The organism is Sporosarcina sp. Y352, from assembly GCF_056786535.1.
Window position 1 is genome coordinate 1 of sequence record NZ_JBXCJE010000014.1, and the last position, 81,767, is coordinate 81,767.

Genomic DNA, 81,767 nt, shown 5'->3' on the forward strand with positions numbered 1-81,767 from the left:
ACCGAAATCGACTTACTTCGAAACGTTTTGCTCAAGTGCGTTCACACTCTCGCGATATCTCATTGATGTTTTGCTGTTCAGTTTTCAAGGTTCATATTAACGAAGTTAACGAGTTTCATTCTTCGTTACTCATATCCGTCCTCCAAAAGCGACTTCTCTAATATAACATTTCGTATTTGTAGAGTCAAGTGTTTTTCGAACTTCTTTTAAAACTTCTTTTCAAAATTTCTTTTCACTTTATCTCCCAAGCGACGTTAACTAGAATAACATGTTCAGCATTCATCTGTCAACTAGAAAAAAGGGACGAATGTAATTCGCCCCTTTTTCCTGTATCCAGTCAGATTACTTTGTAATCCCTATGATAGATTAATTCATTTTTAGAATCGCTCTGAACCACATGAATGAAGCCTTTATCAATCAAAAATTCGATGAATACCTCTAAATCAACTGAATACATTTTGGTTTCTTCGTGCTCGTGAAGCTGCTGTATTGTCCATATCTCTTGAGCCGCCATTACATCATTAATATGACGGGCTCCATCTGCTGTACGATTATGGATAAAGAACTCACTTGCAAGAAACAATAGTTCCAATCGTTTTTCTAAGGGTTCCTCACTCATGATAAGTTCTTCATATAGTTTATATATTGCCGGATCGATTCTTTTTACTTGGGACCACACTGTTACTTCCGGAAACAATCCATTCTCAATAACAGCTAGCCTTGCGAGGTGATGAAGTGATTTGACTACATGATGGTACGCATCCATGAAGTTTCCTTCTTCAAAAAACGTCTTACCTTCCATATAACCTCTAACTAACTTTGAAAACTCCAACCCCATTTTCATATTACGCCCCGAATAAGGATATTCCTGTAATTCAATTCTCATTTTTTCTACGAATTCATTTCGATCAAAAAAGACTTTTCCATAAAACAACCAGTCTACAACTTTCCTCTTTGTTCCTTGGACTACCCATTTCCGCAATTGCTTTTCACTAATTATATGCATAGCGGCTTTCTCATTTCCATTAGTGTAGTGTTTCGTAAAAATAGGGATTTCATCGTCAGCGGTTATGATGAGGAGAATCACATCGAATGTATCTGTAATCGGATCCCCTTTCCCTCTTTTCTCTACTAGAATGACGCCAAGCGTCTCTTGAAAACTTGCCCGCTCTTGATAAATTGGCCTTAATACCTGTTCCACTGCTACACCTCCCTGCCATTTCATTTCGACGAGAAGGTGCTTATATCCTTTAATCAAGTAGGATTGATACCGCGAAAAACGAAATATATGCTATAGTAATTGAGGATATATTGAGGAGGTATGATTGATGAAACCTTATAAAAATAAGATAAATCGAATTAGATCCTTTGCTCTTGCTCTAATATTTGCGGGAGTCGTTATTATGTACATCGGGATTTTCTTCAGAAAATACGAGATTGTCATGCTCATCTTCATGTTTCTTGGTGTTCTTGCTATTCTTGCCAGCACAGTTGTTTACGCGTGGATCGGAACACTTTCTACAAGGGCCGTCCAAATTACTTGTCCAAGTTGCGGAAAACAAACAAAAATGCTCGGACGCGTCGATATGTGTGGACACTGTCGTGAGCCCTTGACGCTTGACCCTTCATTAGAAGGTAAAGAGTTCGACGAAACATATAACCGACCAAAGAGTAAAGCAGCAGCCAAAGAAGAGCCTAAAAATTAAAAACGTCCGATGCCCCTTCATATAGAAGGAGTATCGGACGTTTTTAATTGACCTTTACAACGCTTGAAGCACAAGTCGGGCATGTACCATATACTTCTAGTCGATGGGAATTCACTTTGAATCCCGTTACATGAGAAGCTAAATGTTCCACTTCTTCTAGCCCGGGGTGATGAAAATCAACGATCGTTCCACATTCGTCACAGATTATATGATAGTGATCGTGAGTCACAAAATCAAAACGGCTCGAAGCATCTCCATACGAAAGTTCCTTAATGAGTCCGGCATTCCGGAATACACGAAGATTATTATATACTGTTGCGACACTCATATTAGGAAAATTGTTTTCAAGTGCTTTATATATATCGTCAGCCGTTGGATGTGACTCAGAAGAGATAAGATACTCTAAAATCGCATGCCGTTGAGGAGTAATTCTAACTCCACTACTTTTCAATGTGTCCAGCGCGTCTTTCAATCTCACTTCAGACATCGCTCTGCACCTCTATTCATAAAGATTCTTACTTTATAATTATTATCATTAGTGTACTTAAAATAGAGTACATATGTCAACTAAAGTGCTGTAAAGACCATTTCCTTTTGTCTATACCAATTACGCCTCGGCGTAATTGATTATCAGTAACCAAGCTTTAAATCAATTAAATTCGCTAAATCTCTTTCATTACGCAACCATTTTTCTAGATTTTCTTCAAATATGATGAGTGCTCTTTCAACATACTTGCCAGATAAACTTGATACATGCGGTGATACTGTGCAATTCGGGAGTTCCCATAGTTCATTTTCAACAGGGAGCGGTTCCGTTTCAAATACATCGAGCACAGCATGTCTGATTTCATCACTTTTCAATGCAGCTATCAGGTCTGCTTCATCGAAAAGGTCTCCACGACCGAAATTCATGAAGACGGCATTGTTCTTCATTGCCTTGAAATGTTCTGCATTGAGCATCCCTCTTGTGTCGGGCGTGCTAGGTAAAACAGATATGACAAAGTCTGCTTCTCCTAATTTATCCATCAATGCTTCATAAGTAATCGTTTCATCCATAGATTCGCTTTTCTTGCCTGATCGGTTACAACCAATTGTCCGAACCCCAAACGCCTGAAGTAAACGCCCAATTTCAGAACCAATTGCGCCAGGGCCTAAAATTAGTGCGGTTGAACCTTTTAACTCAATTGACCGGACTTTCCGACCCCACTCTTTTGACTGTTGTTGTTCCTGGATAAGCGGTAGTGACCGTTGCAGTGCTAAAATATGAGCAAGAACTGATTCGGCCATTGGAGTTTTATGAATGCCCTTTGCGTTAGACATTATGATATTTCGTTCTGCCACTTCAGCAACCGGTATTTTTTCTATGCCTGCGGATGCAACCATAATCCATTCCAACGACTTTGCCCTTTCCAACAAATCACTATCTACGTCAACGCCATATGTCACAATCGCAGTTGCCGTCTGGACTTCTTGATCTGCCGGCTTCTTATTAAAATGCATTGTCACTTGTGGAAATTTTGCAAGAAGCGCTTCTTCCTGGTGTTTCTTAATATCAAATGTGAAGAGTACATCCATTATTAATCACCCCTTCAAGAGTTTATTAGTTGTTCTAGAGTCGCAAGTGCTTCGTCTATATGTCCTTCAACTTTCACTTTACGCCACTCCTTAACGACTGTACCTGTTGGGTCAATCAAAAATGTTGAGCGTTCAATACCCATATATTCTTTACCGAACATTTTTTTCAATTTCCAGACGCCATATTTTTCAGCAACAGAATGCTCTCCATCTACAAGTAATGAAAATGGTAAGCCATGTTTTCCGATGAATTTCCCATGTGAAGCTTCATTATCCGGGCTAACCCCTAGTACAACAGCATTTAGCTTACTAAAATCTTCATATGCATCTCGGAAATTACATGCTTGCGTAGTGCAACCAGGTGTTGAATCTTTTGGATAAAAGTAGAGTACTACATACTTTTCACCAGCATAGTCTTTTAATGAAATCATTTCCCCGTTCTCATTCGGCAATGTAAATTCAGGTGCATGCATTCCTTCAAGTGTTGTCATTTTCCATTCCTCCAATGTATTCTTTCCTTAATCCTACAAGACACGCCCTTCAGTTTCAATTTCTTTGGCTATCTGAGACAATTTGTTTAGAATAGAGAGAGTAAAGAAATGAACGGAGGAATTTATAGTGATAAGAACGAATTCAGAGATTATTTATAATGAAGCGTGTGAACATATTGTTGGAGGCGTAAATAGTCCGTCGCGCGGATACCATGCAGTCGGTGGTGGTGCACCTACAGTTATGGAGCGTGCAGAAGGTGCTTATTTTTGGGATGTTGACGGTAACAAGTACATCGATTACCTAGCGGCTTACGGACCAATCATTACAGGGCATGCCCATCCGCATATCACTGAGGCAATTGTCAAAGCAGCGCAGACAGGTCTACTTTACGGAACACCTACTCGTCATGAAGTGAAATTCGCAAAAATGTTGAAAGAAGCAATGCCTGGCATGGATAAGGTTCGGTTTGTAAACTCTGGTACCGAAGCAGTTATGACGACAATTCGTGTGTCCCGCGCATATACTGGCCGGACCAAAATCATGAAATTCGCAGGCTGTTATCATGGTCATTCGGATTTAGTCCTAGTTGCAGCAGGCTCTGGACCAGCAACCCTTGGAACGCCCGATTCTGCAGGTGTCCCGGAGTCCATCGCTAAAGAAGTAATCACCATTCCATTCAATGATCCCGAAGCTTATAAAGAAGCAATGGAAACATGGGGCGACCAAATTGCATGTATTCTCGTCGAACCGATTGTCGGCAACTTTGGAATTGTTGAACCAAAAGAAGGATTTCTACAAATTGTCCATGATATCGCAGCTGAACATGGAGCACTTATCGTTTATGATGAAGTAATCACTGCTTTCCGTTTCCATTACGGTGGCGCTCAAGATATGCTTGGATTAACACCTGACCTTACTGCATTCGGCAAAATCATTGGTGGCGGTCTACCCATTGGTGCTTACGGCGGCAAAAAGGATATTATGGAACAAGTAGCGCCTCTTGGGCCTGCATATCAAGCGGGGACAATGGCTGGTAATCCGGCTTCCATGTTAGCAGGAATAGCTCTTCTCGAAGTTTTACAAACCCCTGGAATTTATGATGAAATGGACCGATTGGGGGCTATTCTCGAAGAGGGTATTTTGGAGTCCGCAAAGGAACACGGAATTACATTGACAACAAACCGCCTAAAAGGAGCACTCACGTTGTTTTTCACCGATGTAAAAGTAGAAAACTACGAACAGGCTGAAGCAACAGACGGTAAAGTGTTCGCGAAATTCTTTAAACTTATGTTAAAAAACGGCATCAATTTAGCCCCCTCGAAATACGAAGCGTGGTTTTTGACAACAGCTCATACTGAACAAGATATTATGGATACACTTGTTGCGGTTGATAAATCATTCAAAGAACTTGCAACACTCACAAACGGTTGACCTAGCGGAAAAAAGCTTTAACTTCATTTTGATGAAGTCTTCCACTTCTATTAGTGTTAGGAATTTGTAAAATAGGCCTCCAACTTGGAATGGGGAAAATTCCAGCTAAATGAAGTTACTGTCTCCAACGGATGCCACAGACTTTTTAGAGGAATGTATCGAGCAGGTTCGATAAAAGTCTGGGCGCAAATATGCCAAGGCGTATTTGATTAGAAAGGATAATCCTTATGATACTTGGTGCCCGCATATTTAAAACGGGCATTGCGATTGTGTTCGCATTGTTCCTAGCGGAAGCTTTGCAATTGCCACATCCATTATTTGCAGGAATCGCAGCCATATTCGCCATTCAGCCATCGATTTACAGATCTTACTTAACGATTATCGAGCAAATCCAAGGTAATATAATTGGTGCGGTCATTGCGATTTCATTGGTTCTATTATTGGGTAATCAGCTTGTTACGATAGGTCTTGCAGCAGTTATTATTATAATAATCATGAATAAATTCGGTCTTGAGAAATCCATTTCATTGGCACTCGTAGTGATGATTTCTATAATGGAAATTAAAGATGACGAATTCCTATCATTCGCCTTTCTCAGGTTCGTGACAATGATTCTAGGTATTCTAGCTGCTTTCGTTGTGAACTTGTTGTTCATGCCGCCTAAATATGAAACCAAATTATTTGAATCTATCCATATGGCACAAGATGAAATTATTCGTTGGACTCGCCTAGCTGGAAGGCAGGCTTCTGAACATATAGCAACAAAAAAGTCACTGAATAAGTTGAAGGAACGTCTCACACAAGTCGACCAACTTTATACTTTATTCAAAGAAGAACGTAGCTACTTTAAAAAGAACACAAGGAACAAATCTCGAAAGCTCGTCGTGTACAGACAAATGATCGCCACTTCAAGAAGCAGTTATGAGGTCTTAAAAAAACTACATCAATATGAAAATGAGCTAATTGAATTACCGGAACATTTCCGAATGATGGTGCAGGAACGACTTGATGCACTGCTGACATATCACGAACAGCTCCATCTGAAATTTGTTGGAAAACTGAAGTCTGATGCGGTAGGCACTAGTCCAAATGATGAATACATTCAGCGTTACGAAGTAATGGAGATATTTGCAAAAGAGATTGCGCTCACAAAAGAAGAAGAAGAGTTTTCGGCTTATCATCTACTTCATATCTTATCGTCTATCTTTAATTACGAAGAACAACTTGAACACTTTGACAAAATGATTGTTTTATTCCAAAAGTATCATCACAATAAAGTAAATACGAAAATAACTGAAGAAATCTACTAAAAAAAGTCCCACAAGCCGATAATTTAATCGGTTTGTGGGACTTTTTTCAATGCCTCAACTCTTCATTTTCGGATCCAGTGCATCACGTAAACCGTCACCCATTAAGTTGAAGCCAAGTACTGTCAGCATAATTGCAATTCCAGGGAAAATCATCGTCCAAGGTGCTGAATGAAGGAAACTTTTAGAATCAGCTAACATCTTTCCCCATTCAGGATCCGGAGCTTGTGCACCCAGACCCAAAAATCCAAGTGCGGCTGCCTCAAGAATTGCTGTAGCAACGGCAAGCGTTCCCTGAACAATTACGGGTGCCATCGAATTCGGCAAGATATGGGACACTAAAATCCGTGCATCTTTCATACCGATTCCTTTTGCTGCTGTAATATATTCATCTTCCTTAATGCTTAACACTTTTGAACGAATTAGCCTCCCAAAGTTCGGTACATTAATAATCGCAATTGCAATAAGGGCATTTCGTAAATTTGGTCCAAGTACAGAAACAATTGCAATTGCCAATAAGATAGAAGGAAACGCGAGCATAATATCGAATATACGTGAAATAATCGTATCAACCCAGCGTCCATAATACCCGGCTATAATCCCTAGTGCACTCCCTACAACGACCGATCCAATAACTGAGAAGAATCCAACCCATAGCGAAATTCGAGCACCGTGAATAATTCGGGAAAAAATATCCCTTCCAAGGTCATCTGTTCCAAACCAATATTCGCTAGAAGGAGGAAGAAGCCGGTCCGTTAGTTTTTGGTCGTTAATGCCTTCTAGTCCAATGTTCGAACCAAGATAACCTTGTTCAGCCGCAAAACCGAATCCCGCTAACAGGATAAAGAATAGAACAATAACCATGCCGACGACTGCAACTTTACTCTTTTTAAAGCCGTTCCAAGCTTCGCGCCATGGTCCTGCCATTTTTTCAGCTTTGACTTCTGTAACTCCATTTACTTTAGGTGCAAATTCAGACATTTACGCTCCCCCCTTCCTCAATCATATTTAATCCTCGGATCAATGAGACTATAGAGCAAATCGACAACTAGGTTAATTATTACAAAGAAGAGCGCAACTATAAGAATTGCTGACTGGATGACCGGATAATCTCGGAACCCAATTGCATCATATATATAACGACCCACGCCAGGCCAAGCGAAAATTGTCTCTGTTAAGATTGCGCCGCCTAATAACATGCCCATTTGTAAACCGATGATAGTTAAAACTGGGATAATTGCATTTTTAAGCGCATGTTTGTAAACTACCCAAAACATCTTTTGTCCTTTAGCGCGAGCTGTACGAATATAATCAGAACGCATTACTTCTAACATACTCGAGCGGGTCATCCGTGCAATAATCGCCATCGGAATTGTCGCTAGAGCTAAGCCCGGTAAAATTAGATGTCGGAAAACTTGCCACAACTGATCAAAGCGACCTTGAATAATCGTATCAAGTATATAGAGATTTGTTATAGCGTTGACAGGATCTCGCACTTGCTCACGCCCTCCTGTCGGCAACCATGAGTTTTCTACCGCAAAAACCCATTGTCCCATTAGACCAAGCCAGAAGATAGGCATAGATACACCAATTAACGCTAAAATCATCGCTGAATAATCAAACCATGAGTTTTGGAACCATGCTGAAATAATTCCTGCATTGATACCGATAATAACTGCTATAACAATAGCGAAAAGCGCTAATTCAAATGTGGCTGCCAAATAGGGCCAAATTTCATCTGCGACAGGTGCCCGCGTTCTCATTGATTCACCAAGATCGCCTTTGAAAAGATCACCAAGGTATTTAAAATACTGGATATACCAAGGATTATCCAGACCTAACTTTATCGTAAGCGCTTCCACAGATTCTTTAGTTGCCTGCTGTCCCAAAATAATCTGAGCTGGATTACCTGGAATTGCACGGATAATCATGAATACGATAAATGTCATTCCCAGCAAGACAGGAATGAGCTGCAGCAATCTTTTACCAATGTAGCTGAGCATAACTTTTCACCTCTCCAACTCTGCTATCAATTTGTATGTACAGATAATAAGAAAAGAGAAAGGGAGAAATCCGCTAGACCTCTCCCTTTCCTCTATACGCCCAATCTCTTACTTAAATTCTACTTTTGAAAGTAAATCAGATCCCGTTGGATGTGGAAGGAATCCTGTTAAATCTGTAGCTCCACCTAGTAATGGCGTAGAGTGAGCAAGTGGTACCCATGGAGCATCTCCATGAATGATGACCTGTGCTTCTTTATACAATTCATTACGCTTATCTTCATCGACTTCAGTTTGTGCAGCGATTAAGATATTATGGAGTTCTTCATTTTTATAGTACGTATAGTTGTTACTGCCAATATTGTCTTCATCTAGCAACACATATAAGAAGTTATCTGCATCTCCGTTATCCCCAGTCCAGCCAAGCATAAAAGCATCTGCATCTCCTTTACTTGCAAGTTCCAAGTAAGTTGCCCATTCATGTGAAACGATTTTCGCAGTAATTCCAATATCTGCGAGGTTTTTCTGAATAACTTCGGCTACCTTTTTACCATCTGGCATGTATGGACGTGGTACAGGCATTGCCCAAAGCTCCATTTCAAAACCATCTTCAAGTCCAACTGATTTTAGTAGTTCTTTTGCTTTTTCGGGATTATAGTCATATCCTTCAACATCTTCGTTATAACCTGAAATGGATGGCGGCATCGGATTTTTTGCGATATTCGCACGTCCTTCAAAGAATGAATCAATAATTGATTGTTTGTCAATTGCATGATTAATCGCTTGACGCACTTCCACTTTGTCAAATGGTGGGCGCGTAACTGTTAGACCTAAATAGCCAACGTTCATAGAAGGACGTTCAAACAATTGTAGACTTTCGTGGTCTTCAATTGACTTACCGTCAGATGGATTGATGCCATCTGCAAGTTCGATATCCCCTGCCATCAATGCGTTTAAACGCGCCGAGTTGTCAGGGATTGAACGGAAAATAACTTTCTTCAGTTTTGGTAAATCTTCGTCCCAATAATCTTCGAATTTCTCAATTGTAATTGTTTCATTCGGTTTCCATTCAACAAACTTAAATGGACCTGTCCCAACTGGGTTTCTTTCGAAGTCATCGTCACCTTTTTCAAATGCAGTAGGACTTGCAATAGCAAACATACTCATTGCAATATTTTTAAGGAATGGTGCTTGTGAACGAGTCAGTTTGATAATGACTGTATTATCACCATCTGCCGTTACCGAATCAATAACGTGTCCTTCGTCTCCTTTGAAACCACCAAACATTGAATTATAATACGGGAACTTTTCTGCATCCCCATTTGCCCAACGCTCGAAGTTTTTAACGACAGCTTCCGCATTGAAATCTGTTCCATCGTGGAATTTGACACCTTCACGAAGCTTAAATGTATACGTTAAACCATCTTCGCTTGGCTCCCACTCTGTTGCAAGTCCCGGATTTATCGTTGTATCTTCCTCGCCGAAATTCAAGAGTGTTTCATACAGGTTAACTGTTACTTTGAAGGATTCACCTTCTGTTACTCTTGATGGATCGAGTGAAGTTGAATCTCCACCACGTCCAAATACTAGAGTATCTTTTACATTTTGTACGTCTCCAGTGTTTTCTTCTTCCTTCTCGCCATCGCCCGTATCAGACGAACAAGCTGCAAGAGCAGTCGTAAGAATGAGGAGCAACATCAACGCAAGTGAACCTAGCTTTCCTTTTCTCATAAAGACCCCTCCATCTGTTTTATATCATTGTCTACCTGTTCACTGTAAAGGTGGCAGGCGACAGAATGACCCGACTCATATTCAACAAGCTGTGGTATAAACTTTGTGCAAATATCCATTTTAAAGGGGCAACGCGTATGAAACGTGCAGCCACTTGGAGGATTTGCAGGATTTGGAATATCCCCTTCAAGAAGAACTTGCTCTTTCTGGTAATCAGGATCTGGTACCGGCACTGCAGATAGCAGTGCCTGCGTATATGGATGAAGAGGTTTAGCATAAAGCTGCTCGCTTTTCGCCATTTCAACCATCTTCCCGAGATACATTACTCCAACGCGATCGCTTATATGGCGAACGACACCTAGATCATGCGCGATAAAGATATAAGTGAGATTAAATTCTTTCTGTAAGTCTTGCATTAAATTTAGCACTTGGGCTTGAATCGAAACGTCAAGCGCTGAAACAGGTTCATCTGCAATAATCAGTTTAGGGTTCGTCATCAATGCACGTGCAATACCGATACGCTGCCGCTGCCCTCCGCTAAATTGATGCGGATATCGCTTAGCATGATATCCGCTTAGACCGACTACCTCTAGAAATTCATTCACTTTCTTTTTCCGTTCTTTTGAATTATCAATACCGTGTACAATAAGCGGTTCTTCCAAAATTTTGCCGATTGTATGACGTGGATTCAACGACGCATAGGGATCCTGAAACACCATTTGGATATCCCGCCTAGTTCTCCGCATCTCTTCAGATGATAAAGAGGTCAAATCTTTCCCATCAAATTCAACTTTCCCCTCAGTTGGCTCCAGAAGACGCATTAACATTCGCCCTGTTGTAGACTTTCCACATCCAGATTCACCAACGATGCCGAGCGTCTCACCTTCATTCACGTAAAATGATACATCATCTACGGCCTTTACATAGCCGACTGTTCTGCCAAGAATTCCTTTTTTTACAGGGAAGTACTTTTTTAAACCTTCAACCTTTAATAAGGGCTTTGTCGTCATGCGTTTTCACCCCTTCTCTGTCATATAGGAAGCATCTCGTCTGGTGAAAATCTGAGGTTTCATAGAGTTCTGGGTCTTCAATTTGACAACGGTCAAATGCAAATTCACACCGGGATGCAAATCTGCATCCTTGCCGTATTGAACCCGGTTTCGGTACATTCCCCGGAATGGAGTAAAGCCTGTCCTTTTTATAGCGCATATCAGGAACGGATTGGATTAACCCTTTTGTATAAGGATGCTGTGGATTATCGAAAATTGTCTTAACAGATGCTTCTTCGATAATTTGACCGGCATACATGACAATGACACGTTCACATGTTTCTGCAACGACACCCAAGTCATGGGTGATTAGGAGCACTGCAGTATTCAATCGAGTGTTCAAATCCCTCATCAATTTAAGAATCTGTGCTTGAATCGTTACATCAAGAGCTGTTGTCGGTTCGTCAGCAATGAGTACTTTGGGATCACAGACAAGTGCCATCGCAATCATTACTCGCTGCCGCATTCCTCCTGATAACTGGTGAGGATAGTCTCTCATCATTTCCTTTGCACGAGGCAAGCCCACAAGTTGTAACATTTCTACTGCCCGTTCTGCTGCTCTTTTTTTTGACCAACCTTTTTCATGAATTAATACAGCTTCAATCATCTGATTACCAATTGAGAATAATGGATTTAATGAGGTCATCGGTTCTTGGAAAATCATTGCAATTTCATTCCCTCGAATATGACGCATCTGCTTTTCTGTCATTCCAAGTAAATCCTTATCTTCAAAAAGTATTTCTCCACCAACAATTTTGCCAGGAGGTTGTGGCACAAGTCCCATTATTGAGAGTGAAGTTACACTTTTTCCGCAGCCAGACTCCCCGACAATTCCAAGGATTTCACCTTCGTTCAAATGAAAGTCAATATGGTCTACGGCAGGTATTTCTCCTGAATCTGTAAAAAAGGTCGTCTGCAAATCTTTCACTTGAAGGACAGTTCGTCTTTCATCCATCAGATCACCTTTTTCTGAATTATCTAGATAGTTATATTATACAATTTTTCTCAACAAAGGCAATACTATCTTCATATATTAAGATACTAAAAAAAACCATCTCATTGAAATTTTTCATTTCAATGAGATGGTTTTTATTTGTTAATCTCCAAGCGTTTGTACTTGAAATAGACCATAATATATTCCTTGCAAAGCCATTAATTCTTTATGCGTTCCCATCTCTTTTAGCTGACCTGCATCAATAACGAGAATTTTATCAGCATGGGTAATTGTTGACAATCTATGTGCAACAATTAGCGTTGTTCGTTCATTAGCCAATTTTTCTAGCGATTCTTGAATGAGCGCTTCGCTTTCAAGGTCAAGTGCTGATGTCGCTTCATCCAATATTAAGAGCGGTGGATTTTTCAAAAAGACACGCGCAATCGCAATTCTTTGCTTCTGACCACCTGAAAGTTTCACGCCACGTTCCCCAACTTTTGTATCGTACCCAAGGGGCAGTGTCTCGATGAATTCATGGGCATTTGCAGCCTTCGCAGCTGCAATAACTTCTTCGTCGGTTGCATCCGATTTCCCCATCAATATATTACTTTTCACAGAATCACTAAACAAAATCGTATCTTGCAAAACAATTCCAATCTGTTCGCGTAAAGACTTTATGTTAACGTCACGAAGATCATGTCCATCGACAAAAACAGCACCGCCCGTCACATCGTGAAAACGAGGTATCAAACCGACAATCGTCGATTTCCCTCCACCACTCATGCCTACAAATGCGATTGTTTCGCCTGGTTCAACAACGAAATTAATCCCATTCAGGACAGGTACTCCACCCTCTTCATAAATAAAGCTGACATTATCAAATTCGATTTTCCCGTCGATAGGCGGAAGTTCAATTGCACTAGGCTTGTTTGTAATATCATATTCCTGTTCCATTAAATCAAAAACTCGGTCCATCGACGCAAATGATTGGGTGAGCGATGTCGATGCATTAACCAGTCTCCGAAGTGGGTTATATACCCTGTCGATGTAAGCGATGAAAGCCACCATCGTTCCGATTGACAAATCATTGTTGATGACTTGATAGCCCGCATAGGCAATGACTAGTAGAGGTGCAACATCTGTAATCGTATTTACGACAGCAAACGCTTTCGCATTCCACCTTGTATGATCAAGGGCTTTATCGAGAAAATTGCCATTTGTTTTATTGAAACGCCCTTGTTCTTCTTCCTCAAGTGAAAAACTTTTAATAACGCTTACTCCCGCCACTCGTTCATGTAAGTAACTTTGAACATCCGCAAGCGCTTGAGAACGTTTCCCTGTCAACTCCCGCAGTTTTCCAAAGAAATGCTTGACGCTATATGCGTAGAAAGGGAATGCAAGTAGTGTGACAAGCGTCAGAGGAACGTCCATTGTCAACATGATGGTAACTGCTATGATAATTGTAGCAAGGTCTAGCCAGACATTCATAAGTCCAATCATTACAAAGTTTTTCGTTTGCTCAACGTCATTAATCACCCGTGAAATGATTTCTCCGGCTCGTGTATTTGAGTAGTAGGTTAGACTCAATTTTTGTAGATGCGAATACAATTCTTTACGGATATCATATAAAATTTTATTGCTCACATACTGAGCGTAATATTGCCGGTAATACTCAACTGGCGGCCTGATTATAAAGAACACGAGTACTGTCCCACCAAGCCAATAGAATAACTGTTTTGTCATCTCAGCTGCAGTAAGCGTTTCCGATAAGATGATATTATCGATAACAATCTTCATCAGTAACGGAATGAATAACGGGATTGCAAATTTCACAATTCCGATAAGAATCGTCAAGGCGATTAGCCAGTTGTATGGTTTAACAAACTTCATGTATCGTTTTATACTGTCACCCATCTTTTTACCTCCTACTAAGAAAAGCGTAAGGCGTAAGGCGCCTGGAGTCTAGAGTCTAGACACCGACCCGTGTAGAAAAAGCCTGCCGCAAACAATCGCGATCAGGCTTTCACTTATCGTTCTTGACCTGTTTATGAAATTCATACCTCGACGTCCATACTTCAATGAAGTCGGGTGCGAACGGTCCTCTGCGCTGTTTGATCCAACCTAGCAGAGTCTCCAAGTTCTTTTGTAATATCTGATCAATAACATCTGGATAGCCCATCTGTTTCCTATGATCCGCATACTCGTCCTCATCAAGGATCATATAACTCATATCAGGAAAGACTTTTACATCTAAATCATAATCGATATATTTCAGCGATTTATTATCGTAGATGAATGGCGAGCTCATGTTGATATAATAGTAAACGCCATCTTCCCTAAGCATACAAATAATATTAAACCAGTGTTCGGCGTGAAAATAGCAAATCGAAGGTTCACGTGTCAACCATGTACGCCCATCCGATTCCGTAACCAGCGTTCTTTCATTAGCACCAATGACAATGTTACGCGTGCCTTTCAACACTAATGTCTCCTGCCAAACGCGATGGATTTTACCATTATGTTTATAGCTATGTACTTGTATCGTTTCTCCTTCTGTAGCAATCGTCATGAATAACCCACCTTTTGGTTGCCGGAAAATTTCGAAGCCGCTATTATTTCATCATTATACCAACAGAACGGTACTATTTGAAACCATTCAACTCTTTTTTCCTTTCACGACGTTACTTTTAGATACAAAAAACCGACAGAAGCATATAGCTTCTGTCGGCCGGCGGTATCCATCTACTTATTTCGAACCGTTTTCGAACTGATTCGCGCGTTGTCCAGAAGCATTTGTTTTGTTGGCTTCTGATTGTTGGTTTTGTCTCCTAACCTGATTAACATCAGTTTCGGAACCAAACTCCTCAGTCATCGCATTTGTTTGGTTTTGGTATTGCCCTTGTTGCTGTGATTGCTGGTTTTGTCTTCTAACTTGATTTACATCAGTTTCAGAAGCAAACTCCCCAGCCATCGCGTTTGTGTTCTGGTTTTGTTTTCGTTGTTGTGATTGCTGATTTTGTTTCCTTACCTCGTTTACATCAGTTTGGTTCGGGTTGTTTTTAGTCAATGGATTTTCACCTCCGTGCAACTATCATGTGCAAAGAAGCATTTATTATTCATTTGGAATATTTTACAGCAATACTGAACGTCCTCCGTCGACGATTATTGTCTGTCCTCGGATCATATCCGAATCGTCCGAAATGAGGAACATAGCCGTTTTCACCATGTCTCTGATTTCAACCATTCGACCCGCAGGCGTATTAATACGTGCATCTTCAAGCAACTCTTCCCGATTTGGGAAGTGTTTCAACGCTTCCGTGTCAAGCGCACCACCTGAAACTGTATTCACTGCAATTCCCATTGGAGCAAGTTCAACTGCCAAATAGCGGGTAATCGACTCAATTGCCGCTTTTGAAACACCGACTGTGGTGTAATTTTCAAGGTAACGGATAGACCCAAGCGAACTAACACCGATGATTTTCCCGCCTTTATCCATTAGTTTTGCTGCTTCCTGAGCTCCGAACAACATCGCTTTTGCGTTTATATTCATTGTCCAGTCCCAGTGTGTCTCTTCTAGTTCCATGATTGGGCGCAAAACACCTGATGCCGCATTTGATACAAATACATCCAACCGTCCAAATTCCTCTTTCACTTGCTCAAACATCACGCGAAGCTTTTTAACGTCACCAACGTTTGCGCGAATCATAATCGCACGCCTACCAAGTGCTTCAATTTCTTTCACTGTTTCTTCTGCCGCGGAACGGCTCCTTGCATAATTTACAACAATATCATAGCCTTCTTTTGCAAGTTCAATCGCTAGGGCTTTTCCTAGTCCCCTTGAGCTTCCAGTCACCATTGCCACTTTATTTTCAGTCATTATTTTATTCCCCCTCGTTTAATTTCTTCCCAAATTTTCAACACTGGAACAGGTTTCGGCAACGCTTCTACCTCTTCTTGTGTGAAAAAGTGGTAACCTTCCAAGATTGTATCCATTTTCTCAATACGGGCGCTATAACTTTTCATTTCCCAAGTCAAATGGGTAAATATATGTTTGAAAGATAATATTTCAACTACATCCATCAGTTCGATAGCAAAATGCTCATGTGCCATTTCTTCTAGTGGTTGATTTTTTGCAGACTCTACCATTGGAAATTCCCATAAACTAGCCAATAGTCCTTTTGAGGGTCGCTTTCTCAGCAGCCACTCACCTTGCCTATTTTGAACCGCAAATGCAGTAACAGGTATGATTTTCTTTTTTATTTTTTTCGTCTTGACAGGCAATTCTTCCTGCCTACCTTCGTGAAACGCTAAACAAAAGTCCCTAACTGGACACAGTAAACATCTGGGTTTAGGTGTACAAATCGTCGCCCCAAGTTCCATAAGTCCTTGGTTGAAGGAAGAAGGATCATCTTTGTCTATTAAATCCATGACCACCGCTTCAAAAATCTTTTTTGTCCGTGGAATTGAAATATCTTCTTCTATTAGAAGTAATCTGGAAATGACACGCATGACATTGCCGTCAATCGCATGCTCCGGAACACCATAGGCAATACTGAGCACAGCTCCTGCAGTGTACGGTCCAACACCTTTTAGCGTAGATATTTCCGCGCGATTTGAAGGCACTTTTCCACCGTAATCTGAAATAACTTCTCTAACACCAGTTTGGAGATTTCTTACCCGGGAATAATAACCGAGACCTTCCCACATTTTCAATAAATCATTTTCTTCGGCATCAGCTAGTGCTTTCATCGTCGGAAAGCTTTCAAGAAACCGTTTATAATAAGGTATTACTGTATCGACTCTAGTTTGTTGCAACATCACTTCTGAAACCCAAATATGATATGGATCAGACGTCTTCCGCCAAGGTAAGTCTCTTTTTTCGCGTCTATACCACGAAAGAAGAGATTTACGGAATTCATCTTTATTTATTATTATTTGCATCATTTCCTCCTTATCGCATATGCTTATCTTTGAGCATAAAAGGGTAGTGTTATGTATATGGCTTTTTATAAAGTCTATCCAATGCCGGTCGGAAACGTTTTGGCCAAAGGAGTGATTATTTGGATACTGGAACGCATATCGTCATGGGTTTAGCACTTGGTGGACTCGCTCTCGCAGATCCCGTCGTTGCGACTGAGAGTGCTACAATGAGCGCAGTTGTTGCTGGCGTCATTATTGGCTCACTTATCCCAGACGTAGATACCGTTTTAAAACTAAGAAATAATGCTGTCTATATACGGCATCACAGAGGAATAACACATTCAATTCCAGCGGTATTATTATGGCCGCTTGTTATTACTCTACTCATGTCGTTTTTTGTACCTGATGCTAACTTCATACATGTGTGGGCTTGGACTTTTCTAGCCGTATTTCTCCACGTATTCGTTGATATTTTTAATTCCTATGGAACGCAGGCTTTAAGGCCATTCTCCAACAAATGGGTCGCTATCGGCGTCATCAACACGTTCGATCCGATTATTTTCGTATTACATGCTATTGCTCTGATTATATGGGCAATGGGTGCAAATCCGGTTTATACGATTTTGATACTGTACACCATCATTTTCTTTTATTATTTACTGCGTTTTGCCGTTAAGTCTGCAGTCAAAAAAGCTGTCAAAAATACAGTTCCCGATGCAGTAGAAATTATTATTGCACCAACGATTCGCTTTTTCCATTGGAAAGTGGCTGTTTCTTCAAAGACGTGTCATTACGTCGGACGTGCTTACGGAAGATCTGTTAATATTTACGACCAGTTCGACAGAGAGCCGATGCCGTTATCCCCTGAAATAGATGTAGCGATGAATGATAAGAACATCAAAGCTTTCACATCTTTTTCTCCCATCTACAGATGGTCAATCACGACGATTGGCGATATATGCGAAGTCCGTCTTATTGACCTTCGCTACCGCAGTAAAGGTTATTATCCTTTTGTCGCAGTAGTGCATATCGATAAGGATTTGAATGTCCTAAATTCATACACGGGATGGATTTTTTCTGAGGATAAGCTTAATAAAAAGCTTAACTTCAGTCCAAACTCTTAAAAACTGATTGAAACTAATGAATCATAATAGATAGAGAAAATTATAGATACATTTCTCTATCTATTATTTATTACTTACCCTCTTTTACCGATTTCAACATTGCAATTGGTAATGCCTCATCCGCACGTTCTCCACCTAGCCTGTAACCCCATGCAAAACGACCTTTTAAGTAATCAACCTGGAAAAACATACCTTCATCCCCTTCAATACGGTACATTTCTCCAGGCACGATTGTTTTCGGATCAATTAAATAAGACTGTGCCATAACCACTTTTCGCTGATACACCGCAAATTCATTCATAATTCCAAGTTGCTCGGCCTTACGTGCTTTTTCACGAAGCCTTCCGATTTCTGTACGCAGCTCATGTTCCGTCATTTCACTATACTTTTTTTCAATCTCCATCTTCCTCAATCTCCTTCTTTTCGATAAACTGATCGATTCGTTCAATAGGAATCCCTTTTTGATACATTGCCTGTTTCACTTTATCATTTAAGGTTCGTCCGTTAAACTTTGAACTGTATCGATTCCATGCTTTCTCTCCGACTGTTTCAGCAATCGCTTTCCATTCATCTTCTTCACGGTCGAAGTCTATATTCGCAAGCGCCTTCTTAATCAGGTCAAATGAATATCCTTTACGTAGCAGTGCATTTTGAATCTTTTGTTTTAATTGGGCGGGTACTGCGGAACGATTAGCATTCGCTGTCTTTTCAGCAAGCCTCGTTGCAATTTCAAGTTGTTCATCTTCTGAATAAGATTCAAGTACTTTATTTTGTACTTCCTTTTCTATCCCTTTTTTATGCATTTCCTGTTGAATTGCTCTAGGCCCTTTACTGGACGAGTTTTTTCGGGTTCGAAGTAATGCTTCCGAGAATGATTCATCATTAAGGAATCCAAGGCTTTTCAATTTCACAAGCGCTTCCAGTACTATCGCTTCTCCATACCCTAAGTCCAAAAGCTTCTTCTTCACTTCAAACTCACTGCGCATTCTAAACCCCAAATAATGGAGCGCACGGTTAAAAGCTTTTCGAATTTCATCTTCATAGACCATCTCGTCAATTGACCATTCTTCAAGCGTCATCCCTTTTGTTAGACCAAATTTAACGAGAACTGATTCATGGACGCTGTAAGCATACTTTTCATCCAAGAAAATATTATATCTTTCAAGATCCTTTTTCTGTTGTGATATTTTTGTAATTACAGGCACTTTTAACACGCCTCCCCTGCTTTCTATTAGTATACATGTTCCGTCCTTGTGCTTCAGCCTAATTTGTCTCAATATGGGGTATATAATACTAACGGGGGTGTAGGTTAATGAAAATCGTCATTGCAGGCGGCTCGGGTTTCGTCGGACAGAAATTGACGGCCACACTATTGAATGAAGGACATGAAATTATAATTTTATCCAGGAGAGAAAGTAAGAGAGATGGCAATGTTAGGTATGTATCGTGGCTCCAAGAAGGTAATCAGCCTGAACTTGAAATTATTTCCGCTGACGTCTTTGTTAACCTTGCTGGCGTGTCCATCAATGAAGGACGTTGGACGGAAAAGCATCGTAAACAAATTTATGAGAGTCGGATGGAAGCGACTGATGAATTGCTGCGAATTATTTCGGCATTGAGCGAAAAGCCGTCAGTACTGGTCAATGCGAGTGCGATTGGTATTTATACAGCATCAGAAAGCACTATATATACAGAGGAGTCTACTGATTACGCAGAAGACTTTCTTGGTAAGACTGTTACCGACTGGGAAATGAAAGCTAGCTCTGTGAAATCCAATAATACTCGGTCCGTTTTCATGCGATTTGGTGTCATTCTTGGAAAAGATTCTGGTGCCTTACCACTTATGGTAATGCCGTACAGATTATTTGCTGGGGGAACCGTTGGGTCGGGCAATCAGTGGGTATCATGGGTCCACATTGATGATGTCGTGCGTGCAATCGTATTTGCCATCAATAACGAAAACCTTCACGGCCCTGTAAATGTTACATCGCCTTTCCCTAAGAGAATGAAGTATTTCGGAAAAACGATTGGAGCTGTGCTTCATAGACCTCACTGGATTCCTGTTCCCTCATTCGTAATGAAAGTCGTACTAGGTAAAAAAAGTGCACTTGTTTTGGAAGGACAGCATGTAATACCTGAAAAGTTATTGAACAACAAGTTTGAATTCCGATTTGCGACACTCGAGTCAGCTTTAAGTGAGTTATATAAGAAAGACGTATAAATTAGTTTCCTTCGCACATCCTATCGCAAAAGGAAAGGTGCGTTTACAATGGTAAAACAACATGTTTTTGGTTTTTTCTTAGCTACTTTAGTCGTTTTGGTAGGTTTTGTTTTCAATCCCTTTTCAGCAATTGCAGAGGAATTTCATTGGGGCTTTAAGAAATCCATCAATGGAGTGCCACCAAGTGCCGGCGCAGCACTTGACTCTATGCTCGACAATCATGGAGCCATTTACAAAGGAAAGCCCGATGAAAAATTCATCTATTTAACGTTTGATAACGGTTACGAAAATGGCTATACAGAAACTATTTTGGATACTTTAAAAAAGGAAGAAGTTCCTGCTACGTTCTTTCTAACAGGCCATTATTTAAAAAGCGCATTGCCACTTGTAAAAAGGATGATTGCGGATGGCCATGGGATTGGCAATCACTCCTATGATCACCCCAACATGGCAAACCTTTCCGAACAACGAATGGAAGAGGAATGGACTAAGTTTGATAAGCTCCTCCAAAAGGAAACAGGCGTTGACCGAACCTACTACACACGCCCCCCTGAAGGCGTATTCAATGACCAAGTTCTTGCTAAAGGTAATGAACTCGGATACAGGCATATCTTCTGGTCGATCGCATTCATTGATTGGCACGCTGATAAACCAAAAGGCCGTGATTACGCATATGGCGAATTGATGAAACAACTCCATCCAGGAGCCGTCATTCTAATGCACACGGTTTCTTCTGATAATGCACAAGCTCTGCCTTCATTCATCCAAGATGCTAAGAAAGCGGGCTATTCATTCCTAACGCTCGACGACCTTGTCTTTGAATATGAAAACATAAACTCTATTCTTAGGTGAAAGTAATCAGAAAAAACGTCCTCTTTATTCGGTGGACGTTTTTCCCTGATTATATAATGAAATAAAGACGAGCATGCCGCCTCCTATGAATGGAAAACTAATTATGTACTAATGTATACCCCCGTGGCATTCAAACTATTCTATGTGCTTGAAAAACAACCTTTTCATATGAATACCTTAGAAATCATAAAGGCCCAGTCCATATCTGATTATCAGAATACGACTGAGCCTTTATGTATGAATTAAACCTTCACTTTCCATTTCCATTTGCATAAGTCGTATTCGTCTCCCGGCATACTGCCAGCGGACCTTTACGAATCCCCTCCTTCTAATTATCTATCACTTCTTCCTTTACTATCACTTCTTCTATACTATCCCTTTCTACGTAGTCTTTAATTTTCGAATTAGTCGTTTTTCAACGTGCTTAGCAATGATTTGGAGCATCGCCTCCGCTAACTATTATTTGAAACAACGAATCTTGCATAGTTAAGCTAATTCTATCTCTAGTAAAGTTATCAGCCTCCTTGTTCTTCGTTCTAATCAACCTAGCTGATACCCTCCCTTTCATTTGATTATTTGAATCATAACACATAGATTTAGTATTGTAAAGATTCTGTTAATTTTAATATTCTATAATTTGCAAAGGACTATTCTGCTTCATTGATAAATCCGGTTTTTTCGTTTACGATTATACTAAAGAAAAGAGGTGTACGGATTGGATAAACCACAAAATAGCGGCCATGTTGAAGGCTTAAAAACAAGACTTCATCAATTCCTTGAAACACTTGATACGATTGAACCAGAAACAGCAGACCTTAAGGAAATTGATCAGCTCATAGGCTTGTTGGACGACCTGGAAGAACAGATGGAAAAGATTAAATCAGACAAATAACAGTTGCGCTATAAGGGGGAAACGAGAATGTACATAGAACAGATTGAGAAAAGCATGTATAATCTCATTTGCGAAACATCAACAAATCTACCTAAAGACGTAAGAAGGAAAATCCTCGCGGCGAAAGAAGCCGAAGACGCAGGTACTCGTGCCGCAATGAGCCTTGATACAATTACAAAAAATATCAATATGGCTGACGAGAAAATGTCTCCAATCTGCCAAGACACCGGCATGCCTACATTCAAAATTAAAACACCAGTCGGGGTAAATCAAATCGAGATTAAAGCTGCTATCAAGCGTGCAATCGTCCAAGCTACAAAAGACACTAAACTCCGCCCGAACTCAGTGGACTCATTAACTGGCGACAATAGCGGAGATAACTTAGGTACCGGCGTCCCTGTCATGAAATTTGACCAATGGGAACAAAACCATATCGAAGTGAAACTGATTCTAAAAGGCGGCGGCTGTGAAAATAAGAATATTCAATATAGTCTTCCCGCAGAAATCGAAGGACTCGGACGCGCTGGACGCGACCTCGATGGAATCCGCAAATGTATTTTACACTCCGTGTATCAAGCCCAAGGGCAGGGTTGCTCTGCAGGTTTCATCGGTGTTGGAATCGGTGGCGACCGCACATCAGGCTATGAACTTGCGAAAGACCAGCTTTTCCGCGCTGTCGATGACTTGAATCCCAATCCGGAACTTTCAGAACTTGAAGATTATGTTTTGGAAAAAGCAAACAAACTTGGTATCGGAACAATGGGATTCGGAGGCGAAGTGACTCTTCTAGGTTGCAAAATCGGCGTTATGCACCGTATCCCTGCAAGCTTCTATGTTTCCGTAGCGTATAACTGCTGGGCATACCGTCGCATGGCCGTAGATATCGATGTTGAATCTGGTGAAATTACAAACTGGCATTATGATGAAGGTGAAAAAATAGCTTTCTTGCAAGATGAAGACAGTCAAAAAGACGTTAAACAATCTTCGCGTACCGTCGAACTTACTGCTCCCATCTCTGAAGAACAAATCCGCGATTTGAATGTCGGTGATGTCGTCAAAATTAGTGGAATGATGTATACAGGCCGCGATGCTATTCATAAATATTTATCAGAAAATGATTCCCCCATTGATCTTAATGGACAAATCATCTACCATTGCGGCCCAGTCGTCATGAAAAACGATGACGGCAGTTATGAAATTAAAGCTGCTGGGCCAACGACTTCCATTCGTGAGGAACCCTATCAAGGTGACATTATGAAGAAGTTTGGTATTCGAGCTGTAATTGGAAAAGGCGGGATGGGACCAAAAACGCTAGCTGCTCTAGCTGAACACGGCGGTGTCTATTTGAACGCGATAGGCGGCGCAGCACAATATTATGCCGACTGCATCAAAGCCGTTGAAGGTGTCGACCTTCTTCAGTTTGGTATTCCTGAAGCTATGTGGCATCTACGCGTCAAAGACTTTACGGCAGTTGTCACGATGGACTCACACGGTAATAGTTTACATGCCGATGTCGACAAGTCTTCTCTTGAAAAACTGAGTCAGTTCAAAGAGAGCGTGTACAACTAACCTATTAAGGCACCTTTTTTCGGAGAAATTTTCCGGGACAAGGTGCTTTTTTAATGACTACACTAGCGGAACTGATCGATTCTAAACAACCCCTCGCTACCACTTACAATTTTATCCACCCCTCGCCATTCCAAAACTTTCACTGTTGAATCAAAATAGTTTCCCTTACCTCAACATGGTGCTATAATCTTATTAATAATAATTACAATATGATAATGAATATAATATGATACATAAAGTCGTTCCTAATTCGTAGGGAACGACTTTCATAATTTAATCAGTTATTTGAAATTGAATATCATTCTCAATTAGGAGGTAATTTACATGGTTGTTCTCGATAATAGACAACTTAACAAATCTAAAGATTGGCTTGTTCATCTTGAATTGGTCGCCGCTATTCTATCAGGCGTAGTCATAATTGCCGCTTGGTCTAGTGGCAAGTATGGTGTTGAAACGATTACCGTTCCTCTATATATCATTGCTTTTTTGATAGGAGGGTTTGCAAAAGCCAAAGAGGGAATCGAAGAAACAATTAAAAACAGAGAATTGAATGTGGAAATGCTAATGGTTTTCGCAGCAATTGGTTCCGCAATAATTGGCTACTGGGCAGAAGGTGCAATCCTAATTTTCATCTTTGCACTCAGTGGAGCACTTGAAACCTACACTATGAATAAAAGCCACAAGGAAATTTCATCACTAATGGAACTCCAACCTGAAGAGGCATGGCTTATTCAAAAAGATGGATCTAACATCAAAGTACCTATCGCCTCACTTAAGGTCGGCTCAATTCTTCTTGTAAAACCTGGGGAACGGATTCCCGTCGACGGAATCATCACGCATGGTAGCTCTTCCATCGATATGTCCGCCATTAACGGGGAATCCATTCCTGTTAATAAAAAAGAGGACGACGAACTATTTGCCGGTACTGTCAATTTGAACGGTACCATACAGATGAAAATGATAAAGTCGAGTTCTGAAACTCTTTTCCAAAAAATCATTACACTTGTTCAAAATGCACAAAGTCAGAAATCACCTTCCCAACAATTTATCGAACAGTTTGAAGGTACTTACGTAAAGATTGTATTAATTATGGTTCTAATTATGATGTTCCTACCGCACTATATACTTGGCTGGGATTGGACGACCACGATATACCGAGCGATTGTCTTACTAGTCGTCGCCTCTCCATGTGCGCTTGTTGCCTCAATTATGCCAGCCACGCTTGCAGCTATCTCTAACGGAGCTAGGCTTGGCTTATTATTCAAGGGTGGTGTCCATCTCGAACATCTAGGGTCGCTAAAAATGATTGCTTTCGACAAAACAGGTACATTAACGAACGGTAAACCGATTGTTACAGATTTTTTTGTACGAGACGATGCAACTAGAATAGAAACACTCAAGCTCCTTGCAAGCATAGAGTCCCAATCTAATCATCCACTAGCAGTCGCGATTACAAATTTCGCTATTGCTGAAGGAATCACCATAGATAGCAATCTACAAATAGAAGACATACCAGGTCATGGTATTCGTGCATTCATTGGAACACGGGAAATACTAATAGGAAACCCCCGTTTTGTCGGGAAAGATTTGGCGGAAGCATTTCATCAAGGGATTGCGGAAACGCTCGCAGATGAAGGCAAAACAGTTATTTTCATGAAAGACGATAAAGGCGTTGTCGCGGCTGCTGCAATGAGAGACACTTTACGATCTGAGGCCATTGAAGCTATCCAACAGTTAAAGCAAGCAGGTATTGTGACAATCATGCTGACTGGGGATAACGAAAAAACAGCTGCGTTTATCGCGAAAGAAGCTGGTCTCGATTCATATGTCGCAGAATGTTTACCTGAAATGAAAGTTAAACATTTAAAACGACTACTCGCCGAACATAAAAATGTCGGAATGGTCGGCGATGGTATTAATGATGCACCAGCACTTGCTACTGCGACTTCAGGCATTGCAATGGGCGGAGGAACCGATGTCGCGCTAGAAACAGCTGATATTGTCCTAATGCAAAATGACTTGAGGCGTATTTCCTTTGCTATTAAACTTTCTCGAAAAATGCAACGGATTGTAAAACAGAATATTTTCTTCTCTATTTCCGTCATAGTGGTACTCATCATTTCAAACTTCCTGCAAGCTGTTGACCTGCCACTCGGCGTCATCGGCCATGAAGGCAGTACAATTCTTGTCATATTAAATGGGTTAAGGATGTTAAATCGAATTGAATGAGCTGACTAGCCACTAAAACCCTTTAGATGAATACCAAAAAGCAATGCGTCATTGTTACATGACTGCATTGCTTTTTTCTTTTGCACGTTTTGCTTGGCCTCTCTCTGACATAACCGCATTAAGCTGTCCGCCAAGCATTAGAATAATTGCTGAGATGTAAAGCCACATCATTAAAACAATAATCGCTCCAATACTTCCATATGTACTCGAGTAATTTGCGAAGTTACTAACGTAGTACGAGAATGCAAGTGATGTTAGAATCCAACCGACCGTTGCAAAGAGTGACCCTGGAAGCACGCTTTTAAAGCGAACCTTCAAGTCAGGAACTAGCCAATAGACTAGGGAAAATACAAAGAATATAAGAATTGGCGGGATTATCCAACGTAAACTTCCCCACAAGATTAGGAAACCTTTCTCCAGACCTAAGTAAGAGAATACGAGCATACCAATCTGCTGACCAAACACTGGCAAAATCAGTGCCACAATGAGTACAGCGATGAGCATAACTGTAAATACGACCGACATTCCGCGTGCCACTATGAATGATCGTGATTCTTCAGTAAAATAAGACCGATTTAATGCTTTTGTAAGGGCGTTCATTCCCTTAGAAGCCGACCATATTGTCGCGAGTACACCAATTGACAATAAACCACCGTTTCTATTTTCTAATATATCGCTGAGTGTATCTTCAATCAGCATGGCAACACTCGCTGGCGCGTAATCTCTAATCATTAAGAATATTTCAGCCTGATCGAGATTTAAAAAAGGAAGCAATGTCATAATAAAAATCAGTAGTGGAAATAAAGACAAAAGGAAAAAGAAGGCGAGTTGCGAGCCTAAACCCGTAACATCGACTTTCTTTATCCGGACAAGCAGTTCCTTTAAAAAACCGTTCGTTGTCGTAACGTCAAATTCCTCAAGGCCTCCTCCTTTTACATCCTCAAAGAATTTCATAACCGCGGAGTCCGCCAAAAAGCCATCCGATTTCTTTTTTCTATTCCCGGACTCTGCTAGTGGAATAGGTGCAGGAGTTGAACGCTCATTCCGCTTCACGCTTTCGTCACTCCTTTCTATACCAGTTACTTTTTTATTTCATTATTATTTTGCGGTGGAACTTGACTGACAAGCGATTTAATTTCCTCTTTCGACTCAACAAACGCATCTTTTGTATCCATAACGAGATCTTTCACTTGCGGAGTTAGTGTTTTTAACTCTTCGACCTGTTCTTTTATATATGTAGCATCACCTGAAAGTTGTTCGAAGACAGATTGATACTTTTCTTGCTGTTCTTTTAATTTCCATTTTAGCACATCGGTATTTTTTGAATAAAACTTCATTTGCGTCATTAGGTTATTTGAATTTCTGACAACTTGATTTCGCGTACCCCTGTCGAACATACTGATAATCGCACCCGTAAGTGCACCCAATACAATAAATTTTCTAAACTTACTAGTTCCCATTACAAACCCTCCAATTCAGACTCTTTCACATAATCAATTATACCCTCAGAGGAGTAATAACAAACTTTAAATACGATTTATAAAAATAAAGCTTGACGAAAGAGGAGAATTTTCGGAATATTGACTATAGAGACAATAAATTAAAACTTCGAGAGGGCGTGAGGCTACTTCTGAATAAAATGCTTGGGGTAAAAAAAGTTAAATTAGGAATACTGGGGGTAATGGGATGGATGGACTAACAGCTTTTTTGGATAAGGCAAGCGGATTTATTTGGGGACCGCCTTTACTTATCCTTCTCGTCGGAACAGGTATCTTTTTAACGGTAAGACTAGGACTTATACAAGTACGTATGTTACCTTATGCTTTAAAACTTGTTTTTACTAGAAATCAGGATAAAAAATCAGAAGGTGATATCACTCACTTCCAGGCACTAATGACCGCAATGGCCGCGACAGTTGGTGTCGGTAATATTGTCGGAGTTGCAACAGCAGTTTACTTTGGGGGTCCAGGTGCAGTTTTCTGGATGTGGATGGCTGGATTCTTCGGGATGGCTACAAAGTATGGTGAAGCAATCCTAGCGGTTAAATACCGCGTCAAGGATGCGAATGGTCAAATGGCGGGCGGACCGATGTACTATTTAGAACATGGTCTGAAAATGAAATGGCTAGGTGTTTTGTTCGCTATTTTTGGCGCGATTGCAGCGTTCGGTATAGGGAATGGAGTTCAGTCTAAGGCGGTTGCCGATGTCGTGAACTCGACCTTTAATATCCCCCACTGGATTACAGGACTTGTACTTTTAGTCCTCGGTGGAATGGTCATCATTGGTGGAATTCAAACAATCGGGAAAGTTACATCTTTCTTCGTTCCCATCATGGCTGGATTCTATTTAATTGCAGGTTTGATTGTTATGATTTTGAACTTCAACCTCATTCCAGGCGCTTTTGCAACCATATTCTCATATGCGTTCACAGGAGAGGCTGCTGTTGGGGGTGCAATCGGAGCAGCTATTCGTTTCGGGGTCGCACGTGGCCTTTTCTCCAACGAAGCTGGTCTCGGATCAGCTCCGATTGCTGCTGCAGCAGCTAGAACAGACTTGCCGGGACGCCAAGCACTCGTTTCTATGACGCAAGTATTATTTGATACACTTGTCATCTGTTCAGTTACGGGCGTTACCATCGTCATGTCAGGTATGTGGAAGGACAAGAGTATTGAAGCAGGTGCTCTTACAGCAGCGGCATTCGGCGAATTCCTTGGTGGAGCAGGTCCGATTGTCGTTGCAATTGGATTGATATTCTTTGCAACATCAACAATTTTCGGCTGGGCATACTACGGAGAGAAATGTTTCCAATACTTATTCCCGAATCCGAAGGTTCTAATTTACTACCGTCTCGTATTTATCGCAATCATCTTCGTAGGTGCAACAGCGACTCTTGATGCTGTTTGGTTATTCGCCGACGTAATGAATGGACTAATGGCAATACCGAACTTAATTGGGCTTCTCGGGTTGTCCGGAGTCATTGTCTTTGAAACAAAACGTTTCAATGCAAAACTCAAAGAAGAAAGAGCAGAAGAAGCGGCAGCAAAGCGAGGTAAATCTTCTGCCATTTGACAGTCTGGGAGAATAATGAAATGATGAGTCCAAAGTATATTGAAAGGTGGACGAAACTATGGATTTATCAAACCCAACTCCAGAAAACGTTTCTTATATGATTGACAAGATTACAGAAAAACTTCGTATGGTCAATGTTGACGCTATGAAAGCTGAAAACTTCAGCACTTCTAAATATGAAGACTTGCACTATATGTACGAAATGGTTATGAAACGTGCTACTATCACACCAAATGAAATGCAAGCAATTGCAGCAGAACTTGGCACATTAAGAGGTTAATAAAAAAAAGATTCGCCTGATCTATAGATCAGGCGAATCTTTTTTTAATTTTCATTCAAACGCAGTTCCATCTTTTAAGACCAGCGGCTGTATTAATACTTCAACCCGTCGATTTTTACTTCTTCCCAGCGCTGTTTCATTTGATTCGATTGGTTGGAACTCCCCGTAGCCTTTAGCACTGAATAACAATGGGTTAATTTCACCGTTATTCACAATACTCTTCAAGAAATTCACCGCACGCATGACGCTTAGTTCCCAATTTGATTCATACTGTGTATTTTGAATCGGTATATTATCAGTATGACCTGTCACAATGATTTGACGCGGTGGATCAAAAACGAGCAAGTTCGCAATATCATCTGCAATTCCAATATACTCTTTTTCTATATCAGCATTTCCCGGTGTGAAAAGGATGCTATCCCTAATCGTTACAAGCAACCCTTCATCAGCCAGTTTTGTTTCAAATTGGTTCTCCAATTCATTCACTGCAATATATTCATCCACTCTATCCTGAATTTCTCCTAGGGATTTCTGGTCTTCTATAAATGATGAGTTCTCTTCATTCTTGCTATTGGAGTCCTTGGGTATTGGAACTGGTGAGGGAGCCGAATTATCCATCAAACCCTGTCCACCGTCAAATACTTGACTGAACACCGCGGACATTTGATTGAGCTTTTCTTCATCAACCGTACTCGATGCAAATAACACAATAAAAAGTGCGAGAAGAAGAGTCATAAGGTCTGAGTATGGCAATAGCCAGGACTCATCTATGTGGGGTTCATCCTTTTTCCTCTTACGTCTCTTCGACAAAGCCACCCGCCTCCTTGTTGTCGTCGTTGTTTTTAACAGCTAATTTCCTGCGCTCTTCTGCAGACAAATAAGAAGATAGTTTCTGCTCGATAACACGTGGAGCTTCCCCTTCAAGAACTGAAAGTACTCCTTCAATCATCATTTTCTTCTGCCTAACCTCTTCATGCGATTTACGTCTCAATTTATTTGCAAATGGATGCCAAAGCACGTAACCCGTAAATATACCCAGCAACGTCGCTATGAACGCTGCCGAAATCGCGTGTCCAAGCGCGTCAATATCGTTCAAATTACTAAGGGCAGCAATAAGACCCACCACCGCTCCCAGCACGCCAAGCGTAGGTGCGTACGTTCCTGCCTGGGAGAATATTTGCGCTCCCGCAGAATGTCTATCTTCCATCGCTTCTACCTCTTCGCTCAAGACATCACGGATATAATCTGCGTTTTGTCCATCAATTGCAAGACTTAATCCATTTTTTAAAAACGGATCATTAATGTCGTCGGTTTTTGCTTCAAGTGATAATAACCCTTCACGCCGTGCAATATCTGCCCAGCCTGAAAACATACGGATTATGTCAGAATCAGAGGCCAGTTTCTGTTCCTTAAAAAGGATACCGAACAATTTTGGAACACGCTTTAACTCGTTCATAGGAAATGCAATTACAACTGCTGCCAATGTCCCTACAATGATTATCAATATAGCTGCCATATTAAATAAGTTTTCTATCGGGACACCTTTCATCGACATTCCTACAAGTAGTGCTACAAACCCTAGTACAAGCCCTAGTACTGTTGACAAATCCATAGTTGACCCTCCAAATATTCCATTCTTCTTCTTATTTCGGCATCTTTAGTCTTTTCTTTAGAAGTGTGCAAGTAATAAATATATGAGATTTATCTTCCTGTAACCTTTTCGTTGCAGGTTTTGTCTGTAAATTGATACTATGTAGAAGATAAGGAAAGGAGTCATTACACATGACCACATTTAACAAACAACTATCACGATACGCGGACCTCGCAGTTCAAGTCGGAGTCAATATTCAGCCTAATCAGTACCTTTATATCAGTGCTTCTACAGAAACAGCGGAATTTGTTCGACTTGTAACTGAAGCCGCTTACGATGCAGGTGCACGTCAAGTATTTGTAGATTGGTCAGATGATATAATCACTCGACTGCGTTATGAAAAAGCACCCACTGATTCTTTTGCGGAATTCCCTGAGTGGAAAGTTTTGGAACGTGAACAACTCGCAGAAAAAGGCGCTGCGTTCATGAGCATCATTTCGCAAAGCCCTGACTTATTAAAAGGTATAGAGTCATCGCGCATAGGCGATTTCCAAAAAGCTACTGGACAAGCACTCGACAAATATCGTCAATATGTTCAATCCGACAAAATCAGCTGGACTGTAATTGCCGCTCCTTCAAAAGCATGGGCCTCAAAAGTATTCCCCGAACTTTCTGAAGAAGAGCAGGTCCCAGCGCTATGGACAGCCATTTTTAAAGCAGTACGTACAGACAAGGAAGATCCGATACAAGAGTGGATTACCCACGATACTAACTTACATGCCAAAGTTGACTATCTGAATGGTAAGCGTTTCCGAAAACTCCATTACAAATCTTCCGGCACGGACTTGTTAGTTGAATTACCTGAAGGCCACTTGTGGTGCGGAGCGGGTAGTGTCAATGAAAAAGGTCATACTTTCATGGCGAATATGCCAACAGAAGAAGTATTCACTGTTCCTTTAAAAACAAGTGTTAATGGTTATGTATCTAGCACAAAGCCATTAAGCTACGGCGGAAACATTATCGATAACTTTAAAATCACATTTAAAGATGGACGTGTAACAGCTGTTACAGCTAAGCAAGGTGAAGAAGTATTACAACGCTTGATCGATACCGATGAAGGCGCGAAACATCTAGGTGAAGTGGCACTCGTCCCTCATGCATCACCGATTTCGCAATCAGGTTTACTCTTCTATAATACACTGTTCGACGAAAATGCATCAAACCACTTTGCTCTTGGCAGTGCATATGCATTTTGTATCGAGGGAGGCAAAACGATGTCACGTGAAGATCTCGAAAAAAATGGCTTAAACCAAAGCATTACACATGTCGACTTCATGATTGGTTCCAACGAGATGGATATTGATGGGATTTTTGATGACGGAACAAGTGAAGCTGTGTTCCGTAAAGGCAACTGGGCTTTCTAAAAAACGTCACAATTACTAAAAACATTTAATGAACCCCTTAAATTAAATGGGTTTTTACTGTATACTAAGGACAGTATCAAATTATCAGTCTAGAGAGGGGTCATATATATGGGCTTAATGTTCACTACAGTTATCGGTTTTGCAGTCGTCATGGCAATAGCAGCATTGTTTACAATGCACTATCTTTCTACGTCTATGATATCCGCTGATTCTACAACAATTGATCCAAAACCAGAAACGAAGTTCTAAGAGTTGCCAGTCGGCAACTCTTTTCTTTTTACATATTTTCATCTATACTAAATAAAACCTAATAGAAATGGGAGAATACAATGACAATACTATCGGAAATAATTAGTTATAATGAAACGTTTGTAAATGAAAAGCAATACGAACAATACGCAACAACCAAATTCCCCGACAAACGAATTGTAATACTAACATGCATGGATACGAGATTAACTGAATTGTTGCCTAAAGCAATGAACTTGAAAAATGGCGATGCCAAAATTATTAAAAGCGCCGGAGCAGTTGTCACCCACCCTTTCGGCGGTATTATGAGGAGCCTCCTTGTAGCAGTTTATAATTTGCACGCGGATGAGGTTTACATTGTTGGCCATCATGATTGCGGAATGAGTGCAGTCGATACAACTAATATCATGGATAAAATGGTCGACCGTGGTATTGATAAAAACATATTTAACACCCTTAGATATTCTGGCGTTGATATGGAAGAGTGGCTACACGGTTTTGGAGATGTGACCGAAAGTGTTAAGATGAGTGTCGATGCTGTTCGGAACCACCCCCTTATGGATAAAAAGGTTGCCATACATGGACTTGTTGTCCATCCTGACACCGGGAAACTTGACATCATTGTAGATGGTTATAATTTCCACGCGGAATAATAAAAATCTCGACCTATTTCCCGGGAAATAGACAAAAGCCGATTCCTATTTCACAGGAATCGGCTTCTTATTTTAGAAGTAAGTTTCCGCAAAGCGGTCTTACCCTTTCAAAAGTCATTTTCAATTATTGCGTAGATATAATGATCTTCCCAGACACCATTGATGTAAAGAAGTTTACGCAGTAAACCTTCCTGATAGTACCCGGACCTCTCTAGCACTTTTATCGATCCGCTATTGCGCGGCGATACATATGCTTCGACCCGATGCAATGCAACTTTTTCGATAGCAAAAGCAGTGACTAGTCGAACAGCCTCTGTGCCTATCCCTCTGCCTGTTGAATATTCATCAATCGAATATCCTACAAAACCACTGGAGAAAGGAAGTCTTTTAATACCATAAAGCGAGATATGTCCAATCAGTTGACTCGTTGTCGAATTAAAGATGCCGAAGTTGTATTCTCTACGGTCCCTCATCTGATAAATCGCCTCTCTGATTTTATCCCTTTGAGCAGCAACAGTAAAATAACTGCTTTCGTGCCGCGGTTCAAAAATGGACCAGTATTCTCTATTAGCTGTAAGTAACTCTGTAAATATAAAAGCATCATCTTCAGTCAATATCCGTAAGTAACAGGTTTGCCCTTCAAGCAAAATCAATTCATATTCACCCTTTTACCGAAGTAAGTTCCAAGAACTCCTCAACATCTTTAATACACAATGTTACACCTTTTTCCCAAAATGCTTGTTTTGAAATATCTTCTCCTAGATGTTTCATCGCAAGATCTTCAACACTCATAATTGCAGTATCCTGTAAAAGCGCTATATATTTCTGTTCAAATCCTTCTCCAACTTCCAGAGCTTTTGCATAAATGCTCAAGGAGAACAAATAACCAAACGTATACGGAAAATTGTAGAACTGTACTCCTGTAATATAGAAATGGAGTTTCGATGCCCAGAAATGTGGGTGTACCGTATCAAGGGCATCTCCATAAGCTTCTTTCTGCGCTTCTACCATTAAGTCATTCAACCTTGCGGCAGGAACATTTCCATTTTTCCGTTCTTCATAGAACCTTGTTTCAAAGAGGAATCTAGAATGGATATTCATAAAGAATGCAACGCTTCGCTGAATTTTATCTTCTAACAAAGCGATCTTTTCATCTTTAGTTTCAGCCGCTTTAACTGCAGCATCCGCAACAATCATTTCCGCAAATGTTGAAGCCGTTTCGGCCACTCCCATTGCATACTGTCGATTCATCCAATGGACAGGACGCAACGCATAAGAATGGAATGCATGACCAAGTTCATGTGCAAGCGTCGCAACATTCGACATTGTTCCACTATAAGTCATAAAGATACGTGATTGCTCTGACATCGGCATACCTGTACAGAATCCACCCGGTCGTTTATTTGGTCGGTCTTCCGCCTCTATCCAACTCTCTTCAAACGCAATTCGTGAGAATGATTCAAGTTCCGGACCGAATTCGCCAAAGTGTTTTAATATGAATTCTGCTCCTTCCTGATAGGTCATCTTCTTTGTAGATGTTGTAACCGGTGCATCCATGTCATACCAGTTCATCTTATCAGTACCTAGCATTCTCGCTTTGGCGTTCAAGTATTCCACGAAAGGTGCTTTATTTTCGCCAATTGCTCCCCACATTGCATCCAGCGTCTCTTCACTCATTCGATTGCGGAGCAGGGGTTCTTTCAATACGGAATCCCAGCCGCGTTTCTTGTATACTTCCAGTCTAAATCCTGCAATATGATTTAAGGCAGATGCAAAGAAGTCTTCTTTTCCTTGCCATGCTGCTTCCAATGCTTCAAATGATTGTTTTCGTATGGATGCATCTGCATGTGAACTTAGATTATTCGCCTGCCCAACAGAAAGTTCTTTTTCTTCTCCGTCAAGTTCAATTTTTATCTTAATATCACCGACCAACATATCGTACAATTGTCCCCACCCATGATAACCATCTACACTCAAAGAAGTGATAATACTTTCTTCTTCTTCGGACAATTTCAATTCCACTTCTTTGCGCCATTCATTCAGTACGAATGCAAATTCTTTTAATTCATCTGATACCATAAGCCCATTCCATGTATCTTCATCAGCTTTAGCAAGTGTTTGTTGAATGATAAGCCAGACTGTTGAGAAGCGTGCCCCTAGTGAAGCCGTTTCCCCTTGCAGTTGCAATGCTTTTTTATCAGTCGTGTCAGCCGCGAGGAAACAGCCAATGACAGCGCCTGCCTGCGACATATTAAGTGCTGCGTCAACCAGTGATTCAATAAGATTTGCAACGGCTTGTGAATCGGTTGCAGACTGGGGAACTGGAAATTTTGAAGCTGTTTCTTCTAACGAACTGATTTTCTCCTTTACACCATCTAAGTGTGTCCGCAATTCGTTTGATTCACTTCCACCTTTGAAGAAAACGTCAAGATCCCAGACTTCCGAATATTTTTTAAGCGCCATATTAATTCCCCCTTCACTTCATTCTAAATCTTCTAAAAACACCATTTAATTATAACATGAATCTTCGGTATGCGAAATTATGCAATTGTGACGGAAGGTTCATACTTTCCTTCGCAGGGTACAGCTTTCCTCTGTATACTATTCAGTAGGGGGATTTAAATATGTTTAGAATACTACTCATGGTACTTTCACTCATTGCAGTTATTGTTGTCAACGCAACTGCAAATATATTACCTATCAATGGAAAAACAACTGGTGAAATCTCAAATAGTTTACCGGTATTATTTACACCAGCTGATTATGTCTTTTCAATATGGGCAGTTATATATATGCTAATGGCTTTCTGGTTATATGGCTTCATACGGAATAAGGCAAACGTTGAACATGCATTGTTCAACCGTAGAGCAGTTTTTTTTGTAATCAGCTGTCTTTTTAATATCGCTTGGATTCTACTTTGGCATTTCGGTTATTTTGAATGGACGATTGTTATCATATTAGGACTTCTGTTAGCGCTATTGTCCATTTATTTTACCTACTCCAAAAAAGATAATTCCTTTTTCGGTAGGGTTCCAATTGCAGTCTATCTTGGATGGACTTTTGTCGCAGCAATTACAAATATCAGTTATGTCCTTACTTTGCATGAGTGGAGTGGATTGGGATTAAGTACCCCATTATGGACCGTCATTTACTTGACCATTGCTACTGCAATTGCTCTTCATTACCTATACTATTATGCAGATATTTCTCTAGCTCTCGTCTTTGTTTGGGCATTTATCGGTATCGCTGTAAAAAATGGTGTAAATGAGTTATTTGTTACTACCGCAGCTCTGTTTCTTGCAGCCGCCATTATCGGCCTCCTGGTCATCAAAAGAAAATCGTTTGCAACCAAATAAGAAACCGCCATTCTTCCATAAGGAAGGACGGCGGTTTCTTATTTAGGCTCAAGTAGCCGGGGTGCTGTAGTAAATAATATGGACGCAACGATTGCCGTCAATATAATTGCAGGGATCATATAGGAAGCGTTATAAACAAGAGAATATAACCAGACAGGCTGTCCTTCAGGCGCATAGGAAGCAAAGAAAACAATTCCACCGATGAAGTGAATCAGGTATCGTAGAAGCCCCCCTATGATTGTCCCAACGACGATTGCGGCAACCACTGAACCATTCTTACCTTTTGTTTTACTACTTAACAGCCAGGCTAGTGTTACGCCTGCCAAACCCACAACGGCATAAGCCACGAAATAATCGAGCGCCGCCTGAACAGGGTTTAATACATAGCCCCCTGTTACCAACTGCAGCAGTCCACTTACAAAACCTGTGAGCATACCGCCTGCAATTCCCCAGCGGAATGCCATAACAACTACCGGTAGCATTGACAACGTAACCGATCCGCCTTGAGGCATTGAAAATCCGATTTTATCTAGAACAAAAGAAATTGCTCCTAAAATAGCAACCTCAAGTAATAATTGAAGCCTTTTCCTATCCATCTCAAACTCTCCTCCTACCTAGTTGTAGCGCAGGATGTGGGCATAAAAAAAGACATCCCGGATAGAATGGGACATCAAATATGTCAGTTTCCATCCACATTCCTACGCAAGAATAATCTTACAGGTTCTAAGGGTCAGAACTTCATGTCCAATCTCAGCCAAAACAGGCACCCCTTGTGGTTAAAGTTATTCAAATGTCTATTTCATTGTATAGGAGGGTAATCCTATAAGCAAGATGATTAACAGACATAGTGATTTTCCTATATAGTAAAAGTTGAACGGAGGAATCTACATGACAAACAGTAAACTATTAGCTGCTCTATGCTATTTTAGTGTCTTCTTCTCCCCTTTGCTTCTTCCCGTCATTGTTTATTTGGTTACAGATGATCGAGAAGTGAAATCCCATGCAAAACGTTCCTTAGTTTCACACCTTGTTCCTGTCATCCTCCTTATTGCTACAATTGTCATATTTTCTTTTTCAATGTTTTCCTTTACGGAAAGTATCAATGGAATGCCGAGCACAAACTTCGGATTTTGGCAACTTACGCCATTCTTATTCATGCTTATCTATGGACTACTGCTTATGGCCATTCTAGTATGGAATGTTTTTCAAGGTGTTAAGGTATTGAGATGAATGTTTACTAAACCTCTATTTCGGGAAAATGATAAATATATGCTTTTACTAGGAGTGATTATTTATGAAGATTGGAAAACTTTTGAAAACCGCTATGAAATTTGCGCCCATTATCTACCCGATTGTGAAAAAAGCCATGTCAAGCAAAAAAACAACAGGTACAATAAAACCGAGAAGATAATAAGATGGTCTACAAACATTTTTATGGTTTGTAGACTTTTTTGTTCCGTTCATTATGATATAGTATGATATAGAAAAGAATGCACGGTAGAAAGGACTTGGAAATAATGATTGCAAAAACGGTAGAGGAAATTGAAGCTTTAAAAAAAATCGGCAAAATTGTAGCCGAAATCAGAGACGTGATGAAAGAAGCGACAATCCCCGGTAAAACAACAAAAGAAATTGATGACATAGGCGGACGTCTCTTCAAAGAGAAAGGCGCAATTTCAGGACCGATTGCAGAATATGACTTCCCTGGAAATACATGCATTAGCGTCAACAGTGAAGTTGCGCATGGCATGCCAGGTTCCCGCGTTATAGAAGATGGAGATCTCGTTAACATCGATGTCTCCGGTTCATATAATGGATACTTCGCTGATACTGGTATTTCTTTTGTCGTCGGTACGCCTGATGAAAAGAAACAGCAGCTATGTGATGTAGCTAAAAGTGCATTTGAGCGTGCAATGACGAAGGTCAAAGCCGGTTCCAGTTTAAATCAAATTGGAAAAGCGGTTGAACGCGAAGCAAAAGAACACGGCTTGAAGGTCATCAAGAACTTGACTGGCCACGGCATCGGGAAAGCATTGCACGAAGAACCATCCCACGTGCTCAACTATTATGATGCTTGGGATAAGACACTTCTGAAAGAAGGAATGGTTCTAGCGGTTGAGCCCTTTATCTCTGAAAAAGCAGAGCATATCATCGAGTCTGGGGATGGATGGACCTTCATCACACCTGACAAGTCGCTCGTTGCACAAATCGAGCATACGATTATCGTTACAAAAGGTGAACCAATTATACTGACACAACTCTAATAACAAAAAAGGGCTGTTCCCCGTCAATCCAATGTAGTTGGGTTGACGGGGACAGCCTTTTTTTCATTTCTTTTTGGGAAGTCCAATAGTTTTCGAATTACCTTCTGCAAGGTGGCCTTTATACCATACTTTTTGAACCGTTTTAATACCTTTTGTCAGCTTGCGGTAATCACGTTCTTCCGCATATGATAATAGCGTCAATACTTCTCCATCTCCGCCTGCACGTCCTGTTCTACCAGAGCGGTGCAAGTACTGTTCAACTGTGTGAGGCACATCTACATGGATAACATGCGTCAACCCATCGATGTCCAGTCCTCGTGCAGCCAAATCTGTTGCTATTAAAATCTGTAATTCACCTTTACGGAAACTTTCCAATGTTTGCTGTCTCTCAAATTTTGTCATTTCTGAATGAAGGACTGCTATTGGTGCTTCGTTATACTTGAGCTTCATTTCTTTCATGCGAAGCTGATCCACATTGTTAATAAATGCAAGAGCACGAATTCCCTTCAAATAAGAAATTCCACGCAATACATCCGTTTTGTCCCGTGCATCTGTCTTAACAAATGAATGGACGACGGTACCTGACTTCGGCATTTCTTCCGGGCCAACTTGGATGCGAATTGGATTATTCATAAACTTGCTAGCAACAATTTCAATTTCATCTGTTATTGTTGCAGATACGGCAACAACTTGTCTTTCCGGATTTGCCGCCTCAATCATACTTTTAACGATAACGCGATGATCACGCGCTAGCAGCTGGTCGCCTTCATCGAGTACGATGTGACGGATATCGTGCATCTTTAATTTTTTCACTTTAATGAGTTCAGCCAAACGACCGGGTGTTCCAACAACGATTGTCGGTTTTTTCTTCAACTGTTCAATCTGACGCTGCATATTAGCCCCGCCAATTAATTGTGTCACAGTAATACCTGTCCCTGTCACCCATTCTCTGATAACGTTGACGATTTGCATCGACAGCTCCTGAGAAGGTGTAATAATCAATGCCTGTGTCTGTTTTTTATCGCCATCGACCAATTGTAGAAGCGGTAGTACAAATGCAAGTGTCTTACCCGAACCAGTCGGTGATTCTGCCACGATATCTTTGCCTGCAATCATTTCTGGAATCATTTTTTCCTGGATAGGCATTTCATATTCAAATTTCCATTTTTCTTTGATCATATCGTCAAAATTCTCTAAGAAGGACATCATTATCCCTACTTTCACTCTAATCTCTTCAGTTTATCATAATACGCCCTTGGAGACTCTATTTCTGACAAAACTGTTTAAGGTTTTCGTCTTGCATTGACACGCTGTTCGAATGCATAAGCAAAACCTATAAGCTCCGGTTCAGTAAATGCTTTACCCGAAAATGTTAAACCGAATGGCTCGCCTACTTCTGTATAATCCGCAGGGACCGTAATGGACGGAAAGCCTGCTGCCGCTCCGAAACTGCATCCATGATCTTGCGGAAAAACCAGCGCTTGAATATCGTGCTCTTCAAGCACTTTTCCAAGTGCAATGTCACCCGCTAGATGACGATTACGAAGAAGCGCCTCGATATAAGCACGTTCCGTTAGTGTCCCGCTTGTCCGCTCAACCTTCTCCAACATTACTTGACCGTACTTCAATGTCTCATCTGCGTGTTCATTGTTGAAACGGATGATGTCTGCCAATGTGCGAATCGAGTTTGTCACTGGTGTTCCTCCCAGATAAGCGTTCAGTGATGCCTTAAACTCGTATAGAAGTACGTTGTAGCCAAGGTCATTTTCCATTGTACCCAAGTCGATAGCATCGATTATCACAGCGCCTGCTTCTTCAAGTTTACTGAGTGCCATGTCAAATAAAGACAAACGTTCTGTCGATGCTTCCCGTTCAAAGATTGAGCGGGCAACGCCAAGTCGGACACCTTCTAGCGCACTGGTATCGAGGATAGACATCCAATCGACTTCGTCTAAACTGGATGCGCCAGCAGTTGCAGAGTCTTCCTGGTCTGAACCGATTAGCAGACTAAATGTAATAGCCACGTCTCTTACAGTCCTCGCCATTGGTCCTGGTGTATCTTGCGTATTGGATAGTGGTATCACCCCAGTTCGGCTAATCGCACCAACAGTTGGTTTGAGACCGACAAGCGAGTTCTGGGCTGATGGGTTGAGGATTGACCCTGTTGTCTCCGTGCCGATTGCCACAGCCCCCATATTCGCCGCAATAGCTGCACCTGCACCCGAACTCGATCCCCCGACATCGAATAAACCATAGGGATTATTCACTTGTCCCCCACGCGAGCTCCAACCATTCGTCATCCGGTCAGACATAAAATTCGCCCATTCTGTCATATTCGTCTTTCCTAAAATAACCGCTCCCGCCGCACGTAATTTCTTCACTAAAAATGCATCATCAGCGGCATAGAAATCTTTGAATGCAAGAGATCCACAACTTGTATGCATTCTATCCTTTGTTCCCATATTGTCTTTCAAAAGAACCGGAATGCCGTGGAGAAGTGATCGCGGTCCTATTTCAAGCCTTTCTACATCAAGTGCCCTTGCAATCTGAACAGCTTCCAAGTTCAATTCCAGTACTGCATTTATATTTCTATTCTTATTTGAAATTGTATCAATATACATGTATGTAAGTTCTTCGGATGACAGATCTCCACTGCTCATCTTTTCCTGCATAGCAGTAATTGTTGCTTCATCTAACCAATCTTTTTGAAGTTTCTTCAATTTATCATCTAACATAATATGTCTACCCACCTATCTTTAGCCTTTATTCTAAGTTTACCTCAATTCGCTAATCATAAAACAATGTCAAAAGAAAATGCCGGCTATTGGAGTTGTTATAGCGAGCAATTTATTAATCGATACGGATGATTTATGCTTTATAGGTGCGATGACATAACAAAAACCCCCTATACGTTGGCATAGGGGGTTTTTTCACCATGTACTATTTTTATACTTCTGATAGTAATTAACCTGTCTAAGAAATAGGTAAATTTTACGCTTGAAGTGACGATCCTTTTTATAAAACAAGGGATTGCCATATTTACCCGCTCGAAGTAATTTTTTTACGTGTTTAAGTACTTTTGGGTTTTTTACAAACTTCTTAAGTACAATTTTAGGTACTACGGTGAACAGAAAGTTTTCATTGAGTAGTGTTAGTTCTTTCTGTTGCCCATGAATGACATCATCGACTAGATACTTTGCCATATTATGTCCACAAGCAGTGATATAGTAACTTGATCGTCCTTGTCTTATATTCACTTCAAACACTTTGAACTTGCCATCCCGCTCATCATACTTCAAATCGAAGTTCGCATACCCTACGTAGTTCAGTGCTTCGAGGAATCCTTTTAACTTCATCATCATTTCTTCGTTGTATCGTGTGATGAGTGCTGTATAATTCCCGATTGCCGTTACAGTATGCTCTTGCAGTACGACTTGTGCAAAAGTAATCAGTTCGGCTTTACCACGACTGTTCATGTAAAAAACAGAATCCCACATATACGTGTCGTCGCCTGGAATATAGTCCTGGATAATTAAATCTTCCTTGTAGCCACTTGCTTTGATTTTCTCTATTACGACTTGAATTTCATCGTAGGAATCGACTTTGTACACTTTTTCCATACCTGTAAACGGATGCTTATAATACTCAACACCGTTGCTAGGCTTAATAATAATCGGAAACATGACCTTTTCCGTGAATGCCTTGTCGTCTTGGCAAGAATAATAATAAGTTGCCGGTGCATCAATGCCATGTTCAGCACACAACTTATAGAAATTTGATTTGACAAGTACATCGTTCATAAGCGGTTCCGGTATGTAATTAAACACGAAATCACTTTTCAGCTCTTCCGCATTTTCAATAATCATTCGTACGTAAAGATCATTCGTTCCAATAAGGAGCATTCTCTTTCCAGGTTCGGCGTATTTGACTGCAACTTCTTTCAAAAAACTAACAAACACTTTTTTTTCTGGAAGTTTCGGATTGAGTTCTATCTTTTTAATAATTGAACTTAAACTGGTGAATGATAAAGGTTCTTTTCCCACTAAAATCGGTTTAATGCCGTACTCCTCATGGAATGAAATAGCCATGTTGTAAGCATTCATGTCTGTTCCTATAATGATTGGTATGAAAGTATGATTTGTCATTTTGTCCTCCAACTATCTTTTCTACTCATAAGTGTAGGGCTCCTGTTTTTCATTGTCAAGAAAGCCAGATAGGTGTGACAAATAAATAATCCAGTACTCCCTCTTATATAGGTATGTACTGGATTTAAATTCCCATCTTATATTAGTCTTGCACTAAGCGAATTGGCCCTTCAATCGGCCAGATTGAAAAGTCTGTTATTATACCGTCCACATTGTATTGATAGGCTTTGTCCACCCATCTCTGGTTTTTCGTAGACCAAACTAATACTTTTCCACCCTGATTATGTATTTCATTAATCACACGCTTATTGATATATGAGACATTGAAATTAATATATGTTGCAAAAGAAGTCATATCATTTATCTCTTGGAAAGACACATTTTGAATAGATGGCTTCATAAGAATTGCCACTTCTAATTCAGGAAGCAATGTCGTCATTTTCCTCATCGATTCCATATCGAACGATTGTACAATAATGCTGTTCAAATCCTTATATTCATTTAGCAAGGTTACTACTTTCTCTTCCATTCCTGGATACATTAACGGTTTTTTTAACTCTATTAACAAGCCGGCTTGCCCATAAAACTCGTCTAACAATTCATCAAGAGTCATAATTTGTTCACCTGCAAAAGATGCGTGAAATTTCCCTCCTGCATCCAATTCTTTTAATTCGGCAAGTGTAAAATCTTTCACATAGCCCTTCCCATTTGTAGTCCTGTCCACTTTGTCATCATGTATTATTATTAGCTCACCATCCTTCGATAGGTGAACGTCACATTCTAAGAAGTCTGCTCCAAGCTCTATTGCTTTTTGAAAAGCAGCTTGCGAATTCTCCGGCGCAAAATTAGCCGCACCCCTGTGTGCAATACTAATCATTCCTTTCAACTCTGCATGATAGAAAGGCCTAGCCTCGTAACCTACTAGAAGCAACATACATATACATCCAAAAATAAATAGTAATTTCCTTTTCTTTACCTCTCCCATAGTCATAACCCCACAGCAAATGGTGAATACTGATTATTCAGACCATTCTTTTCATTTATTATATCATATGCGAAAGGTCCTGCAAACGTTATTTCTAGCACAGGATAAAAGATATATATTGAATTATTTAAATATATTACTTAAGTTCAAAATATTAGTGAAAAGAAGCACATCTTACTTACTTATCGCATAGGTTATAATACAAATACATAACGCAATATATCTAGTACTACCAGACTATAGATACGGAAGATACCGTTCCTATTTAACTTTCCATAGATTTATGTATATACATAGTTTAATCTTTTTAAGTAGCTATGTGGTTTTAAAAAGCATGCCAACTCTTTCAGTAGTTGGCATGTGTAAATGTTTTTCTATCATGCAGTCCACCTATATAATGTGCGTTATATTGATGGATGCACTATTCAACTACGTTTTTTTAGTAAGGTGCTACGTCGTGCATGATATATCTACCTTGTTTAATCTTTTCAACGATTTGTTTTTCGATACAACATACTTGTTCCAATACTTTAGCTACAGATTGATCCAGATTTGTTAGATCTCCAACATTTGCGTTGTCTTCAACTGCTGCATCGATTTTGCCTGCTTCAGCAAATATTAGATCTGCAAGAGCGAATTCAGTGACTACAGCCGAAAGAATAATTAGACCTCCGAGAATGTCTTCACCCGTGTTAGCCAAATTCATTGCAGCTTGAACATTTGTAAATGCTTTGTTTTGATTCATTTTGTGCACCTCCTTTTTCATTTTCTATACTTGTACAGGTACATTACTTGCTTATGTCCAACAATTCATCTCGCCTGGACAAATAGACAAGATTTTTCGCATTCCATCACACTTTCATTTTAATCAATTACGTCTCATCGCAATTGCGTCCAGATTTTCTTGAAGGGAGCCGAAAAATATCGCTATACGACCACCTCAATTACAAAAAGGAGATACTGTAGGCATTGTTACGTTAGGAAGTCCATTGGCAGCTAGTAGAATAGACGCCGGAATTGCTACCTTAAAGAGAATGGGGTATAAAGTGCTTGTTGGGGAACATGTCTATTCAGCGTCTGGATTCCTAGCAGCAACGCCTCAAGAAATGGCATCAGATTTGATGCAAATGTTTTTGAATCAGGATGTGAAGTGGATTTTACCTTCGAGAGGCGGTGTAGGGGTAGCAAGTATTCTCCCTTTCCTCAACTTTTCTGTAATCTCACAAAACCCAAAAATTGTTTCAGGCTACAGTGACATTACGATATTACTAAATGCATTATATGAATATGCGGACTTAATAACGTTTCAAAGCCTCCTTCTACTTGACTTTAACTCGAATACCCCTTCCTATAATTTCAACCAATTCTTCAAAGCAACTTCAACATTAACCGCCCCTTGGGAAATAAAAAACCCACCAGGTATGACGTTGATTGGTAACGTTCAAGGAAATGTAACGGGTCCAGTTGTTGGAGGTAATTTAACTTCTTTCATCGGAACTTTAGGGACCTCTTTTGAAATCAATACAGCAGGTAAAATTCTCGTACTGGAAGAGACACACGAGCCCATTAACACTGTTTACAGATATCTAAACCACCTGTTCTTAGCGAAGAAGTTTGACGAATGCATTGGAATTATTATGGGGGAATGCACAAATTGTGAGATTGCGTATGGAAAATCATATACAGATCTTATCAATGATTTTCTAGTTCCCTTAGGCAAGCCCCTCATGAGCAACCTGGCAACTGCACATGGCACATATAAAGCAACAATTCCTATCGGTGCTACGTTGAATATGGACACAGTCAACCGGACATTAACTGTCATGGAACCCCCTGTTAGCCCTTAAGGTCTGATTGTTTATTGGATTCCACAAAAAAGACACTTAACACAAAATAAAAAATAGAGAGCAAAGTTCGTGTGAAAATATGTTAAAAGGGATCCTATTCTACTGAATAAGATCCCCTTTTCATATTTTAAATGGTTTAAATCTTATACCGAGCGAATGTAAATAATAACAGTTCTTATACAGGGAACGATTCAGAAATCCTGCTAATACCGCTGCAGCACTTTGTGGATGCCTCCCGCGATAAGCCAGAAAGAAGATCTCTTTCAGTCTTATCGCTTCGGCTACCACGAAGTTGCGCCTTCGCTGGATGGTCTATGTAAGAAAGCGTTTTTCGTTATTGAGGATAAGACCTGCAATCTATAATGCGTCTTTCTTGAATTAATTTAGTATCAAATAGTAATCACATTACAATCTCATGCTATACATCTCCGAATTACAACTCTCTCAATAATGTACACTCCAGCGCAGGCGCGGCAAAGGGGTAGCCGAAGCCGTGAGACTGGATGCGAAGCGTAAATCCAGGCTCATGGCCAGAGGCATCCCCAGAGCGCCAAGCGGTATAAATTCCACATTCTGAATCACAACTCCCTTAATAGTGAACACCCCAGCGCAGGAGCGGCTACCTCGAGGTTCTTTATTTCAACATCAAAGGTCCAGATAAAATTCTTTGCTTTAGCCCTATGATTCTCTAATCTCACTCATACTCTATTAATAGAAATAGAAGGAGGGATAAAATGTCTTCAAGTATAGATAAGAACGTTGGATACAGCGGGAATGGATCGGCCTTTGCGTTAATTGTTGTTTTATTTATCCTACTAATCATTGTTGGAGCTGCTTTCGTAGGAAACGGCTTTGATGATGACCATCATGGCTATTGCTAAACCGAAAACAAAGGTAGACTAGGGGAGTATCGATTGTTAAATAACTATCTAGACTTAGTAGCTTACTTTGGAATTGGTGGTGCGCATCCTGGTGGGTTTTCTTTATCGCAGTCCATACTGATAAACGAAAACATTCAACCTTTTGAATCTGTGTTGGATATCGGTTGCGGTACCGGTCAAACAGCCGAATTCTTAGCCCAAACATTCAATTGTGAAGTTACAGCAGTAGATAATCATCCCGTTATGTTAAAAAAGGCTAGAGAACGCTTCGAGAATAATAGTTCATCTGTTTTAGTAATTGAAGGAGACGCTCAAAAACTGGAGCTTCACGACAATTCCTTTGATTTCCTAATTGCAGAATCTGTGATCACATTCACAAATATTCCCAGGACATTAAGCGAACTCTCCAGATTATTAAAAAGTGGCGGTCGTATGATTTTGATTGAAATGACTGCTGAACAATCCCTATCGGAAGAATTACAGAAAAAAGCCTGCAGCCTGTACGGTGTTAATGAAATTTTAAATGAATCAGAATGGATAGCGAAAATACAACAAGCTGGGTTTACACAAATAGAAATAATTGACACCCCAGCTGACCTAATCCAAACTGATATTAAAGATATAAATCCGTCTGGAAACATACCTATCGACTTCTATGATTTATGGGATGAGCATAACCGTTTCATTTCTCAATACCATGAATTCATCGGCTTTCGTGTGTTTCGGTGTTATTTACCATAAACTCAAAACAATCTTATTCCTAGATAACTATCTAGGAATAAGATTGTTTTATTACAGGATTCTTTTGAGATTAGTACAACTTACTCTCCGGAAAGATAGAACCTGCAATCAGTTCATCGGAGGATTTTCGGTATAACTCATAATCGTTAAATGGTCCATTCTTTTCTTTGTAGGTATCAATAATTTGAAAACCTATATGATATCCAATCCATTTGGGAAGTCTACTTTTGCCATTGCCGTATAAAAAAGTTTGATGGTTCCCTACCCCCATCAAGTTCAGTTGTGGAATAAAGTGTTCATTCCACACTTTGATAGATCTTTCAAATGAATACAGATCTGTCCATGGAGCCATCCATTTTTCACCGTATAATTCTTTGACAGCAAACTCCCCTAAACCTTCTATAACTAGCGAATCCTTTAAAGGTATTTTGGTAGATTCTAACCCTAAATAGTTTAATCGACAAACATGGTTGTATTCATGTGCAAATAAAGCCTTTACTTCTTCTCTTACGAGTCCTTCAGATAAAAATAAAAACAACCCTCCTTTATATGCTACGCCATTTTTAGATGGTGCTTGCTCTTCCTCTTTAAGTTTCATTTTACTTATCGGAAAAATATAGATGGATATCTCTGGACCTTGCCATAAACCTTTTAAGAACTGATATTCCTCATCAACAATTTGCCAGACGCTTTGTTTCTCCATTCTCCTCACTTGTTTTTCTATGTCAGTCCATTCAATTGGATCAAATAAGCCATGGTTTAGAAGTTCATATTGCAATTCTTCGGGGCTAATTTCAGGAAATAACTTTACAAGTGGCACACAAAGTATTTCACATTGCCAAAAACATGAACTCCTGCTCGATTGTTCTACACATGCTTTAAAAAACTCATAGAGCCATGTATGCGTTTGGATAACCGACGATTTCCTCATCCTTTTATAATTTATTTATCCAGTGTAAATAAGGAATCCCATTGAACGTTGTGGCGCTAGGAGTGCCTTCGCTCCCTTTATACACTAGTTTCAATACTTCAACTTAACTAATCACAACAATACATATTAGTACGGGACTAGACGTTTATCTATTACAGAATAGTATTTTCACCATATCCTATCAGTACATGCATGTAAGTATGTAAATATGTTTGAAAGGGGGGATTAAAAATGTCTCAAACTGACTTTTATAATGTTTGCTCCAGATATCATGGTAAAACCGTGCGAATTACTTGTCGTGATGGCCGCGTTCATACGGGCGAGATTACTAGATTAAACAGAAATATGGTATGGATTCGACCGATTGGTGGTCTTGGTGGATATGGGTATGGTTTTGGTGGATTTGGTAGAAGGAGAGATTTCGGATTCGGTATTGCAATTGGTGCGATTACGGGAATCGTCCTAGCATCAGCATTCTTTTGGTAAACCAGTTCTTTTCATGAAAAAAACCTAGTTCTGAAACAATTTCCATTTGCTTCAGAACTAGGTATCTTTTTATTCTATAAAAGTGTTTTTAAAGTGACATTGAATGTCCATGCCTATCCAAATACGCTTCCTTCTCTTTATAATCTGGCATAATGCTTCCAACACGTCTCCAAAACGAACGATCATGGTTCATATGGAGTATATGACATAGTTCATGGATTATCACATAATCAATAACTTCAATTGGGGCCATAGCTAGACGATAATTAAAGGTTAGTTTTTTATCCGAACTACAACTACCCCACTTCGCTTTAGACTCTATTATTTCAATGGTTTTAGGTTTAACTTTCAATTGTTCTTGATAAATTTTTATCCGTTCTTCTACAATTGCCTTACAGCTAGTAATATAAAACTTCTTTAGCTTTCTTTTAAGCACCTCTTCATTTACCTCACCACACTCTATTAATTCTTGGAGAAAACGCTCCTTTCCAAGATATAAGAACTTCCCTTGAGCGTGATACTCTCTTTCTTTAGGAATTTCTCGAGCTACTTCAATTTCGTGTATTTTCTCAAGTATCTTTTTCGCTCGACTTTTTATTGCACCGACAATAACTTCTTCACTTGTATCTTTGGGTACTTTTACAGTTATGAAACCAAACGAATCTATATGAATGGTTAACTTCTCTCTTTTTCCATACTGAACATTAAATTCTATAATTTCATTTTCAATTTCAACTTTCATGTCTGGCATCTTCCTTATACATTTAATTACATCATCTATTTTTTAAACTTCCCGATTGCATTATATTAAGACAAAAGCCCGTGAATTCACTATCAATTCTCGGGCACGTCTACTTTTTATTTACGCAAGTTCTAACAACGCTACGCACTCAACGTGTGAACTATGTGGAAACATATCAACAGGCTGCACTTCCTGCGTACGATAACCGCCATCTTCAAGGATCCGTAAATCCCGCGCAAGCGTTCCTGGGTTACACGAAACGTAAACCACGCGCTTCGGTTTAAACTCCAGAATTGTTTTCAACAACTCTTCGTCGCAGCCTTTGCGCGGCGGATCGACAACGAGTACATCGAATCGTTTGCCGTCTGCATACCATTTTGGAATCACGACTTCAGCAGGACCTGCTTCGAAATAAGCATTATCAATGCCGTTCAGTTCTGCGTTACGCTTAGCGTCTTCGATTGCTTCGGGAACGATTTCGACACCGTATACTTCTTTTGCTTTTTGTGCGAGGAACAACGAGATTGTACCAATACCACAATATGCATCGATGACGGATTCGTTTCCTGTCAACTGTGCATATTCAAGTGCTTGCCCGTAAAGGACTTCTGTCTGTTCAGGGTTCACTTGGTAGAATGAACGCGCTGAAATTTCAAAGTCGATATTTCCAATTGAATCCATAATAACTGGTTTTCCGTACAGTAAAACGGTTTCTTCACCGAAAATAACGTTTGTTTTCTCCGTGTTAAAGTTTTGCATTATCGAGGTTACACCTGGAATAACTCTTTTAATAAGTTCAATCGCTGCAGTTTTCTGCGTAAATTTCTTTTTGCGCGTCACTAAAACAACCATTATTTCACCTGAAGTACGCCCTTTACGAACAATTAAGTGACGCAACAAACCAAGATGCGTCTTTTCATCATAGGCATCGATGCCGATCGCATGCAGTTCATATTTCAACATAGCCATCAGGTCATCTGCTTCGTGACTTTGGATAAGACAGATATCCGTGTCTACAATATGATGTGTACGGGATCTGTAAAATCCAGAAACGACTTTACCATCTCGCTCACTGAAAGGTATTTGTGATTTATTACGGTAGCGCCACGGATCGTCCATCCCTTTTACGGGGTGCACCGGCACGTGCGGCAGTTTTCCGATACGGTCCAGTACATCGCGTACCGTTTTACGTTTTTGTACCAGTTGGCCTTCGTAAGACAAATGCTGCATCTGGCATCCACCGCATTCTGAGAACACATGACATGGCGGTTTAACGCGGTCGGGAGATGGTTTAGTGATGTTTAACAGCCTGGCGAAACCGTAATTTTTCAGTGTTTTTCCTACTTGTATGTCAACCTCTTCGCCTGGCAGTGCGCCCGGTATGAAAAGAGGATAGCCTTCCACTTTTGCAACACCCGAGCCATCATGTGTTAAATCTTCTACATGGACGCTAAGGCGATCATTTCTATTCACATTATAAGACATTGTTTTTTCCTCCAAATTTCAGATACATTTAGTTTACCATAGGGTCGGTCCATGGTGTTACCTAGTCAGTCTATAGAGTTACATGGCCGAGTCAGAAAAAAATAAGCTGTGAGGATGTCAGAATCAGCATCCTTACAGCTTATTTTTCCAAATCATTATCTAGGTAATTACTCCTCAGAAGAGTCTGTTAAACCTATAAGATCCTCTTTACGTAATTCAGCCAAAGGTGCAAACATTTCAATATGCCTGTAAAGGTTTTCGAACGTCGCCGGCAATACACCGCCGAATTCTCCATCAAGGTTCAAGAGAACTTTGTCAGTTGATGTCACTTTAATTGTTTCCGCTTTGGTTGAAATGACTAGTGGATCACCAAGATGCTCTCCTCTAAGTGCGAGTGTAACGACCCGGATGAATTCTGCAATATTACATTTCTTCAGAATAAGCAACGTAAATTTACCGTCATTGATGCTTGAACCCGGAGCAAGCTTTTCAAAGCCACCGACAGAATTCGTCAAGCCTACAAGAAACATCATCGCTTCTTCGTCAAACACTTCTCCATCATATTCTATCTTGAGATGAGTGGAGTGAAAAGACGGTAACATTTCAATACCCTTTAAATAATAAGCCAGTTGCCCTAGTACCGTTTTCAATTTACTCGGCACATCATATGTTAATTCCGTTAATCTGCCACCGCCTGCGATATTAATGAAATGGCGATTGTTCATCATACCGACATCGACAGGTATCGTTTCCCCTCGAACAATAATATCCACTGCTTCATTAATATCGCGTGGTATACGCAGTGCACGTGCAAAGTCATTCGTTGTCCCTGTTGGAATAAGTCCAATTTTAGGGCGCTGCTCGAAAGGACTGACACCCGCGATAACTTCGTTCAGCGTGCCATCTCCACCTGAAGCAATGATAAGGTCAAAACCGGATTCCACAGCGAGTTTAGCCGCTTCTGTCGCGTCCCCTTCGCGTGTTGTCGAATGACAAGATGTTTCATATCCGGCTTTCTCAAGTTTCTCTAAAACTTCACTGAGATGTTTGCGGAATGCTTCACGTCCCGATGTCGGATTGTAAATGATTCGTGCTCGTTTCATCCGAATTTCCCTCTATTCGTACATATGTTATTTTTTCAATATTATTCCGATAGACGACACAATTTCAGCCGGGCTGGTTGCATTTACTATTCGGAACTTAGATATTTGGTACTTATGATTGTTTCTGCAATACAGGAAGGAATGTTTTGCGGATGTCATCGTAGACCGTCAGCCAAAGTTCCGGCTTGGAAGTGTACTCTGCACTAATCCGTTCAATGAATTCCTGTTGTTTTTCTTTGAACTCCGGTGAATCCGCTGCTGGAATATCTTTTCGCAGTTCCAAAACGTATTCTTGGATCGAAGCTGCCCGCGGTCCCCATTTCGCTTCAACTTCCCCGTTTTCGTCAAGCAACAAGTAAACCGGGATCGACCTTCCACCGTTCGTCAAATGTTTATCGATCAAATCCGTATCCGTATCCCGATATGCAGTACGTACGTCTAAATCCGCCGCCTCCGCGATTCTTCGTAGGACCGGATTGTTCATCATTGCGTCCCCGCACCAATCTTCTGCAATGACTAGAATGTTCGGTTTCTTTTCCTTCAACAATCCGATGAATTCGTCATCCGCCGGTACTTCAAATTGTTCATAAATGCGGAAGCTTTCTTCCTTATGTTTGTCCATCTTATTCATATACTGTTCGAGTGAAATGGCTTCATTAAAATAGTCTTTTTCAGTTTTCAAAATCATCCACACTCCTTTTCTTTAATTGTACGTCGTCCCTTCCCGCGAATCAAACTACGAGACTAAAAAAAGACGCTCTGCCGTGAGACTTGTTATTGTCCTTGACAGAGCGTTCCTTTTAAATGGTGTCTAATCGCCAAACGCTCAGATCATAAGAAAGTAGCGTCTAAACGGCGCCTTGCGCTTTTCTTTTTACCTTTTCGCGATTTCTTCGAGAAGGATTTTATTGACCAGTGGCGGATTTGCTTGCCCTTTTGTCGCTTTCATAATTTGACCAACGAGGAAGCCGACTGCACGCTCTTTCCCGTTTTTATAGTCTTCGATTGATTGTTCATTTGCATCCAGTGTTTCTGTGACGATTGTACGGAGTGTGCCTTCGTCAGAAATTTGGACAAGTCCTTTTTCTTTGACGATGACTGCAGCATCTCCACCGTTTTCAATCAATTCCTTGAATACCTTTTTCGCGATTTTGGATGAAATCGTTCCATCTGCAATCAGTTTGATCATACTTGCAAGTCCTTCAGGCGTTAATGCAGTAGCATCAAGTTCTTTCGCCTCTGCGTTCAGATAACCTGAAACCTCACCCATGAGCCAGTTGGAAGCAAGTTTCGCATCTGCTCCAGCCGCAACCGTTGCTTCGAAGAAATCAGACATATCCTTCGTCAATGTTAAAACCATTGCATCGTATGCAGGCAAATCTAGCTCAGTGATATAGCGTTCCTTCCGTGCGTCCGGAAGTTCAGGGATTTCCGCGCGGACCCGTTCAATCCAAGCTTCATCGATGTGAATATCCGTCAAGTCTGGTTCAGGAATAAAACGATAATCGTTCGCCGGACCTTTCACACGCATTAGAAGTGTTTTACCTGTTGCTTCATCATAACGGCGTGTTTCCTGATCAATTTTCCCACCGGATAGTAAAACTTTTTCTTGGCGTTCCACTTCATATGCAATTCCTCTGCGAACGAAGTTGAACGAGTTCAAGTTCTTCAATTCCGTTTTCGTACCGAATTCCTCTTGTCCAAACGGACGGATGGAAATATTCGCATCACAACGAAGGGATCCTTCTTCCATGCGGACGTCGGAAACACCAGTATATTGAATGATTGCTTTTAGCTTTTCAAGGAATGCATACGCTTCTTCTGGAGACCGGACATCCGCTTCTGTCACAATTTCAATAAGTGGAGTCCCTTGTCTGTTCAAGTCGACAAGTGAATGACCTTCATCGGTATGTGTCAATTTCCCCGCATCTTCCTCAAGGTGGACACGTTCAATTCGGATTTTTTTCTTCTTGCCCTCGACTTCAATTTCGACCCAGCCGTTTGCACCGATTGGATGTTCATCCTGAGAGATTTGGTACGCTTTCGGATTATCGGGATAGAAGTAATGCTTGCGATCGAAATTAGTGACTGGCGCAACTTCACAGTTAAGTGCCAATGCCGCTTTCATACCGAAGTCAACCGCACGTTCATTCATCACCGGCAACACACCAGGATAAGCTAAGTCAATCACGTGGATGTTCATATTCGGTTCCGCACCGAAATGGGCGTGGGCAGGTGACATGATTTTTGAATCGGTTTTAAGTTCTACGTGGACTTCAAGTCCGACTACTGTTTCGAAATTCATAATTATTTCCCCTCCCATGTGACTGGAGTCTGTTTATGGAAATCAGTCGCTTGTTCATAAGCATGCGCCACTTTATACAATGTCGCTTCATCATAATGTTTCCCGATGATTTGAAGACCAAGCGGCAGTCCATTTGAAAATCCGCATGGAACCGAAATCGCCGGCACACCCGCAAGGTTAATTGGAACCGTTAATACATCGTTTGCATACAACGCCAATGGATCGTGAATTTTTTCACCGATTTTATAAGCTGTTGTTGCAGATGAAGGTCCGATAATCACATCGTATTTTTCGAAAAGAGTTGCAAAATCTTGTGCAATTAATGTCCGTACTTTTTGTGATTTTACGTATACATCTTCGTGATGAGCTGCTCCCAGCGCATACATACCAAACAAAATACGTTTTTTCACTTCATCTCCGAAAGCTTCAGAACGGGAACGTGAATACAATTCCTCGAGATCTTTGACACCTTCAGCACGATAACCGTAGCGGATGCCGTCGAAACGCGCGAGGTTTGATGATGCTTCGGATGAAGAAATCGCATAGTACACAGGCGAAGCGTACTTCGAGTGCGGCAGTGAAACTTCTTCCCATTCAGCACCAAGCGATTCAAGAACTTTCAGTGCTTCCATTACCGCATTTTTCGCTTCCGGAGATATACCTTCACCTAGATATTCAGCCGGTACACCAATTTTCAGGCCTTTGATGTCGCCAGAGAGAGCGGCTCTGAAATCAGGCACGTCTAGTGGCGATGTCGATGAGTCTCTTGGGTCTAAGCCTGAAATTACGCTAAGCAACAACGCATTGTCTTCAACATTGCGTGTAATCGGACCGATTGTATCCAACGATGACGCGAATGCAACCAGACCTGAACGTGACACGCGACCGTATGTGGGCTTCATGCCGACGACGCCACAAAAAGCTGCTGGTTGACGAACAGATCCACCTGTATCCGAACCAAGGGCGAATGCCACTTCGCCAGCTGCTACTGCTGCCGCTGAACCGCCTGACGAGCCGCCTGGAACATAGTCGAGATTCCATGGATTATGCGTTGTTTGGAATGCAGATCTCTCTGTTGTCGATCCCATTCCAAATTCATCCATATTCAGTTTCCCGATTGTCACAAGTCCTGCTTCGTTGATTTTTTCAACAACTGTAGCATCATAGACAGGTACGAAATCTTCGAGCATCTTACTTGCGGCAGTCGTAACGATTCCTTTTGTGACGATGTTATCCTTCAATCCGATTGGTAATCCGAATAGAGGTCCGCGCCCTTCCAATGGTTGCTTGTCCAACTCTTCCGCTTGTGCAAGAGCCTGTTCTCCGTTTGTAAGGAGGAAAGCTTTTACTTTTCCATCCATTTTCGCAATACGGGAAACTGATTCCTCCGTCAGTTCCTTGACAGACACTTCCCGATTATGTAATAGCGACTGAAGCTCTGTTGCCGTCTTTTTAAATAACGTCATTTTTCTTCCTCCTTAAATCCGTTCATCAAATGATAGTCGGCACTTTAATTTGTCCTGCTTCGTGTTCTTTCACACTCTTCAACATCTCTTCCCGGTCCAGTGCATCTGTAGGGATATCCTGACGGAGAACGTTGTATAGAGGCAACGGATGAGTCATAGGAGCTATATCGTCCGTATCCACTTCTTTCAGTTTATCGGCAAACCCGATAATTTCATCAAGTCGTCCGGCAAACACTTCCGCCTCAGCATCCGTCATAGCAAGCCTAGCGAGTCCTGCATGGCGTTTTACTTCACTTATCGTTAATTTCGTCATTTTTTCTCCTCCTCATCTTTGAATTGTACGATTAATCATATCATCTTCCCAGAATGTTGAATAGTTATGATGTTTAATAGCCGTAAATATGCACAAAAGGTTTTTCATCACCCGGCTCTTTTACGATTAATGCTTCCGGACCATTTGTGGACGTTATTGTCACTTCAGTATACAAATTTGGATAGTACTGATTCACAAGCTCTGTCATAAATTGTGTGAAACCAATTATTTCACTTGAACCGAAAAATTGGATAGGCATTTCTATTCTTAAAGACTTTAAATCATCGTCTTTATAAAACCCTGTTCCGATTACGTTAACAAAACTAGGGAAATACGCATCAATGTCTTGTTTAAAGTTCTCAAATGTCGTATTCATATCCCTGTATGCGCCTGTCTTTGAAGACGCTGGGAACACCACATATTTCTCATTAACAACTTTCCAGCCAGTCGGAACTGCTTGACCTTTTCCAGCTACAGCTTTCGCAAAGTATGTACCTGGAACAATGGAGTTACGACTTTCTTGTTTAAACAACCCAACAACAATTGGGATATCTGAGAGCCCTTCCTGTGTTCGAAGACGTTTCACAATTTCTTCAGCCATTTTCATACCTTGCTGTTCGATTACCTTATCCGGTATAGTGGTTTCCTTTCCACTTCTCGAATAGCTAACCGAATTAAGTGCAAGGCCTACTGAAATACCGGCAAGGCGGACTTTTTTTTCATCCGTCATAACGAGGTAATTCTGCTCAATGATATGAGCCAAATAAATCGGCGCTTCTTCGGAGGCCTTATCTTCATTCATATCTTTTGGGATGGGGGGATTCAAACCAGCTTTATCAGTGGAACTTCTAGACAACCAAGATCGTGCTGTTTCCTTATCAATATGCTGACCTTCCTGAAAAAAGTGGTTATCGGGTGAAAATTGCTCGTTCGAAATACGTAAAAGCCCTTCTTCCGCTTCCTGCATGTCGTATTTTGTATAGATATTGCTAACAATTAGACCGCGGCTTGCACTTTTTTTGAAAGGTAGCAGTGTTTTGTAGAACTCATCTTTCAACTGAACATCGGGAATCACAACTATTTCCTCGACGCTCTCTTCGTTTTCCTGAATAACTTCCTCTTTTTCTGTACCAAATTGAGGTAAACATCCCGAAAGGAAAAGAATAGCTGCCATTGTGGGTAATATCAATAATCTTTTCATTTCAACTTACTCCTTCTCGCCAAGCGCTTCAATCAGCTCCGCTTCATTCCACACTGTAATTTCAAGCTCCTCGGCTTTTGCCAATTTAGAGCCGGCATCGTCCCCCGCGATAACGAGATCTGTCTTTTTACTAACACTGCCGCTCACTTTTCCACCAAGCGCTTCAATTTTCTCTTTCGCTTCGCCACGTGTCAAAATAGTCAATTTCCCAGTTAGCACGACAGTCTTTCCTGAGAAAACCCCGTCTGTCGGAACGTCTTGCCTGTTTCGCCCAATGTATGCCATATTCAATCCGTATGATTCCAGCTTTCGAAGTACTTCAAGCACTTCTTCTTTGCTGAAATAAGTAGTAATTGAATCAGCAACCTTGTCACCGATTTCATGGATTGTTATGAGTCGCTCCACATCAGCTGTCATTAATGCAGAAAGTGTACCAAATTCCGCCGCAAGGATAGTCGCCGCTTTTACACCTACATGACGTATGCCAAGCCCAAAGAGCATTTTTTCCAAAGAGTTTACTTTCGATGCTTCGATTGCTGTTAACAAATTGGAAACGGATTTTTCACCCATTCGCTCAAGCTCCAGCAACTGTTCTTTTGTCAGCGTATATAGATCTGAGACATCGTGAACCAGATCCGCGTTATACAATTGGTCGACTACCCGTTCGCCGATGCCTTCAATATTCATTGCGTTGCGGGACACAAAATGAATGATTGCTTCTTTCATTTGTGCGGGACATTGTGGATTAACACATCGGAGTGCTACTTCTCCTTCAATCCGAATTAATTCGGATTCGCAGACTGGACAGTTTTCCGGCATATCAAAAGGCACTTCTTCACCAGTCCGTTTTTCTATAATTGGCGCAACGACCTCAGGAATGATGTCCCCTGCCTTACGGATAATAACCGTGTCTCCGATTCGAATATCTTTCTCTTTTATGAGGTCTTCATTGTGCAGAGAAGCACGACCCACTGTCGATCCTGCGACCTGAACCGGTTCCAGTATCGCTGTAGGAGTAACAACACCTGTCCTCCCGACACTAAGCTCAATATCTAGCAATAATGTGACTACTTCTTCCGCAGGGAATTTATATGCAGTCGCCCATTTAGGACTTCTTGCCGTGAAACCAAGCTGTTCCTGATCTTCAAAATTATCAACCTTTACAACAATCCCATCGATTTCATAGGCTAAATTTAAGCGGTTTCCCACCCATTTCTCGATATAATCAATTACCTCTTCTATAGTGTTGCAATGCTGCCGTTCCTTATTCGTTTCAAACCCTAGACTATCAAGGTAATTGAGTGAATCTGAATGGCTGTCCTGTCCATATGCACTGCCATCGCCGCCGATTCCATAGATGAATATCGCCAAGTTACGACTGGCCGCTATTTTCGGGTCGAGCTGACGAAGTGAACCTGCAGCTGCATTGCGCGGATTAGCGAACGGTTCCTCACCAGATTCGTCACGCTTTGCATTTAAGTTCACAAATGACTTCTTGGGCATATAGGCCTCGCCACGGACTTCAATAGAAACAGTTTCTTTCAATCGCAGTGGAATTGTCCGGATTGTCTTTAGACTTGCCGTTATATCTTCTCCGATAGTCCCGTCTCCACGTGTCGATCCCTGGACAAACTTGCCGTCGACATATCTAAGCGAGATGGCAAGCCCATCTATCTTTAATTCACAAATATATGAAACATCCCGCCCGGCCGCACTTTTCACCCGCTTGTCAAATTCTCTTAACTCTTCATCATTGAACGCATTGGATAGACTGAGCATCGGAAACTCGTGGACGACTTTCCCGAATCCTTTTAATATCTCGCCTCCAACGCGTTGCGACGGCGAATCCGGATAAATAAGGTCGGGGTTTTCTGCTTCAATGGCTAGTAGTTCTTGCATATAACGGTCATAATCCGCGTCAGAAGTGAGTGGTTTATCGAGCACATAATAAGCATGGCCATACTTATGAAGAAGATCATTCAATTCTTCCACCCTTTTTTCAAGTCCCACTCGATCCATCGATTTACTCTCTCCTTCTCTATTAAGCTTTTTCAATTGGTGCAAACTTTGCCAGTAATCGCTTGAGACCGACCGGTTGTGGGAATGCGATATCCAGTTCGACTTCTTCGCCCATCCCTTTCACGCTAACAACCATACCTGTCCCCCACTTTTTGTGAACTGCTTTGTCGCCCGGGTTCCATCCCATTTTGTCTCCACCACTCGTTTTATATACAGGTTTTTTAACAGCTGATCGAGTAGGTATAGCCTTGCTTCCACCACCGATGGAGAATCCGGAGTTTGCAGAGAGCATTTCCGTGATGTCTTCTGAAATCTCTGCTATGAACCTTGACGGGCTATTATAGCTTGCACGTCCATAAAGTGTTCGATAAGAAGCAGAGGATAAATATAGTTTTTGTTCCGCACGTGTAATACCTACATAAGCGAGACGTCTCTCTTCTTCCATCTCCTCGTCATCACCCATCGAACGAGAGTGAGGGAAGACGTTTTCTTCCATCCCAATTATGAAGACAACAGGGAACTCCAATCCTTTTGCTGCATGCATTGTCATTAAGACGATTTTTTCCGAGGATTTGTTCTCTTCTTTATCTAGTGAATCAATATCAGCGATGAGTGCAAGATCTGTCAGGAAAGCGAGTAATGATTTATCGCCAGTATCTTCTTCTGCACGTTTTTCAAAAGACTCTGTGACGGATAGGAACTCTTCGATGTTTTCCAGACGACTTTCTGATTCAATTGTTTTTTCGCGGTGAAGCATTTCACGGTAGCCAGATTTATCGAGCACTTGCTCAACAAGTTCAGTTACTGATAAATATTCCTTCATTTGAGTGAAGCCTGCAATAAGTTCACGGAACTTGGCAACTTCATTTGCAGCTCTTGACGTGATTCCCATAAAGTCGACTTCCTGTAATGCGTCAAAAACGGAGCGGTCGTGTTCAATTGCGAAGCGCGCCATTTTATCGAATGAAGTAGCACCGATACTACGCTTCGGCTCATTAATGATTCGGGCTAACGCAAGGTCATCATCATTGTTGGAAATAAGTTTTAAGTAAGCAAGTAAGTCCTTAATCTCTTTTCGTTCATAGAACTTCGTGCCGCCGACGATTGTGTAATCGAGATTCGATTTTACAAGGTATTCCTCAATAACACGCGATTGTGCATTCGTACGATATAGGACTGCAAATTGATCGAGCTTTAGTTTCTCTTGCTCTTGCAATTCAATAACTTTACCTACGACAAACTGCGATTCATCTTTTTCATCGCTCGCTTTGTACACATAGATTGATTCACCTTCGTCATTATCCGTGCGTAGCTTTTTATCGTAACGGGTCTTGTTATTTGTTATGACGTCGTTGGCCGCTTGCAAGATTCGTTTCGTCGAGCGATAGTTTTGCTCAAGCATGATCATTTCAGCATTATTATAGTCTTTTTCAAAGGACAGGATATTGCCGATATCCGCACCGCGCCATCTGTAGATGGACTGATCAGAGTCTCCGACAACACATAAGTTTTTGAATTTTTCCGCTAGCATATTAACAAGTCTGTACTGTGCGTTATTGGTGTCCTGATACTCATCGACATGAATATACTGGAATTTGTTTTGATAAAATTCTAGGACATCCGGTACACGTTCGAATAATACGAGTGTCATCATTATTAAATCATCAAAATCGAGCGATTGGTTTTGACGCAGCCTTTTTGCATAGCCATCGTATACATCCGCAATTGTCTTTTCATAAGGGTTGTGGGAATTGATTTGCGAACGGTACATTTCTGCATCAATGCATTCGTTTTTTGCGGAACTAATCGCATTTAGCATTGTTCTTGGCTCGTATTGTTTCGCATCAAGGTTCAACGATTTCAAAACACTTTTAATAACCGATAATTGATCGGCTGAATCTAGAATCGAGAAGGATTTAGAAATACCAATCCTGTCGCTATTCCTACGCAGTATCCGTACACACATCGAGTGGAAAGTAGAAACCCACATTCGTTCACCCGTACCTGCACCTAGCAAGCCGTCGATACGGTCGCGCATTTCACGAGCCGCTTTGTTCGTAAATGTAATCGCGAGTATATTGGATGGATATATATTTTTTTCTACGACTAAATAGGCTATTCGATGTGTCAGGACACGTGTTTTACCAGAACCTGCACCCGCCATAATGAGAAGAGCACCTTCCGTCTTCTTCACTGCTCTTGCTTGTTCGGGATTCATTCCTATTAGTAAATCTTCAGCTATTTTGTTCATTTACATCGCCCTCTCGGAACATTTGTTCTTTATTATACACCGTATTGTCTTAGCGGGAAACCGATTTCACTGCATCGACTGTTGACAATGCTGCATTTAAATCTTCATAAATGATGTTGCCAACGATAATTGTATCCGCAATTTCTGCCATCTCTATGGCTTTTGCGGCGTTGTTAATCCCACCGCCATATACAAGACGTGTGTTTTCTAGTACACGTGATGCTGCTTCCACAATTTTAGGATCACCGTACTTGCCACTGTATTCCAGATAAAATACCGGTAGTTTGAAAAGATGTTCTGCCATGCGAGCATAAGCGATTACATCTTCTTCGTCAGGCACATCCGTCACGCCGGTCAATTTCGCCGCTTTGCAGTCGGGATTCATAATACAATACCCTTCCGTTTGAATTTCATTCCAGTTCATCATATGACCGTATTCACGGAGAGCGGAATGATGAATTCCATTAATCCACTCCACTTTTGTTGAGTTAAGCACTGTCGGTATCAAAAAATAATCGAATCCAGGCGTAACGGAGTCAACTGTCGATATCTCAAGTGCAACTGGAACGGAATACCTTCTAATTCGAACGAGTAAGTCAAGTATATTATCGAGTGTAACCCCATCTGTTCCGCCAACGATAATACCATCTGTTCCTGACTCGGCAAGCAGTTCTAACTGTTCGTCGGTCACTGTTTTTTCGGGATCTAATTTGAAGGCATGACGCCATATAGTGAAATCCATGTCTTACCACCCAATCTTTTAATGTTCGTTGTTTTAGTATACCAAAAAAACCGGTCAGATTCTTTCTCTGTCCGGTTAAACTTGAAAGTATAAAGTGTTCAAAGTCTAGATTAAAGCTTATTTCGTTTCTTTTGCTGTTTCAGCTTCTTCATTCACCTGGGGATATAATCGTCCAAGCACTTTTCCGTATCCTCCTGAACCATAGTCAACACAGCGTCGAATCCTAGAAATCGTCGCTGTACTGGCACCTGTCTCACTTTGAATCGTATCGTACGTCTTTTTCATCATAAGCATTTGTGCCACTTCGAGCCGCTGCGCGAGTGACTGTAATTCACTTATGGTGCTGATGTCGTCGAAAAACGCATAACATTCATCGAGGTCTTTTAATTCGAGCATCGCTTTAAAAAGCTGATCCGTTTGATGCCCACGGATTTTATCAATTTGCATATGTCTCCCTCTCTCTGAATGAATTCTTTAAGGGGTATAAGTAACACTCGTTGCCATTCCAGGTTGGGTAGAAACAATATGAATCCATGTCTTTCCTGGAACAAGTTGAGCCGGAACACCATTTTCCATTGGCGTTAGGATCCCATCAATATTTTCCCACTCAATTTCTTTTGCAATACCTGCATGGAACAACATTCCTATGCCGCCCGACTCGATGTCAACCGACTGTCTTCCGACGTTATCGATTGTACGAAATGCGGTTTCCAACACAATAACATTGGCAAGCGCAACCGGTTTTTCCTCGAATTTATCAACAGTCAATATTCCATTTACCATCCTATTGTATGTCCCTAGTTCTCCATCGTAGGCGTAGGTGCTCGTAAAGTCCGGATCGGTACCCGTTCGAACAACGAGCATAGATGCAATATCTCCTATTTTAGCACTTTCAATTGACTCATGGAAAGAAAATACTGGGATTAATGACATTTCTATTGGTGAATTTGTTTTTTCCATAGCAGCGAGCACATTATCTCCTGATATATAGGAGTTATGTGGCGATATCCTTTCTCTCGATCGATGGAAAAGCGTTCCGTCATATTGCATACCATTTACATTATCAACAAAGCGGCTTTGCAACAGCTGTTTAGCATCTGGACTATAACCGTGGGCAACATAAAAAGCATCAAGCCCTTTCGCGATATGAATGAAGTAATCTCTCGCACTGCGGATGGGACCTATTTCTTCAGGCAACTCACTTTGGAATAACGCCAATAGCCTTGTAATATTTCCCTCCGCTGCAAGTTCATAAATGATATCCGCATCACTTATGCCAGACTGAGGCCTTGCTAAAGGATGATTATTAATTGTCGCAAGAACCGGGCGACGGGTATTCTCCTCTTCTGTGAATACTCCGGTGAACGGTGACTTATACAATAGATCCGGCTCTTCTTCAACGATAACTGGATTTTCATCCTCTTTTACGACGGGTATCGTATCTTCCGCCTTCTCTTTTGTTGAACAAGCCGACAGCAGCAACATTGCGATTACTATGGAAACTAGCAATTCCCTCATTTTCTTCTCCATTCTTGTCCCCTATCTTCCGGTTGCCGGAATGATTATTTCTTTTTTCATAACATCATACAGTCCCATCTGTGTGATGCGGATATAGGGCAGATGTGTAGATTGGAGGAACAGGAATGTATAGACAGCATCACCTTTCGTGTATCCTCGATCTGCAAGTGCCTTTTTCAATTCTAGTTCCTGTCCAATCAATATAGGGAGCGGTTCTGCCGATAATCCCCCGCCTATCGGTAGTGGGATTGTCGCGATTGCCACTCCGTTTTCGGACAGCACCATGCCGCCCCCAATCCGCTTAATTTCTTTAAAGGCGTTGTGCATTTCTCTTTTATCTTTTCCAATTAAAATAATATCTCCTGTATTCGAATAAGAGGTTGCAAAACCTTGAATATTTGTAGCAAACCCTTTAATAATTGTATTCATATGCCATTTCCCATTTCGATCAATTAGCATGAGGAAACTTTCATCATGATCACTCGCCAATGTTTCAACCGTTGTGTCGATTGTCACATTATATGGCTTCGTTATTACATCATTAACCATTTCAATTCCAATCGAGTCTTCAAATATGAAATCATTTTCGTTAAGATCAAAGTCAGGATCGAACGGTTCTACAAATGACCAATCGATAGCCGGGAATGATTCTGCAGATTTGTTTTCACGTTTCAACCACTTCCCTTTCGATAAAACATCCGTTGGCACAGGACTAAATTCATCTTCAAGGATATTTAGCGTCGCATACCGGCCAGTCGCAATGACTCCGTGTAAATCAGTCATATCATAGTAGCGCGCTACATTATAAGAAGCCATCTGATAAGCATCGATTGGTGGAACACCTGCTTCAAGCGCGACACGAATACATTTGTCCATAACCCCATCAATGTGAAACGAAGGTGTCGACCCATCCGTTGTCATCATCAGATGATCAAACACATTGAGTTCTTTGTCAACAATATCTTTTAATAAATGCGGAAGATCAGGTCGAATGGACGAATGCCGAAGCGTCACTCCGTAACCGTGTAACAACCGGGCTTCCACTTCTTCAATAGTCATCGATTCATGATCCCCATCCGTTCCAAGCAAACGCATACGTGCAAGTGTGCGCTCAGAGGCACCGGGTAAATGACCTTCTATTTTCTTACCACCAACTTTTGCAGCATGCACGGATGCGACCATATTTGGCTCCCCAGCTATCAGCCGCGGCCAACCTGTCAGTTCTCCCCCTAGCAATACTTCAGGGCGTTCAATCCATTCTTTAATTGCTTCCAAATTAAATAATTCCATTTCATTTTGTAGAAAGGTCTGCGAGTCAAATCGAGCCCACCAGTAAAATGAAAATGGCAATTCATTCATCTTATCAAGAAGCGCAAATGATGTTTCGTTTTTTAGTGACATAAATAATATTAGATTATCAGAAATGAATGTTGTCGTTCCAAGCTGCGCCGCATATTCTGCGAATGTCCCTGGGTTGTACAATTGAAACGGGTGAACATGTGGTTCAATATAGCCGGGAACAATTTTCTTTCCCGATGCATCGACGATTTCTGCCCCCTCCAGCATTACTGGCATTTCCTTCCCAGCATACACAATGCGATCGCCAGCAATCCAAATGTTTCCCTTCATCCATTTCTTATAGATTGAATGTAAATACTCTGCATTGGTGATAATGATGTCCGGTGCTTTCTTGCCGTCAATCATATGTAGTTGTTCTTTTATTTCACTGGATTCCCACATAATACTCTCTCCCTTTTACTGAACTATTCATACTATTTATCGTAGCATAGCATTGCTGAAATAAATAGGAGCTAGAAGACTCTGACGGGCTTACCTAAATAAAGGATTTAACCCTTTTTTGACGAAATAGATATTACTACAGATGATTGGATTTGATTTGATGACGGACAAAATGGAATTCAATGAAGAAATGGCAACAGAGTATGACAAAGGGGTGCGGAGAACATTACCGACGTATGACTCCATGTTTAGACTCGTCCAAACGTATTTACGAGCAAATACAACTGCGCGGCCAAACATCCTTGTGGTTGGAGCTGGCGGTGGCACCGAACTCGCTACGTTTGGACCTGCTAATCCAACATGGACATTCACCGCTGTCGATCCCGCCGCACCTATGCTCGAACTTGCTAGAATGAAAGCAAATCAGTTAAATATGGCAGAACGCGTGGAATTCATTGAAGGCACAATCGATAAAGTTGGAAGAAGCCATCTTCATGATGCAGCGACATGCATGCTTGTCCTACATTTCATAGCAGATGTTGATGATAAACTGCGGCAATTGAAGAGTATCCGACAACGTCTAAAACCGGGAGCACCTTTCGTCATCGCGACGATGTTCGGCAATTCCAATGATCCAGCATTCGATGCGTTATTCTCACTATGGAAAGCATACTGGCTAGACACAACAAATATGACTACAACCGAAGTGGATGAAATGGAAAAAACCGTTCGGAAGCTTTCCTTCATTCCCGAAGAGGAGATTGTCCGTTTACTTCAGGAAGCTGGTTTTGGGGAGATTGCTAAGTTTTTCACGACGAATATGTTTGGCGGGTGGATTTGTAAAGCTGAATAAACAGGACAATCCCTTTGCTTTTATCAATAAACAAAGAGGTTTTTCACCCTTCAGTTCTAATGTTCTTGCTAGTATAGATTACTAAATGACTCCTATAACCGTGTTCTTTCAATCAGATAAATTCAAGTGTTCTCTAACTTGAAATAGACACAGGCTCTTCCGATATTCGGAAAAGCCTGTGTCTATTATTCTTTAAGAGCCCATCGAATCCTTAGGTGTTGTAAAAACCACTGACAGCATGGACAATATGCAAAATGCTGCACAAATTCCTAATCCAATCATCGCTGCAAAATCTGCACTGTCGCTGATTGATAATGCGCCGAAGACACTTGCACAGACCGCGATTCCGGTCGATCCGCCAAGCGTACTCGACATTTTGTAAATACCTATTGCAACCCCCGCCTTCTCAGCCGGCGAATTTGAAACAGCCGTATCTGTTGAAGGCGTCGCGTAGAGGCCGAGTCCTGTTCCAAAAAAAATGAAACCAACGATGACTGCAATGGTATAAGCTAGATCCCCCAAAAAAGTGAGCGTCATGAGCGCAATGCCGATACTTGTAATCAACGGACCAATCATCATTGGCTTCCTTGCACCGACTTTTTTTATCATTTTTTCCCCTATTCGAATTGTTATCATAATACAAATAAGATAACCGATTGACAGTAGCCCCGACTGGAATGAAGTGAACCCTCTCGCTAATTGAAGGTATGTGTTGATGATGATTAAAGAACCAGCTACCATGTTCAATAAAAAATTCGACAACGTCGCACCCGAATAAGCCCGGTTTTTGAAGATGGAGAAATCGATAAAACTATCGTCCCCTTTTTTGAATCCGTTTATAAAGAACATAATCACTGACAATACAAAGAGTATAATCAATGACATAGTAATCCAACTCATCCACCCGAACGAGCTCCCCCGAGTAATAACGAGGTTCAAACTGATCATTGCGACAATAAAAGGCACAAGACCTACATAATCAAATTTCTTGCTAGATGCCACCGTCTTCGTCTCCGGTGTACCTTTCAGCAACACGAGTGAAATGACAGCTACAACGATGGAAAAAACAAATATCCATCTCCATCCCATCGATGTCGCAATTGCACCTCCGGCCAACGAACAAATGCCTGTTCCTCCCCAAGATCCAATCGCCCAGAAACTTAACGCACGTTGACGGGCTTCCCCGTCATAATAAGCTTTTACAATTGAAAGAGTCGCAGGCATGATACACGCCGCCGAAAATCCTTGTATGACCCGTGCGCCAATGAAGAGGGGCGTACTGTGTGCCATAATTAGTAACGCGGAGCCCGCAATACTGAGAACCAGTCCGATGACCGTCAGTTTCATTGCTCCGAAACGATCGACAAAACCGCCTGCAACGACAACAAATACACCTGAAAATAGTGCGGTAATGCTAATTCCTATCCCAATCGTACTGACATCCACACCCAAATCTTTTTGAATGTCCGGGACCGTATTCAATAACGCCTGGGCGAACAGCCAATATGTAATAATCCCTAGTACGAGACCTAGAATTAATTTATCGTTACCTTTGTATGTGCTATCCATAAGTGCACCTCATCCGGTTTGACTTATTTTCCATCTATACAGCTGAAGTAAAACATACGCTTTATAAACTGAGCTTAGGCGCCTTCCAAGGGCTAACAGGAAAAGTTGAAAGCGCTCGGGTAGGTGCGACTAGCATAAGAAAGGTTGACGACGTGCACTTTTTGATTGGAAAAGATACATGTCAATTCTTCCTAGAGAAAGATACAGTCAATCATTCCTAGTTAGGTTGGCTTGCGACCACGAGCATCTAGCATCTAGCGCTAGAAATCTAGGTCACCTAAGCTATGAGACTAGGAGTCTAGCAGGTAAGCCTACGACGTAAGTCATCTTCTAACACCTAAGTAGATTAGAAGGGACTCTTTATTAACTTAAAAAATCCGAACCCCAGACCAATTTGTGTATGTCCGGGATTCAGATTAGTGTCCTGCCATCTTATATGTTTAACTCATTCAAACGTGCGCCAGCCAATATCTGTTCTATAAAAGAATCCATTCCATTCTAATTGAGACAAGCCTTTGTAGACGTTCTCCTGCGCTTCTTTTAATGTATCTGCTTTTGCTGTAATCAAGAGTACTCGACCGCCATTGCCAGCGAATCCAGTGCCATTTGATTTTGTACCTGCATGGAAGACTTCTAATTCTTGTGCTGACAAAATATCAAGGTCAGGCAAAGCCGCACCCTTCACGACATCTCCCGGATATCTATCCGCCGCAATGACAACGCCTAACATCGCTTTGTCATCCCACTTCAAGTCAAAAGGTTTGCCGGACATCAGTGCAGTCATGAATTCTCCAAAGTCCGATTCCATCCGTGGTAGGACGACTTGTGTTTCAGGATCGCCGAAGCGGGCATTGAATTCAATCACTTTCGGTCCATCTTCTGTGAGAATAAGTCCCGCATACAAAATACCTGTAAAGGGGGTTCCTTCTGCAGCCATTGCTTCAACAGTCGGAACAACGACTTTATCGTATGCCTCTTTCACAATTGCATCCGAAATTTGTGGAACCGGTGAGTATGCACCCATACCGCCCGTGTTCGGTCCTCTATCACCGTCATACGCCCGCTTATGATCTTGTGCGACTACCATTGGGTAAATCTGACCGTCATGGACGAACGACATGTAAGAGAACTCCTCGCCGTCCAGAAACTCTTCGATAACGACACGTGACGATGATTCGCCGAACTTCTGGTTGCCAATCATATCATCGACCGCTCCAAGTGCCTCTTCGAGTGTCATCGCAACGATGACACCTTTCCCAGCTGCAAGTCCGTCTGCTTTAACCACAATTGGTGCACCATTTTCACGGATAAACGCTTTCGCTTCTTCTGCATCGGTAAATGTTCCGTACGCAGCCGTTGGAATAGCATACTTCGTCATAATCTCTTTCGCAAATGACTTACTTCCTTCAATTAGCGCCGCCGCTTTCGTTGGACCGAACGCTGTTAATCCACGTTCAGCAAAGTAATCAACAATACCTTCCGCTAGCGGTTGTTCAGGACCGACAAATGTCAGGTTTACATCATTCTCTTTGGCAAATGAAGCTAGTGCCTCAAAATCCAACGCATCGATTTGCACACATTCAGCGTCCTTTTTCATACCATCATTGCCTGGCGCTACAAATACTTTTGAAACTGAAGGGGAGACATTGAACTGTCTGGCAATCGCATGCTCGCGGCCACCGCTCCCGATAACGAGTATATTCAATGTACTTCGCTCCTTAGTGTTTGAAATGACGTACGCCCGTGAACACCATCGTGATGCCGTAGTCGTTCGCTTTTTTAATCGAATCTTCATCTTTCACTGAGCCACCGGGTTGGATAATTGCCGTAATGCCCGCTTTCGCAGCAGCTTCGACAGTATCGTCCATCGGGAAGAATGCATCAGATGCAAGTGCTGCACCTTTCGCGCGTTCGCCAGCTTGTGTTAGCGCGATATTCGCGGCTCCAACACGGTTCATCTGCCCAGCTCCAACACCTAACGTCATACGATCATCTGTTACGACGATTGCATTGGACTTCACGTGTTTAACAACTGCCCAACCAAGTTTCATCGCTTCCCACTCAGCTTCCGTCGGCTGACGGTCTGTTGCAACACGAATGTCTGCATCCGCAAACCCGTATGTATCCGGCTCTTGTACGAGCAGTCCGCCTTCAACAGATACTGTATTCCATTTGTCTTTTTTGTTTTGATCAAACGAAATCGTCATCAAGCGAATATTTTTCTTCTTCGTTAAGATTTCAACTGCTTCACTTGTGAATGCAGGCGCAATAATAATTTCAAGGAAAATTCCTGATAATTTTTCAGCAGTTGCAGCATCTACTTCGCGGTTTAATGCAATTATGCCACCGAAGATAGACATTGGATCTGCTTCATATGCTTTGTTGAACGCGTCGAAAATTGTTTCTCCTGTTCCAACTCCACATGGATTCATATGTTTTACTGCTACTGCAGCCGCTTTATCAAATTCTTTGATGATTTGAATAGCCGCGTTCGCATCTTGAATATTGTTGTATGAAAGCTCTTTGCCGTGTAATTGTTCCGCATATGCAATCGAGAAATCTGAACCAAATGGTCGGCTATAGAAAGCTGCTTTTTGGTGTGGATTTTCTCCGTAACGAAGCGGTTGTTTTAGTTCATATGTATACGTAACCTGCTCCGGAAATTCTTCGCCTGTAAGGTCAGTCAAGAAACCGGCAATAAGCGCATCGTATGCCGCTGTATGACGGAAGACTTTAGCTGCCAAACGTCTGCGCGTTTCAAGTGTCGTTTTACCATCTGCTTTAATTTCGGAGAGTACTTGATCGTAATCTGCTGCATCGACAATAACTGTAACGTAGGCATGGTTTTTCGCAGAAGCACGAAGCATTGCCGGTCCTCCGATATCGATATTTTCGATTGCATCTTCGTTGGTTACATCCGGTTTTGAAATTGTTTCTTTAAACGGATACAAGTTTACACAAACGACGTCAATCGGCTGGATGCCATGCTCTTCCATTTGTGATATATGAGAAGGGTCGTCCTGTTTTGCAAGAAGTCCTCCATGAATCAATGGGTTAAGCGTCTTCACGCGGCCTTCCATAATTTCCGGGAATCCTGTTACTGCATCTACTGCCGTTACTGCGACACCATTGTCCGCAAGATGTTTCATCGTACCGCCTGTAGATAACAGTTCATAGCCAAGACTTTCCAATGCTTTCGCAAACTCCAAAATACCACTTTTGTCCGACACGCTGAGCAATGCACGTTTTTTCACGAATAAAACCCTCCAATTAGTTTGAATATGACCTGTAAAAAAGTTAATGGCTAAAAAGTTCGTTTAATGTATCTTTGTATAAATTGTGTTCAACAGCGTGAATCGCTTCAGTCGTTTTGACAGCATCGCCATCGACGACATCGACAGCACACTGTGCGAGAATTCGTCCCGTATCCATTCCCTCGTCGACAAGGTGAACTGTGACACCTGTTACTTTCACACCATGTGCAATGGCTTGCCCAATTGCATCTTTCCCTGGAAACGAGGGGAGCAGTGACGGATGAATATTAACGATGCGTGATGGATAAGCCGTCAATAGTACTGGACCCACAAGACGCATATACCCCGCAAGGATAAGCCACTCTGCCCCCGATTCTTGAAGTGCATGTAAGATTGCTTCTTCGTAAGCATCTTTCGTTTCGAAATCTTTCGGTCGAAATGCTGCGACTGGAATACTACCTTTTTCAGCACGTTCAACAACAAACGCTTCCGGCTTGTTGGTAACCATAAGTACAATTTCAGCGTTCAACTCACCTTTACGGCATGCTTCTTCAATAACTGCAAAATTACTACCGCTTCCAGATGCGAAAACGGCAATCTTTATTTTTGAATTCATTTGGCAAGACTTCCGTCATGTGTTCCTATAAACGTGACGCCTTCACCTTCAATAACACGTCCGATAATGAACGCTTCTTCCCCGTGCTCGGCTGCAATTTTCAGGGCAGCATTCGCTTGTTCTTCAGGAAGTGCAATCACAAATCCGATACCCATATTGAATACGCTGTATAGATCTTTATCTTGTAGTTCGCCTTTTTCTTTTAGCATGTTGAAAACGGGAAGTACTGGCCATGAACCTAAGTCGATTTCTGCTCCGAATCCTTCAACTAGCATACGCGGTAGGTTTTCATAGAAGCCACCGCCTGTAATATGACCCATTGAGTGAACATCAAGTTCATTATGCATTTGAAGAACGGGCTTTGCGTAAATTTTTGTTGGTTCAAGAAGTGCGTTGCCAACTGTTCCAAGCTCTTCATATCCAGCAATAATACCATCAATTTCATAGCCTTGATCTTCAATTACGATTTTACGGACAAGTGAATAGCCGTTCGAATGAATACCGCTTGAAGCAATTCCGACAAGAACGTCGCCAGCTACAACTTTTTCCCCAGTAACCACTTTACTCTTTTCACAAGCACCAACAGCAAAACCAGCTAGATCATACTCGTCGATTTCATATAGACCTGGCATTTCTGCCGTTTCTCCGCCTATCAAAGCCGCTCCTGATTGAACACAGCCATCTGCGATTCCTTTAACAATTGCTTCAACTTTTTCGGGTACAGCTTTTCCAAGCGCAATATAGTCAAGGAAGTATAGAGGTTCCGCACCTTGCGCCACAATATCATTTACACACATAGCGACACAGTCAATACCAATCGTGTCATGCTTATCAGCCATGAACGCTAGTTTCAACTTTGTTCCAACACCATCAGTACCAGAAATAAGAACTGGCTCTTTATATTCGAGTGCAGAAAGATCGAACATGCCACCAAAACCGCCGAAAGTTCCCGTTACGCCCTTACGAGCAGTACGAGCAACATGTGATTTCATCCGTTCAACTGACTCGTAGCCAGCCTCGATATTTACCCCTGCATTTTCATACGCTTTTGACATGTGAAATTCACTCCTATCTTACATTTTCTTTTTCGTGTGGCATTACAGTGTCTGAATAGATTTCAGTCGGATACTCTCCAGTGAAACAAGCAAGGCATTGTCCGCAGTTTTTTGTATTATCCGGCCGGCCAATTGCTTCAAGCATTCCTTCAGGAGATAGAAACGTCAGTGAATCTGCACCTATGATTTCACGGATTTCATCAATTGACCTATTCGTCGCAATCAATTCTGAATCTGTACTTATATCAACGCCATAAAAACACGGGCTGACAAGCGGTGGTGATGCAATCACAACGTGAACTTCCGTCGCACCCGCTTCTTTCAACAGATTGACAATCCTTTTCGACGTTGTACCGCGAACAATTGAATCATCCACCATAACAACCCTTTTACCGTTCACAACTTGACGAACTGGAGAAAGTTTCATCTTCACGCCCTTTTCACGTAACTCCTGTGATGGCTGGATGAACGTCCGTCCTACATACCGGTTTTTAATGAGTCCCAGTTCATAGGGAATTCCACTTTCTTCAGAAAATCCAATAGCCGCTGAAATACTTGAATCAGGGACACCTGTGACGACGTCCGCTTCGATATGTACTTCGCGTGCAAGTCGTTTACCACAACGTTTTCGTGCCGAGTGAATATTTATACCGTCTATATCCGAATCAGGACGTGCAAAATAAACATATTCCATCGAGCACATGGCAGAATCTGCAGCTGGTGCAAAACGTTCAGACTGAAGACCACTATCATTAATCATGATTAGTTCTCCCGGCTCTACGGAGCGAATCCATTCCGCACCAATAATATCGAACGCACATGTTTCTGATGCAACAACCCATGCATCCCCCACTTTCCCAAGAGAAAGTGGACGGAGCCCATTTGGATCCTGTGCAATCATTAACCCGTCATCTGTTAAAATGACAAATGCAAATGCACCTTTTAACATAGACAGCGCCTTTTTCACACGGTCGCGCTGGGTTAAAGCTCCTGCGCTTTTCTTGATTAAATGAGCCAGTACTTCTGTATCTGAATTTGTTTGGAAAATGCTGCCTTGGCGCTCAAGATGTTCACGCAGTTCAACCGCATTTACAATATTACCGTTATGTGCGATAGAAAGACTTCCCGTCGTTGAACGGAAAACTAGCGGCTGGACGTTCTCAGCTCCGCGACCATCTTCCGATGAATAACGGACTTGTGCAATCGCAGAATTCCCTTTTAAATCATTTATTTTATCGCCAGCAAATACTTCATTGACAAGACCTTCGCCTTTTAAGACTCGAAGCTTTTTGCCTTCTTTTGTTACAATTCCGGCTCCTTCTTGCCCTCGGTGTTGCAGTGCGTGCAGACCATAATAACTCATCTGCGCGGCTTCTTCATGTCCCCATATACCAAACACGCCGCACTCTTCATTTAAGCCTCTGAGTTCAGCAAGCATTGAATAGCCCCTCTCCAAGTGGATCGTAATTCATCAACCATACCATCGATTAACGTACTTCCATCGCTACCATTGATAATGATGCGGTTGTTATCCGTTACTGCACCAATTTTAATCGCATCTTTTACAGCTTCTTCAAAAGCTACTGCATTTTCTTCTTTAACGGAAACCAAGAAGCGTGATTGTGTTTCACTGAATAAAGCTGTTACTGCTGATCCTGAAACTGTAACGCCAGCTCCAAGGCCTTCTGCTCCAAAAGCTTTCTCACAAAGCGCTACCGCGAAACCGCCTTCTGACAAATCCGTTGCAGATTGTACAAGCCCTGCTTGGATTGCTGTAAGAAGTTCTTTCTGGCGTGCCGCTTCAACATCAAGTTCAATTGACGGTACTTGGCCGAAAATCTTACCTTCCGTCATTTGTTGCAATTCACTGCCACCAAAATCAAGTGCTGCTTCGCCGATAACATAGATAACATCGCCTGCGCGTTTGAATTCAGTAGTTGTTACATGTGTTAAATCGTGAATAATACCAACCATACCAATCGTAGGTGTTGGATAGATTGGAACGCCGTTCACTTCATTTGATAAAGAAACGTTACCACTAATTACAGGCGCATTCAGCTTGCGACATGCTTCTGAGATTCCTTCTGCAGATTTCTCAAGTTGCCAAAATACTTCTGGCTTGTCTGCACTACCAAAGTTTAGGCAATCTGTTATTGCAATCGGCTCTGCACCTGAACAAATTATGTTACGTGCTGCTTCCGCGACTGCGATTTTACCACCCGTTTCCGGATCTAGGTACACAAACCGAGAGTTACAATCAGACGTCATTGCGAGTCCTTTATTCGTTCCACTTACACGAATGACACCCGCGGAAGAGCCTGGTGCAACGATTGTATTTGAACGTGCTTGCGTATCAAATTGGTTATAAACCCATTCTTTCGATGCAATCGTCGGACGTTGTAGCAAATCCATTAACGTTTCATGCACATTATTCACTACAGGCTCTGTCATTTCCATAGCTTGAAATTCTCTAAAGTAAGCTGGTTCCTCAGATTTCTTATGGTAAACAGGTGCATCTTCTGCTAAAGTATCCGCTAAAATTTCCGCAACCACTTCACCTTTATGGAAAAGACGTAGCATTTTATCGTCTGTTACTTCACCTATCGAAACTGCTTCAATCTCATATTTCGCGCATAGGTCGGTCACTTCTTGTTCACGGCCTTTTTTCACAACAACAAGCATCCGCTCCTGTGATTCCGAGAGCATCATTTCGTATGCTGTCATTCCCTCTTCACGCTGCGGTACTAAATCTAAGTTCAGTTCCACGCCATATCCTGCTTTAGATGCCATTTCAGCAGCAGAAGATGTTAACCCGGCAGCACCCATATCTTGAATACCAATAAGTGCATCCGATTTCACAAGCTCCAAGCATGCTTCCATTAGAAGTTTCTCTAGGAAAGGATTTCCCGCCTGCATAACCGGTAGTTCCGCTTCTTCTTCTTCAACAGCTACTTCCACTGAAGACATCGTTGCACCATGTATGCCATCGCGCCCCGTTGTTGCACCTACATACATAACTGTATTGCCAACGCCTGCAGCGACACCTTTTTGAATATCTTCATGGTTCAATAGGCCAACAGCCATTGCATTAACTAAAGGACGTTTTGAATAACAATTGTCAAACTGCACTTCACCAGCAATTGTAGGAATTCCAATTGCATTACCGTAACTTGCCATACCTGCTACAGCTTCTTCGAATAAATAACGATCACGTGCATTCGATAATTCCCCAATACGTAAGGAGTTGACGAGTGCTACTGGGCGTGCGCCCATTGAGAATACATCACGTAGAACCCCGCCGGCACCTGTTGCCGCACCGATAAATGGTTCGATGGCAGATGGAGAGTTATGTGATTCCATTTTGAACACAACTGCCTGGTTATCACCGATATCAACAATTCCAGCACCCTCGCCTGGCCCTTGAAGAACACGCGCACCTTCAGTCGGGAATTTACGAAGTACCGGTTTTGAGCTTTTATATGAACAATGTTCAGACCATAGTGCCGAGAAAAGGCCTGTTTCCGTATAGTTTGGAAGGCGTCCTAACATCTCTTCTGCACGTTCAAATTCTGCGTCAGACATTCCCATTTGTAAATATAATTTTCCATCTTTAATTTGTTGTGCGTTCGGTTCATGCTTGGCTGACATTATTTTCACTCCACCTTTTCAAGATTGAATTAAATAGAAGCAATCCGTCTGTTCCTCCGATGATTTCCTCTACTGCACGTTCAGGAAGTGGCATCATGCCGAGTACATTGCCCGTTTCGTTCAATACGCCTGCGATATCTGCTGTGCTGCCATCTGCATTCCCGTCCGCATATGTAAATACGATTCGGTTATTATTGTTCAAATCTTCTACTGTCTTTTCGTCAACATAGTAGTTGCCATATTCATGAGCAAATGGAATTGTAATTTCTTGCCCTTTTTCATAGCCTGCTGTAAATAGAGAATCTACATTTCCGACAGTCAATTTCGTCTTACCTGATCTGAACTTCAATCCTTTATTGCGCAAGAAAGCTCCTGGTAAAAGGCCTGCCTCGGCAAGAATTTGGAATCCGTTACCCACGCCAAGCACAGGTTTCCCTGTTGCAGCAAATGCCTTCAAACTAGCAATTGCAGGTGAACTTTGTGCTAATGCACCCGGTCGCAGATAATCTCCATATGATGCTCCGCTCGGAATGAGTACTGCGTCAAATCCATCAAGAATCGCTTCTGTATGCCAGACATACTCTACTTTATAGCCTAAAACATTATTTACCGCGTGGTGCATGTCGATGTCACAGCCCGATCCTGGGAAAACAAGAATAGCGAACTTCATTTGACCGCGACCTCCCCAATTTCGTACCGGTAATCTTCAATGACCTCGTTGACTAAAAGCTTTTCGCACATTTCTTTGACACGTGCATCGATATCTGTAGCTGACCCGTCTACTTCTAGCTCGATTAATCTGCCAATACGTACGCTTTCGACTTCTTTAAAGCCCAATGTTTGAAGTGCATCTTTCGTTGTGATTCCCTGTGGATCAACAACACTTTCACGGAGTGTTACGTATACGTTTACTTTAGTCATGTTTTTTTCCTCCCAAATAAAATTAGTTTAATTTGTTCCTGGAAATGGACTTTTTTCAAAATCTATGGCTCCAGCAAGTTGCATCTGTTTTGACTAGACCACTCTCGTAACCGGATGGATATATCATCAATACCATCCTCGAATTATGACCAGATGCTTGTAGCTTCAATCTCTTCCAGCGTTTCTTCAATGCTGTTGGTCATGATAGTAACATGCCCCATTTTACGCTTTTCCTTTGCCTCTGCCTTACCGTATAAATGGATGGACCAATCAGGATGCTCTTTAACCACTTTTGTTAGTGGCGCGACATGTTCACCAAGTACATTCACCATAATTGAAGGTGCCCACAAAATTGGTTTGCGTAGAGGCCACCCACAAACAGCTCTGATGTGCTGATGAAACTGTGAAATATTACATGCCTCAATGGAATAATGTCCGGAGTTATGTGGACGTGGTGCCAATTCATTTATAACAATTTCGCCGTTTTCTAAAACGAACATTTCGACGGCTAGTGTTCCGACTAAGTTGAGATGATCTGCAATTCTTGTTGCTGCTTCTTCAGCTCGTACCAAAACGCTTTCGAGTACTCTAGCTGGCACGATTGATTCATGCAATATATGGTGTTTATGAATATTTTCAGCAATTGGAAGACAATAGGACTGTCCTTCTGCATTGCGCTGAATGATAGCGGATATTTCTTTTGTGAACGGGACAAATGCTTCCGCTATACATGCCGAATGCGTAAAGAGTGACTCAGCCAAGTGAAGTTCTTGTTCTTTATCAATTTTCACTTGGCCTTTACCGTCATAACCGCCGAATGCTGTTTTGACGATACATGGGAAACCAATGTCACCAATTTTCATCGTTAGTTCTTCGAATGTCTGTGCTGTAACATATTTCGCAACAGGTACACCTGATGCAGTGATTTCAGATTTTTCGATTATTCGGTTCTGCGTAATCCGGACAAGTTCAGCTCCCTGAGGTACATGTGCAATTTCAGAAAGTCGTTTGAGTCCTTCGTAATCAATATTTTCGAATTCATATGTGATGACATCGCTCACTTCACCAAGTTCTTCAAGCGCCGCTTCATCATTGTAAGGCGCAACGATACGGATATCAGCAATCTGTCCACAGGGGGAATCCATAACTGGATCCAACACAGCAATCTTGAAACCCGCTTCTTTTGCTGCAAGTCCCATCATTCTGCCAAGCTGACCGCCGCCAATAATCCCTATCGTTTGTCCAGGTAAAATTGTTTTCAAAGTAAGTCACCACTGCTTTCTAATGCCGCATCACGCATGTTGTCGCGGCGTTCTTCGATACGTTTCTTTAAAGCTAAATCATGCACTCCTAGCATCTGTGCCGCAAGCAAACCTGCATTTACAGCACCCGCTTTCCCAATCGCCATAGTAGCAACCGGAACACCGCCTGGCATCTGGACAATCGATAGCAGAGAATCCATCCCATTTAGCGCTTTTGATTGAACAGGAATACCGATAACAGGAAGTAATGTTTTTGCTGCAACCATCCCCGGCAAATGTGCCGCGCCGCCTGCTCCTGCGATAATAACTTCCAGACCCTTATCTTGCGCTCGTTCAGCATATTCAAACATAAAATCAGGAGTACGATGCGCGGAGACAACTTTCTTCTCATACGGGACTTCAAGTTCGTCCAAAATATCACACGTATGCTTCATCGTTTCCCAATCACTTTTACTTCCCATAATAACACCGATTTTCGGTTCCAAATTTAATCCGCTCCTTTATTGGAAAAGCGCAATGCGCCGTCTTTGATGTAGCAGGCGCAAGATAAGCGCACGAAGTGAAGTTCTTTGTTACAAATCAGGATCGGCGTATGATACGACCATATAGTCCAATCCACTATTTTTTTTAGATAACTGTTAAATTCCAAATACAAATGTGTTGGAGTTCAATCACAAATAATCCATGTTTGATGTTGCCAACAATACGAGTTTCCCCAATTTCTCAAGTAATTAAAAAACCTCGAATAGACTGCTTTTCAAATGCATGAAAAGCCGGCCATTCGAGGACGTTGAAATATGCGTTAAGATGAATGCACCCATTGGTACCCACACACCTTTCGCTAACATTCTTGAAAGTCGCTTTCCCGCATAGTCCGGACATTACGGTGTCCTGGTAGAAACACTGTGGCCAATTCCACAGCATATATGGGGATTCGTATTTACTACTTGTATTTTAGCAAGTTCTAGCGCATTCGTCAACGATAAAAGACGAACAATAATATATTATACTTTTAAATCGTTCGTCTTTTAGCTGTTTTATTCTTCTGTTCGTATCCCTTTGAATTTGATAACCTGCCTGATAGGTATAAATTCACCATTTACCTCTTCAAACAGCGGCTCTTCCTTTCGAGCAGCAACTGTATACCCGTCATCAGTCATTCTCTTCAAGCACTCTGCAATCGTCTCATCCGTTTTAACTTCATACCACATCGTCTTATTTTTACTCACTTAAATAACTTTCCTTTCCTTACGCTCTTAACCCAGAACCCGCCATGTATGGTTTTCGCTTCATAGGCAATAATAAAAGCTTTTGGGTCTATTTCTTTTATTGTAACGTATAGCTTCAATTCATATTTACGCGGAGTTAGAATCTGCATGGATGTTCGATCACCATCTAGGCCATTTGCTGACCAATCTGTAACTCCGTATCCTTTTTCTCTTAATATACTCGGTAATTTCAAATTTTCCTTTGAGGTGATTACGTTCACCGTAATATAACCCAGCGCCATTTTCTCTTCAATTTTCGTACCTATAATTACACCACAACCATAACCGATTGCATATGCAATTAAATTCTGAATTTCATCTAAATTATCCAGTACCAAACCAAGACCGATAACATAAACGACAACTTCCACCATACTCACTACCGCAGCGATATACCTATACCCTTTTAAAGTCATAATCATGCGTACCGTGAAAAATGTTACGTACACGATATTGATGGCAAAGATAATGAGCACCATTTGCAAAATAACCATCCCTTTCTTTTGCGTAACTTCATCCTATCGTTGATAGACTCCGATTTCAAGACATTAAGAATAGGTCCATATATCTTCGAGTGTTTGAATTACAAGTGCCGATGATATTCCGATAGAGTTTAAATAGAGGTGTAGCATATCGGCTGAAATTTCTGGAAAAAGTGTATATAAACCGAGCGATAATGCGATTAACTAATTTCCTATTATATGGAACGAACTGAAAATCCTACCAATATCGCTTCGACGCTTTGTGGATGCCTCCCGCGATAAGCCAGAAAGAAGACCACTTTCAGTCTTATCGCTCCGGCTACCACGAAGACGCGCCTGCGCTGGATAGTCCGTGTAAGAAAGCACATTTCGTTATCAGGGATTAGACCTGCAATCTGTAATGCATCTTTCTTGAATAAAATTTGTATCAAATAGGAATCACATTATAATCTCAGTCCATACATCTGAAAATCACAACTCTCTCAATTATGAACACCCTAGCGAAGGCGCGGCAACGGGGTAGCCGAAGCCGTAAGACTGGATGCGAAGCGCTAATCCAGGCTTAGGGCCAGAGGCATCCCCAGAGCGCCAAGCGATCTTCAATCCACACTCCGAATCAACAACTCTCTCGATAGTAAACACACCAAACCATTCCTCAAAATTCCGTAAGCCATGCCTTAAAGACGTTAGCTTATTGGATTTACTTATTTAAATAACGGTTGAAATTGTACAGAACGGAAAAATTATCTAGAGTTAGATATAGAAAAAGACGACATTTCATTCGAAATTGAACGAAATGTCGTCTTTTAAAATTAGATTCATTCTCAGGATTTAAAAACATACGTTTTACAGTAGCCAACAATAAGGCAAGAAGCTAAAAATAACCAAAGAAAAAAGCCATTACCTATTGGCAACGACCTTGGGCCTGGCGACGTCCTACTCTCACAGGGGGAAACCCCCAACTACCATCGGCGCTGAAGAGCTTAACTTCCGTGTTCGGTATGGGAACGGGTGTGACCT

79 protein-coding genes, 1 rRNA gene and 2 riboswitches are annotated in these 81,767 nt (G+C 41.4%); of the genes, 23 read left to right on the forward strand and 57 right to left on the reverse strand.

The genetic code is table 11. The features are described from left to right. Window positions 1-337 precede the first annotated feature (337 nt). Window positions 338-1,201, reverse strand: coding sequence for a nucleotidyltransferase-like protein (locus AC1TO6_RS17815; RefSeq protein WP_482102970.1), 864 nt, complete (start codon window positions 1,199-1,201; stop codon window positions 338-340). Window positions 1,202-1,328: 127 nt separating this feature from the next. On the opposite strand from AC1TO6_RS17815, the gene AC1TO6_RS17820 reads away from it, so the two are divergent. After that, complete coding sequence (locus AC1TO6_RS17820) at window positions 1,329-1,706, forward strand: YgzB family protein (protein WP_482102971.1); 378 nt, start codon at window positions 1,329-1,331, stop codon at window positions 1,704-1,706. Between the two features lie 43 nt (window positions 1,707-1,749). Here the strand turns inward: AC1TO6_RS17820 and perR are convergent, their stop codons facing one another. The 3 genes from perR to bcp form a co-directional block, all read right to left on the reverse strand. Then, complete coding sequence (gene perR, locus AC1TO6_RS17825) at window positions 1,750-2,193, reverse strand: peroxide-responsive transcriptional repressor PerR (RefSeq protein ID WP_482102972.1); 444 nt, start codon at window positions 2,191-2,193, stop codon at window positions 1,750-1,752. Between the two features lie 143 nt (window positions 2,194-2,336). Continuing rightward, window positions 2,337-3,281 carry a D-2-hydroxyacid dehydrogenase gene (locus AC1TO6_RS17830; protein ID WP_482102973.1) on the reverse strand — a complete coding sequence of 315 codons (945 nt, stop codon included), beginning with the start codon at window positions 3,279-3,281 and terminating at the stop codon, window positions 2,337-2,339. Window positions 3,282-3,295: 14 nt separating this feature from the next. Continuing rightward, window positions 3,296-3,772, reverse strand: a complete 477-nt coding sequence (gene bcp, locus AC1TO6_RS17835) for a thioredoxin-dependent thiol peroxidase (RefSeq protein WP_482102974.1) — start codon at window positions 3,770-3,772, stop codon at window positions 3,296-3,298. Between the two features lie 127 nt (window positions 3,773-3,899). On the opposite strand from bcp, the gene AC1TO6_RS17840 reads away from it, so the two are divergent. Continuing rightward, the gene (locus AC1TO6_RS17840) at window positions 3,900-5,204 is read left to right on the forward strand and encodes a glutamate-1-semialdehyde 2,1-aminomutase (RefSeq protein WP_482102975.1); all 1,305 of its coding nucleotides are present in this window, start codon (window positions 3,900-3,902) and stop codon (window positions 5,202-5,204) included. A 227-nt stretch (window positions 5,205-5,431) separates the two neighbouring features. After that, a complete protein-coding gene (locus AC1TO6_RS17845; RefSeq protein ID WP_482102976.1) occupies window positions 5,432-6,514 on the forward strand; it encodes an FUSC family protein in 1,083 nt (360 codons plus the stop codon). Between the two features lie 54 nt (window positions 6,515-6,568). On the opposite strand, the gene AC1TO6_RS17850 is transcribed toward AC1TO6_RS17845, so the two are convergent. From AC1TO6_RS17850 to mutY, 10 genes are all read right to left on the reverse strand, one after another. Then, a complete protein-coding gene (locus AC1TO6_RS17850; protein WP_482102977.1) occupies window positions 6,569-7,492 on the reverse strand; it encodes an ABC transporter permease in 924 nt (307 codons plus the stop codon). 17 nt (window positions 7,493-7,509) lie between these two features. Further along, window positions 7,510-8,514: an ABC transporter permease gene (locus AC1TO6_RS17855; RefSeq protein ID WP_482102978.1), complete on the reverse strand. Its 1,005-nt coding sequence runs from the start codon at window positions 8,512-8,514 to the stop codon at window positions 7,510-7,512. A 108-nt stretch (window positions 8,515-8,622) separates the two neighbouring features. Continuing rightward, the gene (locus AC1TO6_RS17860; protein WP_482102979.1) at window positions 8,623-10,242 is read right to left on the reverse strand and encodes an ABC transporter substrate-binding protein; all 1,620 of its coding nucleotides are present in this window, start codon (window positions 10,240-10,242) and stop codon (window positions 8,623-8,625) included. Next, window positions 10,239-11,252, reverse strand: a complete 1,014-nt coding sequence (locus AC1TO6_RS17865; RefSeq protein ID WP_482102980.1) for an ABC transporter ATP-binding protein — start codon at window positions 11,250-11,252, stop codon at window positions 10,239-10,241. The genes AC1TO6_RS17860 and AC1TO6_RS17865 overlap by 4 nt, the downstream gene beginning before the upstream one ends. Then, window positions 11,224-12,246: an ABC transporter ATP-binding protein gene (locus tag AC1TO6_RS17870; RefSeq protein WP_482102981.1), complete on the reverse strand. Its 1,023-nt coding sequence runs from the start codon at window positions 12,244-12,246 to the stop codon at window positions 11,224-11,226. Before AC1TO6_RS17870 ends, AC1TO6_RS17865 begins: the two co-directional genes overlap by 29 nt. A gap of 141 nt (window positions 12,247-12,387) precedes the next feature. Beyond that, window positions 12,388-14,139 carry an ABC transporter ATP-binding protein gene (locus AC1TO6_RS17875; RefSeq protein ID WP_482102982.1) on the reverse strand — a complete coding sequence of 584 codons (1,752 nt, stop codon included), beginning with the start codon at window positions 14,137-14,139 and terminating at the stop codon, window positions 12,388-12,390. Window positions 14,140-14,248: 109 nt separating this feature from the next. Further along, window positions 14,249-14,794, reverse strand: coding sequence for a nucleoside tri-diphosphate phosphatase (gene ntdP, locus AC1TO6_RS17880; protein WP_482102983.1), 546 nt, complete (start codon window positions 14,792-14,794; stop codon window positions 14,249-14,251). Between the two features lie 177 nt (window positions 14,795-14,971). Next, entirely contained in the window at window positions 14,972-15,292 is a 321-nt protein-coding gene (locus AC1TO6_RS17885) for a gamma-type small acid-soluble spore protein (RefSeq protein WP_482102984.1), read from the reverse strand. Window positions 15,293-15,355: 63 nt separating this feature from the next. Further along, window positions 15,356-16,102 carry an enoyl-[acyl-carrier-protein] reductase FabL gene (fabL, locus tag AC1TO6_RS17890; RefSeq protein ID WP_482102985.1) on the reverse strand — a complete coding sequence of 249 codons (747 nt, stop codon included), beginning with the start codon at window positions 16,100-16,102 and terminating at the stop codon, window positions 15,356-15,358. Continuing rightward, complete coding sequence (gene mutY / locus AC1TO6_RS17895) at window positions 16,102-17,166, reverse strand: A/G-specific adenine glycosylase (RefSeq protein WP_482102986.1); 1,065 nt, start codon at window positions 17,164-17,166, stop codon at window positions 16,102-16,104. The genes fabL and mutY overlap by 1 nt, the downstream gene beginning before the upstream one ends. A 119-nt stretch (window positions 17,167-17,285) precedes the next feature. Between mutY and AC1TO6_RS17900 the strand changes: the two genes are divergently transcribed. After that, complete coding sequence (locus tag AC1TO6_RS17900) at window positions 17,286-18,269, forward strand: metal-dependent hydrolase (RefSeq protein ID WP_482102987.1); 984 nt, start codon at window positions 17,286-17,288, stop codon at window positions 18,267-18,269. A 70-nt stretch (window positions 18,270-18,339) separates the two neighbouring features. Here the strand turns inward: AC1TO6_RS17900 and AC1TO6_RS17905 are convergent, their stop codons facing one another. Both AC1TO6_RS17905 and recX read right to left on the reverse strand, forming a co-directional pair. Next, window positions 18,340-18,672 (reverse strand): YfhH family protein, encoded by a 333-nt coding sequence (locus AC1TO6_RS17905; protein WP_482102988.1) that lies wholly within the window; start codon window positions 18,670-18,672, stop codon window positions 18,340-18,342. After that, entirely contained in the window at window positions 18,662-19,474 is an 813-nt protein-coding gene (gene recX / locus AC1TO6_RS17910; protein ID WP_482102989.1) for a recombination regulator RecX, read from the reverse strand. The genes AC1TO6_RS17905 and recX overlap by 11 nt, the downstream gene beginning before the upstream one ends. 107 nt (window positions 19,475-19,581) lie before the next feature. On the opposite strand from recX, the gene AC1TO6_RS17915 reads away from it, so the two are divergent. From AC1TO6_RS17915 to AC1TO6_RS17935, 5 genes are all read left to right on the forward strand, one after another. Then, the gene (locus tag AC1TO6_RS17915; protein ID WP_482102990.1) at window positions 19,582-20,490 is read left to right on the forward strand and encodes a TIGR01777 family oxidoreductase; all 909 of its coding nucleotides are present in this window, start codon (window positions 19,582-19,584) and stop codon (window positions 20,488-20,490) included. 48 nt (window positions 20,491-20,538) lie between these two features. After that, window positions 20,539-21,342, forward strand: a complete 804-nt coding sequence (locus tag AC1TO6_RS17920; RefSeq protein ID WP_482102991.1) for a polysaccharide deacetylase family protein — start codon at window positions 20,539-20,541, stop codon at window positions 21,340-21,342. A 715-nt stretch (window positions 21,343-22,057) separates the two neighbouring features. Continuing rightward, complete coding sequence (locus tag AC1TO6_RS17925) at window positions 22,058-22,234, forward strand: SE1561 family protein (RefSeq protein WP_482102992.1); 177 nt, start codon at window positions 22,058-22,060, stop codon at window positions 22,232-22,234. A 27-nt stretch (window positions 22,235-22,261) separates the two neighbouring features. Beyond that, window positions 22,262-23,803, forward strand: a complete 1,542-nt coding sequence (locus AC1TO6_RS17930; RefSeq protein WP_482102993.1) for a fumarate hydratase — start codon at window positions 22,262-22,264, stop codon at window positions 23,801-23,803. Window positions 23,804-24,127: 324 nt separating this feature from the next. After that, window positions 24,128-26,032 (forward strand): heavy metal translocating P-type ATPase, encoded by a 1,905-nt coding sequence (locus tag AC1TO6_RS17935; protein WP_482102994.1) that lies wholly within the window; start codon window positions 24,128-24,130, stop codon window positions 26,030-26,032. Window positions 26,033-26,086: 54 nt separating this feature from the next. On the opposite strand, the gene AC1TO6_RS17940 is transcribed toward AC1TO6_RS17935, so the two are convergent. Together AC1TO6_RS17940 and AC1TO6_RS17945 are read right to left on the reverse strand one after the other, a co-directional pair. Further along, window positions 26,087-27,085: a YihY/virulence factor BrkB family protein gene (locus tag AC1TO6_RS17940; protein WP_482102995.1), complete on the reverse strand. Its 999-nt coding sequence runs from the start codon at window positions 27,083-27,085 to the stop codon at window positions 26,087-26,089. Between the two features lie 26 nt (window positions 27,086-27,111). Next, complete coding sequence (locus AC1TO6_RS17945) at window positions 27,112-27,492, reverse strand: YtxH domain-containing protein (protein WP_482102996.1); 381 nt, start codon at window positions 27,490-27,492, stop codon at window positions 27,112-27,114. Window positions 27,493-27,718: 226 nt separating this feature from the next. On the opposite strand from AC1TO6_RS17945, the gene AC1TO6_RS17950 reads away from it, so the two are divergent. Next, a complete protein-coding gene (locus AC1TO6_RS17950) occupies window positions 27,719-29,101 on the forward strand; it encodes an alanine/glycine:cation symporter family protein (protein ID WP_482102997.1) in 1,383 nt (460 codons plus the stop codon). Between the two features lie 58 nt (window positions 29,102-29,159). Next, window positions 29,160-29,381 (forward strand): DUF1128 domain-containing protein, encoded by a 222-nt coding sequence (locus AC1TO6_RS17955; protein ID WP_482102998.1) that lies wholly within the window; start codon window positions 29,160-29,162, stop codon window positions 29,379-29,381. 51 nt (window positions 29,382-29,432) lie between these two features. Here the strand turns inward: AC1TO6_RS17955 and motB are convergent, their stop codons facing one another. Together motB and motA are read right to left on the reverse strand one after the other, a co-directional pair. Next, a complete protein-coding gene (motB, locus tag AC1TO6_RS17960) occupies window positions 29,433-30,191 on the reverse strand; it encodes a flagellar motor protein MotB (RefSeq protein ID WP_482102999.1) in 759 nt (252 codons plus the stop codon). Beyond that, window positions 30,175-30,993: a flagellar motor stator protein MotA gene (gene motA / locus AC1TO6_RS17965; RefSeq protein ID WP_482103000.1), complete on the reverse strand. Its 819-nt coding sequence runs from the start codon at window positions 30,991-30,993 to the stop codon at window positions 30,175-30,177. The genes motB and motA overlap by 17 nt, the downstream gene beginning before the upstream one ends. A 170-nt stretch (window positions 30,994-31,163) precedes the next feature. Between motA and AC1TO6_RS17970 the strand changes: the two genes are divergently transcribed. The 3 genes from AC1TO6_RS17970 to AC1TO6_RS17980 all read left to right on the forward strand — a co-directional run bounded on the left by AC1TO6_RS17970 (window position 31,164) and on the right by AC1TO6_RS17980 (window position 33,298). Beyond that, window positions 31,164-32,396 carry an aminopeptidase gene (locus AC1TO6_RS17970; RefSeq protein ID WP_482103001.1) on the forward strand — a complete coding sequence of 411 codons (1,233 nt, stop codon included), beginning with the start codon at window positions 31,164-31,166 and terminating at the stop codon, window positions 32,394-32,396. Window positions 32,397-32,504: 108 nt separating this feature from the next. Then, window positions 32,505-32,645 carry a hypothetical protein gene (locus tag AC1TO6_RS17975; protein WP_482103002.1) on the forward strand — a complete coding sequence of 47 codons (141 nt, stop codon included), beginning with the start codon at window positions 32,505-32,507 and terminating at the stop codon, window positions 32,643-32,645. A gap of 80 nt (window positions 32,646-32,725) precedes the next feature. Beyond that, the gene (locus AC1TO6_RS17980) at window positions 32,726-33,298 is read left to right on the forward strand and encodes a beta-class carbonic anhydrase (protein WP_482103003.1); all 573 of its coding nucleotides are present in this window, start codon (window positions 32,726-32,728) and stop codon (window positions 33,296-33,298) included. A gap of 107 nt (window positions 33,299-33,405) precedes the next feature. Here the strand turns inward: AC1TO6_RS17980 and AC1TO6_RS17985 are convergent, their stop codons facing one another. Together AC1TO6_RS17985 and AC1TO6_RS17990 are read right to left on the reverse strand one after the other, a co-directional pair. After that, on the reverse strand, window positions 33,406-33,951 hold the full coding sequence (locus AC1TO6_RS17985) for a GNAT family N-acetyltransferase (RefSeq protein WP_482103004.1): 546 nt from the start codon (window positions 33,949-33,951) through the stop codon (window positions 33,406-33,408). Between the two features lie 7 nt (window positions 33,952-33,958). Continuing rightward, complete coding sequence (locus tag AC1TO6_RS17990; RefSeq protein WP_482103005.1) at window positions 33,959-35,761, reverse strand: M3 family oligoendopeptidase; 1,803 nt, start codon at window positions 35,759-35,761, stop codon at window positions 33,959-33,961. Between the two features lie 161 nt (window positions 35,762-35,922). Here AC1TO6_RS17990 and AC1TO6_RS17995 point away from each other — a divergent pair, with 161 nt between their 5' ends. Next, complete coding sequence (locus AC1TO6_RS17995; RefSeq protein ID WP_482103006.1) at window positions 35,923-36,654, forward strand: tryptophan-rich sensory protein; 732 nt, start codon at window positions 35,923-35,925, stop codon at window positions 36,652-36,654. Window positions 36,655-36,692: 38 nt separating this feature from the next. Here the strand turns inward: AC1TO6_RS17995 and thiT are convergent, their stop codons facing one another. Next, window positions 36,693-37,250, reverse strand: coding sequence for an energy-coupled thiamine transporter ThiT (gene thiT / locus AC1TO6_RS18000; RefSeq protein ID WP_482103007.1), 558 nt, complete (start codon window positions 37,248-37,250; stop codon window positions 36,693-36,695). Window positions 37,251-37,332: 82 nt separating this feature from the next. Beyond that, window positions 37,333-37,435, reverse strand: a riboswitch (TPP riboswitch). Between the two features lie 107 nt (window positions 37,436-37,542). Here thiT and AC1TO6_RS18005 point away from each other — a divergent pair. The 3 genes from AC1TO6_RS18005 to map all read left to right on the forward strand — a co-directional run bounded on the left by AC1TO6_RS18005 (window position 37,543) and on the right by map (window position 38,918). After that, window positions 37,543-37,884, forward strand: a complete 342-nt coding sequence (locus AC1TO6_RS18005) for a magnetosome magnetite crystal formation protein family (RefSeq protein ID WP_482103008.1) — start codon at window positions 37,543-37,545, stop codon at window positions 37,882-37,884. Window positions 37,885-37,948: 64 nt separating this feature from the next. Next, a complete protein-coding gene (locus AC1TO6_RS18010) occupies window positions 37,949-38,065 on the forward strand; it encodes a hypothetical protein (protein ID WP_482103009.1) in 117 nt (38 codons plus the stop codon). A gap of 106 nt (window positions 38,066-38,171) precedes the next feature. Beyond that, a complete protein-coding gene (gene map, locus AC1TO6_RS18015; RefSeq protein ID WP_482103010.1) occupies window positions 38,172-38,918 on the forward strand; it encodes a type I methionyl aminopeptidase in 747 nt (248 codons plus the stop codon). A 63-nt stretch (window positions 38,919-38,981) separates the two neighbouring features. Here the strand turns inward: map and AC1TO6_RS18020 are convergent, their stop codons facing one another. The 5 genes from AC1TO6_RS18020 to AC1TO6_RS18040 form a co-directional block, all read right to left on the reverse strand. Next, on the reverse strand, window positions 38,982-40,124 hold the full coding sequence (locus AC1TO6_RS18020; RefSeq protein ID WP_482103011.1) for a DEAD/DEAH box helicase: 1,143 nt from the start codon (window positions 40,122-40,124) through the stop codon (window positions 38,982-38,984). A gap of 77 nt (window positions 40,125-40,201) precedes the next feature. Further along, complete coding sequence (locus tag AC1TO6_RS18025; RefSeq protein ID WP_482103012.1) at window positions 40,202-41,653, reverse strand: amidase family protein; 1,452 nt, start codon at window positions 41,651-41,653, stop codon at window positions 40,202-40,204. Between the two features lie 195 nt (window positions 41,654-41,848). After that, window positions 41,849-43,063 carry a carboxylate--amine ligase gene (locus AC1TO6_RS18030; protein WP_482103013.1) on the reverse strand — a complete coding sequence of 405 codons (1,215 nt, stop codon included), beginning with the start codon at window positions 43,061-43,063 and terminating at the stop codon, window positions 41,849-41,851. Between the two features lie 142 nt (window positions 43,064-43,205). After that, window positions 43,206-43,997 (reverse strand): glycerophosphodiester phosphodiesterase, encoded by a 792-nt coding sequence (locus AC1TO6_RS18035; protein WP_482103014.1) that lies wholly within the window; start codon window positions 43,995-43,997, stop codon window positions 43,206-43,208. A gap of 490 nt (window positions 43,998-44,487) precedes the next feature. Then, window positions 44,488-44,793 (reverse strand): alpha-helical endospore appendage domain-containing protein, encoded by a 306-nt coding sequence (locus AC1TO6_RS18040; protein ID WP_482103015.1) that lies wholly within the window; start codon window positions 44,791-44,793, stop codon window positions 44,488-44,490. 178 nt (window positions 44,794-44,971) lie between these two features. On the opposite strand from AC1TO6_RS18040, the gene AC1TO6_RS18045 reads away from it, so the two are divergent. The 3 genes from AC1TO6_RS18045 (at window position 44,972) to AC1TO6_RS18055 (ending at window position 47,517) form a co-directional block, all read left to right on the forward strand. Beyond that, a complete protein-coding gene (locus AC1TO6_RS18045) occupies window positions 44,972-45,895 on the forward strand; it encodes a S66 peptidase family protein (RefSeq protein ID WP_482103047.1) in 924 nt (307 codons plus the stop codon). Between the two features lie 734 nt (window positions 45,896-46,629). After that, window positions 46,630-46,776, forward strand: a complete 147-nt coding sequence (locus AC1TO6_RS18050; protein WP_482103016.1) for a YjcZ family sporulation protein — start codon at window positions 46,630-46,632, stop codon at window positions 46,774-46,776. A gap of 33 nt (window positions 46,777-46,809) precedes the next feature. After that, complete coding sequence (locus tag AC1TO6_RS18055; protein WP_482103017.1) at window positions 46,810-47,517, forward strand: methyltransferase domain-containing protein; 708 nt, start codon at window positions 46,810-46,812, stop codon at window positions 47,515-47,517. A 70-nt stretch (window positions 47,518-47,587) separates the two neighbouring features. On the opposite strand, the gene AC1TO6_RS18060 is transcribed toward AC1TO6_RS18055, so the two are convergent. Continuing rightward, the gene (locus AC1TO6_RS18060; RefSeq protein ID WP_482103018.1) at window positions 47,588-48,220 is read right to left on the reverse strand and encodes a DUF2268 domain-containing putative Zn-dependent protease; all 633 of its coding nucleotides are present in this window, start codon (window positions 48,218-48,220) and stop codon (window positions 47,588-47,590) included. A 459-nt stretch (window positions 48,221-48,679) separates the two neighbouring features. Between AC1TO6_RS18060 and AC1TO6_RS18065 the strand changes: the two genes are divergently transcribed. Further along, window positions 48,680-48,934 carry a hypothetical protein gene (locus AC1TO6_RS18065; protein WP_482103019.1) on the forward strand — a complete coding sequence of 85 codons (255 nt, stop codon included), beginning with the start codon at window positions 48,680-48,682 and terminating at the stop codon, window positions 48,932-48,934. Between the two features lie 88 nt (window positions 48,935-49,022). On the opposite strand, the gene AC1TO6_RS18070 is transcribed toward AC1TO6_RS18065, so the two are convergent. The 14 genes from AC1TO6_RS18070 to AC1TO6_RS18135 all read right to left on the reverse strand — a co-directional run bounded on the left by AC1TO6_RS18070 (window position 49,023) and on the right by AC1TO6_RS18135 (window position 65,819). Continuing rightward, entirely contained in the window at window positions 49,023-49,676 is a 654-nt protein-coding gene (locus AC1TO6_RS18070; RefSeq protein ID WP_482103020.1) for a M48 family metallopeptidase, read from the reverse strand. A gap of 120 nt (window positions 49,677-49,796) precedes the next feature. Continuing rightward, window positions 49,797-51,161, reverse strand: coding sequence for a 23S rRNA (uracil(1939)-C(5))-methyltransferase RlmD (gene rlmD, locus AC1TO6_RS18075; RefSeq protein WP_482103021.1), 1,365 nt, complete (start codon window positions 51,159-51,161; stop codon window positions 49,797-49,799). Window positions 51,162-51,328: 167 nt separating this feature from the next. Then, window positions 51,329-52,264 (reverse strand): diacylglycerol kinase, encoded by a 936-nt coding sequence (locus AC1TO6_RS18080; protein ID WP_482103022.1) that lies wholly within the window; start codon window positions 52,262-52,264, stop codon window positions 51,329-51,331. Between the two features lie 112 nt (window positions 52,265-52,376). Further along, window positions 52,377-52,946 carry a thioredoxin family protein gene (locus tag AC1TO6_RS18085; protein ID WP_482103023.1) on the reverse strand — a complete coding sequence of 190 codons (570 nt, stop codon included), beginning with the start codon at window positions 52,944-52,946 and terminating at the stop codon, window positions 52,377-52,379. A gap of 192 nt (window positions 52,947-53,138) precedes the next feature. Next, window positions 53,139-54,569: an Asp-tRNA(Asn)/Glu-tRNA(Gln) amidotransferase subunit GatB gene (gatB, locus tag AC1TO6_RS18090; RefSeq protein WP_482103024.1), complete on the reverse strand. Its 1,431-nt coding sequence runs from the start codon at window positions 54,567-54,569 to the stop codon at window positions 53,139-53,141. Window positions 54,570-54,571: 2 nt separating this feature from the next. Then, the gene (gene gatA / locus AC1TO6_RS18095; protein WP_482103025.1) at window positions 54,572-56,035 is read right to left on the reverse strand and encodes an Asp-tRNA(Asn)/Glu-tRNA(Gln) amidotransferase subunit GatA; all 1,464 of its coding nucleotides are present in this window, start codon (window positions 56,033-56,035) and stop codon (window positions 54,572-54,574) included. 25 nt (window positions 56,036-56,060) lie between these two features. After that, a complete protein-coding gene (gene gatC, locus AC1TO6_RS18100) occupies window positions 56,061-56,348 on the reverse strand; it encodes an Asp-tRNA(Asn)/Glu-tRNA(Gln) amidotransferase subunit GatC (RefSeq protein ID WP_482103026.1) in 288 nt (95 codons plus the stop codon). A gap of 73 nt (window positions 56,349-56,421) precedes the next feature. Then, complete coding sequence (locus tag AC1TO6_RS18105) at window positions 56,422-57,549, reverse strand: CamS family sex pheromone protein (protein WP_482103027.1); 1,128 nt, start codon at window positions 57,547-57,549, stop codon at window positions 56,422-56,424. A 6-nt stretch (window positions 57,550-57,555) separates the two neighbouring features. Further along, window positions 57,556-59,568, reverse strand: coding sequence for an NAD-dependent DNA ligase LigA (gene ligA, locus AC1TO6_RS18110; protein ID WP_482103028.1), 2,013 nt, complete (start codon window positions 59,566-59,568; stop codon window positions 57,556-57,558). Window positions 59,569-59,590: 22 nt separating this feature from the next. Next, the gene (pcrA, locus tag AC1TO6_RS18115; RefSeq protein WP_482103029.1) at window positions 59,591-61,819 is read right to left on the reverse strand and encodes a DNA helicase PcrA; all 2,229 of its coding nucleotides are present in this window, start codon (window positions 61,817-61,819) and stop codon (window positions 59,591-59,593) included. Window positions 61,820-61,868: 49 nt separating this feature from the next. Beyond that, window positions 61,869-62,561 (reverse strand): heptaprenylglyceryl phosphate synthase, encoded by a 693-nt coding sequence (gene pcrB, locus AC1TO6_RS18120; RefSeq protein WP_482103030.1) that lies wholly within the window; start codon window positions 62,559-62,561, stop codon window positions 61,869-61,871. 117 nt (window positions 62,562-62,678) lie between these two features. After that, window positions 62,679-63,008, reverse strand: a complete 330-nt coding sequence (locus AC1TO6_RS18125) for a YerC/YecD family TrpR-related protein (protein WP_482103031.1) — start codon at window positions 63,006-63,008, stop codon at window positions 62,679-62,681. A gap of 27 nt (window positions 63,009-63,035) precedes the next feature. Next, complete coding sequence (locus tag AC1TO6_RS18130) at window positions 63,036-64,091, reverse strand: DUF3048 domain-containing protein (RefSeq protein WP_482103032.1); 1,056 nt, start codon at window positions 64,089-64,091, stop codon at window positions 63,036-63,038. Between the two features lie 9 nt (window positions 64,092-64,100). Further along, the gene (locus AC1TO6_RS18135; RefSeq protein WP_482103033.1) at window positions 64,101-65,819 is read right to left on the reverse strand and encodes an adenine deaminase C-terminal domain-containing protein; all 1,719 of its coding nucleotides are present in this window, start codon (window positions 65,817-65,819) and stop codon (window positions 64,101-64,103) included. Between the two features lie 160 nt (window positions 65,820-65,979). On the opposite strand from AC1TO6_RS18135, the gene AC1TO6_RS18140 reads away from it, so the two are divergent. Continuing rightward, entirely contained in the window at window positions 65,980-66,672 is a 693-nt protein-coding gene (locus tag AC1TO6_RS18140; protein ID WP_482103034.1) for a class I SAM-dependent methyltransferase, read from the forward strand. Window positions 66,673-66,864: 192 nt separating this feature from the next. Here the strand turns inward: AC1TO6_RS18140 and AC1TO6_RS18145 are convergent, their stop codons facing one another. The 14 genes from AC1TO6_RS18145 to rrf form a co-directional block, all read right to left on the reverse strand. Beyond that, window positions 66,865-68,241 (reverse strand): MFS transporter, encoded by a 1,377-nt coding sequence (locus AC1TO6_RS18145; RefSeq protein ID WP_482103035.1) that lies wholly within the window; start codon window positions 68,239-68,241, stop codon window positions 66,865-66,867. 445 nt (window positions 68,242-68,686) lie between these two features. Beyond that, window positions 68,687-69,946, reverse strand: coding sequence for a phosphoribosylamine--glycine ligase (purD, locus tag AC1TO6_RS18150; RefSeq protein ID WP_482103036.1), 1,260 nt, complete (start codon window positions 69,944-69,946; stop codon window positions 68,687-68,689). A 13-nt stretch (window positions 69,947-69,959) separates the two neighbouring features. Continuing rightward, window positions 69,960-71,495 carry a bifunctional phosphoribosylaminoimidazolecarboxamide formyltransferase/IMP cyclohydrolase gene (gene purH / locus AC1TO6_RS18155; RefSeq protein WP_482103037.1) on the reverse strand — a complete coding sequence of 512 codons (1,536 nt, stop codon included), beginning with the start codon at window positions 71,493-71,495 and terminating at the stop codon, window positions 69,960-69,962. 43 nt (window positions 71,496-71,538) lie between these two features. Beyond that, a complete protein-coding gene (gene purN, locus AC1TO6_RS18160; RefSeq protein WP_482103038.1) occupies window positions 71,539-72,111 on the reverse strand; it encodes a phosphoribosylglycinamide formyltransferase in 573 nt (190 codons plus the stop codon). Further along, window positions 72,108-73,166 carry a phosphoribosylformylglycinamidine cyclo-ligase gene (gene purM, locus AC1TO6_RS18165; RefSeq protein ID WP_482103039.1) on the reverse strand — a complete coding sequence of 353 codons (1,059 nt, stop codon included), beginning with the start codon at window positions 73,164-73,166 and terminating at the stop codon, window positions 72,108-72,110. Before purM ends, purN begins: the two co-directional genes overlap by 4 nt. Window positions 73,167-73,179: 13 nt before the next feature. Next, window positions 73,180-74,604, reverse strand: a complete 1,425-nt coding sequence (gene purF / locus AC1TO6_RS18170) for an amidophosphoribosyltransferase (RefSeq protein WP_482103040.1) — start codon at window positions 74,602-74,604, stop codon at window positions 73,180-73,182. Then, entirely contained in the window at window positions 74,580-76,814 is a 2,235-nt protein-coding gene (purL, locus tag AC1TO6_RS18175) for a phosphoribosylformylglycinamidine synthase subunit PurL (protein WP_482103041.1), read from the reverse strand. The genes purF and purL overlap by 25 nt, the downstream gene beginning before the upstream one ends. Next, window positions 76,798-77,484, reverse strand: coding sequence for a phosphoribosylformylglycinamidine synthase subunit PurQ (gene purQ / locus AC1TO6_RS18180; RefSeq protein WP_482103042.1), 687 nt, complete (start codon window positions 77,482-77,484; stop codon window positions 76,798-76,800). Before purQ ends, purL begins: the two co-directional genes overlap by 17 nt. After that, on the reverse strand, window positions 77,481-77,735 hold the full coding sequence (gene purS / locus AC1TO6_RS18185) for a phosphoribosylformylglycinamidine synthase subunit PurS (RefSeq protein ID WP_482103043.1): 255 nt from the start codon (window positions 77,733-77,735) through the stop codon (window positions 77,481-77,483). Before purS ends, purQ begins: the two co-directional genes overlap by 4 nt. Before the next feature lie 143 nt (window positions 77,736-77,878). Further along, window positions 77,879-78,997: a 5-(carboxyamino)imidazole ribonucleotide synthase gene (gene purK, locus AC1TO6_RS18190; RefSeq protein ID WP_482103044.1), complete on the reverse strand. Its 1,119-nt coding sequence runs from the start codon at window positions 78,995-78,997 to the stop codon at window positions 77,879-77,881. Then, window positions 78,994-79,482 (reverse strand): 5-(carboxyamino)imidazole ribonucleotide mutase, encoded by a 489-nt coding sequence (gene purE / locus AC1TO6_RS18195; protein WP_482103045.1) that lies wholly within the window; start codon window positions 79,480-79,482, stop codon window positions 78,994-78,996. The genes purK and purE overlap by 4 nt, the downstream gene beginning before the upstream one ends. A gap of 365 nt (window positions 79,483-79,847) precedes the next feature. Further along, window positions 79,848-79,947: riboswitch (purine riboswitch) on the reverse strand. 87 nt (window positions 79,948-80,034) lie between these two features. Then, window positions 80,035-80,226, reverse strand: a complete 192-nt coding sequence (locus tag AC1TO6_RS18200; protein WP_482103046.1) for an NETI motif-containing protein — start codon at window positions 80,224-80,226, stop codon at window positions 80,035-80,037. Then, window positions 80,223-80,744, reverse strand: a complete 522-nt coding sequence (locus AC1TO6_RS18205) for a DUF2179 domain-containing protein (RefSeq protein WP_482103048.1) — start codon at window positions 80,742-80,744, stop codon at window positions 80,223-80,225. The genes AC1TO6_RS18200 and AC1TO6_RS18205 overlap by 4 nt, the downstream gene beginning before the upstream one ends. Before the next feature lie 926 nt (window positions 80,745-81,670). Beyond that, window positions 81,671-81,767: ribosomal RNA gene (rrf, locus tag AC1TO6_RS18210) — 5S ribosomal RNA — on the reverse strand; the annotation flags it as partial.

What these genes read in the sequence shown, in the direction of transcription:
- AC1TO6_RS17820 (WP_482102971.1), top strand. Translation starts at nt 1,329, where the DNA reads ATGAAACCTTATAAAAATAAGATAAATCGAATTAGATCCTTTGCTCTT.
- perR (WP_482102972.1), bottom strand. Translation starts at nt 2,193, where the DNA reads ATGTCTGAAGTGAGATTGAAAGACGCGCTGGACACATTGAAAAGTAGT.
- AC1TO6_RS17830 (WP_482102973.1), bottom strand. Translation starts at nt 3,281, where the DNA reads ATGGATGTACTCTTCACATTTGATATTAAGAAACACCAGGAAGAAGCG.
- bcp (WP_482102974.1), bottom strand. Translation starts at nt 3,772, where the DNA reads ATGACAACACTTGAAGGAATGCATGCACCTGAATTTACATTGCCGAAT.
- AC1TO6_RS17845 (WP_482102976.1), top strand. Translation starts at nt 5,432, where the DNA reads ATGATACTTGGTGCCCGCATATTTAAAACGGGCATTGCGATTGTGTTC.
- AC1TO6_RS17850 (WP_482102977.1), bottom strand. Translation starts at nt 7,492, where the DNA reads ATGTCTGAATTTGCACCTAAAGTAAATGGAGTTACAGAAGTCAAAGCT.
- AC1TO6_RS17855 (WP_482102978.1), bottom strand. Translation starts at nt 8,514, where the DNA reads ATGCTCAGCTACATTGGTAAAAGATTGCTGCAGCTCATTCCTGTCTTG.
- AC1TO6_RS17860 (WP_482102979.1), bottom strand. Translation starts at nt 10,242, where the DNA reads ATGAGAAAAGGAAAGCTAGGTTCACTTGCGTTGATGTTGCTCCTCATT.
- AC1TO6_RS17865 (WP_482102980.1), bottom strand. Translation starts at nt 11,252, where the DNA reads ATGACGACAAAGCCCTTATTAAAGGTTGAAGGTTTAAAAAAGTACTTC.
- AC1TO6_RS17870 (WP_482102981.1), bottom strand. Translation starts at nt 12,246, where the DNA reads ATGGATGAAAGACGAACTGTCCTTCAAGTGAAAGATTTGCAGACGACC.
- AC1TO6_RS17875 (WP_482102982.1), bottom strand. Translation starts at nt 14,139, where the DNA reads ATGGGTGACAGTATAAAACGATACATGAAGTTTGTTAAACCATACAAC.
- ntdP (WP_482102983.1), bottom strand. Translation starts at nt 14,794, where the DNA reads ATGACGATTGCTACAGAAGGAGAAACGATACAAGTACATAGCTATAAA.
- fabL (WP_482102985.1), bottom strand. Translation starts at nt 16,102, where the DNA reads ATGACTGAAAATAAAGTGGCAATGGTGACTGGAAGCTCAAGGGGACTA.
- mutY (WP_482102986.1), bottom strand. Translation starts at nt 17,166, where the DNA reads ATGCAAATAATAATAAATAAAGATGAATTCCGTAAATCTCTTCTTTCG.
- AC1TO6_RS17905 (WP_482102988.1), bottom strand. Translation starts at nt 18,672, where the DNA reads ATGGAGATTGAAAAAAAGTATAGTGAAATGACGGAACATGAGCTGCGT.
- AC1TO6_RS17915 (WP_482102990.1), top strand. Translation starts at nt 19,582, where the DNA reads ATGAAAATCGTCATTGCAGGCGGCTCGGGTTTCGTCGGACAGAAATTG.
- AC1TO6_RS17920 (WP_482102991.1), top strand. Translation starts at nt 20,539, where the DNA reads ATGGTAAAACAACATGTTTTTGGTTTTTTCTTAGCTACTTTAGTCGTT.
- AC1TO6_RS17930 (WP_482102993.1), top strand. Translation starts at nt 22,262, where the DNA reads ATGTACATAGAACAGATTGAGAAAAGCATGTATAATCTCATTTGCGAA.
- AC1TO6_RS17935 (WP_482102994.1), top strand. Translation starts at nt 24,128, where the DNA reads ATGGTTGTTCTCGATAATAGACAACTTAACAAATCTAAAGATTGGCTT.
- AC1TO6_RS17945 (WP_482102996.1), bottom strand. Translation starts at nt 27,492, where the DNA reads ATGGGAACTAGTAAGTTTAGAAAATTTATTGTATTGGGTGCACTTACG.
- AC1TO6_RS17950 (WP_482102997.1), top strand. Translation starts at nt 27,719, where the DNA reads ATGGATGGACTAACAGCTTTTTTGGATAAGGCAAGCGGATTTATTTGG.
- AC1TO6_RS17955 (WP_482102998.1), top strand. Translation starts at nt 29,160, where the DNA reads ATGGATTTATCAAACCCAACTCCAGAAAACGTTTCTTATATGATTGAC.
- motA (WP_482103000.1), bottom strand. Translation starts at nt 30,993, where the DNA reads ATGGATTTGTCAACAGTACTAGGGCTTGTACTAGGGTTTGTAGCACTA.
- AC1TO6_RS17970 (WP_482103001.1), top strand. Translation starts at nt 31,164, where the DNA reads ATGACCACATTTAACAAACAACTATCACGATACGCGGACCTCGCAGTT.
- AC1TO6_RS17975 (WP_482103002.1), top strand. Translation starts at nt 32,505, where the DNA reads ATGGGCTTAATGTTCACTACAGTTATCGGTTTTGCAGTCGTCATGGCA.
- AC1TO6_RS17980 (WP_482103003.1), top strand. Translation starts at nt 32,726, where the DNA reads ATGACAATACTATCGGAAATAATTAGTTATAATGAAACGTTTGTAAAT.
- AC1TO6_RS17990 (WP_482103005.1), bottom strand. Translation starts at nt 35,761, where the DNA reads ATGGCGCTTAAAAAATATTCGGAAGTCTGGGATCTTGACGTTTTCTTC.
- AC1TO6_RS17995 (WP_482103006.1), top strand. Translation starts at nt 35,923, where the DNA reads ATGTTTAGAATACTACTCATGGTACTTTCACTCATTGCAGTTATTGTT.
- thiT (WP_482103007.1), bottom strand. Translation starts at nt 37,250, where the DNA reads ATGGATAGGAAAAGGCTTCAATTATTACTTGAGGTTGCTATTTTAGGA.
- AC1TO6_RS18005 (WP_482103008.1), top strand. Translation starts at nt 37,543, where the DNA reads ATGACAAACAGTAAACTATTAGCTGCTCTATGCTATTTTAGTGTCTTC.
- AC1TO6_RS18010 (WP_482103009.1), top strand. Translation starts at nt 37,949, where the DNA reads ATGAAGATTGGAAAACTTTTGAAAACCGCTATGAAATTTGCGCCCATT.
- map (WP_482103010.1), top strand. Translation starts at nt 38,172, where the DNA reads ATGATTGCAAAAACGGTAGAGGAAATTGAAGCTTTAAAAAAAATCGGC.
- AC1TO6_RS18020 (WP_482103011.1), bottom strand. Translation starts at nt 40,124, where the DNA reads ATGTCCTTCTTAGAGAATTTTGACGATATGATCAAAGAAAAATGGAAA.
- AC1TO6_RS18025 (WP_482103012.1), bottom strand. Translation starts at nt 41,653, where the DNA reads ATGTTAGATGATAAATTGAAGAAACTTCAAAAAGATTGGTTAGATGAA.
- AC1TO6_RS18030 (WP_482103013.1), bottom strand. Translation starts at nt 43,063, where the DNA reads ATGACAAATCATACTTTCATACCAATCATTATAGGAACAGACATGAAT.
- AC1TO6_RS18035 (WP_482103014.1), bottom strand. Translation starts at nt 43,997, where the DNA reads ATGTTGCTTCTAGTAGGTTACGAGGCTAGGCCTTTCTATCATGCAGAG.
- AC1TO6_RS18040 (WP_482103015.1), bottom strand. Translation starts at nt 44,793, where the DNA reads ATGAATCAAAACAAAGCATTTACAAATGTTCAAGCTGCAATGAATTTG.
- AC1TO6_RS18050 (WP_482103016.1), top strand. Translation starts at nt 46,630, where the DNA reads ATGTCTTCAAGTATAGATAAGAACGTTGGATACAGCGGGAATGGATCG.
- AC1TO6_RS18060 (WP_482103018.1), bottom strand. Translation starts at nt 48,220, where the DNA reads ATGGAGAAACAAAGCGTCTGGCAAATTGTTGATGAGGAATATCAGTTC.
- AC1TO6_RS18065 (WP_482103019.1), top strand. Translation starts at nt 48,680, where the DNA reads ATGTCTCAAACTGACTTTTATAATGTTTGCTCCAGATATCATGGTAAA.
- AC1TO6_RS18070 (WP_482103020.1), bottom strand. Translation starts at nt 49,676, where the DNA reads ATGAAAGTTGAAATTGAAAATGAAATTATAGAATTTAATGTTCAGTAT.
- rlmD (WP_482103021.1), bottom strand. Translation starts at nt 51,161, where the DNA reads ATGTCTTATAATGTGAATAGAAATGATCGCCTTAGCGTCCATGTAGAA.
- AC1TO6_RS18080 (WP_482103022.1), bottom strand. Translation starts at nt 52,264, where the DNA reads ATGAAACGAGCACGAATCATTTACAATCCGACATCGGGACGTGAAGCA.
- gatB (WP_482103024.1), bottom strand. Translation starts at nt 54,569, where the DNA reads ATGAATTTCGAAACAGTAGTCGGACTTGAAGTCCACGTAGAACTTAAA.
- gatA (WP_482103025.1), bottom strand. Translation starts at nt 56,035, where the DNA reads ATGACGTTATTTAAAAAGACGGCAACAGAGCTTCAGTCGCTATTACAT.
- gatC (WP_482103026.1), bottom strand. Translation starts at nt 56,348, where the DNA reads ATGACGAAATTAACGATAAGTGAAGTAAAACGCCATGCAGGACTCGCT.
- AC1TO6_RS18105 (WP_482103027.1), bottom strand. Translation starts at nt 57,549, where the DNA reads ATGAAAAGATTATTGATATTACCCACAATGGCAGCTATTCTTTTCCTT.
- ligA (WP_482103028.1), bottom strand. Translation starts at nt 59,568, where the DNA reads ATGGATCGAGTGGGACTTGAAAAAAGGGTGGAAGAATTGAATGATCTT.
- pcrA (WP_482103029.1), bottom strand. Translation starts at nt 61,819, where the DNA reads ATGAACAAAATAGCTGAAGATTTACTAATAGGAATGAATCCCGAACAA.
- pcrB (WP_482103030.1), bottom strand. Translation starts at nt 62,561, where the DNA reads ATGGATTTCACTATATGGCGTCATGCCTTCAAATTAGATCCCGAAAAA.
- AC1TO6_RS18125 (WP_482103031.1), bottom strand. Translation starts at nt 63,008, where the DNA reads ATGCAAATTGATAAAATCCGTGGGCATCAAACGGATCAGCTTTTTAAA.
- AC1TO6_RS18130 (WP_482103032.1), bottom strand. Translation starts at nt 64,091, where the DNA reads ATGGAGAAGAAAATGAGGGAATTGCTAGTTTCCATAGTAATCGCAATG.
- AC1TO6_RS18135 (WP_482103033.1), bottom strand. Translation starts at nt 65,819, where the DNA reads ATGTGGGAATCCAGTGAAATAAAAGAACAACTACATATGATTGACGGC.
- AC1TO6_RS18140 (WP_482103034.1), top strand. Translation starts at nt 65,980, where the DNA reads ATGACGGACAAAATGGAATTCAATGAAGAAATGGCAACAGAGTATGAC.
- AC1TO6_RS18145 (WP_482103035.1), bottom strand. Translation starts at nt 68,241, where the DNA reads ATGGATAGCACATACAAAGGTAACGATAAATTAATTCTAGGTCTCGTA.
- purN (WP_482103038.1), bottom strand. Translation starts at nt 72,111, where the DNA reads ATGAATTCAAAAATAAAGATTGCCGTTTTCGCATCTGGAAGCGGTAGT.
- purM (WP_482103039.1), bottom strand. Translation starts at nt 73,166, where the DNA reads ATGTCAAAAGCGTATGAAAATGCAGGGGTAAATATCGAGGCTGGCTAC.
- purF (WP_482103040.1), bottom strand. Translation starts at nt 74,604, where the DNA reads ATGCTTGCTGAACTCAGAGGCTTAAATGAAGAGTGCGGCGTGTTTGGT.
- purL (WP_482103041.1), bottom strand. Translation starts at nt 76,814, where the DNA reads ATGTCAGCCAAGCATGAACCGAACGCACAACAAATTAAAGATGGAAAA.
- purQ (WP_482103042.1), bottom strand. Translation starts at nt 77,484, where the DNA reads ATGAAGTTCGCTATTCTTGTTTTCCCAGGATCGGGCTGTGACATCGAC.
- purS (WP_482103043.1), bottom strand. Translation starts at nt 77,735, where the DNA reads ATGACTAAAGTAAACGTATACGTAACACTCCGTGAAAGTGTTGTTGAT.
- AC1TO6_RS18205 (WP_482103048.1), bottom strand. Translation starts at nt 80,744, where the DNA reads ATGGTGCTCATTATCTTTGCCATCAATATCGTGTACGTAACATTTTTC.